Source organism: Mitsuaria sp. PDC51 (assembly GCF_900113225.1).
In the GTDB taxonomy this organism is placed as follows: Bacteria; Pseudomonadota; Gammaproteobacteria; order Burkholderiales; family Burkholderiaceae_C; genus Roseateles.
This window is the reverse complement of record NZ_FOZE01000001.1, coordinates 1-111,572: the sequence shown is the minus strand read 5'-3', so window position 1 is coordinate 111,572 and position 111,572 is coordinate 1. Positions and strand designations below refer to the sequence as shown.

Annotated in this window: 100 protein-coding genes, 1 rRNA gene and 1 riboswitch (1 of these 102 running past the window's edge); of the genes, 57 read left to right on the top strand and 44 right to left on the bottom strand. The window is 70.4% G+C overall.

The annotated features are described in order from the left end of the window. A protein-coding gene (locus BM393_RS00500) for a carboxyl transferase domain-containing protein (protein WP_091720017.1) crosses the window boundary here: on the bottom strand, positions 1 to 31 show its beginning. It extends 1,577 nt beyond the left edge of the window; 31 of the gene's 1,608 nt are visible here — the first part of the coding sequence; the start codon lies at positions 29 to 31; its stop codon lies off the left edge, out of view. A gap of 231 nt (positions 32 to 262) precedes the next feature. On the opposite strand from BM393_RS00500, the gene BM393_RS00495 reads away from it, so the two are divergent. The 3 genes from BM393_RS00495 to BM393_RS00490 all read left to right on the top strand — a co-directional run bounded on the left by BM393_RS00495 (position 263) and on the right by BM393_RS00490 (position 1,738). Beyond that, positions 263 to 1,042, top strand: coding sequence for a TetR/AcrR family transcriptional regulator (locus BM393_RS00495; protein WP_091720015.1), 780 nt, complete (start codon positions 263 to 265; stop codon positions 1,040 to 1,042). A 137-nt stretch (positions 1,043 to 1,179) separates the two neighbouring features. Beyond that, entirely contained in the window at positions 1,180 to 1,446 is a 267-nt protein-coding gene (locus BM393_RS26400; protein WP_404932361.1) for a hypothetical protein, read from the top strand. Further along, positions 1,427 to 1,738, top strand: coding sequence for a type II toxin-antitoxin system RelE/ParE family toxin (locus BM393_RS00490; protein WP_091720014.1), 312 nt, complete (start codon positions 1,427 to 1,429; stop codon positions 1,736 to 1,738). The genes BM393_RS26400 and BM393_RS00490 overlap by 20 nt, the downstream gene beginning before the upstream one ends. Before the next feature lie 205 nt (positions 1,739 to 1,943). Here the strand turns inward: BM393_RS00490 and BM393_RS00485 are convergent, their stop codons facing one another. Then, the gene (locus BM393_RS00485; RefSeq protein WP_091720013.1) at positions 1,944 to 4,847 is read right to left on the bottom strand and encodes a TonB-dependent siderophore receptor; all 2,904 of its coding nucleotides are present in this window, start codon (positions 4,845 to 4,847) and stop codon (positions 1,944 to 1,946) included. A 444-nt stretch (positions 4,848 to 5,291) separates the two neighbouring features. Beyond that, positions 5,292 to 8,045: a TonB-dependent siderophore receptor gene (locus BM393_RS00480; protein WP_175538133.1), complete on the bottom strand. Its 2,754-nt coding sequence runs from the start codon at positions 8,043 to 8,045 to the stop codon at positions 5,292 to 5,294. A 506-nt stretch (positions 8,046 to 8,551) separates the two neighbouring features. Between BM393_RS00480 and BM393_RS00475 the strand changes: the two genes are divergently transcribed. Then, positions 8,552 to 9,022, top strand: coding sequence for a (2Fe-2S)-binding protein (locus BM393_RS00475; RefSeq protein ID WP_217648365.1), 471 nt, complete (start codon positions 8,552 to 8,554; stop codon positions 9,020 to 9,022). A gap of 2 nt (positions 9,023 to 9,024) precedes the next feature. Then, entirely contained in the window at positions 9,025 to 11,184 is a 2,160-nt protein-coding gene (locus BM393_RS00470) for a xanthine dehydrogenase family protein molybdopterin-binding subunit (protein WP_091720006.1), read from the top strand. A gap of 15 nt (positions 11,185 to 11,199) precedes the next feature. Here the strand turns inward: BM393_RS00470 and BM393_RS00465 are convergent, their stop codons facing one another. Next, positions 11,200 to 11,394, bottom strand: coding sequence for a heavy-metal-associated domain-containing protein (locus BM393_RS00465; protein WP_091720003.1), 195 nt, complete (start codon positions 11,392 to 11,394; stop codon positions 11,200 to 11,202). Between the two features lie 158 nt (positions 11,395 to 11,552). Here BM393_RS00465 and BM393_RS00460 point away from each other — a divergent pair, with 158 nt between their 5' ends. Genes BM393_RS00460 through BM393_RS00450 form a run of 3 tightly spaced genes read left to right on the top strand, consistent with a single transcriptional unit; the run spans position 11,553 to position 15,225 of the window. Then, entirely contained in the window at positions 11,553 to 13,778 is a 2,226-nt protein-coding gene (locus BM393_RS00460) for a cation-translocating P-type ATPase (RefSeq protein ID WP_091720001.1), read from the top strand. Then, complete coding sequence (gene cueR, locus BM393_RS00455) at positions 13,775 to 14,278, top strand: Cu(I)-responsive transcriptional regulator (protein ID WP_091719999.1); 504 nt, start codon at positions 13,775 to 13,777, stop codon at positions 14,276 to 14,278. Before BM393_RS00460 ends, cueR begins: the two co-directional genes overlap by 4 nt. Next, complete coding sequence (locus BM393_RS00450; RefSeq protein ID WP_091719996.1) at positions 14,275 to 15,225, top strand: pirin family protein; 951 nt, start codon at positions 14,275 to 14,277, stop codon at positions 15,223 to 15,225. Before cueR ends, BM393_RS00450 begins: the two co-directional genes overlap by 4 nt. A 126-nt stretch (positions 15,226 to 15,351) precedes the next feature. Here BM393_RS00450 and BM393_RS00445 read toward each other — a convergent pair whose 3' ends face one another. Beyond that, positions 15,352 to 16,224, bottom strand: a complete 873-nt coding sequence (locus BM393_RS00445; protein WP_091719992.1) for a pirin family protein — start codon at positions 16,222 to 16,224, stop codon at positions 15,352 to 15,354. Positions 16,225 to 16,338: 114 nt separating this feature from the next. Further along, positions 16,339 to 16,965 (bottom strand): FMN-dependent NADH-azoreductase, encoded by a 627-nt coding sequence (locus BM393_RS00440; RefSeq protein WP_091719988.1) that lies wholly within the window; start codon positions 16,963 to 16,965, stop codon positions 16,339 to 16,341. Positions 16,966 to 17,164: 199 nt separating this feature from the next. Here BM393_RS00440 and BM393_RS00435 point away from each other — a divergent pair, with 199 nt between their 5' ends. Further along, on the top strand, positions 17,165 to 18,106 hold the full coding sequence (locus BM393_RS00435) for a LysR family transcriptional regulator (RefSeq protein WP_091719985.1): 942 nt from the start codon (positions 17,165 to 17,167) through the stop codon (positions 18,104 to 18,106). A 27-nt stretch (positions 18,107 to 18,133) separates the two neighbouring features. Here BM393_RS00435 and BM393_RS00430 read toward each other — a convergent pair whose 3' ends face one another. Beyond that, the gene (locus BM393_RS00430) at positions 18,134 to 18,961 is read right to left on the bottom strand and encodes an energy transducer TonB (RefSeq protein WP_091719982.1); all 828 of its coding nucleotides are present in this window, start codon (positions 18,959 to 18,961) and stop codon (positions 18,134 to 18,136) included. A 234-nt stretch (positions 18,962 to 19,195) separates the two neighbouring features. Beyond that, positions 19,196 to 19,331: riboswitch (TPP riboswitch) on the top strand. Positions 19,332 to 19,453: 122 nt separating this feature from the next. Between BM393_RS00430 and thiC the strand changes: the two genes are divergently transcribed. The 7 genes from thiC (at position 19,454) to BM393_RS00395 (ending at position 25,980) form a co-directional block, all read left to right on the top strand. Beyond that, complete coding sequence (gene thiC / locus BM393_RS00425) at positions 19,454 to 21,343, top strand: phosphomethylpyrimidine synthase ThiC (RefSeq protein WP_091719979.1); 1,890 nt, start codon at positions 19,454 to 19,456, stop codon at positions 21,341 to 21,343. A gap of 5 nt (positions 21,344 to 21,348) precedes the next feature. Continuing rightward, positions 21,349 to 22,425, top strand: a complete 1,077-nt coding sequence (locus tag BM393_RS00420) for an FAD-dependent oxidoreductase (RefSeq protein WP_091719976.1) — start codon at positions 21,349 to 21,351, stop codon at positions 22,423 to 22,425. Next, positions 22,422 to 22,640 carry a sulfur carrier protein ThiS gene (thiS, locus tag BM393_RS00415; protein ID WP_091719973.1) on the top strand — a complete coding sequence of 73 codons (219 nt, stop codon included), beginning with the start codon at positions 22,422 to 22,424 and terminating at the stop codon, positions 22,638 to 22,640. Before BM393_RS00420 ends, thiS begins: the two co-directional genes overlap by 4 nt. A 10-nt stretch (positions 22,641 to 22,650) precedes the next feature. Then, positions 22,651 to 23,457: a thiazole synthase gene (locus tag BM393_RS00410; RefSeq protein WP_091724886.1), complete on the top strand. Its 807-nt coding sequence runs from the start codon at positions 22,651 to 22,653 to the stop codon at positions 23,455 to 23,457. 56 nt (positions 23,458 to 23,513) lie between these two features. Continuing rightward, positions 23,514 to 25,133, top strand: a complete 1,620-nt coding sequence (locus tag BM393_RS00405) for a bifunctional hydroxymethylpyrimidine kinase/phosphomethylpyrimidine kinase (RefSeq protein ID WP_217648364.1) — start codon at positions 23,514 to 23,516, stop codon at positions 25,131 to 25,133. A gap of 257 nt (positions 25,134 to 25,390) precedes the next feature. Beyond that, complete coding sequence (locus BM393_RS00400; protein ID WP_091719965.1) at positions 25,391 to 25,642, top strand: AbrB/MazE/SpoVT family DNA-binding domain-containing protein; 252 nt, start codon at positions 25,391 to 25,393, stop codon at positions 25,640 to 25,642. Beyond that, on the top strand, positions 25,636 to 25,980 hold the full coding sequence (locus BM393_RS00395) for a type II toxin-antitoxin system ChpB family toxin (protein WP_091719961.1): 345 nt from the start codon (positions 25,636 to 25,638) through the stop codon (positions 25,978 to 25,980). The genes BM393_RS00400 and BM393_RS00395 overlap by 7 nt, the downstream gene beginning before the upstream one ends. A 143-nt stretch (positions 25,981 to 26,123) precedes the next feature. Here the strand turns inward: BM393_RS00395 and BM393_RS00390 are convergent, their stop codons facing one another. After that, positions 26,124 to 28,172: an alkaline phosphatase gene (locus BM393_RS00390; RefSeq protein WP_217648363.1), complete on the bottom strand. Its 2,049-nt coding sequence runs from the start codon at positions 28,170 to 28,172 to the stop codon at positions 26,124 to 26,126. A 74-nt stretch (positions 28,173 to 28,246) separates the two neighbouring features. Beyond that, on the bottom strand, positions 28,247 to 28,741 hold the full coding sequence (locus BM393_RS00385) for a hypothetical protein (protein ID WP_141225177.1): 495 nt from the start codon (positions 28,739 to 28,741) through the stop codon (positions 28,247 to 28,249). A 202-nt stretch (positions 28,742 to 28,943) separates the two neighbouring features. Between BM393_RS00385 and BM393_RS00380 the strand changes: the two genes are divergently transcribed. Next, positions 28,944 to 29,594, top strand: a complete 651-nt coding sequence (locus BM393_RS00380; protein ID WP_091719948.1) for a class I SAM-dependent methyltransferase — start codon at positions 28,944 to 28,946, stop codon at positions 29,592 to 29,594. A gap of 12 nt (positions 29,595 to 29,606) precedes the next feature. Here BM393_RS00380 and BM393_RS00375 read toward each other — a convergent pair whose 3' ends face one another. Then, positions 29,607 to 29,963: a PspC domain-containing protein gene (locus BM393_RS00375; RefSeq protein ID WP_091719944.1), complete on the bottom strand. Its 357-nt coding sequence runs from the start codon at positions 29,961 to 29,963 to the stop codon at positions 29,607 to 29,609. A gap of 183 nt (positions 29,964 to 30,146) precedes the next feature. Here BM393_RS00375 and BM393_RS00370 point away from each other — a divergent pair, with 183 nt between their 5' ends. After that, on the top strand, positions 30,147 to 30,827 hold the full coding sequence (locus tag BM393_RS00370) for an alpha/beta hydrolase (RefSeq protein ID WP_091719941.1): 681 nt from the start codon (positions 30,147 to 30,149) through the stop codon (positions 30,825 to 30,827). A gap of 89 nt (positions 30,828 to 30,916) precedes the next feature. Further along, a complete protein-coding gene (locus BM393_RS00365; RefSeq protein ID WP_217648362.1) occupies positions 30,917 to 34,243 on the top strand; it encodes a prolyl oligopeptidase family serine peptidase in 3,327 nt (1,108 codons plus the stop codon). A gap of 45 nt (positions 34,244 to 34,288) precedes the next feature. Here the strand turns inward: BM393_RS00365 and BM393_RS00360 are convergent, their stop codons facing one another. The 4 genes from BM393_RS00360 to BM393_RS00345 form a co-directional block, all read right to left on the bottom strand. Continuing rightward, complete coding sequence (locus BM393_RS00360; protein WP_091719931.1) at positions 34,289 to 35,392, bottom strand: M48 family metallopeptidase; 1,104 nt, start codon at positions 35,390 to 35,392, stop codon at positions 34,289 to 34,291. Between the two features lie 16 nt (positions 35,393 to 35,408). Beyond that, complete coding sequence (locus tag BM393_RS00355; RefSeq protein WP_091719928.1) at positions 35,409 to 36,656, bottom strand: YjgN family protein; 1,248 nt, start codon at positions 36,654 to 36,656, stop codon at positions 35,409 to 35,411. A gap of 103 nt (positions 36,657 to 36,759) precedes the next feature. Then, positions 36,760 to 37,152: an S-adenosylmethionine decarboxylase family protein gene (locus BM393_RS00350; RefSeq protein ID WP_091719924.1), complete on the bottom strand. Its 393-nt coding sequence runs from the start codon at positions 37,150 to 37,152 to the stop codon at positions 36,760 to 36,762. Positions 37,153 to 37,240: 88 nt separating this feature from the next. Continuing rightward, entirely contained in the window at positions 37,241 to 37,705 is a 465-nt protein-coding gene (locus BM393_RS00345) for a MerR family DNA-binding transcriptional regulator (protein WP_091719921.1), read from the bottom strand. Positions 37,706 to 37,750: 45 nt separating this feature from the next. On the opposite strand from BM393_RS00345, the gene BM393_RS00340 reads away from it, so the two are divergent. After that, the gene (locus BM393_RS00340; RefSeq protein ID WP_091719918.1) at positions 37,751 to 38,806 is read left to right on the top strand and encodes an MBL fold metallo-hydrolase; all 1,056 of its coding nucleotides are present in this window, start codon (positions 37,751 to 37,753) and stop codon (positions 38,804 to 38,806) included. 301 nt (positions 38,807 to 39,107) lie between these two features. On the opposite strand, the gene BM393_RS00335 is transcribed toward BM393_RS00340, so the two are convergent. The 7 genes from BM393_RS00335 to BM393_RS00305 form a co-directional block, all read right to left on the bottom strand. Further along, complete coding sequence (locus BM393_RS00335; protein ID WP_091719915.1) at positions 39,108 to 40,010, bottom strand: M48 family metallopeptidase; 903 nt, start codon at positions 40,008 to 40,010, stop codon at positions 39,108 to 39,110. 15 nt (positions 40,011 to 40,025) lie between these two features. Further along, positions 40,026 to 40,835 carry a 1-acyl-sn-glycerol-3-phosphate acyltransferase gene (locus BM393_RS00330; protein WP_091719911.1) on the bottom strand — a complete coding sequence of 270 codons (810 nt, stop codon included), beginning with the start codon at positions 40,833 to 40,835 and terminating at the stop codon, positions 40,026 to 40,028. Next, on the bottom strand, positions 40,835 to 41,485 hold the full coding sequence (gmhB, locus tag BM393_RS00325; RefSeq protein ID WP_254783153.1) for a D-glycero-beta-D-manno-heptose 1,7-bisphosphate 7-phosphatase: 651 nt from the start codon (positions 41,483 to 41,485) through the stop codon (positions 40,835 to 40,837). The genes BM393_RS00330 and gmhB overlap by 1 nt, the downstream gene beginning before the upstream one ends. A gap of 18 nt (positions 41,486 to 41,503) precedes the next feature. Further along, positions 41,504 to 43,645, bottom strand: coding sequence for a glycine--tRNA ligase subunit beta (glyS, locus tag BM393_RS00320; RefSeq protein WP_091719908.1), 2,142 nt, complete (start codon positions 43,643 to 43,645; stop codon positions 41,504 to 41,506). Positions 43,646 to 43,664: 19 nt separating this feature from the next. After that, on the bottom strand, positions 43,665 to 44,639 hold the full coding sequence (glyQ, locus tag BM393_RS00315; protein ID WP_091719905.1) for a glycine--tRNA ligase subunit alpha: 975 nt from the start codon (positions 44,637 to 44,639) through the stop codon (positions 43,665 to 43,667). 100 nt (positions 44,640 to 44,739) lie between these two features. After that, a complete protein-coding gene (gene lnt, locus BM393_RS00310; protein ID WP_091719902.1) occupies positions 44,740 to 46,284 on the bottom strand; it encodes an apolipoprotein N-acyltransferase in 1,545 nt (514 codons plus the stop codon). Continuing rightward, positions 46,284 to 47,168 carry an HlyC/CorC family transporter gene (locus BM393_RS00305; RefSeq protein ID WP_233218109.1) on the bottom strand — a complete coding sequence of 295 codons (885 nt, stop codon included), beginning with the start codon at positions 47,166 to 47,168 and terminating at the stop codon, positions 46,284 to 46,286. The genes lnt and BM393_RS00305 overlap by 1 nt, the downstream gene beginning before the upstream one ends. A 122-nt stretch (positions 47,169 to 47,290) precedes the next feature. Here BM393_RS00305 and BM393_RS00300 point away from each other — a divergent pair, with 122 nt between their 5' ends. The 8 genes from BM393_RS00300 to BM393_RS00265 all read left to right on the top strand — a co-directional run bounded on the left by BM393_RS00300 (position 47,291) and on the right by BM393_RS00265 (position 54,466). Continuing rightward, entirely contained in the window at positions 47,291 to 48,412 is a 1,122-nt protein-coding gene (locus BM393_RS00300) for a GTP-binding protein (RefSeq protein WP_091719893.1), read from the top strand. A gap of 149 nt (positions 48,413 to 48,561) precedes the next feature. After that, a complete protein-coding gene (dksA, locus tag BM393_RS00295) occupies positions 48,562 to 49,197 on the top strand; it encodes an RNA polymerase-binding protein DksA (protein ID WP_175538132.1) in 636 nt (211 codons plus the stop codon). A 34-nt stretch (positions 49,198 to 49,231) separates the two neighbouring features. Then, entirely contained in the window at positions 49,232 to 50,983 is a 1,752-nt protein-coding gene (locus tag BM393_RS00290) for a hypothetical protein (RefSeq protein WP_091719889.1), read from the top strand. Between the two features lie 200 nt (positions 50,984 to 51,183). Continuing rightward, positions 51,184 to 51,744, top strand: coding sequence for an ATP-dependent protease subunit HslV (gene hslV / locus BM393_RS00285; protein WP_091719884.1), 561 nt, complete (start codon positions 51,184 to 51,186; stop codon positions 51,742 to 51,744). A 19-nt stretch (positions 51,745 to 51,763) separates the two neighbouring features. Continuing rightward, entirely contained in the window at positions 51,764 to 53,110 is a 1,347-nt protein-coding gene (gene hslU / locus BM393_RS00280; RefSeq protein ID WP_091719880.1) for an ATP-dependent protease ATPase subunit HslU, read from the top strand. A 170-nt stretch (positions 53,111 to 53,280) separates the two neighbouring features. Further along, on the top strand, positions 53,281 to 53,529 hold the full coding sequence (locus BM393_RS00275; protein WP_091719876.1) for a hypothetical protein: 249 nt from the start codon (positions 53,281 to 53,283) through the stop codon (positions 53,527 to 53,529). An 87-nt stretch (positions 53,530 to 53,616) separates the two neighbouring features. Then, positions 53,617 to 54,036: a nuclear transport factor 2 family protein gene (locus BM393_RS00270; protein ID WP_091719871.1), complete on the top strand. Its 420-nt coding sequence runs from the start codon at positions 53,617 to 53,619 to the stop codon at positions 54,034 to 54,036. 34 nt (positions 54,037 to 54,070) lie between these two features. Then, a complete protein-coding gene (locus tag BM393_RS00265) occupies positions 54,071 to 54,466 on the top strand; it encodes a tautomerase family protein (protein WP_091719868.1) in 396 nt (131 codons plus the stop codon). A 45-nt stretch (positions 54,467 to 54,511) separates the two neighbouring features. Here the strand turns inward: BM393_RS00265 and BM393_RS00260 are convergent, their stop codons facing one another. Further along, complete coding sequence (locus tag BM393_RS00260) at positions 54,512 to 55,291, bottom strand: type III pantothenate kinase (RefSeq protein WP_091719865.1); 780 nt, start codon at positions 55,289 to 55,291, stop codon at positions 54,512 to 54,514. A 177-nt stretch (positions 55,292 to 55,468) separates the two neighbouring features. On the opposite strand from BM393_RS00260, the gene BM393_RS25915 reads away from it, so the two are divergent. Both BM393_RS25915 and BM393_RS25910 read left to right on the top strand, forming a co-directional pair. Beyond that, complete coding sequence (locus BM393_RS25915; protein ID WP_091719861.1) at positions 55,469 to 57,298, top strand: methyl-accepting chemotaxis protein; 1,830 nt, start codon at positions 55,469 to 55,471, stop codon at positions 57,296 to 57,298. Next, on the top strand, positions 57,283 to 58,452 hold the full coding sequence (locus BM393_RS25910; protein WP_091724883.1) for a YbfB/YjiJ family MFS transporter: 1,170 nt from the start codon (positions 57,283 to 57,285) through the stop codon (positions 58,450 to 58,452). The genes BM393_RS25915 and BM393_RS25910 overlap by 16 nt, the downstream gene beginning before the upstream one ends. Positions 58,453 to 58,491: 39 nt before the next feature. Here BM393_RS25910 and cobA read toward each other — a convergent pair whose 3' ends face one another. The 4 genes from cobA to nirB form a co-directional block, all read right to left on the bottom strand. After that, a complete protein-coding gene (cobA, locus tag BM393_RS00245; protein WP_091719857.1) occupies positions 58,492 to 59,361 on the bottom strand; it encodes a uroporphyrinogen-III C-methyltransferase in 870 nt (289 codons plus the stop codon). Then, on the bottom strand, positions 59,358 to 62,150 hold the full coding sequence (locus tag BM393_RS00240; RefSeq protein ID WP_091724882.1) for a nitrate reductase: 2,793 nt from the start codon (positions 62,148 to 62,150) through the stop codon (positions 59,358 to 59,360). Before BM393_RS00240 ends, cobA begins: the two co-directional genes overlap by 4 nt. Positions 62,151 to 62,226: 76 nt before the next feature. After that, positions 62,227 to 62,607 (bottom strand): nitrite reductase small subunit NirD, encoded by a 381-nt coding sequence (nirD, locus tag BM393_RS00235; RefSeq protein WP_091719853.1) that lies wholly within the window; start codon positions 62,605 to 62,607, stop codon positions 62,227 to 62,229. 15 nt (positions 62,608 to 62,622) lie between these two features. Further along, positions 62,623 to 65,172, bottom strand: coding sequence for a nitrite reductase large subunit NirB (gene nirB / locus BM393_RS00230; protein WP_091719849.1), 2,550 nt, complete (start codon positions 65,170 to 65,172; stop codon positions 62,623 to 62,625). Positions 65,173 to 65,222: 50 nt separating this feature from the next. On the opposite strand from nirB, the gene BM393_RS00225 reads away from it, so the two are divergent. Further along, on the top strand, positions 65,223 to 66,941 hold the full coding sequence (locus BM393_RS00225) for a bifunctional protein-serine/threonine kinase/phosphatase (protein ID WP_091719843.1): 1,719 nt from the start codon (positions 65,223 to 65,225) through the stop codon (positions 66,939 to 66,941). A gap of 16 nt (positions 66,942 to 66,957) precedes the next feature. On the opposite strand, the gene BM393_RS00220 is transcribed toward BM393_RS00225, so the two are convergent. Next, entirely contained in the window at positions 66,958 to 68,235 is a 1,278-nt protein-coding gene (locus tag BM393_RS00220; protein ID WP_091719839.1) for a nitrate/nitrite transporter, read from the bottom strand. A gap of 325 nt (positions 68,236 to 68,560) precedes the next feature. On the opposite strand from BM393_RS00220, the gene BM393_RS00215 reads away from it, so the two are divergent. Then, complete coding sequence (locus BM393_RS00215) at positions 68,561 to 70,021, top strand: type IV pili methyl-accepting chemotaxis transducer N-terminal domain-containing protein (protein ID WP_217648361.1); 1,461 nt, start codon at positions 68,561 to 68,563, stop codon at positions 70,019 to 70,021. A gap of 6 nt (positions 70,022 to 70,027) precedes the next feature. Here BM393_RS00215 and BM393_RS00210 read toward each other — a convergent pair whose 3' ends face one another. From BM393_RS00210 to BM393_RS00200, 3 genes are read right to left on the bottom strand one after another with little or no spacing between them, the layout of a single operon-like run. After that, the gene (locus tag BM393_RS00210; RefSeq protein WP_175538131.1) at positions 70,028 to 70,831 is read right to left on the bottom strand and encodes an ABC transporter ATP-binding protein; all 804 of its coding nucleotides are present in this window, start codon (positions 70,829 to 70,831) and stop codon (positions 70,028 to 70,030) included. A gap of 28 nt (positions 70,832 to 70,859) precedes the next feature. Further along, positions 70,860 to 71,795 carry a nitrate ABC transporter permease gene (ntrB, locus tag BM393_RS00205; protein ID WP_091719831.1) on the bottom strand — a complete coding sequence of 312 codons (936 nt, stop codon included), beginning with the start codon at positions 71,793 to 71,795 and terminating at the stop codon, positions 70,860 to 70,862. 34 nt (positions 71,796 to 71,829) lie between these two features. Beyond that, positions 71,830 to 73,053, bottom strand: a complete 1,224-nt coding sequence (locus BM393_RS00200) for a CmpA/NrtA family ABC transporter substrate-binding protein (protein WP_091719827.1) — start codon at positions 73,051 to 73,053, stop codon at positions 71,830 to 71,832. 288 nt (positions 73,054 to 73,341) lie between these two features. Between BM393_RS00200 and BM393_RS25905 the strand changes: the two genes are divergently transcribed. Further along, positions 73,342 to 74,334: a PEPxxWA-CTERM sorting domain-containing protein gene (locus BM393_RS25905; protein ID WP_217648360.1), complete on the top strand. Its 993-nt coding sequence runs from the start codon at positions 73,342 to 73,344 to the stop codon at positions 74,332 to 74,334. Between the two features lie 58 nt (positions 74,335 to 74,392). Here BM393_RS25905 and BM393_RS00190 read toward each other — a convergent pair whose 3' ends face one another. Next, the gene (locus tag BM393_RS00190) at positions 74,393 to 75,022 is read right to left on the bottom strand and encodes an ANTAR domain-containing response regulator (protein ID WP_217648359.1); all 630 of its coding nucleotides are present in this window, start codon (positions 75,020 to 75,022) and stop codon (positions 74,393 to 74,395) included. A 184-nt stretch (positions 75,023 to 75,206) separates the two neighbouring features. Between BM393_RS00190 and BM393_RS00185 the strand changes: the two genes are divergently transcribed. The 4 genes from BM393_RS00185 (at position 75,207) to BM393_RS26330 (ending at position 81,846) form a co-directional block, all read left to right on the top strand. Beyond that, entirely contained in the window at positions 75,207 to 76,220 is a 1,014-nt protein-coding gene (locus BM393_RS00185) for a PEP-CTERM sorting domain-containing protein (RefSeq protein ID WP_091719823.1), read from the top strand. Positions 76,221 to 76,415: 195 nt separating this feature from the next. Further along, positions 76,416 to 79,709 carry a fused isobutyryl-CoA mutase/GTPase IcmF gene (icmF, locus tag BM393_RS00180; protein WP_091719820.1) on the top strand — a complete coding sequence of 1,098 codons (3,294 nt, stop codon included), beginning with the start codon at positions 76,416 to 76,418 and terminating at the stop codon, positions 79,707 to 79,709. A 101-nt stretch (positions 79,710 to 79,810) separates the two neighbouring features. Beyond that, a complete protein-coding gene (locus BM393_RS00175; RefSeq protein ID WP_091719815.1) occupies positions 79,811 to 80,167 on the top strand; it encodes a hypothetical protein in 357 nt (118 codons plus the stop codon). Positions 80,168 to 80,295: 128 nt separating this feature from the next. After that, positions 80,296 to 81,846, top strand: a complete 1,551-nt coding sequence (locus tag BM393_RS26330) for a methyl-accepting chemotaxis protein (protein WP_175538130.1) — start codon at positions 80,296 to 80,298, stop codon at positions 81,844 to 81,846. Positions 81,847 to 81,863: 17 nt separating this feature from the next. Here the strand turns inward: BM393_RS26330 and BM393_RS00165 are convergent, their stop codons facing one another. The 3 genes from BM393_RS00165 to BM393_RS00155 all read right to left on the bottom strand — a co-directional run bounded on the left by BM393_RS00165 (position 81,864) and on the right by BM393_RS00155 (position 84,064). Next, positions 81,864 to 82,478 (bottom strand): hypothetical protein, encoded by a 615-nt coding sequence (locus BM393_RS00165; RefSeq protein WP_091719810.1) that lies wholly within the window; start codon positions 82,476 to 82,478, stop codon positions 81,864 to 81,866. A 7-nt stretch (positions 82,479 to 82,485) separates the two neighbouring features. Continuing rightward, a complete protein-coding gene (locus tag BM393_RS00160) occupies positions 82,486 to 82,782 on the bottom strand; it encodes a hypothetical protein (protein WP_091719806.1) in 297 nt (98 codons plus the stop codon). A gap of 166 nt (positions 82,783 to 82,948) precedes the next feature. Beyond that, positions 82,949 to 84,064 (bottom strand): calcium:proton antiporter, encoded by a 1,116-nt coding sequence (locus BM393_RS00155; RefSeq protein ID WP_091719803.1) that lies wholly within the window; start codon positions 84,062 to 84,064, stop codon positions 82,949 to 82,951. 59 nt (positions 84,065 to 84,123) lie between these two features. Here BM393_RS00155 and BM393_RS00150 point away from each other — a divergent pair, with 59 nt between their 5' ends. Next, positions 84,124 to 84,729, top strand: a complete 606-nt coding sequence (locus BM393_RS00150; protein ID WP_091719800.1) for a YdeI family protein — start codon at positions 84,124 to 84,126, stop codon at positions 84,727 to 84,729. Positions 84,730 to 84,732: 3 nt separating this feature from the next. On the opposite strand, the gene BM393_RS00145 is transcribed toward BM393_RS00150, so the two are convergent. The 3 genes from BM393_RS00145 to BM393_RS00135 all read right to left on the bottom strand — a co-directional run bounded on the left by BM393_RS00145 (position 84,733) and on the right by BM393_RS00135 (position 87,550). Then, on the bottom strand, positions 84,733 to 85,929 hold the full coding sequence (locus BM393_RS00145) for a GGDEF domain-containing protein (protein WP_091719795.1): 1,197 nt from the start codon (positions 85,927 to 85,929) through the stop codon (positions 84,733 to 84,735). A 122-nt stretch (positions 85,930 to 86,051) separates the two neighbouring features. Then, positions 86,052 to 86,849: a DUF72 domain-containing protein gene (locus BM393_RS00140; protein ID WP_091719792.1), complete on the bottom strand. Its 798-nt coding sequence runs from the start codon at positions 86,847 to 86,849 to the stop codon at positions 86,052 to 86,054. Continuing rightward, positions 86,846 to 87,550, bottom strand: a complete 705-nt coding sequence (locus BM393_RS00135; RefSeq protein ID WP_091724877.1) for a helix-turn-helix transcriptional regulator — start codon at positions 87,548 to 87,550, stop codon at positions 86,846 to 86,848. The genes BM393_RS00140 and BM393_RS00135 overlap by 4 nt, the downstream gene beginning before the upstream one ends. Positions 87,551 to 87,640: 90 nt before the next feature. Here BM393_RS00135 and BM393_RS00130 point away from each other — a divergent pair, with 90 nt between their 5' ends. The 5 genes from BM393_RS00130 (at position 87,641) to BM393_RS00110 (ending at position 91,823) form a co-directional block, all read left to right on the top strand. Then, on the top strand, positions 87,641 to 88,690 hold the full coding sequence (locus tag BM393_RS00130) for a hypothetical protein (RefSeq protein ID WP_091719789.1): 1,050 nt from the start codon (positions 87,641 to 87,643) through the stop codon (positions 88,688 to 88,690). Beyond that, the gene (locus BM393_RS00125) at positions 88,687 to 89,034 is read left to right on the top strand and encodes an antibiotic biosynthesis monooxygenase (protein ID WP_091719785.1); all 348 of its coding nucleotides are present in this window, start codon (positions 88,687 to 88,689) and stop codon (positions 89,032 to 89,034) included. Before BM393_RS00130 ends, BM393_RS00125 begins: the two co-directional genes overlap by 4 nt. Positions 89,035 to 89,256: 222 nt before the next feature. After that, a complete protein-coding gene (locus BM393_RS00120) occupies positions 89,257 to 90,447 on the top strand; it encodes an acyltransferase (RefSeq protein WP_091719781.1) in 1,191 nt (396 codons plus the stop codon). 79 nt (positions 90,448 to 90,526) lie between these two features. Further along, positions 90,527 to 90,952 (top strand): CreA family protein, encoded by a 426-nt coding sequence (locus BM393_RS00115; protein WP_233217840.1) that lies wholly within the window; start codon positions 90,527 to 90,529, stop codon positions 90,950 to 90,952. Positions 90,953 to 90,968: 16 nt separating this feature from the next. Next, positions 90,969 to 91,823: a GDSL-type esterase/lipase family protein gene (locus BM393_RS00110; protein WP_091719774.1), complete on the top strand. Its 855-nt coding sequence runs from the start codon at positions 90,969 to 90,971 to the stop codon at positions 91,821 to 91,823. An 18-nt stretch (positions 91,824 to 91,841) separates the two neighbouring features. On the opposite strand, the gene BM393_RS00105 is transcribed toward BM393_RS00110, so the two are convergent. Then, positions 91,842 to 92,261: a rhodanese-like domain-containing protein gene (locus tag BM393_RS00105; protein WP_091719769.1), complete on the bottom strand. Its 420-nt coding sequence runs from the start codon at positions 92,259 to 92,261 to the stop codon at positions 91,842 to 91,844. Between the two features lie 103 nt (positions 92,262 to 92,364). On the opposite strand from BM393_RS00105, the gene ftrA reads away from it, so the two are divergent. Beyond that, a complete protein-coding gene (gene ftrA, locus BM393_RS00100; RefSeq protein ID WP_091719764.1) occupies positions 92,365 to 93,438 on the top strand; it encodes a transcriptional regulator FtrA in 1,074 nt (357 codons plus the stop codon). 12 nt (positions 93,439 to 93,450) lie between these two features. Here ftrA and BM393_RS00095 read toward each other — a convergent pair whose 3' ends face one another. After that, on the bottom strand, positions 93,451 to 94,512 hold the full coding sequence (locus BM393_RS00095; RefSeq protein WP_091719760.1) for a beta-propeller fold lactonase family protein: 1,062 nt from the start codon (positions 94,510 to 94,512) through the stop codon (positions 93,451 to 93,453). Positions 94,513 to 94,603: 91 nt separating this feature from the next. Between BM393_RS00095 and BM393_RS00090 the strand changes: the two genes are divergently transcribed. Together BM393_RS00090 and BM393_RS00085 are read left to right on the top strand one after the other, a co-directional pair. Continuing rightward, on the top strand, positions 94,604 to 95,785 hold the full coding sequence (locus BM393_RS00090) for a GGDEF domain-containing protein (protein WP_175538129.1): 1,182 nt from the start codon (positions 94,604 to 94,606) through the stop codon (positions 95,783 to 95,785). A gap of 151 nt (positions 95,786 to 95,936) precedes the next feature. Continuing rightward, positions 95,937 to 96,569 carry a GNAT family N-acetyltransferase gene (locus BM393_RS00085; RefSeq protein WP_091719753.1) on the top strand — a complete coding sequence of 211 codons (633 nt, stop codon included), beginning with the start codon at positions 95,937 to 95,939 and terminating at the stop codon, positions 96,567 to 96,569. Positions 96,570 to 96,615: 46 nt separating this feature from the next. Here the strand turns inward: BM393_RS00085 and BM393_RS00080 are convergent, their stop codons facing one another. Further along, the gene (locus BM393_RS00080) at positions 96,616 to 97,437 is read right to left on the bottom strand and encodes a TetR/AcrR family transcriptional regulator (RefSeq protein WP_091719747.1); all 822 of its coding nucleotides are present in this window, start codon (positions 97,435 to 97,437) and stop codon (positions 96,616 to 96,618) included. A 103-nt stretch (positions 97,438 to 97,540) separates the two neighbouring features. Between BM393_RS00080 and BM393_RS00075 the strand changes: the two genes are divergently transcribed. Continuing rightward, positions 97,541 to 98,038 (top strand): GNAT family N-acetyltransferase, encoded by a 498-nt coding sequence (locus tag BM393_RS00075; protein ID WP_254783148.1) that lies wholly within the window; start codon positions 97,541 to 97,543, stop codon positions 98,036 to 98,038. After that, positions 98,029 to 98,538, top strand: coding sequence for a GNAT family N-acetyltransferase (locus BM393_RS00070; RefSeq protein WP_091719742.1), 510 nt, complete (start codon positions 98,029 to 98,031; stop codon positions 98,536 to 98,538). Before BM393_RS00075 ends, BM393_RS00070 begins: the two co-directional genes overlap by 10 nt. 18 nt (positions 98,539 to 98,556) lie before the next feature. Here BM393_RS00070 and BM393_RS00065 read toward each other — a convergent pair whose 3' ends face one another. After that, positions 98,557 to 99,726 carry a PQQ-dependent sugar dehydrogenase gene (locus BM393_RS00065; RefSeq protein WP_091719739.1) on the bottom strand — a complete coding sequence of 390 codons (1,170 nt, stop codon included), beginning with the start codon at positions 99,724 to 99,726 and terminating at the stop codon, positions 98,557 to 98,559. Positions 99,727 to 100,028: 302 nt separating this feature from the next. On the opposite strand from BM393_RS00065, the gene fusA reads away from it, so the two are divergent. The 6 genes from fusA (at position 100,029) to BM393_RS00040 (ending at position 105,453) form a co-directional block, all read left to right on the top strand. Next, positions 100,029 to 102,158 carry an elongation factor G gene (fusA, locus tag BM393_RS00060; RefSeq protein WP_091719736.1) on the top strand — a complete coding sequence of 710 codons (2,130 nt, stop codon included), beginning with the start codon at positions 100,029 to 100,031 and terminating at the stop codon, positions 102,156 to 102,158. A 103-nt stretch (positions 102,159 to 102,261) separates the two neighbouring features. Continuing rightward, a complete protein-coding gene (locus BM393_RS00055; protein ID WP_091719733.1) occupies positions 102,262 to 102,861 on the top strand; it encodes a hypothetical protein in 600 nt (199 codons plus the stop codon). 341 nt (positions 102,862 to 103,202) lie between these two features. Continuing rightward, on the top strand, positions 103,203 to 103,388 hold the full coding sequence (locus tag BM393_RS24975; RefSeq protein ID WP_141225176.1) for a hypothetical protein: 186 nt from the start codon (positions 103,203 to 103,205) through the stop codon (positions 103,386 to 103,388). A gap of 66 nt (positions 103,389 to 103,454) precedes the next feature. After that, the gene (locus BM393_RS00050) at positions 103,455 to 103,706 is read left to right on the top strand and encodes a hypothetical protein (RefSeq protein WP_091719730.1); all 252 of its coding nucleotides are present in this window, start codon (positions 103,455 to 103,457) and stop codon (positions 103,704 to 103,706) included. A 210-nt stretch (positions 103,707 to 103,916) separates the two neighbouring features. Continuing rightward, complete coding sequence (locus BM393_RS00045) at positions 103,917 to 104,729, top strand: HDOD domain-containing protein (protein WP_254783146.1); 813 nt, start codon at positions 103,917 to 103,919, stop codon at positions 104,727 to 104,729. Between the two features lie 112 nt (positions 104,730 to 104,841). Beyond that, positions 104,842 to 105,453, top strand: coding sequence for a methyltransferase domain-containing protein (locus tag BM393_RS00040; protein ID WP_091719721.1), 612 nt, complete (start codon positions 104,842 to 104,844; stop codon positions 105,451 to 105,453). Positions 105,454 to 105,468: 15 nt separating this feature from the next. On the opposite strand, the gene BM393_RS00035 is transcribed toward BM393_RS00040, so the two are convergent. Then, positions 105,469 to 105,951 (bottom strand): Lrp/AsnC family transcriptional regulator, encoded by a 483-nt coding sequence (locus BM393_RS00035; protein WP_091724875.1) that lies wholly within the window; start codon positions 105,949 to 105,951, stop codon positions 105,469 to 105,471. Positions 105,952 to 106,088: 137 nt separating this feature from the next. Between BM393_RS00035 and hppD the strand changes: the two genes are divergently transcribed. After that, positions 106,089 to 107,213 (top strand): 4-hydroxyphenylpyruvate dioxygenase, encoded by a 1,125-nt coding sequence (gene hppD, locus BM393_RS00030; protein WP_091719716.1) that lies wholly within the window; start codon positions 106,089 to 106,091, stop codon positions 107,211 to 107,213. Between the two features lie 57 nt (positions 107,214 to 107,270). Here the strand turns inward: hppD and BM393_RS00025 are convergent, their stop codons facing one another. After that, positions 107,271 to 108,077, bottom strand: a complete 807-nt coding sequence (locus BM393_RS00025) for a triacylglycerol lipase (RefSeq protein ID WP_254783353.1) — start codon at positions 108,075 to 108,077, stop codon at positions 107,271 to 107,273. Positions 108,078 to 108,444: 367 nt separating this feature from the next. Here BM393_RS00025 and BM393_RS00020 point away from each other — a divergent pair, with 367 nt between their 5' ends. Then, on the top strand, positions 108,445 to 110,175 hold the full coding sequence (locus BM393_RS00020; RefSeq protein ID WP_091719710.1) for a long-chain-fatty-acid--CoA ligase: 1,731 nt from the start codon (positions 108,445 to 108,447) through the stop codon (positions 110,173 to 110,175). Next, the gene (locus BM393_RS00015; RefSeq protein ID WP_091719707.1) at positions 110,175 to 111,146 is read left to right on the top strand and encodes an MBL fold metallo-hydrolase; all 972 of its coding nucleotides are present in this window, start codon (positions 110,175 to 110,177) and stop codon (positions 111,144 to 111,146) included. The genes BM393_RS00020 and BM393_RS00015 overlap by 1 nt, the downstream gene beginning before the upstream one ends. Before the next feature lie 85 nt (positions 111,147 to 111,231). On the opposite strand, the gene rrf is transcribed toward BM393_RS00015, so the two are convergent. Beyond that, positions 111,232 to 111,344, bottom strand: a 5S ribosomal RNA gene (gene rrf, locus BM393_RS00010). Positions 111,345 to 111,572 lie beyond the last annotated feature (228 nt).

The following is a 111,572-nucleotide window of genomic DNA, read 5'->3' as shown; positions in this document are numbered from 1 at the left end:
GGGCGTTGAGCTTGGTGGACAGCTGGGGCATGGTGAGGGGTCTCCGGGCATCTGCGCTCAACGGCCCGCATGGCCGCTGAAACGCTCATATGAGCCGCGCTCAATTCTGTGGAGCGAGCGCTGGTGGGGCGCCGCCGCCCGGGATCGCCGGGCCGGCGCAAGGCGCGAAGCATACGCGAGAAACTCAAGGCGCCGCCAGATGTCCGGCCGCGGAAACCGCCCACTTGAGCCGGGCTCAATAAATCGGGAGAATCCGCCCCTCATGAGCGCCTCCGCCCCCCTCCGCCCCGATGCCGACGCCATTCCGGCGTCGGCCGCCGCGCTACCGGCCCGGCGCCGCTCGCCGGTGGGCGCCAAGGCCGAGCAACGGGTGCGCGACATCCTGCGCGAGAGCCGGATGGTGTTCGCCGAACGCGGCTACGAGCGCGCGACGACGACGGAGATCGCGCAGCGGCTGGGGATCTCCGAGGCGACGGTCTTCACCTACTTCCGCGGCAAGCGCGAGTTGTGCATGCGGGTGATCGGCGACTGGTACGACGAGATCATCGACGCGATCGAGTCGGGGCTGCCGCGGGGCCGGCCGATCCGGGACCAGCTGGAATTCGTCGTGCACACGCACCTGCGGCTGTTCCTGATCCAGGGCACGGGGCTGTGCGAGCTGGTGCTGTCGGAAGGCCGCAAGCGCGAGGCGCCGGTGACGCGCGGCGAGGGCCAGGACTTCGGCGCGGCCTTCGTGGACCTGCAGCGGCGCTACACGGCGCCGCTGATGGACCTGCTGGCGCGCGGCCAGGCGCAGGGCGAGGTGCGGCAGGACATTCCGCTGCGGCTGCTGCGCTCGCTGGTCTTCGGGCCGATGGAGCACATGCTGTGGGAGGTGATCATCGCGGGCCGGCAGATCCAGGTGGACGCCGCGGCGCGCGACCTGGTCTCGCTGCTGTGGCCGGCGCTGCAGGCGCCGGACCAGGAACTCAAGGCGCTGCGGCGCATGAAGGCGCGCGTGGCGCAGGCGCTCGCCGAGGCGGGGGACGAGGGTGAGGGCTGAGGCTCGACGGCCAGTCAGCGAACCGGCGCAAGACTCGAGAGGGTCAGACGCGCAGCAGTTCGAGTCATGGCGCGAGCAACACGATTCGGCCACGATGGCTGCTCCGACTTTCGAGTCGATTCCTGGAGTGAAACATCGTGAATGACCAGCCCCGCCTCGCCGTAGATGCGCTTGCCGCCGCTCATCCTGCGCCCGCCCAGCACCCACCGACCTCGCCAGGTGGGCTCCGCCCCGGCCTCGACGAGGACCAGTTCGATCAGGAGGCGTGGGACGAGTGGTACCGGGAGCGCATTCGCCGCTCCCTCGAGGACCCTCGCCCCCCGATCTCTCATGCGGAACTGGTGGCGGCGACTTCGCAGTTCCTTTCCGAGTTGGAGGTGCGCCATGTCAGCAAGGCAGCTTGATTGGCGCATCCAGGCCGTGGAGAGCTTGCGCGTGATCCTGGAGCACATTGGCGAGCACAACCTCGACGCGGCCAAGGAGCTGTTCGGCGAGATCTGCAAGCGTCTCAAGCTCGTGACGGATTTCCCCAACCTGTACCGCGCCTCGGAGCGGGTCGAGGGCCTGCGCGAGATCGTGGTGACCGCGAACTATGTCGTGCCTTATCGCATCACGCCGGACGCCGTGCAGGTCGTGGACATCGTCCACGCGCGAAGGAACTGGCCGGACCCTTCAGCATCCGCGCTGGCGAGTTGAGCCTCTACCCACGACGAGGGCGACCGCAAGCGGTCGCCCTTTTTCATACGGTGCGCGCGCAGCCCCTCCGGCACGCGGCTCTCGCACGCCTTCTCGGTGCCCGAGACCAAGTCCGCGCGCCCGCCTGCAGGCAAGTGCGGACGAAGAAAAGGGACCCGAAGGTCCCTTTCCGCTTGGCGTTCGAGCCGGCCGAAGCCGGCATCGATCACTTGAAGGTGTAGTTCGCCGTGAACGTCCAGTAGCGGCCGTAGCCGTTGTGCAGGCCAGGGTTCCAACCCAGGATCGTGTTGGCGTTGGTGTTGGTGCCGGGGTAGTACGGCGCCTTCTCGTCGGTCACGTTCTGGATGTTCAGCGACAGCGACAGATCCTTGAAGCCGGTGTAGGTGTAGCCGACGTCGAAGGTCATCCACTTGCCGGTCGAGCAGCTCGGATAGCGGTTGATGTACAGGTCGCGACCGTTGGTCGGAGTCGCCTGCACACCCAGCACCGTGCGGCCGGTCACGCCGTCCGGGTTCGGACCGCCCCAGTGACAGGTGTTGCCCGAGTAGTACTCCGGCACCGCACCGTCCATACGGCGGATGAACGACACGCCGCTCACCCAGTTCATGGCGCCCATCAGCGAGTGCCTGCCGTCGATGTCCAGCGTCGAGGTGGCGCGGAACTTCAGACGCGGCACGTCGCCGGCGGAGGTCGCCCAGTCGGCCAGGCCGCCGTTCGTGCCCACCAGGTTGTTGCGCGCGTCGCCGACGTGCTCTTCGCGGCTGTAGCGGGTCATGTAGGTGCCGCGCAGCTGGTTGGTCCAGCGCAGGCCTTCCTTCGGGATCATGTTGGTCTTGACCTCGAAGTCGATGCCCGACACCTCGGTGCTGCCCTGGTTGACCCACGGCGTCTGCACGAACAGCAGCGGACCGGAGTTCGCCACGCCCGGCAGTTGCAGCGCCGGGTTGGTATCACGCAGGATCAGGCCGGGATAGCGCTCCGGATGGTCCACCACGCTCTGCACATCGAGCAGGGCCACTTCGCCCTTCTTCACGATGTTGAAGTAGTCGACCACGATGTCCACGTTCTTGTTGGGCGAGAAGATCACGCCGAACGAGTGGCTCTTGGACTTCTCGGGCTTCAGCTCGGGGTTCGACGTGCCCACGCCGGCCACGCTCTTCGCGCAGTCGGCGATCGCGGCGCCGGGCTTGGGCGTCGATCCATCTTCCTCGCAGCGCACCGGGTCGATGACCCCGTTGACGAAGTACTGCGCGCCGCCCGGAGCGATCTGCGACACGGCCGGGGCACGGAAGCCCTCGGAATAGGTACCGCGGAAGGACAGTTGCGGGATGACCGTCCACTTCGCACCGACCTTCGGCACGAAGTTGGTCTTGATGCCGGGGTACTTGTCGGCGCGGCCGGCGAAGTCCATTTCGAAGGTCTTCAGCCACGGCGTGCGGAACTCGACGAAGGCCGACTTCACCGTGCGGGCGCCGTCGATCTGCGTATTGGCCAGGCCCAGGATCTTGCCGGTCGCGTTCAGCGTGTCAGGCGTGATTGCCAGCGTCTCCCGGCGAATCTCGACACCGGCCGCGGCGCCGATGGCACCACCGGGCAGCGAGCCGAACTCGGTGGCGACCTTCGCATCCCATTGCCAGATCGACGCATCGGCGTTGTTGGTCAGCGGGCGCGACAGGTTGGGATCGGCGGCGATCTGCGCCAGCGTGCGACCGTTGGGGCCGAGCATGGTGCGCAGCACGTCCAGGTTCAGGAAGCCGAAGCTGGTTTCCTCGCGCTTGGCCTTGTTCCACAGGACGGCGCTTTCCCAGTCGAAGGCGCCGGTCGTGCCCTTGACGCCGCCCAGGGCGCGGTACTGCTGGTTGGTCAGCTCGCTACCGCCGCGGATGTTCTCGAAGCGCATCTGCACCGCGGCGCGCGCGTTCGAGAACGGGTTGTCCGGATGCCCGATCTCGAGGACCGGCTGGAAGGACGGCGCCACGTTGCCGAGCAGGAAGTTGCTCGACGGGCTCAGGCCGCTGATCGTGCGCGGCGCGCCGAGGTAGTCCCGCTCGGTGCGCGCGTAGCCCGCTTCCGCGAACGCGGTGATGTCGTTGTTGACGCGGAAGCTCGCGCGCGAGATGAGGCTGCCGTCCGTGCCCTTGTTCTGCGCCTCGTTGTAGTTGTCCAGGTTGAAGTTGCAGAAGGTGCGGCCCAGCAGCGGCGCCTGGGTGATGCCATAGACGGCGCCGCCGGTGATCTGCTGCGACGGATCGCAGTTGGTGCGGATCACGACGTTGGCCGGGTTCCCCTGCGGGAAGTTCAGCTGGCCGGGGGTGCCTTCACGGGTGAGGAAGGGCGAGGCCGACGAGAACGAGCCGTACGGGTTCAGGCGCAGGTTGATGGCGCGGTAGTCGTCGGCGTGGATGTCCTTGACGTCGCGGGTCATCGTGCGACCGCGATGGGTGATGTCCGCGCTGATCAGCAGGTTGAAGCCGTCCTTGGCGAAGTCGCCGAAGCCGAACGCGCCATTGACCGTCTGGCGGCTGAATTCGCCGTCGTCGTTGGCACCCACCGTGGCGCCCATCTGGATGCCCTGGTAATCGTTCTTCGTGATGAAGTTGATGACGCCGCCAACCGCGTCGGAGCCGTACACCGCCGAGGCGCCGTCCTTGAAGATCTCGACGCGCTCCAGCGCGGACACCGGGATCGAGTTCAAGTCGTACAGCGTCGACGTGCCGTTGTTCGGGTTCGCATAGGCGGCCGGCGTGAGGCGGCGGCCGTTCAGCAGCACCAGGGTCGAGGTCGAGCCCAGCCCCCGCAGCGAGGCGGTGGCCACACCGCGCGAGAAGCTGTTCTGCCCCGGCGTGTCGCTGAAGCCGTCGGTGCCCATCGCGGGAACCATCTTCATCAGCTCCAGCGCGGTCTTCGCGCCGCTGGCGCGAATCTCGGCCTGGGTGATGCGATCGATCGGCGAGGTGCCTTCGGCCGCGGTACGGCGGATGTTGGAGCCCGTGACTTCGACGCGCTCGAGTTGTTGCGATTCCTGCGCCGCGGCGATGCCGCAGGCCAGCGTGCTGGCAATCGCGATGCTGGTCAGTGCCAGCGCCCTGTGGGTCAGTTGACGAGACATTACGGTCCTCTTTTAAAAGGGGGTCGCACCCGGTGATGGCGCTGCTTCCCGACGTCGCAGCGCGCCACGGAATCGATAACTCCGGTGCGGTGCGCAACGCGATTTTTTCAGTGACGCAAACGTGTGGTTCACCAACAAAAACATTTGCTACAGCACGCAGCAAAGATGCGACAGACCTATAAGAAGAAACCCGTGATGAACGCGTCAAACGCGGGGGAACCCTATCCTCAGAAACCCCCTTAAATAGAGGCGGGACTACTACGGATATGTGGGGTGAATAACCATGACGAGGCAGTCCCAATGCCAGAAGCCATGTGGATCACCCATGCCAAAGGCCATGGGGCCGCTCCCGCGAAGGACGAAAAAAAAGCCCGGACAAGCCGGGCTTCGCGAGGGTTGGAAGGCCGCGGGCGGCGGCCTTCCGGAACGCGCGGGGCGCTCTGATCAGAAGTCGTAGGACGCGCCGATCTTGTAGCTCCGCGGACGGACGCGGTAGCCATCGCGCAGGTTCACCGGCCGCTCGTCGCCCATCAGGTTGTTGATGTTCAGCGTCAGGCGCAGGTTCTTGATGCCGGTGTAGCCCAGGCTGAAGTCGGTGCGCAGGTCCTCGTCGATGTAGCAGGGCAGCGCGCCCGGCTTCAGGCGGGCCTGGCACGCGGACTCGCCCCAGCTGGCCAGGTCGGTCTCGTCGCGGTTCAGCGCGGTGCGGGACGTGTAGTTGAAGCGCAGTCCGGTGGTCCAGTCGCCCTTGTTCCAGTAGGCCGAGAACACCGCCTTCAGGCGCGGGTTCTCATACATGCCGACCTGGTTGGGACGCCACTTGTTCGCGTCGATGTCCCACGCCTTGTAGGTCAGCGCGTAGGTCGCCGCCACGCCCAGGTTCAGCGTGCCGAACGAACCCGCCGCCACGCGGCCCTTGACGTCGATGTCCACGCCCGAGGTCTCGGTCTTGCCGAAGTTCTCGTACTGCAGCAGCAGCGAGGTGATCTGGCCGGCCTGCCAGGCCAGCGAACCGCCCGACAGCTGGTTGGCGCGGTCCACCCAGGCCTGCTCCTGCGCGGTCAGCGTGGCGCGGCTGATCATGGTCTCGTAGCCGGGCTTGCCTTCGCGCTCCAGCACGTAGTCCGGATCACGCGAGTTGATCTCGTTCTTGCGCTCGATCTTGAAGTAGTCGACGGCGATCGACGCGTTGCGGGTCGGCTCGAACACGAAGCCCAGGGTGATGCTCTTCGACGTTTCCGGCTTCAGGTTGGGATTGGCCGAGATCATCGCCGGCACCGAGGCGCGGCAGCCGCTGGCCAGGGCCAGCGCGGCGTCGGCCTGGTCGGCCGCCGTGCCCTTCTTGAGGATGTCGCTGACGGCCGTGGCGGTCGCGCAGCGCGCCGGGTCCACCGTGTTGTTGAAGAAGCCAGTCACGCCGACCTGGCCCAGCGTCTCGGGGATGTTGGGCGCGCGGAAGCCGCCGGCCACCGTGCCGCGCAGCAGCAGCTGCGGCGACACCTCGTAGCGCACGCCCAGCTTCGGCGAGACGCGGCCGTCGAAGCCGCTGGCCTTGTCGAAGCGCAGCGCGCCATTGAGCTCCAGGCCCTTCCACACCGGGGCGTTCAGCTCCAGGAAGGCGGCGTCGAGGTTGCGCTCGCCGTCGATCAGCACCGAGCCGCGGCCCACGATCTGCGCCTTCAGGACGTTGTCGGTCGACTTGATCGACACGCCTTCCTGGCGGTGTTCGGCACCCAGCGCGAAGGCCAGCGGACCGCCCGGCAGCTGCATCAGCTCGCCGCTCAGCTTGGCATCCACCCAGGTCTGATGGTTCTTGCCCTTGGAGCCGTTGACCGGGAACAGGCGCTCGAGCAGCTCGCGGCTGTTGCCGCCGCCGATCTTGTACTCGCCGGATTCGACGGCCGCGAACAGGTCGCGCGAGCCCCAGCGGGCCAGCTTCTCCGCCTCGGCGGCGTTGCGGCCGACCGAGACTTCCCAGTCCATGTCGCGGAAGGTGCCTTGCAGACCGGTCAGCACGCGGTACTGCTTGCCGGTGCCGTCGTAGTTGAACAGGCTGGGGTCATCCATGAACCGGTAGTCGATGCCACGCGGCTGGCCGGTCGGGTTGGCCGGGTTGGTGGCCGAGAGCACCGGGTGCGGCACCGACTGGGCCACCTTGTTGTAGCCGTCGTACCAGCGCGAGGTGGCGCCGGCGCCGATGGCCATCGGCACCGTCAGGTACTCGGTGGTCGTCTTGGAGTAGCTCAGCTCGGCGAAGGCCTGGATGTCCTCGGTGACCTTCGCGCGGGCGGCGCTGAACAGGTTCACGCGCCTGGCCGGGTCGGAGACCGCATTCAGGCCGTTGATGTCGGTCACGCACTGGCCGGCCGAATTCAGCGTCGTGCAGCCCGCCACCGGCACGCGGTTGGTGCCCACGCGCAGGTTGCCGGGGTAGGAGTTCAGGCTGGGATCGCCGAAGGACGCCAGGTAGAAGGACTTGTGCCACGCGGGGTAGTCGTCCTTGACGTCGGCCACGGTGTAGCCCTCGCGGCGATAGGCCTCGATGTTGGCGAAGACGTTGAAGCGGTCCTTCTCGAGGTCGCCGAAGCCGGCCACGATGCTGGCCTGGCGCTGCGCGCCCAGGCTGGGGTTCTCGTTGAAGGTATAGCTGGCGGACGCGCCGACGCCGTTGTAGCTGCGGCGCGTGATGATGTTGATCACGCCGGCCATCGCGTCCGAGCCGTAGATGGCGGAGGCGCCATCCTTCAGCACTTCCACGCGCTCGACGGCATCGGCCGGGATCGAGTCGACGTTGACGAAGGTGTCCTTGGCGCCGTCGGCCAGGCCGAAGTTGGCGACGCGGCGGCCGTTCAGCAGCACCAGCGTGGCGCCCTTGCCCAGGCCGCGCATCGACACGCCCGAGGCGCCGGAGGCGAAGCTGGAGGTGTTGCCGTCGTCGCGGATCTCGGTGCTCGAGGTCGAGGTCAGCGTGTCCAGCACCTGGCGCACGGTGTTGGCGCCGGTGCGACGGATCTCCTCGCGGTTGTAGACCTGCACCGGCGAGGCGGTTTCGGACGCCAGGCGCTTGATGTTGGAGCCGGTCACCTCGACGCGCTGGAGCTGGGTCGTGTCCTGTGCCTGGGCTTGCGCGATCTGGGCGCAGCACAGCAGCGCCGCGACGGCGCTCAGGGACAGGGAGAGCTGGTTGTTCTTTCTCATACTTCCACTTGCGAATTGATGAAAGGCCGGATGGGTCGCATCGGCCGAGGAGACCGGTGCCCGCGAGCAGGACCGGATCGCGCCCGGGGGATCACCCGATGGGCGCGAGGGGGCGGATTCTGGGGAGGGGCCTCCCCCCTGTCCCTCGTCATCCATTGCAAATCAGCAACAAACCTTCACGCCGCGCCGTCCGTTATTCGCAAAACCGGGCGCTTCTCGCGCGAGTGCTACAAAAGTGGGCTGACTTGGATGGGGGACGGTCCGTTACCTCACCCAAAGCGCGGGAAAACCCTCCCGCCTGGGAGCGGCACCATTCGGGTGCGCCCATCGCCCTCTCGTGCGGGTGAACCCTGCCGGGTGGACCCTCGAAGGCGGCATCAAGACCTGTCCCTGCACGGTTTTGAAGCGAAAGCGCTACCCTTGCGCACCCCCGCCGCAAGACCCGGCCCCTTCGCGAAGGACCGGGCGCGGTGGATCCGCCCCAGGCGCCCCCAGGAGGAACCCCCATGTCCATTTCGATGACCGTGAACGGCAAGGCGGTGACGCTCGATGCCGATCCGCAGATGCCGCTGCTGTGGGCGCTGCGCGAGGACCTGCAGCTGACCGGCACCAAGTTCGGTTGCGGCATGGCGCTGTGCGGCGCCTGCACCGTCCACCTGGACGGCCAGCCGGTGCGCGCCTGCCAGACGCCGCTGGAGGCCGCGGCCGGCAAGAAGATCACGACGATCGAGGGCGTGGCCGCCACGCCCACCGGCCGGGCGGTGCAGAAGGCCTGGCTCAAGATCGACGTGCCGCAGTGCGGCTATTGCCAGAGCGGCCAGATCATGAGCGCCTGCGCATTGCTGGCCGGCAAGAAGAAGCCCACCGACGCGGACATCGATGGCGCGATGAGCGGCAACGTCTGCCGCTGCGGCACCTACAACCAGATCCGGGCGGCGATCCACGACGCCTCGGCCACGCTGGCGAAGGGAGGCTGATCATGGGCATCACCGTCGAATCCCCGAGCCGCCGCGGGCTGCTCAAGACCGGCGCGGCGCTGACCCTGTCCTTCGCGCTGCCGCTGGCGACGACGCGCGCCGCGCTGGCACAGGCCGCCTCGGCCCCCGCCAGCAACACCTTCGCACCCAATGCCTGGCTGCGCATCACGCCGGACGGCAAGGTCACCGTGGTCTGCGGCTCGGCCGAGATGGGCCAGGGCGTGCTGACCGCCATCCCGATGATGGTGGCCGAGGAACTGGACGCCGACTGGGCGCTGGTCTCGGTCGAGCAGGCGCCGGCCAGCGCCGCCTACAACAACCCGATGTTCGGCATGCAGGCCACCGGCGGCAGCACGACGGTGCGCGCGCACTGGACGCCGGTGCGCCAGGCCGGCGCGGCGGCACGCCAGATGCTGGTCGCGGCCGCGGCGCAGCAGTGGGGCGTGGATGCCGCGTCGCTGCGAACCGAGCGCGGCCAGGTCATCGGCCCGAATGGCCGCCAGCTCGGCTACGGCGCGCTGGTCGAGGCCGCCGCGAAACAGGCCGTGCCCGAGAAGCCGGTGCTGAAGGACCGCAAGGACTTCCGCATCATGGGCAAGCCCACGCGCCGCCTGGACAGCGCGGCCAAGATCAACGGCACCGCCAAGTTCGGCATCGACGCGCACGTCGAGGGCATGCTGGTCGCGGTGATGGCGCGCGCGCCGATCGCCGGCGCCAAGCCCAAGGCCTTCGACGAGGGCAAGGCCAAGGCGATCAAGGGCGTGCGCAAGGTCATCGCGATCCCGTCCGGCGTGGCGGTGCTGGCGGATGGCTACTGGGCCGCGAAGCAGGGGCGCGACGCGCTCGGCATCGAGTGGGATCTGGGCGCGCACGCGGACCTGTCCACCGACAAGGTCTCGGCGACGCTGGACGAAGCCCTGCAGAACCCCAGCGCGATCGCGCGCGAGACCGGCAACGTCAAGGATGGCAGCGCCAATTCAGCGCGTAGCCTGACCGCGCAGTACGACGTGCCCTACCTCGCCCACGCCTGCATGGAGCCGCTGAACTGCCTGGCCTGGGTGCGCGGCGACGAGGTCACGATCTGGGCCGGCACGCAGAGCCAGGGACCGGCGCAGGGCATCCTGTCGCAGGTCGCGCAGGTCACGCCGGCCAAGGTCAAGGTCAACACGCTGCTGCTGGGCGGCGGCTTCGGACGCCGCTTCGCGCCGGACTTCACCATCGACGCCACGCTGCTGTCCAAGCTCAGCGGCAGCCCGGTGAAGCTGGTCTACACCCGCGAGGACGACATGGCCGCGGGCTACTACCGCCCGACTTCGCGCGTGCGCTTCGAGGCCGGGCTCGACGACAAGGGCCAGCCGCTGATGCTGCGGGCCGAGGTCGCGAGCCCGTCCATCATGGCCGCCTCCGGCTTCATGAAGATCCCCGACAACGGCGTCGACGCGATGGCCGTCGAGGGCCTGGCGGACCATCCCTACGAGATCCCGCATCAGCGCGTCGCCTACGGCCGCGCGGAGCCGGGCCCGCAGGTGTGGTTCTGGCGCTCGGTGGGGCATTCGCAGAACGCGTTCTTCATCGAGAGCTTCATCGATGAACTCGCGCACGCGGCCAAGGCCGATCCGCTGAAGTACCGCCTGGCGCTGCTGGAGAAGCATCCTCGCGCGCGCGGCGTGCTGCTGCTCGCGGCGGAGAAGGCCGGCTGGAGCCGTGCATTGCCCAAGGGCCGGCACCGCGGCATCGCGGTGGCGGAGAGCTTCGGCACCTGGGTGGCCGAGGTGGCCGAGGTGTCCGTCAGCAAGGACGGGGCGATCAAGGTGCATCGCGTGACCGCGGCGGTGGATTGCGGCCAGACCGTCAACCCGCAGACCATCGCCCGGCAGATCGAGGGCGCCGTGGTCTACGGCCTGTCCGCGGCGCTCTATGGGCGCATCACCTTCAAGGACGGGAAGGTCGAGCAGAGCAACTTCCACGACTACCCGGTGCTGCGCCTGAACGAGATGCCCAAGGTGGACGTGCACATCGTGCAGAGCAGCGAGGCGCCCGGCGGCATCGGCGAGCCGGGCACGCCGCCGATCGCGCCGGCCGTGGCCAACGCGATCTTCGCGGCCACCGGCAAGCGGCTGCGCCAGCTGCCGTTCGACGGCGAGGCGCTGAAGCGGGCCTGAGCGCCCGCGGCGGACTCAGGAGGCCGGCGGGTAGCCGGCCTCGCTGAGCACGCCGGCCAGTTGCTCGCGGCTCAGGCCGCTTTCCACCCGCACCGTCTTCTGCGGCAGGTCGACATCGACCTCGGCCTTGGCGTCGGCCTCCTTGACGGCCTCGGTCACGGCGGCGAGGCAGTGCCCGCAGCTCATGTCGGGCAGCTTGAATTCATGCATGGGGAACTCCTGGGAAAAAGGAACGGGAGGAACGGGAGGAACGGCCCGAAGGTTAAACCTTGCCATCGTGGCAGGGTCAAGGCGAGCGCCGCATGACGCTTCTCCCATCCGGGGCATGGCCTTGACCTTCCCATCATGGCAAGCTTGAGACTGCCGCCATGAACACCGCCCCCACCCCCACCGCGCCGGCCGGCGAGCTCCAGCTCGCCGTGGCCGGCATGACCTGCGCGAGCTGCGTCAACCGCGTCGAGCGCGCGCTGCGCAAGGTGCCCGGCGTCGAGGACGCCCAGGTGAACCTCGCGCTGGAGACCGCCACCGTGCGCCTGCTGCCCGGCGTGGACGCGGCCGCGCTGGTCGCAGCCATCGGCAAGGCTGGCTACGAGGCGCGCCGGCTCGCCGTCGAGGACGACGCGCCCCCCGCGCCGCCGCCCTGGTCGGCCACCGGCTGGCCGGTGCTGGTCGCGGCGCTGCTGACGCTGCCGCTGATCGCGCCGATGGTCGCGATGCTCTGGGGCGGGCACCTGATGCTGTCCGGCGGATGGCAGCTGGTGCTGGCCACGCCGGTGCAGTTCTGGCTGGGCGCGCGCTTCTACCGCGCCGGTTGGGCCGCACTGAAGGACCGCAGCGGCAACATGGACCTGCTGGTCGCGCTCGGCACCAGCGCCGCCTACGGGCTGAGCGTCTACGAGCTGCTCCGGCAAGGACCGGCGAGCGGCGCGCTGTACTTCGAATCGGCCGCCGCGGTGATCACGCTGGTGCTGCTCGGCAAGTGGCTGGAGGGACGCGCCAAGCGCCAGACGCTCAGCGCCATCGCCGCGCTGAAGCAGCTGCGCCCCGAGCACGCCCGCGTGCGCCGCGGCCCGGCCGATGCGCTACGGGAGATCGACGTGCCGCTCGCGCAGCTCCGGCTGGGGGACCTGATGGTCGTGCGCCCCGGCGAGCGCATTCCCGCCGACGGCCGCATCCGCGAAGGCGCGGGCCACGTCGATGAATCGCTGATCAGCGGGGAGAGCCTGCCGGTCGAGAAGGCCGCGGGCGACCGCGTCGTCGGCGGCGCGGTCAATGGCGAGGGCCTGTTGCTGGTCGAGGTCACCGCGCTGGGGGCCGAGTCCACGCTGTCGCGCATCGTGCGGCTGGTCGAGTCGGCGCAGGCGCACAAGGCGCCGATCCAGCGCCTGGTGGACCAGGTGAGCGCGGTGTTCGTGCCGGCGGTGCTGGTGATCGCCGCCATCACGCTGGTGGGCTGGGGCCTGGCGAGCGGCGACTGGGAGCGCGCGCTGATCCATGCGGTCGCGGTGCTGGTGATCGCCTGCCCCTGCGCGCTCGGACTGGCGACGCCCGCCGCGATCATGGTCGGCACCGGCGTCGCGGCGCGACGCGGCCTGCTGATCAAGGATGCCGAGGCGCTGGAGCAGGCGCGGCGCGTCGACCTGGTCGTGTTCGACAAGACCGGCACGCTGACCGAGGGCAAGCCGCGGCTGACCGCCTTCGCGGCGGTGCCGGGCCAGGACGAGGCCGAAGCGCTGGCGTTGGCCGCGGCGCTGCAGCAAGGCAGCGAACATCCGCTGGCGCGCGCGGTGCGCGACGCCGCCTCCGGGCGCGCGCTGGCGACGGTGCCGGCCACCGCCGTCCGTGCGGTCGCGGGACGCGGCATCGAGGGCCGCGTCCAGGACCGCGCGCTGAAGCTGGGTAGCGGGCGCTGGATGGCGGCGCTGGGCGTCGACCTGTCGCCGCTGGCCGCGCAGGCGGACGCCGAGATGGCGCGCGGCCACACCCTGTCGTGGCTGGCGGCGGTCGAGCCCGGGGGCGCGCCGGTGCTGCTGGCGATGCTGGCCTTCGGCGACCGCGCCAAGCCGACCTCGGCCGCGGCGATCGCCGAGCTGAAGGCGCTGGGCCTGCGCACGCTGATGCTGAGCGGTGACAACGCCGCGGCGGCAAGGGCGGCGGCCGACGCACTGGGCCTGGACGAGGTCCGCGCCGAGCTGCTGCCGGAGGACAAGGCGCGCATCGTCGCCGGGCTGCGGGACGGCGGCGCGCGCGTGGCGATGGTCGGCGACGGCATCAACGACGCGCCGGCGCTGGCCGCGGCGGATGTCGGCCTGGCGATGGGCGGCGGCACCGACGTGGCGATGGAAGCCGCCGGCATCACGCTGATGCGGGGCGACCCGCGACTGGTCGCCGACGCGATCGCGCTGTCGCGCGCGACGGTCGCGAAGATCCGCCAGAACCTGTTCTGGGCCTTCATCTACAACCTGCTGGGCGTGCCGCTGGCGGCGCTGGGACTGCTGAGCCCGGTGATCGCCGGCGCGGCGATGGCGCTGTCCAGCGTCTCCGTGCTCGGCAACGCGCTGCTGCTCAAGCGCTGGAAGGGATCCGCCCGATGACCGCTGCCGCCCCGATGAGGACACGCGCCGCCGGCGCCAGGCACCGCCGCGACGAGGCGGCCGACGCCGGCAACGGCGTGCCCGCCAACGACGCCGCGCCGCTGACGATCGGCCAGGCGGCCGAGCGCTCCGGTGTCTCGCCGAAGATGCTGCGCCATTACGAGTCGCTCGGCCTGCTGCCGCCGGTGGCGCGCACCGGCTCGGGCTACCGCCTCTACGGCGAGAAGGAGGTGCACACGCTGCGCTTCATCCGCCGCGCGCGCGACCTGGGTTTCTCGATGGCGGAGATCGCCGAGCTGCTCAAGCTCTGGCAGAACCGCCGCCGCGCCAGCGGCCAGGTCAAGCGCATCGCCGAGGCCCACATCGCCGACCTGGACCGCCGGCTGGCGGAGATGCAGGCCATGCGGCGCGCGCTGGCCGAGCTGGCCCGCTGCTGCCACGGCGACGACCGCCCCGACTGCCCCATCCTCGACGACCTCTCACAAGGAGCCCTCCCATGAGCGTCCCCCTCGACCCGGCCATCGGCCCGCATGCCGACCCCGTCCCCGCCCGCTGGGAGCGCATCGGCGCGCACCTGGGCGATGTCGGCGGCCTGAGCATCCGCCGCGCGATTCCCACCGCCAAACGCCGCATGATCGGCGCCTGGTGCTTCCTGGACCACGCCGGCCCGGCCGACCTCACGCCCGAGACGGCGATGCGCGTCGGCCCGCATCCGCACACCGGGCTGCAGACCTTCAGCTGGATGATCGAGGGCGAGGTGCTGCATCGCGACAGCCTGGGCTCCGAGCAGATGCTGCGGCCCGGCCAGGTGAACCTCATGACCGCGGGCCGGGGCATCAGCCACACCGAGGAATCACAGTCGGACCGCCTCCAGCTGGCGCAGCTGTGGATCGCGCTGCCCGACGCGGTGCGCCATCGCGAGCCGGCCTTCCAGCACTTCCCGGAACTGCCGTCGTTCGCTACCGGCGGCTTCGAGACGATGCTGCTGGTGGGCGAGTTCGGCGGCCAGCGCTCGCCGGTGCCCAGCCACACGCCGCTGCTGGGCATGGACCTGAGCGCGACGCGCGCCGCCGAAGCGACGCTGCCGCTGCATCCGGACCACGAGTACGGGCTGATGGTGCTGGAGGGCGAGCTCTCGGTCACGCTGGACGGCGAGTCCGCCGGCGCCAGCAAGCCCGGCGAGCTGCTGTACCTGGCGCCGGGCGCGCAATCGCTGAAGCTGCTGTCGGGCGGCGGCAAGAGCCGCGCGCTGCTGCTGGGCGGCCCGCCCTTCGGCGAGCCGGTGCTGCTGTTCTGGAACTTCGTCGGCCGCAACCGCGAGGAAATGCAGGCCTATGCCGAGGAATGGAACAGCCGCGAGGACGGCGGCCGCTTCGGCGCGGTGCAGGGCTTCGACGGGCCGCGGCTGCTGGCGCCCGTGGTGCCGCCGCTCAAGACGCCGCGATGAGAAGTCGCGGGCGGGGCGCGCGTCCCCGCCCGCGGTCGGCTTGTCGGGCCGACGGCTGCCGCAAGCGGTCACGCGCCGCCGGCGACCCGGGAGGGTCGCTGGCGGCGCGTCGAGTCGGACCGGGGCTCAGGCGAACTTGCCGGCCTGGAAGTCGCGCACGGCCTGGAGCAGCTCGCCTTCGGTGTTCATCACGAACGGGCCGTACTGCGCGATCGGCTCGCCCAGCGGCTGGCCGGCCACCAGGATGACACGCGCGCCCTCCTCCGACGCCGTGAGCCGCACGCCGTCCGAGCCGGCCGTGTTGGCCAGGATCGCCATCCGGCCGCTCGGCACCAGGCAGCCGGTGTCGAAGCGCAGCGCCCCGCGGTACACGTACACGAAGGCGTTGTGCGACTCGGGCAGCGCCTGCTCGAAACTTGCGCCGGGCTCGAGGCGGATGTCGAGGTAGGTCGGCTGCGTCGCGTCGCGCTGCACCGCGCCCGCCACGCCCTGACTCTCGCCCGCGATGACGCGCACCGTCGCGCCTGGCAGCGCCAGCTCGGGGATCTCGGCGCTGGTGATGTCGCGGTACCAGGGGTCGCGCATCTTGTCGCGGCCCGGCAGGTTCAGCCACAGCTGGAAGCCTTCCATGCGGCCTTCCTGCTGCTCGGGCAGTTCCGAATGGATCACGCCGCGGCCGGCGGTCATCCACTGCACGCCGCCCGGGCCCAGCAGGCCTTCATGGCCGGCCGAGTCACGATGGCGCATCCGACCTTCCAGCATGTAGGTCACGGTCTCGAAACCGCGGTGCGGATGGTCGGGGAAGCCGGCGATGTAGTCGTCGGCGTCGTCGGTGCCGAAGGCGTCCAGCATCAGGAAGGGATCCAGGCGCCGCTGCAGGTCCTGCGTCAGCACGCGCGTCAGCTTGACGCCCGCGCCGTCGCGGGTGGCCCTGCCCTGCACCAGGCGCTCGACCTGGCGGGGCGTCCGAAGAGGGGTGGCAGGGGTGGCGGCGGTCATGATGGATCCTTTCCAGAAAGAGGGATTGTCGAACGAGGGGGAGAGGCCCTTCCCCCGGAGGGGCCCACCCGCATCGGGTGGGCAACGGTCAAAAACGGTCGAAAGCGGTCGAGCTCAGGCCGGCTGCGCTTCGCCGAACAGCGCGGCGATTTCCTCACGGGCGACCGCCAGGCCCTTGGCCGCGGCTTCCTCGCCCATGTTCAGGCCCTCGGCCAGCACGAACTTCACGTCGGTCATGCCCAGGAAGCCCAGCGTCACCTGCAGGTAGGGGACGATGTTGTCGGTCGGCTGGCCGCGGTGCACGCCGCCGCGCGAGCTGACGACGATGACCTTCTTGCCGGTGACCAGGCCGACCGGGCCGTTGGCGCCGTAGCTGAAGGTGACGCCGGCGCGGGCCACGGCATCGATCCAGTTCTTCAGCTGCGAGGACACGCCGAAGTTGATCATCGGCGCGGTCAGCACGATCACGTCGGCGGCCTGCAGTTCGGCGATCAGCTGGTCGTTGAACGCCACGCGGTCGGCCTGCGCCTGGCTGCGGGCGTCGGCCGGGGTGAACAGCGCGCCCAGCGTGGCCTCGTCCATCGGCGGCAGCGGACGCACCGCCAGGTCGTGCACCACCGTCTTCGCGCCGGGGTTGCGCTCGACCAGTTGCTGGACCACTTCATTGGCCAGCAGGGTCGAGACCGAACCCTGGCCTTCATGCAGACGGCGGGCGCTGGAATTGATCTGGAGGATGTTCATGGTGCGTTTCTCCGGGCGTTTCGGCTGAATCAGCCGGGGGTGTGATGGGATGGAATGAACTGTATTGATCCCCCTCCAACACCAGAAGACGCCGTACTGGATAAGATTGTTCCATTGGGCGAACAATCCACCTCTCCCCTTCCCGCCCCTCCGCTCTTCCCTCGTTCCCCCTCTGCCCCCCTCTTCGACGGATGCCCCCATGAGCCTTGATGCCGACGACCTCCTCGTCTTCGCCCGCGTGATGGAGAGCGGCAGCTTCAGCCGCGCGGCCGAGCGGCTGCAGTTGCCCAAGTCGACGGTGTCGCGGCGCATCGCGGCGCTGGAGGAACGGCTGGGCGAGAAGCTGCTCCAGCGCAGCACCCGGCGGCTGACGCTGACCGAGTTCGGCCAGGGCGTGCTCGAGCATGCGCGGACGCTGGCGGGCGAGGTGGACGGCGCGCTGGCGCTGGCGCTGCATCGGCAGCAGCGACCCACCGGTCGGCTGCGGGTGTCGATGCCGGCGGACTTCGCGCACCAGATGCTGACGCCGATGCTGAGCCGCTTCGTCGGCGACTACCCGGAGGTGCAACTGGAGCTGGACCTGTCGCCCCGGCGCGTGGACCTGATCGCGGAAGGCTTCGACATCGCGGTGCGCATGGGCCAGCTGCCACCGGACAGCCAGTTGGCGGCGCGTCGGCTGGCGATCTTCAGCAGCGGGCTGTACGCGTCGCCGGCCTACCTGCAGCGCCATGGCGAGCCCCAGCTGCCCGAGGGCCTGCTGAGCATGCATGGCCTGATGATCCTGGGCCGCGCCGGCGAGCCGCTGCCGTGGCGCCTGTCCGGGATCGTCGACGGCAAGGCCGACCAGCGGACGGAGTGGGTCGGCGTGCCGGACAGCCGCACGCTGGTCAACGCGCCGGACATGCTGCTGCACATGGCCCGCGCGGGGCTCGGCATCACCTGGGTCGGCAACCAGTACGCGCAGGGCTTCGTCGACCGCGGCGAGCTGACGCGCGTGCTGCCGCACTGGTGCGCGGAACCGTCGACCTGCTGGGCGGTATTCCCGCAGCGACGGCTGATGCCGCTGCGCACGCGGCTGTTCCTCGACGCGATGGCCGCGGAGCTCGCGCCCTTCGACCAGGCGGCGATGTACGGGCTCTGAGCGTCGCCGTCGCGGCGGCGCCTCGCGTCAATCGACCTGGAAGCCGATCTCCACGCTCACCTGGCGCGGCGTCGGGATCGGCTCGAAGCGCCATTGCTTGACCGCGTTGATCGCGGCGGCGCTCAGCTTGCGATCGGGCGAACGCATCGCCTGCGCCGCATCGACCGAGCCGTCCGGCCGGACGGTGAATTGCACCAGCACCGATCCCTGGCGCTGCTGGGCCAGCAGGGCGCGGGGGTACTCGGGATCGACCTTGCGGACGAGCTTGAGCGGCACCGGCTCGTCGGCCTCGGCCGGTTCCGGCTCGGGCGCACGGCCGGCCGGTGCGGCCATCGACGGCGCGGCCATCGACACGACCTGCGGCGCGGGCGCCTCCGACAGCGGCTGCGGCGCGGTCGAGGGCGGCGCCACCGTCTGGGCTGCCGTCTGCGCGAGCGGCGCGGGCGAGGCGCTGGCCGCGGCGATCGCGGGCGCCTCCTGCGCGGCGTTGCGCGTGGCGAGCGCGCGTTCGGCCGCGGGATCGAGGTCCTGGCGGCGCGCCGCGGGCGCCGGCGCCGGCGCGGCCGTGGCCACCGCGCGGGCAACGGGCTTGGCCGCGTCGGCCTTGGCCTCATGTCGTTCGGGGGTCTTCTTCTCGCCCTTCTCGGCGTGGAACTTGATCCACTGGAAGACCTTGTCGGCATCGCGCTTGGCGCGGTCGACATCGCTCATCGGGGCCTTGGGATCGGCGGGCGCGGCGGGTGCGGCGGACGTCGCCGTCTGCGCCTGCGCGGCCATCGCGACCAGGGACAAGCTCAAGACCTGGCACAACGCCAGACCGTGACGCCGGACGTTCAGGAGACTACGGCTGCTCATCACTCCACCCTCTCGATTGCGCTGGTTGCTCTCTTTTGGAGACAACGCCGGTCTTGTCTACGGCTCTTGGTCTTGGTTCTCGCGCCCCGGCATGAGCGCCGCAGTGTAAGAAGTCACCACCGTGACGAGACCTCGGGGTTTGCCCGGAATCAGGATGTAACAGCGGGCCGCAGGGCCGATGGCGTCGAGGAAGTCACGATCTCGCGGGTCCGCGCGTCGACCGGCCTATACTGCGCGCCTGCTCCGGGGTGCCCTGGGCCGATCCGCGCGACAGCGCGGCGCGGCACGGGCTGAGACATGGCGATGAAGCTGTGGACCCGCTGAACTTGATCCGGTTCGTACCGGCGTAAGAAGAGCCCGCCCTTCCAGGCGCACCTCGGCGATCCCCTCGCGTCCATGCGCGCCGCCCGTGCGCCGTGCCACGAGAAGGGCCCAGTTCCTCCCGCCCGCGTTCCCTTCAGTCCAGCCTCCGGCGCCCAACCGGAGACCCTGATGCTGGACCTGACGCACAACCTGCCCCCGACCGCCGCAAGCCCCGATGCCGCCGCGGAGTTCCATGACCGCCTCGCCGCCAGCCGCGCGCCGCTGCCGGCGTCGACCAAGACGCATGAGGCCGGCGTGCTGCATCCGCAGCTGCGCGTGCCGCTGCGCGAGATCGCGCTGACCAACGGCGAGCGCATCGCCGTCTACGACACCTCGGGGCCCTACACCGATCCCGCCGTCACTACCGACGTGCGCCGCGGCCTGCCCGCCACGCGCGCCGCCTGGGTCGAATCGCGCGGCGACACCGAGGCCTACACCGGCCGCCCGATCCAGCTCTTCGACGACGGCCTGCGCGAGGCCGCGCAGCAGCAGGCGCTGCGCGCGCAGAGCGCGGCGCTGAACCGCACGCCGCGGCGCGCGAAGTCCGGCGCCAACGTGACGCAGATGCACTACGCGCGCCGCGGCATCGTCACCGCCGAGATGGAGTACGTCGCCATCCGCGAGAACGGCCGCCGCGCCTGGATGCACGAGTACCTCGCCGACAGCGAGCGCGAGCAGCGCCTGGCCGGCCAGGGCCTGGGCGCGCGGATCCCGGGGACCATCACGCCCGAGTTCGTCCGCGACGAGGTCGCGCGCGGCCGCGCGATCATCCCGGCCAACATCAACCATCCGGAACTCGAGCCGATGGCCATCGGCCGCAACTTCCTGGTCAAGGTCAACGCCAACATCGGCAACTCGGCGGTGAGCTCGGGCATCGAGGAGGAGGTCGAGAAGCTGGTGTGGGCCACGCGCTGGGGCGCGGACACGGTGATGGACCTCTCCACCGGCCGCAACATCCACACCACGCGCGACTGGATCCTGCGCAACAGCCCCGTGCCCATCGGCACCGTGCCGATCTACCAGGCGCTGGAGAAGGTCGGCGGCGTGGCCGAGGACCTGACCTGGGAGCTCTTCCGCGACACGCTGATCGAGCAGGCCGAGCAGGGCGTCGACTACTTCACCATCCATGCCGGCGTGCGGCTGCCCTTCGTGCCGATGACGGTCAAGCGCCGCACCGGCATCGTGTCGCGCGGCGGCTCGATCCTGGCGAAGTGGTGCATCGCGCACCACCGCGAGAACTTCCTCTACACGCACTTCGAAGAGATCTGCGACATCATGAAGGCCTACGACGTCAGCTTCTCGCTGGGCGACGGCCTGCGGCCGGGCTCGCTGGCCGACGCCAATGACGAGGCCCAGTTCGCCGAGCTGCGCACGCTGGGTGAGCTGACCAAGATCGCGTGGAAGCACGACGTGCAGACCATGATCGAAGGCCCGGGCCATGTGCCGATGCACATGATCCAGGCCAACATGACCGAGCAGCTCAAGCACTGCGACGAGGCGCCCTTCTACACGCTGGGCCCGCTGACGACGGACATCGCGCCCGGCTACGACCACATCACCAGCGGCATCGGTGCCGCGATGATCGGCTGGTTCGGCTGCGCGATGCTGTGCTACGTGACGCCCAAGGAGCACCTGGGCCTGCCCGACCGCGACGACGTCAAGCAGGGCCTGATGGCCTACAAGATCGCGGCGCACGCGGCCGACATCGCCAAGGGCCATCCAGCGGCGCGCGCCCGCGACGACGCGCTGTCCAAGGCGCGTTTCGAGTTCCGCTGGGAGGACCAGTTCAACCTGGGCCTGGATCCGGAGACGGCGCGCGAGTTCCATGACGAGACCCTGCCCAAGGACAGCGCGAAGGTGGCGCACTTCTGCTCGATGTGCGGGCCCAAGTTCTGCTCGATGAAGATCACGCAGGACGTGCGCGAGTACAGCGCGCAGCTGGAGGACGGCATGCGCGAGAAGAGCGCGGAGTTCCGCGCCGGCGGCGCCGAGCTCTACATCCCGATCCGCCAGGACTGAGCGCGATGGCCGCGATCGCCATCGCCGGGGCGGGGCTCGCCGGGCGGCTGCTCGCGTGGGCGCTCGCGCGCGCCGGGCATCGCGTCGAGGTCTTCGACGCGTCGCCCGGTCCGGCGCCCGCCTTCGACGCGCAGGGGGCCGCCGCGTTCAGCGCGGCCGGCATGCTGAGCCCGCTCGCCGAGCAGGAGCAGGGCGGCGCCGCGGTCGCCGCGCTGGGATGGCGTTCGCTGGCGCTGTGGCCCGGCATCGTGGCGGCGCTGCCGCTGCCCGTGCCGCTGCAGGCCAACGGCAGCCTGTTGCTGGCGCATCGCGCGGATCTGGGCGCCGCGCAGCGCGCGCTGATGCGCATGCCGGGCGCGGAGCCCCTCGATGCCCAGGCGCTGCGCGCCCGGGAGCCGATGCTCGCGCCGGGCCTGCGCGGCTGGCTGCTGCCGCGCGAAGGCCTGATCTCGCCGCTCGCGGCGATGACCGCGCTGCAGGCAGGCGCGGCCGATGTGCGTTGGCACTGGGCGCGGCCCGTCGACCAAGTGCTGCCGGGCGAGTTCCATTTCGCCGATGGTGGGCATTGGCGCGGCGACTGGGCGATCGATGCGCGCGGTCTGGGCGCGCGGCCGCCCTTGCCGCTGCGCGGCGTGCGGGGCGAGATCGTCACGCTGTCGCTGCCAAGCCATGGCCTGAGGCATCCCGCGCGGCTGCTGCATCCGCGCCATCGCGTCTATCTGGTCCCCCGCTCCGGCGAGGAACTCGTCGTCGGCGCCAGCGAGATCGAGAGCGAGGACCGCAGCCCCATGTCGCTGCGCTCCGCCGTCGAACTGATGGCCGCGGCGCAGAGCGTGCTGCCGGCGCTGTCCGAGGCGCGCATCGTGCGGCTGGATCGCCATCTGCGCCCGGCCCTCCCCGACAACCTGCCCTTCACCCATCACGAGCCCGGCCTGCTGCGGCTCAACGGCCTGTACCGCCACGGCTGGCTGCTGGCGCCCGCGCTGGTCGAGCGGCTGCTCGGCGAGGCCGGCCTGGCCACGCTCGGCGCGCTCATCGGCGAGCGCGTTCCAGCCACCGATTCCCTGGAGACTTTCCCATGACCGCCCTGCCCTCGATCACCGTGCGGCTCGACGACCGCGCCGTGGCGCTGCCCGCCGGCGCGACGCTCGCGCAACTGCTGGAACTCGAACGGCGCGAGCCCGCCGCAGTCGCAACGGCGCTCAATGGCCGCTTCGTGCCGCGCGACGCGCGTCCCGCGACGGCCCTCAGCGACGGCGACGTCGTCCTGTTCTTCCAACCGATCGTCGGAGGCTGAGATGACGAACATGACGAACAGATCCGATCCGCTGCTGATCGACGGTGTCGCGCTCGACAGCCGCTTCTTCCTGGGCACGGCCGGCTATCCGAGCCCGGCGGTGCTGTGCGAGGCGATCCGCGCGTCCTCGTCGCAGGTGCTGACGGTCGGCCTGAAGCGCACGCTGCAGGCGGGCGACAACGGCGCGCTCGCGCAGGCGCTGGCCGCCGGGCGCGAACAGGGCGCGCGGCTGCTGCCCAACACGGCGGGCTGCCGCAGCGCGCGCGAGGCGGTGCAGCTCGCCCACATGGCGCGCGAGCTCTACGGCACCGCGTGGATCAAGCTGGAGGTGATCGGCGACGAGCACACGCTGCAGCCCGATCCCTTCGAGCTCGTCGCCGCCGCGACCGAGCTGACGCGTGAGGGCTTCATCGTCTTCCCGTACTGCACCGAGGACCTGATCCTGGGCCGCCGGCTGCTCGACGCCGGCTGCCCGCTGCTGATGCCCTGGGGCGCGCCGATCGGCTCCGGCCAGGGCCTGCTGAACCTGCATGGCCTGTGCACGCTGCGCGAGCGCCTGCCCGACACGGTGCTGGTCATCGACGCCGGACTGGGCGCGCCGTCGCAGGCGGCGCGGGCGATGGAACTGGGCTTCGACGCGGTGCTGCTGAACAGCGCGGTGGCGCAGGCCGGCGACCCCGTCGCGATGGCGGGCGCGTTCCGCGACGCGGTGGGCGCGGGACGGCGAGCCTGGCGCGCCGGCCTGATGGCGGCACAGTCGTTCGCCGTCGCGAGCACGCCGGTCAGCGGCCACGCCTTCCTGCTGGGGGACGCATGAGCGAACGCGAGAACCGCCGGGCATCGCCGTCAGGCAGCGCACTGCCTTCGCCTCTGGTGCCGCATCCGAGCCTGCCTTCGCCGTGGGCCGAGGCGGTCGATCCCGACCTCGCAGCGCTGACGCCGTGGACCGAAGACCCGTCGCCCCCGGTGATCTGGAGCGTCGCCGGCACCGACAGCGGCGGCGGCGCGGGTCTGAGCGCCGACACGCGCGCCGCCGCGGCGATGGGTGTGCATCTGTGTCCGGTGGTGGCCGCGGTGACGGCGCAGCACTCGCTCGGCGTGAACGCGGTCTTCCCGCTGCCGCCGAACCAGGTGCGCGCGCAGCTGAGCGCGCTGCGGCAGGACCTGCCGCCGCGCGTGATCAAGACCGGGCTGCTCGCGAGCGCGGCGACCGTCGATGCCTTGCTGGCGCAAAGCGGCGACGCGCTGCTGGTGGTTGATCCGGTACTGGGCGCGAGTGCGGGCGGCGCTGCCTTCTGCGACGAGGCGCTGCTGGGCGCCTATCGCCATCAGCTCGTACCGGCCGCGGCCCTGCTGACGCCGAACCGGCGCGAGGCGGAACGGCTGCTGGGCGTCGCGCACGGGCAACTGCCGGTGCCGGAACTCGCCGCGATGCTGCGCGGCCTGGGCGCGCAGGCCGTGGTGGTCACCGGCGGCGACGACGCGGCGCTGGCCGATGGGCTGTCGCTGGACTGGCTCGACAGCCCGCTGGCGACGGGCTGGATCGCGCTGCCGCGGCTGTCCGGTCGCGATGGCGCGTCGGCGCATCACCACGGCAGCGGCTGCACCTTCGCGGCCGCGGCGGCGGCGGCGCTGGCGCGCGGCTTCGCGGTGCCAGACGCGGTGATCCTCGCGAAGATGCTGACCTGGTCGGCGCTGCGCGACGGCCATGCGGCCGGCGCGGGCCCGGGACCGCTGCGACCGGACCGCCGCTTCGTCGACGACCCGCGCGCGATGCCGGTGATGGGCTTCGGCGACGACACCGCGCCCGACCGGGCGACGTTGACGCGCTGGCGCGAAGTCCTGTGGCCGGCCTCGCGCCGGCCGCCGACCTTTGCCGGCGGTCTCTACGCGATCACCGACCGCCCGGAGCGTGTCGCCGCGATGGCGCTCAGCGGTCGCTTCGAGCATGTGCAGCTGCGCATCAAGCGCGGTGCCGGTGTCGATGAGGACCGGCTGCGCGCGGCGATCCGCGAGGCGGTGCGGGACATGGCCGGCCGCTCCAGCACGCTGTGGATCAACGACCACTGGCGGCTGGCGCTCGACGAGGGCGCGCGGGCGCTGCACCTGGGTCAGGAGGACTGGGCCGGCCAGGCGGGCGAGGACCGCGAGGCGTTGTGGCAGCGCCGCGCGCGGCACGGCGTGCGGCTGGGTTTGTCGAGCCACAGCCTGTGGGAGTTGTGCCGGGCCCGCGGCCTCGCGCCCGACTACATCGCCTGCGGTCCGCTCTGGCCGACGACGACCAAGGACATGCCCTGGCTCCCGCAGGGGCTGGCGCAACTGCGCTGGTGGTCGCGGATGGCTGGCGTGCCGGTGGTCGGCATCGGTGGCGTCCTGGAGGACCGGCAGTGGCGCGCCGGCCTTGCCGCCGGCGCGTCGGCGATGTGCCTGGTGCGGGCAGCGGAGGCGATGGTCCCCCAGGGGGATCGGGCCGAGCCCTCGGTCCGAGCCTGACGCCTGGCTTTCAACCCCCACCATCGCCCCCCAAACGGCCCGCCGATTCCCCCGATGGGCGGCGCCCTTCTTGGCGATTTCCGATCGAGGCCGACTCGTGGACGATGGTTGCTCGTTCGATGCATGCCGCCGCAAGGCCCGTCAGTCGACCGCTTACGGCGGTCTTTCCGACCAGGCAACGATCGTACAACTTTGTTTTACTTGAGACCGCCAGCCTGCCTAGAATGCGGACCTGTCTGCCGCGGGAAGGAACGGTCATGGAAGTGGTGTTGAAGAAAATGGGGAACAGTACCGCGTTGATTCTCCCGCCCCCCGTGCTGCGGGACCTGGGCCTGGCCGCCGGCCACGCGTTGACGCTGGAGACGACGGCGGACCGCCGGCTCGTCCTGACGCCCAAGCGCAAGTACACGCTCGACGAAATGATCGCCGCCTGCGACCTCTCGGCCCCGCCCCCGGCCGACATGGCCGCCTGGGATGCGCTCAAGCCCGAGGGAGGTGAGGCGTGGTGAGGAAGGCCTTCGATCGCGGCGACATCGTCGCCGTGCCCTTCGATCCCACGCTCGGCCGAGAGCAGCGGGGGGCGCGCCCGGCGCTGGTGCTGACGCCGCAGGCCTTCAACCGGCTCGGCGACGTGCTGGTGGCACCCATCACGCAAGGCGGCGACTTCGCCCGCCATGCCGGCTTCGCGGTGATGCTGACGGGCACGGGCTGCAAGACCCAGGGTGCGGTGCTGATCAACAAGATCCGGATGATGGACCTGGAAGCGCGACAGGCCCGTCGCATCGAGCGAGCGCCGCCGGAGGTGATCGAGGAGGCCGTCGCGCGGCTGTCGGCGATATTGGCTTAGCGTCGCCAGTCGCCAGTCGCCAGCCGAGAATCGCGGGTTGCGGGTTGCGGGTTGCGGGTTGCGGGTTGCGGGTTGCGGGTTGCGGGTTGCCGTGTCGATGGGTCGACGGGTCGCCCGCAGTCGCTACCGCGCCGTCGCGGCGCTCACTGTCGCGGCGACTTCGCCGGCCGCTTCGCGCCCGAGGCGTCGGCGGGCGCCGTCGTGCCCTTGACCGCCGCCTGCGCCAGCTTGAAGAACACATCGGTGTTGTCGATGACGCCGGTGAAGGCCAGCGCGCCGGGGCCGAAGGCCGACAGCGGGATGTCCGTCGCCGTGTGCACCGCCTGCTCGCCGGGCACCTGGCCGGTGACCAGGAATTCGCCCTGCGCGTCGTCGCGCTCGGCCGCATTGGCCGGGTACCACTTCAGCGGCTCCGACTTGGCCAGCGGCTGCTGCGCATCGCGCAGCGGCGTCTGGTTGGTGCGCCAGTCCTCGTAGCGGTCCGCGTTCGCGCCATAACCCACCAGCAGGCGGTAGTCGATGTCGGTCGCTTCCGGATAGCCGTCGGCGGCGATGCGATAACGCGGGAAGCCCGCCTTCTCGTAGACGCCGACCACCTTGTCGCGCAGGTTGGCCGCGCCCTTCTTCGTCGCCGCGTCCAGCAGCGCCTGGTCGGTCAGCATCGAGCCCCCGATCAGCGCCGCGCCCGAGCACTCGTGGTCGGCGGTGACGATCACCAGCGTGTCGCCCTGCTCCCGCGCGAAGTCCTGCGCCACCTGCACCGCACGGTCGAACTCGATGGTGTCGAGCATCCAGCGCTCGCTGTCCATGTTGTGCGCCTGCTTGTCGATCGAAGCGCCCTCGATCATCAGCACGAAGCCCTGGGGCTGCTTGCGCAGCGTCGCGAGCGCGGCCTGGGCCATCTCGTCCAGCATCGGCTGGTCGGGGAAGCCGTAGTCGTCCACGACGCTGCCGCCGGCCAGGCCCTTCTTCGCACCACGGCGGCCATCGATCTTGTCCAGCGCCACATTCATGTTGGAGAAAGCGAACAGGCCTAGCAGCTTGTCAGCGCCCGCGCCGGCGACAGCGGCGTCCAGCGCCGTCCGCGTCGGCGCATAGCGGTAGCCCGCGTCCTGGAACTCACGGATCAGGTCGCGGCCCTTGTCCTTCGCGCCCGGCGCCGCGCCCCAGCGCTTCACGATCTCCGCGGTGTGCGGATCGCTCGCGGAGAAGGCGTAGTCGCTCGCCTCGGCGCGCTCGGAGCCGGCCGTGCCGGCGGGCAGGAACCACTTGCGACCGCCGCCCAGCAGCACCGTCAGGCCGGTGCGCGCGCGGTCGTCGAAGAACTGGTCGACGATGCCGGTGCCCGCGCCGCGATTGCTGGTGTGCACCGCGTTGCCGGCCGGTGTCGCGTCGAAGACGTCGGCGGTGGTGACGACGCCCAGCGCCTTGCCCTGCGTGCGGTGCAGGTATTCGGACAGGTATTCGATGCGCGGGTTGTCGAAGGCATCGACCGTGTCGTCCGGGAACACGCCCTCTTCATTGTTGTTGTTCTTGTTGCCGGAGACGTAGGCCGTCATGCCGGGCGCCGAGTCGGTCACCACCGAGTTCAGCGAGGCCGTCTTGACCATCCCGGTCGCCGGGAAGGTGTCCATCGCCAGCGGCTGGATCACCTTGCCCTGGGCGTAGCCGCCCTTGACGATGCGCGCGGCCGTGCGCTGCGCCGCGCCCATGCCGTCTCCCACCAGGATGATGAGGTTCTTGACCTTGGGCCCCATGGCCGTGGTGAAGGACACCACGTCGAGGTTGCCGGTGGCGCTGACCGTCTGGCCGTCGGCCTGGGTCGCCTCGACGCTGAAGGTATGACGGCCGGCCTTCTGCAGGCTGACCGCGCGCACCGTCGCGATCGCGGTCTCCGCCGCCACGCCCTTGACGCAGCCGGCCGCGCAGTCGCGCAGCGCGACGGTCGCATCGACCGGCTTGCCGTCGATCAGGAAGCGCGCGGCGGTGATGCGCTGCCCCGCATCGGGCTTGATCGTGGCCTGCAGGTCGAAACGTTGGCCGGGCAGGAAACGCGCGATGACCGGCTCGGGACGGCCGCTGGAGAACAACTCGCTGGGCGGCGTGAGGCGCGTCACGGTGGGAGCCGCGTGGGCGGCGCTCAGCGCCAGGAGCGCGCAAGCGCCGGCGAGCAAGGAAGGCAGGTGTTTCATCATCGGGGCTCGAATCGAAGGAATCGGTAGAGGGGCGGAGGGGCTGCGGGGACGCCGGGCGTGCGCGGGCGCGCTCAGTGGCGATGGCCCGCGCCATCGGGCCGCGTGGCCGAGGCGGCCTCGGCCTCCAACGCTCCGGGCGGCAGGCGCAGGCGGATCCAGGACACGCGGCCGGTCTCGTCCTCGACGCGACCCACCGACAGCGTGCCGGTCAGCGACACCAGCCCGTCGCGATGGGCGACGAGGCGACCCTGCTGCGACGGATCAAGCAGCACGGTCACCGTCGCGGCGGGCAGGTCATCGGCCTCGCCGTCGGCGTGCTCGCTCATGCGCACCGGCCGCGGCGTCAGCCAGAAGCGGCCCGGCCGGGCCTGTTCCTGCGCGACCATGTAGCCGACCAGGCGCACCGGACGGCCGTCGGCGGCGCGCAGCACGTCCGACGGTTCCAGGCCCGCAGGGCCGATCGGCGTCTTGAAGAACTGGGAGAACTTGAGGTCGGCCGCCTCGGTCGCCGTGGCCACCGGCGCGGGAGTGTCCCGGGCGGCGGGTTCGGCTCGGGCCGTCAGCATCGTGGCCATGACGAGCAGGGCCGCACAAAGAGCCGGGAGGACGCGGGCGGCACGCCGGGCAAGCCGCGTACCTGTGGTGAGTTCGACGCACATGGGCCGCGATTCTTTCGGCAGCGGATGACGGTTCCGTGACGCACCGTTTTTCTTGCTTGACACCGCGCGAGGCGCCACGCGAAGCTGGCCCGCGAAAAAAAGGGAGCTCATGAACACGCCCGACACCCGGCCGGCGCTGCAGGCCCTGAACGCGCTGTACGCGCGCCGCGCGCCGATCTACGACTACGAGCTGATGCCCGTGGCCCCGCTGCGGCGCGAGGCGATCGCGGCGCTGGCCCTGGCGCCGGGGCAGACGGTGCTCGACATCGGCGCCGGCACGGGCCTGAGCCTGCCCGGGCTCAGCGAGGCGGTCGGACCGACGGGGCGGATCGTCGCCGTCGAACCCTGCGAGACGATGATGCGGCAGGCCCGCCAGCGCGCGCTCACCGATCACCTCGACACCCCGGTCGACTACCTCCCGACCACAGCCGAGGAGGCACCGTATGCGTCCGCGCTCGGCGCTCGCCGCGCCGACGCGGCCTTGTTCTTCTTCACGCACGACGTGCTGCAGAGCATCGAGGCCGTCGACCGCGCACTCGCCGTGCTGAAGCCGGGCGCGCGCATCGTCGCGGCCGGGCTGGCCTGGGCGCCGCCGTGGATGCCGATGAGCAACTGCTTCGTGCTCGGCGCGGCGATGCACTCGATCCTGCGCATGGACGGGCTGGACTGCCCCTGGCGACATCTGGAGGCCCGGATGGCCGACGCGGAGGTCGAGCGCCGCTGGCTCGCCTCCGCGTACCTGCTCAAGGGCCGCCGCTGAGCGGCCGAAGCGTCAGTCCTCGATCGGCACGAAGATCCACAGCAGGAAGTACAGCAGCATCCCGCCGCCGGCACACATCGTCAGCGCGACGAAGACGATGCGCCAGAACCATGCGGCCAGGCCGCTGAGCCGGGCGAGGCCGCCGCACACGCCGCCGATCCAGCGGTCGTCGCGGCTGCGCCGGAAGGCATTGATCGCGTTGACGGCCGGCGCGCCGCTCTGGGGGGCCGCATAGGCGTAGGTGGTCGATGCGGACGGGCGGGTGCCGGCATTCAGCACCCGGTCCTTGGCCCTGGCGAACTCCTCGTCGCTGAGCACGCCGCGCTGGTGGAGATCGGCCAGGCGATTGAGTTCTTCGCTGTCGGACATGGGGGCTCCTTTTCCTGAAAGTCGCGCATCGAGGGATGCGATGGAATGCAGGCTACGCAGCGACCCGCGCCGCCGCGACCCGCGTGCGACCGGATGCAGGTGGGCGCGATGCGGAGCGGATGTCGCGCGACAGGGCGTTTCCACCCAGTGCCGGCACGGCATCGCGGACTAGCATTCCCGCCCATGACGCTCGAAACCATTGAATTGCAGACGCGCGAGGCGCCCCGTTTCAGCCTGCTGGTGTTGCACGGACTGGGCGCGGACGGCAACGACTTCGTGCCCGTCGTCCAGGCGCTGGACCTGTCGCCGGTGCTGGCGCAGGGCGGCTTGCGGGTCGTGCTGCCGAGCGCGCCGGAGATCCCGGTGACGATCAACGGCGGCATGCGCATGCGCGCCTGGTACGACATCCGCCATGGCGACCTCAGCCAGCGCGAGGATGCCGACGGCCTGCGCGCGTCGCAGGCGCTGATCGAGGAGCTGATCGCCCGCGAGGAGCGCGAGTTCGGCATCCCGCCGGAGCGGGTGGTGCTGATGGGCTTCTCGCAGGGCTGCGCGATGACGCTGATGACGGGCCTGCGCTACCCCCGGCGGCTGGCCGGTCTGGTCGGCCTGTCGGGCTACCTGCCGCTGCTGGACACGACCGAGGCGCAGCGCAGTCCCGCCAACGCGGCCACGCCAATCTTCCTGGCGCACGGCACCGGCGACGGCGTGGTGCTGCCGGCGCGGGCGAAGGCCTCGCTGGCCGAACTGCGCCGCCTCGGCCATGCGGTCGATTGGCACGAGTTCCCGATGGCGCACGAGGTCAGCATGGACGAGATCCAGGCCCTGCAGGCCTGGCTCGTGAAGACCTTGACCGCCGCCTGATCGAGCGTCCGCATCGCGCTCACGCGGATGCCGCCCCTCGCCCCTTCCGCCCCATTTGCCCTCTCGACCCCATGTCCTCGTCCTCGACCATGCCCACCCGGCTTCTTCCGCCTTCGCTGGCCGCGCTCTCGCTGGCGCTGCTGCCCTTCGCCCCGCTGAACGCGGCCACGCCGCCGCAGGCGACCACGCCGGTCGCCGCCGCGGCCGCAAGCGCTGTTCAGCCCAGCTCGGCCTTGCCGCCGATCACGCACGACGTCTACGCCACCTGGCGCAGCATCCAGCACACGCAGCTGAGCCGCGATGGGCAGTGGATCGCCTACGCGCTGGTGGCGCAGGAGGCCGATGGCGAGCTGGTCGTACGCCGCGTCGCCGATGGCCGCGAGTACCGCGCGCCGCGTGGCACCGCGCCGCAGTTCAGCGCCGACGGCCGCTTCGTCGCCTTCGCCGTGCAGCCGACGCGCGTGGAGATCGACAAAGCCAAGAAGGACAAGAAGAAGGGCGAGGACGCGCCCAAGCCCGGCGCGGCCTGGATGGATCTCGCCACCGGCAAGGTCGAGACGGTCGAGCGCGTGAAGCGCTTCGGCTGGGGCAAGGACGGCGGCGTGCACCTGGCGATGCTGTTGGAAGCACCCGCGAAGAAGGACGGCGCGAAGGATCCCAAGGCGCCGGCCGCCAGGGCCGACAGCGAGGCAGGAACGGCGGACGAAGTCCTGGTCGACGCGGAGCTCGACGCCCGCACGGGCCGCACGAGGGCGGACGCCACCCTCGACCAGGAAGCGCCGGCCGAAGGCGGCGCGCCATCCGCGAAGAAGCTGCCCGGCAATGATCTGCTGCTGATCGACGCCCAGACCGGCCAGCGCAACACCTTCAAGGACGCCGCCGATTTCGCCTGGAACAACGGCGGCACCCTGCTCGCCTACGTGGTCTCGGTGAAGGAGGCGAAAGCCCCCGCAGGTGCCTCCGGCGCCGCGAAGGCGACGCCGGCCACCGCACCGGAGACCCGGCCGGCGGAGCCGTCCGTCCCGGCTTCGGCGAATCCGCCGGCGCCCGCCGCGCCGCCGGCTTCGGACGCGCTCGGCGCCGTGCCCGCCGGCACGCCAGTCGCGGCGGCGAAACCTGCGGCCGACGACAGCGCCCGCGAAGGCGTCTACCTGATCGACCCGAGCGCGCCGACACGGGCACGCGCGGTGATGTCCGGCGCGGGCAGCTACAAGCAGCTGCGCTTCGACGAGGCCGGCCGCCGCCTGGCCTTCGTCAGCAACCGCGACCATGTGGCCGAGACCCGCGCCACCGAGAAGGCCCGGGAAGCCGAAGACCGGAAGGACAGCGCGAAGGACGGGAAGGCCGACAAGCCCGATCCGACGCCGTTCAAGCTCTTCCTGTGGCAGGCCGGCCAGGACCGCGCGACGGTGCTGGTCAGTGCCGCGACCGCCGGCGTGCCCGCCGGCTGGACGCCGAGCGAGCACGCGCCGCTGGCCTTCAGCAAGGACGGGCAGCGTCTGTTCCTCGGCACCGCGGAACTGCCCGCGCCCGAGCCCAAGGACGCGCCCGAGCCGATGAAGGTCGACCTCTGGCACTGGAAGGATCCGGAGCTGCAGTCGGCGCAGAAGGCCAAGGCGGAGCGCGAACGCACGCGCAGCTACCGCGCCGTCGTGCACCTCGGCCAGGACGTGGACGCCGCGCGCTTCGTGCAGCTCGGCACCGTGGACCTGCCGACGATCCAGGTCAACGAGAACGCCCGTGTGGCGCTGGGCCTGAGCGAGCTGCCGTATCGCCCGCTGATGTCCTGGGAAGGCGTGTACGTGGACGCCTACGCGGTCGACCTGGACACCGGCGCGGCCACGCCGCTCGCGCGCAAGCTGCGCCATGCGCCGACGCTGTCCCCGACCGGCCGCTACCTGCTGGGCTTCGACGCGCCGGCCGCGCGCTGGATGGTCTGGCGCACCGACACCGCGCAGGCGATCGACCTGACCGGGAAGATCAAGGCCCGCTTCGACAACGACGAGCGCGACGTGCCCGACCTGCCGACCGCCTACGGCAGCGCGGGCTGGACCGCCGGGGACGACAGCGTCGTGCTCTACGACAAGTTCGACCTCTGGGCCGTGCAGCCGGCGACCGGCCAGTCGCGCAACCTGACGCAGGGCTGGGGCCGCAAGCGGCAGATCCAGCTGCGCGTGGTGCCGCTGGACCCCGAGGACGCCGACCAGCGCGCCCTGCCCGCCGATGCGCTGATGCTGGCCGGCACGCAGGACCTGACGCGCGCCAGCGGCTACTTCCGCGTCGATGCCAGCGGCGGCGTCCCGACCACGCTGCTGCAGGACGACAAGATGATCGGCGGCCTGATCAAGGCCAAGGACGCGGACCGCCTCGTCTTCACGCAGCAGACCTTCACCGAGTTCCCCGACCTGTGGACCTCGACGCTGAGCTTCGAGCGGCCGCAGCGCATCAGCGAGGCCAATCCGCAGCAGGCGCGGTATGCCTGGGGCACGCAGGAGCTGATCGAGTACACCGCGGCCGACGGCAGGAAGCTGCGCGCGCTGCTGGCCAAGCCGGCCGACTTCGACCCGAAGCGGCAGTACCCGATGATGGTCTACATCTACGAGAAGATGAGCGACAACCGCCATCGCTACGTGCCGCCGGCGCCGGGCCAGAACATCAACGTCACGCGCTACGTCTCCAACGGCTACCTGGTGCTGCGCCCGGACATCGTCTACACCACCGGCCACCCGGGCCGCAGCGCGATGAACACGGTGCTGCCGGCGGTCCGCCAGCAGATCGCCAAGGGCTATGTCGATCCGAAGCGGGTGGGCATCCAGGGCCACAGCTGGGGCGCCTACCAGATCAACTACCTGATCACCCGCACCCACGAGTTCCGCGCGGCGGAGGCCGGCGCCTCGATGGCCAACATGATCAGCGGCTACGGCGGCATCCGCTGGGGCGCGGGCATCAGCCGCGCGTTCCAGTACGAGCACGGCCAGAGCCGCATCGGCGCCACGCCGTGGGAGCGGCCCGACCTGTACCTGGAGAACTCGCCGATCTTCCGCGTCGACAAGGTCACCACGCCCTACCTGACCATCCACAACGACGAGGACGACGCGGTGCCCTGGTACCAGGGCATCGAGTTCTTCACCGCGCTGCGCCGCCTGGGCAAGGAGGCCTACTGGTTCAACTACAACGGCGAGAAACACGGCCTGCGCGACCGCGACAACATGAAGCACTTCACCGTGCACATGGCCGAGTTCTTCGACCATTACCTGCTGGGCAGTCCGCGGCCCGCCTGGATGGACCAGCCGGTGCCCTACCTCGAGCGCGGCAAGCGCGACGTGATGGGCCAGTTCAAGCCGGTGGCGCCGGCCGCCGCGACCGCCGTCGCCAAGGGCCAGCAGGAGCCCGCCAGCGGCGGCAGCGCGAAGTGAGTCGCCCGCGGCCGGGACCGGGCGTCCCGGGCCGCCAGCCCCTGGTCAGCGCACCGGGTCGGCGTTCTGCGCGGCGCGACGGGCGCTTTCCAGGCGCTCGCTGATCGGCGGGTGCGACGACAGCCACTCGACGCCCTCGCTCGTGTGGCCCTCGCGCCGCATCGCGTCGCGCAGCTTGAGCCACACGCCGACCAGCGTCTCGTTGGGCAGGTGCTCGCGCAGGATCAGGCGCTGCGCCTCGGCATCGGCTTCGCGCTCCGCGTTGCGCCCGTAGCGCAGCGTCTGCACCGAGGCCATCGAACTGGCCGCGACGGTGGAGAAATCGCCCATCACCACGCCGGCCACCGCCACCAGGCCGATGCCCTGCACCAGGTGGCGCATCGCATGGCGATGCTTCACATGCCCGGCCTCGTGACCGAGCACGGCCATCACTTCGTCGTCGCTCAGGTCCTGCGTCATCCCGTCGAGCACGAACAGCGTGCCGTTGGGCAGCGCGAAGGCATTGAAGCCGCCGCTGTTGCCCAGCCGCGCGAAACGCAGCTTGAGGGCCTGGCCCGGGAAGGTCCGCCCGGCGATCTCCTCGAAGCGCTGGCGCAGCGCGGCCTGCCGCGCCGGCGCGACCGTCGACGGCTTGAGCCAGCGCGCCGTCACCTCCTGCTCGACCTTGTCGCCGACGGCGATGTCGAGCTGCTTGGGCACCAGCGGCAGCGCCACGCGCGCCAGCAGGCCCGCGCCCTGGCGGTCGAACCAGGCGACCAGCGCGATCAGCGCGACCAGACAGCACAGGGACATCGCCCAACTCGAGATCAGTTGCGTCGTCAGCGACTGGCCGCCCAGGGCGCGTCCCATCGCGTTGTCCGCGGGAATCCAGAGCGTGCCGCCGTCGGGCAGGCCGACCGGCGTCGGGCTGCCGCGCCACCATTCGCCGACCGACAGGCCCTTGCGGGTGTAGCGACGCAGCCCCGGCAGCGACGGGCGCGACGCGGCCAGCTCGGCCTCCGACGGCGGCATCGAGGACGAGGCCTGCGGGCGAGGCGGCCAGGGCATGAACTCGAGGTGGTGGCGGCTCAGGCGCACGCGCACTTCCTGCGGGCGGTTCTCGACGCCGTCGAACCACCGGGCGGTGGCGGTGTAGCTCTGCGATCTCATGGCGATGTCTCCCCGCTCACCAGCCGATGTCCAGGCCGAAGGCATCGGCCACGCCGTCCCCGACCGCGCCGGGGCCGCGCCGTCTGGCGGCGCGCACGACCAGGGCGTCCAGCGGCTCATCGGACAGCACGGTCATGCCCTCGATGCGCAGCTTGGCGATGCGCACCGCGAGGAAGGGCCAGTACAGGCCCAGCGTCAGCACCGTGAGCAGGCCGTGGCCCATCACCGTCTTGAAGAGGGAGAAGGCGGGCAGCTGGTAGGCGAACTCGATGCCGCCGGCCAGGCGGGTGTTGTCCCAGATCAGCTTCTGCAGCCGCGCGATGTAGATCGGCCAGCCGATCACCCACAGCACGCCCATCGTGGCCAGCGGCGCGAACATCGCCACCAGCGACGCCTGCGCGCCGAAGACGGCTTTCAGCGCGCCGATCGCCACCGCGGCGATCACGCCGGCGACGAAGCCGCCCAGCAGGCCGACGCCGACCAGCGTCAGGTACAGGCCGTAGAACTTGCGCACCGGGAGCTCGAAGTCGAACTCGAGCGCGCCATAGCGGGCATGACGATGCTGGAAGCGCTTGAGCCAGCCATGCGCCAGCGGAAAGAGCAGCCCCACCGCCAAGCCGGCGATGCCGATGACGATCGGCCCCAGCCCCATGCCGGCGCCGACGGACACGACGGTCCACGCCACGAGCAGCGGCAGGCAGGAGGCGTAGACGGTGGCGGCGCTGGCCTGGAAGCCGAAGCGCAGGCCGCGCCAGCTGGTGTTGCCGAGCTTGAAGCGCTGGGCGCCCGCGAACAGCATCGGGCCAAACGCGTAGAGCACCGCCAGCATCGCGAAGCCGGCGCCCTTGGACCACTCGAACGCATGGCCGTAGCAGACCAGCAGCGCCAGCGCCAGCACGCGGCCGATCAGGATGCGGCGCGGATCGCCGTGGAAATCGAAGCCGTCGCCGGCCAGCAGCGTGTGCCGCGCGAACCAGCTCGCCTTGCGGCGCTTGGCCCAGGCGGAGTAGACGCCCAGCGTCGCCAGCGTCAGCAGGGCGTTGACGACCCAGATGCGGAAATACTCGCTGCCGGTGCCGGTGAACTCCAGTCGCTGCTCATGCAGCTTCGCGAGCAGGCCGGTGGCCATCGGCCCGGCCTGCTCCGACGGCGCGGCGACCGCCGGCTTGAGGACCGGCGCGCGCGGCGCCGGCGGCATCGGCGCCGGCGGTGCGGCTGGAGGTGCCTTGGGCAACAGCTCCAGCTCGATCTTGTTCTCGATCAATCCCTCTTCTCCCAGGCCGTCCTGGCCCGGGCGAGAGTCTAGTGAAGCCGGCGGTCCCCGCCGATCCCCCGCCGGGGCGAGCGGGGAAAACGCCACGGTCGCGTCATCGCTCGGTCCGGGGGGCCGGACGCCCCCGTTCGAGCGACTGCAGGTCGGCCTCGGCCGGCTCGAACAGCGCCACCAGCGCCGCCATCAGCGCGCGCGCCTTGGCCGAGTTGTCGCCGCCGTAGTTGCAGACGTAGACATCCAGCGTCACCGCGGCCAGTTCGGGCCAGCTGTGCAGCGCCACATGCGACTCGGCCAGCAGCAGCATGCCGGTGATGCCGCCCGGCGAGCCGTCGGCCGCGGCCGGGAAGCGATGCCAGTGTTCGCCCACCACGGTCAGTCCGGCCGACGCCACCGCCTCGCGAGCCTGGCGGGCCAGGCCGGGGGCGTCCGTCAGCAGCGCCGCGCGCGCGCAGCGGGCCAGGTCGGCGGTGAGATGCAGGCCGTTCATGGCGGCGGAGTGTAGGGCGGCGCCGTGTGGGGCGGCGCGACGCGCAGGGCCGGGTTTCGTCCGCGCGCCGCGGTCAGCGGGTGGCGGCTCAGCTGTCGACCGGCTGGCCGGCCTCGGCCAGCAGCGCGTGGCAGCGCTCCTCGTGCTGGGCGATCTCGGCGAGGGTGACCTCGATGTCGCTGAGCTGCTGCTGCAGCTGCTTGCGGTGCTGGTCCAGCACGCCGAGGAAGGCGCGCAGCTGCGGCACGGTGTCCGACTGGTTGTCGTACATGTCCACCAGCTGCTTGATCTCCTGCAGCGACAGCCCCAGGCGCTTGCCGCGCAGGGTCAACTTCAGCCGCGTGCGGTCGCGCTGCGTGTACACGCGATTGCGCCCGGCGCGGGCGGGCGTCAGCAGGCCCATGTCCTCGTAGAAGCGGATCGCGCGCGGGGTGATGTCGAACTCGGTCGCCAGCTCGGTGATGGTGAACAGCGGTCCCGCGTCGTCGCCGGCTTCGGGCAGCGCGTCCTCGGGCAGGTCATCGGCCGGGGTCGGGCGGGGAGAGGGGCTCATGGCTACACTGGCTAATGACGTTGACGTAAACGTAAGTCTAAAGCCATGGCCAATCCCCGCGAATCGGAACTCACCTACCCCTTGGGCGACACCCTCCCCGGTCCGGGCGAGGCGCTCGACCTGCTGCCCGGCCTCCGGTGGGTGCGCATGGGCCTGCCCTTCGCGCTGGACCACATCAACCTGTGGTTGCTGCGGGACGTCCAGGACGGGCGCGAGGGCTGGACCATCGTCGATTGCGGCATCCACAGCGATGCGACGAAGGCGAACTGGGAACGGGTCTTCGCCGAGCGACTCGACGGCCTGCCGGTGCTGCGCGTCATCGTCACCCACTTCCACCCGGACCACATGGGCCTGGCCCACTGGCTGACCGAGCGCTGGCAGTGCCGGCTGTGGATCAGCGCGACGGACTATCAGCTGGCGCGGGTGGCGTCCTCGTCGACGGTGGGCATGGGCGGCGAGGCGGCGGCGGCCTTCTTCGGCAGCCACGGCCTGACCGATCCGGCGGCGCTGGACAAGATCCGCGGCCGCGCGAGCTATTACCCGAGCATGGTCCCGTCGATCCCGCCCGCCTTCCGCCGGCTGATGGACGGCATGAGCGTGCGCATCGGCGATCACGACTGGCGCTGCCTTGTCGGCCATGGCCACGCGCCGGAGCACATCAGTCTGTTCAGCGAGACGCTGGGCGTGATGATCTCGGGCGACATGGTGCTGCCGAGGATCTCCACCAACGTCTCGGTCGTGGACGTGGAACCGGAGGCGGATCCGCTGCAGCTCTACCTCGATTCGATCGCGCGGCTGAGCACGCTGCCGGCCGACACCCTGGTGCTGCCCGCGCACGGCAAGCCCTTCCGGGGATTGCACGCGCGCATCGACCAGTTGCAGCAGCACCACCAGGAGCGGCTGGCCGAAGTGCTGGAGGCCTGCACCGCCAAGCCCTGCCACGCGGCCGAGCTGCTGCCGATGATGTTCCGCCGGCCGTTGGACCTGCACCAGACGACCTTCGCCATGGGCGAGGCGGTGGCTCACCTGCATCGGCTGTGGCTGGGCGGGTTGCTGCGGCGGACGCTGGATGCGGATGGCATCCATCGCTTCTCGGCCTGAAGAAAAACGAGGCCCGGAAAGACAGTCGCCGCCGCCCCGATCACGGGACGGCGGCGCTGCGCCTTGTTATGCATCAGCTTGTCGGCTCTGAGCGCGGGTCGACCGGACGCAGCCGGGAAGGCTGGGGGACCAAAGCGCCGCCGGGAGCGGAACGCGGGAGGAGGTTCTGACTCAGATGCGAGTGATGACAGCGGTATCCAGTGTGCAGCCCCACCCAAATCAGCTACAAGCCCCCCCAAAGGGGGAAATGCGAACGTTTACCGCTATCAAGCGGAACGATTGACGAAATCCCGACGCGGCATCAGGCCTCGTCCATCAGCGGCAGCACCGCCTGCTTGAGGCGATCGCGCGCGAGTTCGTATTCCGGGAACACCGACCGCACCACCGCCCAGAACCGGGGGCTGTGGTTCATCTCCTTGAGATGGGCCAGTTCATGCGCGACGACGTAGTCGATCAGCGCGGGCGAGAAGTGGATCAGCCGCCAGTTGAGCCGGATCATGCCGTCGGCGCTGGCGCTGCCCCAGCGCGTCTGCGCGGAGGACAGCCGCAGCCCGGTCATCGTGACGCCCAGCGGCCCGGCGAAGTGTCTGCAGCGGGACTCGAACAGCTGCCGCGCCTGGCGCTGCAGCCAGGCCTGCACCGCGTCGCGGATCTGCTCCGGCGCCGCGGTCTGCGGCAGGCCGAGGTAGAGCATGCGGCGCGGCACCGTCGCCAGCGTCGGCTGCGGATCGGCCTGGCCCTCGTCGAGCCGCGTGCCGGTCATCGACGGATCGAGCACGACGATCAGCGGCTCGCCCAGGTAAGGCAGGCTGCAGCCGTCGCCCCAGTGGACACGGGCCGCCTGCGTCCGCTTGGCGCGCTCGCGTTGCTCGACCAGCTTGCGCAGGATCCAGTCGCCCTTCTGCTGCAGCGCGTTGTCGATGTCGCCCAGCGGCACCCACTTCGGCGCGGACACACGCAGGCCCTCCTCGCTCACCGTGAAGCCGATGCTGCGGCGGCGCGCGCGCTTGAGCTCGTAGGGGATCGCCTGTCCCTGCAGCAAGACCTGGCGCAGCGACGCGCCGGCCTCACCGCGCAAGCGCGGCGTCGGGGCGACGGGATCCGGTGCGGGCGGCGGAGGCGCGGGCGGGGGCTCGGTGTCGAACAGCGACAGCTGCGTGAAGTTCAGCAGCGCGCCCAATCCCCGCAGCTTGGAAGGCAGCATGGGCTGCGAGTGTAATCAGGCGGCGGCCGACGTGGACGGCGGGGCCGGCGGCGCAGGCGGCACGCCGGTCATCGCGGCGGCGCCGTCGGCGGGATAGGCCGCCGGGTCCAGCACCCGCATCTCGGTCTCGATCCAGGCCTGCACCTCCTTCATCAGGTCGGCCGGTGTGCGGCCGGTGCTGGGGATCATCGGGCCGATCGAGATGTCGACCACGCCAGGGCGCAGCAGGAAGCTCTTGCGCGGCCAGCAGCTCGCCGAGTTCATCGCGATCGGCACCACCGGCACGCCGGTCTCGACGGCCAGTCGCGTGCCGCCGGTCTTGTACTCGCCGACCTTGCCGCGCGCCACCCGCGTGCCTTCCGGGAACATGATGATCCAGTTGCCCAGCCCGGCGATGCGCCGGCCCTGCGCGGCCACCTTGTTCCAGGCTTCGCTGCGCTTGCTGCGGTCGATGTGGATCATGTCCAGCCGCGCCATGGACCAGCCGAAGAACGGGATGTAGATCAGTTCCCGCTTGAACACGTAGGCCAGCGGCCGCGGCATCAGCATCGGGTAGGCGAAGGTCTCCCAGGTCGACTGGTGCTTGGACAGCAGGATCACCGACTGGGCCTTGTCCGTGGGCAGGTGCTCCATGCCGCGCACGCGCCAGCGCACGCCGCAGATCAAGCGGGCGCCCCAGATCGCCACGCGCAGCCAGTTGGCGCACATCCAGTACAGCTGCGTGCTGTTGAGGAACAGCGAGCAGACCACGACCGCGGTGCCCCAGGGCACGACGGTGACGATCAGGTAGAGGACGAAGAGGATCGAACGCAGCGCGATGAGCATCAGCCCAGGTCTCCAGGAGCGGTATCGGGTTCAGCGGATTCGCCGCGCGACTCGGCGCGCGCGCGGCGTTCCTCATGGATCAGGGCCTCGGCGAAGGCGGCCAGGTCCTGGTGCACGCGCGAGCCGGGCACCAGCGCGATCTGGCCCTGCAGCTGCGCCTCGTCGACGCCGGCCAGGCGGTCGCCGCGCACCAGGTGCGGCACGCAGCCGGCGTTGTGCGCGGTCTGCAGGTCGCGCACGCTGGCGCCGACCATATGGACCTGCTGCAGGTCCACGCCGAAGCGCTCGCCGATCTGTTCGACCAGCCCCGGCAGCGGCTTGCGGCAGTTGCAGTTCTCTTCCGGCGCATGCGGGCAGAAGAACGCTGCGTCCAGCCGACCGCCCTTCTCCGCCAGCAGCTGGTTCAGCCGCAGGTGCACCGCGTTGAGCGAGGCCATGTCCAGCAGCCCGCGGCCGATGCCGGGCTGGTTGGTGGCCATGACGGTGTGCCAGCCGGCGTGGTTCAGCCGCGCGACGGCCTCGAGCGCGCCGGGCAGCGGCTCGAGTTCCTCGGGCGACTTCACATGGTCGTCGCGGTAGCGGTTGATCGTGCCGTCGCGGCCCAGGATCACCAGTTTCATGCCATGCGGATGGTCGGACCGGTTGGGCATCGAAGGCTCCGTTCTGCGTCAGGCCGCCAGGCGCGACAGGTCCGCGACGCGGTTCATCGCGTCGTGCAGCTGCTTGAGCAGCGCCTGGCGATTGGCGCGCAGCGCGGGGTCCTCGGCGTTCACCATCACGTCGTCGAAGAAGGCGTCGACCGGCGCCTTCAGCGCGGCCAGCGCCTTGAGCGAGCCGGCGTAGTCGTGCTGCTCGAACAGCGCGTCGGCCTGCGGCTTCACACCGGCGAGCGCGTCGGCCAGGGCCCGCTCGGCCGCCTCGGTCAGCAGCGCGGGCTGGACCTCGGTCGGCAGCTCGCCCTCGATCTTCTTGAGGATGTTGCCGACCCGCTTGTTGGCCGCGGCCAGCGAGGCCGATTCGGGCAGCGCGGCGAAGGCGCGCACGGCGCCCAGGCGCTTGGGCACGTCGCCCAGGCGGGCCGGGCTCAGCGCCAGCACCGCGTCGACCTCCTGGGCGCTGTAGCCCTGGTCGCGCAGGCTCACCGCCAGGCGGTCGGCGAAGAAGCCCAGCAGCGGCTCGGTCGGATCCTGGATCAGCTCGCCGAACGCGGGCAGCGCGCCCTGGATCAGCTCCGGCAGCGACAGGTGCATGTGGTTCTCGACCAGGATGCGGATCACGCCCAGCGCGTGGCGGCGCAGCGCGAACGGGTCCTTGTCGCCGGTGGGCAGCTGGCCGATGCCGAACAGGCCGATCAGCGTCTCGAGCTTGTCCGCCAGCGCGACGACGGTGCCGGTGTGGTTGCGCGGCAGCGCATCGCCGGCGAAGCGCGGCTTGTAGTGGTCCTCGATCGCCTTGGCCACGCCGTCGCGCAAGCCTTCATGGCGCGCGTAGTAGCCGCCCATGATGCCCTGCAGCTCGGGGAACTCGCCCACCATGTCGGTCAGCAGGTCGGCCTTGGCCAGCAGCGCGGCCTCCTGGGCCTTGCTGTCGAGCACGTCGAACTCGTCCTTGGCCTCGACCGTGTACGGGTGCTGGGCCATGCGCAGCTGGTTGACGATCGCATGCGCGATCGCGCGCACGCGCTCGGTGCGTTCGCCCTGGCTGCCGAGCTTGCCGTGATAGACCACCTTGCCCAGGCCCTCGACGCGCGAGGCCAGCGTCTTCTTGCGGTCCTGGTCGAAGAAGAACTTCGCATCGGCCAGGCGCGGGCGCACGACGCGCTCGTTGCCCTCGATGACCTTGGACGCATCGTCCGGATGGATGTTGCTGACCACCAGGAAGCGGTGGGTCAGCTTGCCCTGCGCGTCCAGCAGCGGGAAGTACTTCTGGTTGGCCTTCATCGTCAGGATCAGGCACTCCTGCGGCACGGCCAGGAACTCGGGCTCGAACTGGCAGGACAGCACGTTGGGCAGCTCCACCAGCGCGGTCACCTCGTCCAGCAGCTCGGGCGCGTCGATCGGCGTCAGGCCCAGCGGCGCGGCCTGCGCCTGCAGCTGGCGCACGATCTCGTCGCGACGCTGGTCGAAGGACGCGATCACCGCGCCCTCTTCGCGGAGCTGGCGCTCATAGTTGTCGGCGCTCTGGATCGTGATCGTCCCGGCCTTGGACTCGAAGCGATGACCGCGCGTCGTCCGGCCGGCGGTGAGGCCCAGCGCGCCGATCTCGACCAGGTCCTCGCCATGCAGCGCGACCAGGCCGTGGGCCGGACGCACGAACTTGACGTCGCTCCAGCCGTCGGCCAGCTGGTAGGTCATGACCTTGGGAATGGGCAGCTTGGCGAGCGCCTCGTCCAGCGCCTTCTGCAGGCCGTCCTTGAGCGACACGCCGGCGACGACGGTGTCCAGGAACAGCGCCTCGGCCTTGCCGTCGGGGGCGCGCTTGAGGCTGGGCACGACGGTGGCGTCGGCACCCACCGACGCCAGCTTCTTGAGCAGCGCCGGCGTGGCATTGCCCGCGGCGTCCAGGGCCACCGCCACCGGCATCAGCTTCTGCTGGACGGCGCGGTCGGCGGCCTTGGCGGCGACGCCGGCCAGATGCACCGCCAGGCGGCGCGGCGTGGCGTAGGCGGTCACGGCCGCGTCGGCCGGCGCCAGGCCCTGCGCCTTGAGCGCATCGGCCAGCACCGCCGAGAACGCCTCGCCCAGCTTCCTAAGCGCCTTGGGCGGCAGTTCCTCGACAAACAGTTCGACGAGCAGGTTCTTCGTGGTCATGGGGCGGTGTTCCTCGTCGTCAGGCGGCGGTCTTCTTGTCCGACTGCTCCGCGGCCTTCCCGGACTTCGCGGCGGCCTCGGCGCTCTTCTTCTCGATCTGCGCGACGACCTCGTCGGCCCAGGCCTTGGGGGCCATCGGGAAGCCCAGTCGCGCGCGGCTGTCGACGTAGCTCTGGGCCACGGCGCGCGCCAGGTTGCGGATGCGGCCGATGTAGGCGGCGCGCTCGGTCACGCTGATCGCGCCGCGGGCATCCAGCAGGTTGAAGGTGTGGGCCGCCTTGAGCAGCTGCTCGTAGGCCGGCAGCGCCAGCCGCGTGTCCATGAGGTCCTTGGACTTGCGCTCGTAGGCGCCGAAGGCCTGCAGCAGGAAGTCGACGTCGCTGTGCTCGAAGTTGTAGGTCGACTGCTCGACCTCGTTCTGGTGGAACACATCGCCGTAGGTCAGACCGTCGGTATAGACGAGGTCGTAGACCGATTCCTTGCCCTGCAGGTACATCGCCAGGCGCTCGAGGCCGTAGGTGATCTCGCCGGTGATGGGTTTGCAGTCGATGCCGCCGACCTGCTGGAAGTAGGTGAACTGGGTCACCTCCATGCCGTTGAGCCAGACCTCCCAGCCCAGGCCCCAGCAGCCGAGCGTGGGGTTCTCCCAGTCGTCCTCGACGAAGCGGACGTCGTTCTTCTTCAGGTCGAAGCCCAGCGCCTCGAGCGAGCCCAGGTAGAGCTCCAGGATGTTGGCCGGCGCCGGCTTGAGCACGACCTGGAACTGGTAATAGTGCTGCAGCCGGTTCGGGTTCTCGCCGTAGCGGCCGTCCTTGGGGCGACGGCTGGGCTGCACGTAGGCGGCCTTCCAGGGCTCGGGACCCAGCGCGCGCAGGAAGGTCGCGGTGTGGCTGGTGCCGGCGCCGACCTCCATGTCATAGGGCTGCAGCAGGGCGCAACCCTGCTTGGACCAGTATTCCTGCAGGCGGAGGATCAGTTGCTGGAAAGTCAGCATGGGGCGTCGGGCCGTCGGGCCGGCGGTGGAGCAAAACGCCCGATTCTATGTGCGGCCCGGGGGAGACACCGGCGTGCCGCCCAGGGACGGCGGGCCCCGGTCAGGCGACGCGTCCGGCGCCGGCGCGGCGGCGTCGCCAGGCCGGCACCAGCACCGGCAACAGTCCCGCCGCGGCCAGCGCCCACAGCGGCCACAGGCCCGCCGCCGACAGCCAGCGCGCATAGGGCGTGACGCCGCTGCGGCCCTCCACGGTGACCTCGAGCACGCCCGCCTGCTCCGCCGGGAGCCGGGCCAGCACCTGCCCGCGGTGGTCGACCTGCGCGGTCGCGCCGGTGTTGGTCGCCCGCACGATCGGCCGCTGGAATTCCAGCGCCCGCATCTGCGAGAACTGCAGGTGCTGGTCCTGCACCATGCGCGGCCCGAACCAGGCCAGGTTGCTCACGTTGACGAAGACCGTGGCGGCCGCGTCGCCGCGGTCCAGCGCGCTGGCGACGACGTCCTCGCCGAACAGGTCCTCGTAGCAGATCAGCGGCCGCAGGCGCTGGCCCGCGAAGGCCAGCGCGCGCTGGTGCGTGCCGCTGGCCTGGTCGTCCATCGGGATGTTCATCGCCCTGACAAACCAGTGGAAGCCGGGCGGGATGAACTCGCCGAAGGGCAGCAGGTGGCGCTTGCCGTAGTCGTACTCGCCCGCGAAGCCCATGGCGGCCAGCGAGTTCACGAAACCATCGGTCGTGTTGCCCAGGAAGGTGCCCAGCAGCAGCGGCCGCTGCCGGGCGTCGCGGCGCAAGCGCTCCACATGCGCCTCGTCGAGGAAGGCCAGCGGCACAGGCAGCACCGACTCCGGCGTGATGACGACCTGCCCGCGGGCCGACTCGATCAGCGCGGTCAGCTGGTCGAGGTTCTGATCGAAGCGATCGCGGTCGAACTTCTGGTCCTGCGGGATGTTGGGCTGCACCAGCGACACGGCCAGCGTGCCGGTCGGGCGCGTGAAATCCCGCGGCAGGAGTTGCGCCAGGCCGATGGCGACGACCAGCGCGCCCAGCAGCGCCCAGTGGCGCAGCGCCAGCGCCGCCGCCAGCAGGGCCGCCACCGCGGTGATGCCGTAGACGCCGACATAGGGCGCGAGCGCGGCCAGCGGCCCCTGCGCATGCGCGTAACCGCTGGCGATCCACGGGAAGCCGGTGAACCAGCTCGCGCGGGCGAGTTCCGCGCCCAGCCACAGGGCGGCGAAGGCGAGCACCCGCCGCGTCGGCGCGGCGCCGGCGGACCAGCGAACCGCCAGACCCATGCCGGCGGCGTAGTAGAGCGAGAGGAACAACGCCAGCGCCAGCACCGCCAGCGCCGACACGGCCGCGGGCAGATGCCCGAAGTCGTGCATGCTGATGTAGAGCCACCACAGCCCCGAGGCCAGCCAGCCGATGCCGAACAGCGCGCCGGCCAGCGCGGCGCGGCGCGGCCGCACGCCATCGCAGGCGGCGACCAGCCAGGCCAGCGCCAGCGGCTGCAGCCACCAGGCGGGACTGGGCGAGAACGAGGCGGTGTGCAGCGCCCCGGCGACAAGCGCGAGCGCCGGATGAAGCAGCCAGGACCACCGGCCCTGGCGGGCCCCGCCGTCGATCCGGTCCGACAAGGAGCCGCGGCGCATCAGCCGCTGTGGTCGTCGGCCTCGGGCGCCGGCGCGCGGGTCACCTTGAACCAGCGCACCGCGCCGCCGCGGTTGATCATCACCGAGAAGCGCAGGCCGGCGACCTCGACGGTCTCGCCGCGGCGCGGCACGCGGCCATGCTCATGCGCCACCAGGCCGCCGATGGTGTCGAAGTCGGCGTCGGACAGCGACAGCCCGAAGGCGGTGTTGACCGCGTCGATCTCGGCGTCGCCCGCGACGCGGTAGCTGCCGTCGGCCAGCGTGTAGATGCCAGCATCGCCGTCGCCGACGTCGAATTCGTCCTCGATCTCACCGACGATCTCCTCGAGCACGTCCTCGATCGTGATCAGGCCGGCGGTGTTGCCGAATTCGTCGATCACGATGGCCAGGTGATTCCGGTTGGAACGGAAATCGCGGAGCAGCTCATTGAGGCCCTTGCTCTCGGGCACGAAAACTGCCGGGCGCAACAGCGCGCGCAGATTCAGTTCCGGAGCGCGCTGGAGCTTGAGCAGGTCCTTGGCCAGCAGGATGCCAATGATGTTGTCGCGCTGGCCGTCGTAGACCGGGAAACGCGAGTGACCGGTATCGATGACGGCGGCCAGCAGTTCGTCGGGCGGCGACTGGATGTCCAGCAGGTCCATCCGCGGCGCGGCGACCATGACGTCACCGGCGCTGAGTTCGGCCATTCGCAGGACGCCCTCGAGCATCTGGCGCGATTCGGGCGCGATCAGATCGCGCTCCTCCGCTTCGGCGAAGTTCTCGATCAGCTCGCTGGTCGAGTCCGGGCCGGGGTGCAGGAATTCGAGCACGCGATCGATGAGACCGCGTTGGTCGTTGCCACGCCCGCCATGCTTGGCGGGCCGACTAGGCTGGGGATCAGACACTGTCGTGTGTGCCGTCGTTGAGGAGGCGCCAGAATAACCGATTGACATTGACATTCGCTTGAAACACAGTCATCCGCCCCCAGTTGCCGGGCCCAAGCTTCTCCATAGATTGGTCGTTCACCATGTCGTCCGTTCCTGACACCGCCGCCGCGAATCCAGCCACGAGTCCCGCGCCGGGACTGATCCCCGCCACCATCCTCACGGGCTTCCTCGGCTCGGGCAAGACGACGCTGCTCAAGCGCGTGCTGACCGAGGCGCACGGCCAGAAGATCGCCGTCATCGAGAACGAGTTCGGCGAGGAGAACATCGACAACGACATCCTCGTCAGCGAGACGCAGGAGCAGATCATCCAGCTCAGCAACGGCTGCGTCTGCTGCACCATCCGCGAGGACCTGCGCACCACGCTGGCCGACCTGGCCGCCAAGCGCCGCAAGGGCGAGCTGGACTTCGAGCGCGTGGTCATCGAGACCACCGGCCTGGCCGACCCCGGCCCGGTCGCGCAGACCTTCTTCATGGACGACGAGATCGCGGAGACCTTCCTGCTCGACTCGATCCTGACGCTGGTCGACGCCAAGCATGCGAACGATCAGCTCGACACCCGCCAGGAGGCGCGCCGCCAGGTCGGTTTCGCCGACCAGATCTTCCTGAGCAAGACGGACCTGGTCGACGCCGCCGCGGTGGACGCGCTGTCGCACCGCCTCAAGCACATGAACCCGCGCGCGCCGCAGTCCAAGGTGCACTTCGGCGAGGTGCCGATCAAGGACGTCTTCGACCTGCGCGGCTTCAACCTGAACGCCAAGCTGGAGATCGACCCCGACTTCCTGGCCGCCGACGAGCACGACCATGCGCACGAGCACGGTCATGACCATGGCCACGACCATGCCCACGATCATCACGACCACGAGCACGGCGAGCACTGCGACCATCCGCACCATCACCACCATGACGACGACGTGAAGTCCTTCGTCTTCCGCTCGGAGCGCCCGTTCAACCCGGCCAAGCTGGAGGACTTCCTGGGCGCGATCGTGCAGGTGTACGGTCCGAAGATGCTGCGCTACAAGGGCGTGCTGAACATGAAGGGCACCGACAAGAAGGTGATCTTCCAGGGCGTGCACCAGCTGATGGGGTCCGACCTCGGTCCGAAGTGGGTGCCCGAGGAGAAGAAGGTCAGCAAGATGGTGTTCATCGGCATCGATCTGCCGAAGGACATCCTGATGCAGGGGCTGGAAGGCTGCCTGGCTTAGTGCCACACTGACCGATGGTTCAGACCCATCGGCGGCGCGGCGGCGGAGGTGGCTACAATCCGCCGCGCCCGAACCAGGCCCCTGCGCCAGCGCGGGAAGCCCCGGCTTCTCATGTCGAGCAGGTATAAAGAGCCGCTAGGAGAGTGAACGTGAGCAAGACACCGGCCTCCAAGACCGCCGCGCCCAAGGCCGCCGCCAAGGTGGCCAAGGCTCCGGCGGCAGGCAAACCCGCCGACGCGGACGCGCCCGACAGCACGGTCTCTCTGCTGGACAGCCCTGTCCGGCCTTCGACCCCGACATCAACGAACCAGAACAGCCGCCCTGCCGTGAAGACCGATCCCAAACTCTCGTCTGCCTGGAAATCCAAGGCCGGTGCCGAACTGACCGACGCCGAAGTGCTGGCGATGCCGGACAGCGAGTACATGAACGACAAGCAAGTCGACTTCTTCCGCGCCAAGCTGACGCAGCTGAAGGAAGACATCCTGTCCAACGCCGGCGAGACGACCGAGCACCTGCGCGAGGACACCTCCATCGTCCCCGACCCGGCCGACCGCGCCACGATCGAGGAAGAGCACGCCCTGGAGCTGCGCACCCGCGACCGCGAGCGCAAGCTGCTGAAGAAGATCATGCAATCGCTGCAGCGCCTGGAAAGCGGCGAGTACGGCTACTGCGACGAGACCGGCGAGCCGATCGGCCTGGGTCGCCTGATCGCGCGCCCGACCGCCACGCTGTCGCTGGAAGCGCAGCAGCGCCGTGAGCTGAAACAGAAGATGTTCGGCGATTGAGCCGGACAGCGCGCAGAGCAAGGTCCGCCAGAGCATGACCGACCCCAAAGACGGCACCAAAGAAGGCGAGAGCTTCTTCCGCAAGGTGGCGCGCTTCGTCGCCAATCCGACGACCGACTGGGCGGAGATCAACTCCCGCCAGGACGATCCCGAGGCCGATGCCGCCAAGGCCGAGCTGCGGGCGATGGTGGAGCGCAAGCGGCGCAACGATTTCGTGCGCAAGCGCGAGCTCGACATGCTGCGCAAGATCCGCCGCGAGGGCCTGACGCCTGAACAGCTGGCCGCGCTTGGCGGCCACGCGACCTCCGGCATCGACGAACTGGGCCGCATCAGCGAGATCCAGGGCGCCCGCCGCGATGAAGCCAGCGTCAAGGCCAAGATCGACCAGATCGAGCAGCAGATGGTGGGCGAGGGTTTCGTCCCCACCCAGGTGCAGGGCCAGCACTCGCCCGGCTTCTTCGAGACCAGCACCAAACCGGTCAATTTCGCCGCGACGCAGCCGGCGGACCAGATCGGCGCGCGGGTGTCCGACCACGCCTCGCCGGCCGACATCGAGCGCCTGGACCTGTCGCCGGCGCCAGCCGCGGCCTCGATGGGCGGCGGCATGGCCCCGCAGTCGGCCGCCGCGCCCGCGCCGATCCCCGAGCTGAAGAAGGAGATCCCGACGCTGAGCTTCCGCGTCGCGGACCCGCAGGTCGAGGTCAGCGAGGTCGTCCACGACGCCGAGCTGGACGAAGCGGTGATCGCCTTCGCCAATGCCGACTACGAGCACTGCGAGCGCAGCCTGATCGACCTGACGCGCCCGGGCGGCGCGCGCCACGATCACGCCGAGACCTGGCTGGTGCTGTTCGACCTGTACCGGGCGACCGGCCAGCAGGGCAAGTTCGAGCAGCTGGCCAACGACTACGCGCAGCAGTTCGGGCTGTCCTCGCCGCAATGGTTCTCGCTGCCCAAGCTGGTGGCCGAGGCGGTGCAGCAGGAACGCGCCCCGCGCGGCCGCGCGAGCAGCGTCTCCTGGACAGCGCCGGAATACCTGGACACCGAGGCGGTGACGCAGATGCGCACCCGCTGCGAGAACCTGCCGATGCCTTGGGTGATCGACTGGGCGCCGCTGCGCCAGATCGACATCGAGGCCTGCGCCAAGCTGCGCGACCTGTTCCGCGCCTGGGCGCAGCAGGCGCTGGACCTGCGCTGGCTGTCGGGCGACCACTTCTTCAACGTGCTGCGGGAGCAGGCCCCGGTCGGCAGCCGGGACGCGGATCCCATCCTGTGGATGCTGCGCCTGGAAGCGCTGCGCCTGGCCAACCGCCCGGACCAGTTCGACGAAGTCGCGATCGACTACTGCGTCACCTACGAGGTGTCGCCGCCCAGCTGGGAGAAGGCGCTGTGCCACGTCCGCATCAGCGGCAATGCGCTGTCGACGAGCTCGCCCTCCTCGATCCAGCCGGCGGCGCCGGACACCGGCATCGCCTTCCTCGAATCGACGATGACCGACGCGGTCAACACCGCGGCGCTGATGGAGCTCTCCGGCCAGTTGAGCGGCGACATCAGCGAGACGCTGGCGCTGATGACCGAGCAGCTCGGCGCCGCGTCGCTGGTGACGATCGCCTGCCCGAAGCTGATCCGCCTGGACTTCATGGCCGCCGGCGACCTGCTGAACTGGGTGCTGGCGCGGCGCAGCGAGAACCGCGCGGTGCAATTCAGCGACGCGCACCGGCTGGTGGCTCTGTTCTTCGGCGCCATGGGCATCAACGAGCACGCCCGGGTCAAGGTGCGGCACGTCTGACGACCGCCGCGCGCCGGCTTCGACCTTCGCGACCACGGGGCCTCTGGCCCCGTTCTTCATCCGGATGTCCGATCATCGGCCTCGTCAACCGGCTTTCGCACAGGCGGGGCCGCTCCCTTTTCCTCACCTTGTGATTCCCGCGCGGGAACCCACGTGAGGCCTTCATGACGTTCAAGGCGTCCCCGCACGTCCGATCCACCATGTCCCAAGATTCCTCCTCCCCGCTTGCGCCGTACCACGGCACCACCATCGTCAGCGTGCGGCGCGGCAACCAGGTCGCGATCGGCGGCGACGGCCAGGTGACGCTGGGCTCGATCGTCGTGAAGTCGACGGCGCGCAAGGTGCGCAAGCTCTACAAGAACCAGGTGCTGGCCGGCTTCGCCGGCGCGACGGCCGATGCGTTCACGCTGTTCGAGCGCTTCGAGGCCAAGCTCGAGAAGCACCAGGGCCATCTGGTGCGCGCGGCGGTGGACCTGACCCGCGACTGGCGCACCGACCGCGTGCTGCGCCGCCTGGAGGCGATGCTGGCGGTGGCCGACCGCACGGCGTCGCTGATCATCACCGGCAACGGCGACGTGCTGGAGCCCGAGCAGGGCATCGTCGCCATCGGCAGCGGCGGCGCCTATGCGCAGGCGGCGGCGAAGGCGCTGCTCAACCACAGCGAGCTGAGCGCGGTGGACATCGTCAAGCAGTCGCTGGTGATCGCCGGCGAGATCTGCATCTACACCAACGGCAACCACACGATCGAGACGCTGGACTGACCGGCGCCGGAGCACACGAATGAGCAGCAGCATGACCCCGCAGGAGATCGTCTCCGAACTCGACCGGCACATCGTCGGCCAGGCCGATGCCAAGCGCGCCGTCGCGATCGCGTTGCGCAACCGCTGGCGGCGCCAGCAGGTCGACGAGAAGCTGCGTGGCGAGATCACGCCGAAGAACATCCTCATGATCGGCCCCACCGGCGTGGGCAAGACCGAGATCGCGCGCCGCCTGGCCAAGCTGGCCGACGCGCCCTTCATCAAGGTCGAGGCGACCAAGTTCACCGAGGTGGGCTACGTCGGCAAGGACGTGGACAGCATCGTGCGCGACCTGGTCGACATCGCCGTCAAGCAGGAGCGCGAGCGCCAGATGCGCTTCCAGCGCGCGCGGGCCGAGGATGCGGCCGAGGAGCGCATCCTCGACGCGCTGGTGCCGCCGCCGCGCTCGTCGACCGGCTTCGCGCCGGCGGCGGACAGCGCCGGCGGCGACAACACCGCCCGGCAGGTGATGCGCAAGCGGCTGCGCGAGGGCTCGATGGACGACAAGGAGATCGAGATCGAGCTGGCCGAGGCGCGGCCGTCGATGGAGATCGTCGGCCCGCAGGGCATGGAAGAGATGGCGGAGCAGCTCAAGGGGCTGTTCTCGCAGATGGGCCAGGAGCGCCGCAAGGCGCGCAAGCTCAAGATCGCCGAGGCGATGAAGCTGCTGGTCGAGGAAGAAGCCGCCAAGCTGGTCAACGAGGACGAGATCAAGACCGCGGCGCTGGCGCATGCGCAGGACAACGGCATCGTCTTCATCGACGAGATCGACAAGGTGGCGACCCGTGCCGAGCACAGCGGGGGTGCGGACGTGTCGCGCCAGGGCGTGCAGCGCGACCTGCTGCCGCTGGTGGAGGGCACGACGGTCAACACCAAGTACGGGATGGTGAAGACCGACCACATCCTGTTCATCGCCTCGGGCGCCTTCCACCTGAGCAAGCCCAGCGACCTGATTCCCGAGCTGCAGGGCCGCTTCCCGATCCGGGTGGAGCTGAAGTCGCTGTCGGTGGAGGACTTCGAGGCCATCCTGTCGAGCACGCATGCGAGCCTGGTCAAGCAGTACCAGGCGCTGCTGGCGACGGAAGGCCTGACGCTGGAGCTGAGCGCGGACGGCATCCGCCGCCTGGCGCAGATCGCGTTCGAGGTCAACGAGCGCACCGAGAACATCGGCGCGCGACGCCTGGCGACGGTGCTGGAGCGACTGCTCGATGACATCAGCTTCGACGCGCACAAGCACGCCGGCCAGACCGTCACGATCGCCGGCGCACAGGTCGACGAGAAGCTCGGCGCGCTGGCGCAGAACGAGGACCTGAGCCGGTTCATCCTGTAAGGGCGACACGGCTTCGGCCTGGGACGATCACGCGGAGAGGCAACCGCCATTCGGCGGCCTCTGCCGTGCACCGCACGGCAACCTCACCCTGCGCTCACATCCGGCTCATCCTGAGCACCGCGCCGATGGCGAAACTGGCCGCTTTCCACCAGGAAAGGAACCCGTCCGCCATGAATCGCCTGCTCATTTCCGTCCTCCTGGGTCTGCTGGTCTGGAACGTCTCGACGGCCCTGCTCATCGACCTTTACGTCCCCTCCCCCTGCGACGCCAGCGGCCGCTGCGACGGCGACATGATCTTCACCCTCAAGGTGGTCGGCCTGTGGCTGGGCATGTTCTGGGTAAGTTCCGTCGGCGTGCTGCTCTACAACGTCGCGCGATGGCAGCGCGACTGGCGCCTGCATCACCAGGGTGCCCGATGACCGGCGAGCGCCGGCCCCGTCCCCGTCGAAATCCGCCGCCCTGGATCGTCGTCTCCACGGAGCCATCCCGCTTCAAGGAAACACACCATGACCGATGACCCGATCCATGCCTTCCTGGGCGACTACGCGGCCGCCGTCCTCGAGCGCGACCTGGCGCGCTTCCTGGACCTCTACGCGCAGGACGTCCAGGTCTTCGACAGCTGGGACCGCTGGCACTACGCCGGCCGCGAGGACTGGGGCGGCATGATCGCCGCCTGGTTCGACGGCATCCGCGACGTGCGTGTGCGGGTCACCGCGACGGAGGTGACGACCTGGTGCGACACCCAGGTCGCCGGCGGCGTGGCGACGCTGGCGTTCACCGCGCTCGATGCCGGCGGCGAGGCGCTGCGCGCGATCGAAAACCGGCTGACCGTGCTGATGCGACGCGAGCAGGATCGATGGCGCGTCGTCCACCAGCACAGCTCCGTGCCCGTCGACTTCCAGGGCCGCCAGGTCGTCGCGCGATAAGCTCGCGTTCCCGTCGCCCCTCATCGCAGCGCCCATGCCGAGCACCCTCATCGAAATCCGCCGTGCCTGTTCCCCCGAGCAGGAAACCCAGTTGATCGAAGCGGTGCAGGCCGCGCTGGTCGAGGGCTTCAAGATCCCGGCGGAGGACCGCTGCGTACGCCTGATCGCGTATGAGCCGCATCGCTTCATCCATCCGCCGCGGCTCTCGCGGCCCGAGTGCTACACGCTGGTCACGGTGACGGCCTTCTCCGGCCGCACGATCGAGGCCAAGCGCCGCCTCTATCGCGCGATCGTCGACCGCCTCGGCGCGCTCGACGTCCCCGCCGACCACGTCAAGATCATCCTCAACGAGGTGGAGCGCGAGAACTGGGGCCTGCGCGGCGGCCAGCCGGGCTCGGAGATCGACCTCGGGTTCAAGGTCGACGTGTAAACGCGTCGGGCGCGGTCGACGCGCCCCAGCGCCGGACCGTGCCGTCTACAGCGCCAGGCGATGAGCCTGCAACGCCAGCAGCCCGTCGAAGATCAGCGAGTCGATCAACTCGTGCGGAATGTCCAACGCAGGCGAGACCTTCCAGCCCGCGCCACCGGTCATCAAGGTGACCGGCTCCTGCCCGCAGCGCTTGACGATGTGACGATGCATGCGCTCGATGGCGCCGGTGATCGCGTAGTTGCCGCCGCTGGTGAGCGCATCCGAGGTGTTGGTGGGGAACTCGCGCACCTCGCCGGTCGGCACGCGCAGGCCGGCGGTGCCGCCTTCCAGCGAGCGCAGCATGATCCCGTGCCCGGGCAGGATCAGCCCGCCCAGGAATCGACCGTCGGCGTCGAGCGCGTCCACGGTCACCGCGGTGCCCACCATCACGACCAGCGCGGGTCGCGGCGTCTGCCCGCGCATGCGCGCCAGCACGTGGTGCCGCGCGCCGATCAGCGCGACGAAGCGATCCGCACCCAGGCGGCCCGGGTGGTCATAGCCGTTGATCACGCCGCCCGCCTGCGCCGACGAGGCCACCCAGCGCGCTTCGATGTCCCACAGCTCCATCTGCTCCTCGACGCGGTGCCGCATCGCGTCGCCAGCCACGTTGCTGCCGAGCATGCTGCCCGGCGTCGCCGGCAGCCGGGCCCAGTCGTGCTCGGCCAGCTTCTCGATGTTCTCCAGGAACTGCGCACCGTGCGCCAGCATCGGGCTGCCCGGCTGGGGGCTCGCGTAGAGCGCCCACTTGAGGCGTGTGTTGCCGATGTCGATGGCCAGGAAGCTCATGGGCGTGGCGGGACCTTCTGTGGAGTTCTGCGGGATCGGGCGGCCGGCGCGGATCAGGGCGGCAGGTTAGCAGTGTTTGTCCTCAAGCCGGTGCCCCCTTCGGCCGATTTAGGATGGGATGCAGGTCGACTGCACCATCCCGGGGCAGCCCCCGACCCAACACAAGGCGCCAGACCGATGAAGTTCTCGATCGCCACGCGACTCTGGATTCCCGTTGCCGTCATGTCCGTCATGACGGTGGTGATGTCGCTGGGGGCGGCCTCGCGCACCCGCAGCCTGCTCGAGGTCGCGCAGGCGACCCAGGAGAAACAGCAACAACGCTTCGAGCTGGCGCTGCGCTGGCGCGGCCTCACCGAGGCCAACGCGAGCCGCGTGCAGGCCGGGCTGGCGGCCAACGACAACGCGGTCGCCGATGCGATGAAGGGCGACATCGCCAAGACCACCGAGACGATCAACGAGATCCAGAAGCAGCTCGAGGCCCTGGCCGAGGGCGACGACGACAAGGCCGCGATGGCGCGGATCGCCGAACGGCGCCAGGCCTACATCGCCACCCGCAACGAGGCGAACAAGCTCAAGGCCGGCGGCGATGTGAACGGCGCGCACCAGGCGCTGCAGCAGAAGGTCGTGCCCGCCATCGAGCAGTACCTGGTCGCGCAGCAGGACTTCGTCACGCTGCAGCAGCAGCGCTCGGCGGCGCTGCGAGAGGCCGCGGGGGCCGAGCGCATGCGCACCGTGTGGGGCGTGGCGGCGCTGATGACGCTGATCGTTGGCCTGCTGGCCCTGGCCACCGCCTACTTCGTGCGCACGATCTCGGCGCCGCTGAAGTCGCTGATGGCCGAGGCCGAGCGCATCGGCGAGGGCGACCTGTTCCATGTCGACCGCGACTACAGCCGCGACGAGATCGGCGACGTGCAGCGCGCGCTGGCGGCGATGAAGAGCTCGCTGCGCAAGGTGATCCGCGAGGTGCGGGCCAGCGCCGACGGCATGCAGACGGCGAGCCAGGAGATCGCCAGCGGCAACCAGGACCTGAGCCACCGCACCGAGCAGACAGCCTCCAACCTGCAGCATGCGGCGTCCTCGCTGGCGCAGCTGACCGGCACGGTGCAGCAGAGCGCCGACAGCGCGCGCACCGCCAACCAGCTGGCCGGCAGCGCGGCCGAGGTGGCCGAGCGCGGCGGCACGGTGGTCGGCGAGGTGGTGGGCACGATGGCGCAGATCGATGCCTCGGCCAAGAAGATCAACGACATCATCGGCACCATCGACGGCATCGCCTTCCAGACCAACATCCTGGCGCTGAACGCCGCGGTGGAAGCGGCGCGCGCCGGCGAGCACGGCAAGGGTTTCGCGGTGGTGGCGTCGGAGGTCCGGGCGCTGGCGCAGCGCAGCGCAGGCGCGGCGCGCGAGATCAAGGCGCTGATCGGCGACAGCGTGGCCAAGGTCGAGGCCGGCTCGCAACTGGTGCGCGATGCCGGCGCCACGATGACGGAGATCGTCGCCAGCGTGCAGCGGGTGTCGGACATCATCGGCGAGATCAGCGCGAGCACCGTCGAGCAGAGCCAGGGCATCGGCAATGTCAACGGCTCGGTGGCGCAGCTGGACCAGATGACGCAGCAGAATGCCGCCCTGGTCGAGGAGTCCGCCGCCGCGGCCGAGTCGCTCAGCGACCAGGCGCGCAAACTCACGGCGCTGGTCGGGCACTTCAAGGTCAGCGACCCCAAGCCGGGGTCGGTCGACGCGGTGGGCGTGACGCCGCCACCAGCACCGGCGCGGACATCAGCGCCGACGCCGAAGCCAGCAGTCGCCGCCTCGATGGCGAAGCCGACGACCACGCGGCCGGCGGCAGCCAAGCCCGCGGCCGCGCGCCCCTCGCCGCCCAAGGCGCCTGCCGCCTCGGTCGCCAAGGCAAGACCCGCCCCCGCGGCGCCGTCCACGCCCAAGCAGGCGCCGGCAGCAGCCCCCAGCCCCAGCGCCACGTCCGCGCCCGGCGACGACTGGGAGACGTTCTGATCCGCCCCTGGCAGGTCTCCGCCGGCGGCATCGCCGGCCTGATCCTGAGCATCGGCCTGGCGCGCTTCGCCTACACGCCGCTGCTGCCGCTGATGCAGCAGCAGGCCGGCCTGAGCGACGCGATGGGCGGCACGCTCGCGGCCGTCAACTACGCCGGCTACATGAGCGGCGCGGTGATCGCCGCGCTGATCGACGACCCGCGCTGGCGCTCGCGGCTCTACCTCTGGGGCATGGTGCTGGGCCTGCTCGCCACCGCGCTGATGCCGCTCGCGCCCAGCCTGCCGCTGTGGGCGCTGTCGCGCTACCTCGGCGGGCTCAGTGGCGCCGCCGGCATGCTGCTCGGCTCCGGCCTCGTGCTCGGCTTCCTCATGCGCGCCGGCAAGCGGCCGGAACTCGGCGTCCACTTCCTCGGGCTTGGCCTGGGCATCGTCGTCTCCGCCCTCGGCGCGATGGCGATGGACCGCCTCGCGCTCGACTGGGCCGGCCACTGGTGGGGCTTCGTCGTCGTCGGCCTGCCGCTGCTCGCGCTGACGGCATGGTGGCGCCCGCCGGTGCCGCCGCCCGTCGCCGCGACGAGCACCGCCGCCGCCCCCGATCCACGATGGATGCGCTGGATGATCGCCGGCTACTTCTGCGCCGGCTGGGGCTTTGTCATCAGCGCCACCTTCACCGTCGCGATCGTCGAGCGCCAACCGCTGCTGCACGGCCAGGGCCCCTGGGCCTGGCTGCTGGTGGGCCTGGCGGCCACGCCGGCCGTGTTCCTGTGGGACCGCGTCGCGCGCCGCCTCGGCGATCTCAACGCGCTGCTCGCCGCCTTCGCACTGCAGATCGTCTCCGTCGTGCTGCCGGCGCTCTCCGGCAGCCTGGCCGCCGCGTTGATCGGCGCGCTGCTCTACGGCGCGACCTTCATCGGCCTGGTCAGCCTTACGCTCGCGCTCGTCGGCCGGCGGTCGCCCGGCAATCCGGGCAAGGCGATGGCGCGCCTCACGCTCAGCTATGGCGTCGCGCAGGTCACGGCGCCCGCGCTCGCCGGCGCGATGGCGCAGGCCAGCGGCAGCTACCTCGCCTCGCTCTGGCTGACCGCGGCGGTGCTCACCGTCGGCATGGGGATCATGGGACGCCTGCGCGCGCTGGAGCGGCGCAGCCCCGCCTGACGCGCAACGGCGTCGCGGCGGCGCTCCTCTGCGCCTCGTTCAGGCCGCGCGGAACGTCGCCAGCGGCTCGCCGACACGGCCGGCATCGGCATCGCTACCCGCGCCGGCGCCCGTCAATCCGGCATCCTCGCGCCATCGCGGCGACAAGGCGACCACCTCGCCGATCACGAGCAGCGCCGGACTGGGCAAGCCCTCGCGCTCGATCGCGGCCGGCAGCTCCGCCAGCGTCGTGAAGCATTCGCGCTGCCGCGGCGTGTGCGCCGCGCTGACGATCACGGCCGGCGTGCCCGGCGACAGGCCACCGTCCTGCAAGGCCTGCGCGATCGCCGCCGCGCGCGCCAGGCCCATGTAGACCACCAGCGTCAGCCGGCTCTTCGCCAGCGCCGCCCAATCGGGCGCGATGCCGTGCTCGCCGTTGTGCCCGGTCACGAAGGCCACGCCTGGCGTGCAGCGGCGGTCCGTGACCGGCACGCCCACCGACGCCGGCGCCGCCAGCCCGGCCGACAGGCCGTTGATCACCTCGACCTCGATGCCGGCCTCGCGCAGCGCATCGACTTCCTCGCCGCCACGACCGAACACGAACGGATCGCCGCCCTTCAGGCGCACGACACGCGCACCCGCCCGGGCCTCGCGGATCATCAATTCATGGATGAAGCGCTGCTCCGTCGACACGCAGCCGCCGCGCTTGCCCACGCGCAGCACCCGCGCCGTCGGTGGCAGGCAGGCGAGCACGCGCGCGTCGACCAGGTCGTCGGTCAGCACCACCTCGGCCTGCTGAAGCCGCTTCATCGCCTTGACGGTGAGCAGCTCCGGATCGCCCGGTCCCGCGCCGACGAGGGACACGCTCGGTGGGCTGGCGGATGAAGTGGCGGATGAGCTGGCGTTGGCGCTGGCATCGAGGGACGTCATGTCGCTTCCTTCACTGCATTCGAAACCGAAGACCCTGGCACGACGGTCTGCACCATGCGGCGCAGCGCCGGCAGGCAGGAGCCGCACTGCGTGCCGCAGCGCAATGCGCCCTGCAGCGCCGCCAGGCGCGCCTGCGGCGCGTCGTCGGGCAGCCGTTGCAGGCAGGCGGTGATCGCGTCCTCGCGGACATTGAAGCAATTGCAGACCTGCGGACTGACCGGCACGGCGGGCCCGTCCGCATCCGGCGCGAGCAGGCGGCGGCCGAAGGGCGCGACCGGCACGCGCTCGCTCCACAGCGCATCGAGCCATGCCCCCTCGCTGCCCTCGCCGACGCGCAACAGCGCCCGCAGACGCGCTTCGGCGCCTTCGCCATCCAGCCGCAAGGAGCGGCTGCGGCCGCGCCGCCCATCGGCATACCGCAGCACGCCGACGCCGTTGAGCTGCAGCACCGTCGACAAGGCCTGCACCACCGGCGCGGGTGGCGGCTCGGCAAAGGCCAGCTCCAGGCTCCAGCCCTCCAGCCCGTCCTGCGCAGGTCCGGGCAGGCAGCAGGCGTACTCGGCCTGGTCCATCAGCACCCGCAGCTGGCTGCGCAGCGCGGCGGCCTGGCCCGGCTTCACCCAGGCCGCGCCGAACACGCGCCAGGGCAGCGCCACCGCCTCCACCAAGACGGCCGCGAACTTCAGCTCGGGCTGCCGCGCATCCGGACAGAACGCCGATTGCGTCAGCGCATTGATGCCCAGTTGGCCGCGCCCGCCGAGGAACTCGCTGCCCCAGTGCATCGGCAACCAGGCCTGCTGCGGGCCGACGCCCTCGTCCGCGCGCAGCGGCACGATCAGCGGTCCGCGGCGCGACTGCACGCGCACCAGCGCGCCCGCCGTCAACCCGCGGCGCGCGATGTCCTGCGGATGCATCGACAGCGCGGGCGCCGGCTCGCCGGCGAAGAGCCGCGCGACCGTGCCGCTGCGGCTCATGCCGTGCCACTGGTCGCGCAGCCGCCCAGTGCTCAGCGCCAGCGGGAATTTCGGATCCTGCGTCTCGGCCGTCGGCTTGAAGGGCTTCGCGATGAAGCGCGCCCGGCCGTCGGCATGCGCGAAGCGGCGATCCTCGTAGAGCCGGGCTTGCGCAGCCTCGGCGCCGGCCGGCCATGGCCATTGGCGCGGCGCTTCTTCCAGCATCGCGTAGCTCAGCCCGCCGATGTCCAGGTCGCGTCCACGCGTGGCTTCGCGATGCTCGATCCAGGGCTGCTCCGGCATCTCCCAGTCGAAGAGGCTGGGCCGGCCCGGACGCAGGACCGTCTCCATGCGCTGCGCGACGTCGCGCACGATGCGCCAGTCGGCGCGCGATTCGCCGGCCGGCGACAGCGCGGCGCGCACGCGGCTGATGCGCCGCTCGCTGTTGGTGACGGTGCCGTCCTTCTCCGCCCAGGTGGCCGCCGGCAGCACCACGTCGGCGAAGGCCGCCGTCGCCGTGCCGGAAAAGGCTTCCTGCAGGATGACCAGCTCACAGCGCTCGAGCGCCGCGCGCACCAGCGCCTGGTCGGGCATGGACTGCGCCGGATTCGTGCAGGCGATCCACAGCGCCTTGACCTCGCCGCGGGCGGCGGCCTGGAACAGTTCCACCGCCGTCTTGCCCGGCTGGTCGGGCATCGCGTCGACGCCCCACAGCGCAGCCACTTCATCGCGATGCGCGGCGTTGCCTGGATCGCGGTGACCGGGCAGCAGCGTCGCCATGCCGCCGCTCTCGCGCCCGCCCATCGCGTTGGGCTGGCCGGTGAGCGAGAACGGCCCCGCCCCGGCGCGACCGACCTGGCCCGTCGCGAGGTGCAGGTTGATCAGCGCCGTGTTCTTCGCCGCGCCACTGCTGCTCTGGTTCAGGCCCATGCAGTACAGCGACAGCGTCGACGGCGACTGCGCGAACCACTGCGCCGCCTGCAGGATCTGCGCTTCCTTGAGGCCGGTGAGCCGCGCCGATTCGCTCGGCGTCATCGTGCGCACCAGCGCCTTCAGTTCCGCGAAGCCGGCGGTGTGCCGCTCGATGAAGTCCGCGTCGATCCAGCCCTCCCAGATCGCCGCGTGCAGCATGCCGTGGAACAGCGCGATGTCGCTGCCCGGCTTGATCGCGAGGTGCAGGTCGGCGAACTCGGCCGTCTCGGTGCGGCGCGGGTCCACCACGATGATCTTCATCTGCGGCCGCGCCGCGCGGGCGGCCTCGATGCGGCGGAACAGGATGGGATGCGCCCACGCGGTGTTGGAGCCGGCGATGAACAGGCAGTCGGCCCGCTCCAGGTCTTCGTAGCAGGTGGGCGGCGCGTCGGCGCCCAGCGACTGCTTGTAGCCGACCACCGCCGAGCTCATGCACAGCCGCGAGTTGCTGTCGATGTTGTTGGTGCCGACCAGGCCGCGCGCCAGCTTGTTGAACGCGTGGTAGTCCTCGGTCAGCAGCTGGCCCGAGATGTAGAAGCCGATCGCGTCCGGCCCATGCTCGGCGCGGATCGCCAGCAGCTGCTCGGCGATGCGGTGCGTGGTCGTGTCCCAGTCCTGCGGCTCGAGCGCATCGTCGCGCGTGGGCCGCCAGGCCGGCTGCAGCAGGCGCTGCTGCTGGCGCACCAGCGGCGTCGCGGTCAGGTGCAGCGTCGAGCCCTTGGTGCACAGCCGGCCGAAGTTGGCCGGGTGGTCGGGATCACCGCGCACGCCGACGACGCGCGTGGCATCGCCCTCGCCCGCCGTGTCGATCAGCACGCCGCAGCCGACCCCGCAGTACGGGCAGGTCGAGCGCGTGCTGCGCACGCCCTCGGCCGGCGCGTGCGTGGACGCGGCGGGCTCGCGATCCTGGGGCACCCGGGCGTTCATCGGCCGGTGCCGTTCAGCAGGCCACGCGGGTGCAGGGACCGGCCATGACCGGCGGCAGGTCGATGCCCACCGTGTCCAGTTCCTGCCGGTCCAGCAGCACGACGCCGTCCTCGACCTTGACCTGGAACACCGGCGTGCGGCCTTCATCCGGCTCGCGCGCGCAGCCGTTCTCCAGCGCGATGGTCCAGTTGTGCAGCGGGCAGGCGACGGCGTTGCCGAAGACGATGCCCTGGCTCAGCGGCCCGGCCTTGTGGGGGCAGCGGTCGAGCAGCGCGTGGATGCGGTCGTCGGCGGTGCGGAACAGCGCCACCTGCGGGCCCTTGGCGCGGGCGACGCGGCGCGAGCCCAGCACGGGAATGTCGGTGACGGCGCACACGGAGATCCAGTCGGTCATGGCGGGGCCTCTTGATCAGAAGGGGCCGCGCAGCGGCGCGGCGGGAACGGGTTTGGCGCCGGCACCGGCGGACTCGGCGGACGTCGCGCCGGCCGGGACGGCGACGCTGGCCACCGGCTCGAACTGGCGCACGTCAACCTGGGCCTTGGCGAACTCGAACCACGGATCGGGTTCACCGTCGAGCGCGTACTGCAGCTCGGCCCACAGCGCCTTGCGGCCCTCGTGGTCCTCGAGGATGCGCTGCTTCACATGGTCCAGGCCGACGCGGCTGACGTAGTGCACGGTGCGCTCGAGGTACCAGCCCTCCTTGCGGTAGAGCTGCATGAAGGCGCCGGTGTACTCCATCACCTCCTCGGCGGTCTTGAGCTTGACCAGGAAGTGCGCGACCTCGGTCTTGATGCCGCCGTTGCCGGCGACGTACATCTCCCAGCCGGAGTCCACGCCGATGATGCCGACGTCCTTGATGCCGGCCTCGGCGCAGTTGCGCGGGCAGCCGCTGACGGCGAACTTGACCTTGTGCGGCGCGTACATGCGCCACATCGCGCGCTCCAGGTCCTTGCCCATCTGCGTGCTGTCCTGCGTGCCCATGCGGCACCACTCGGAGCCGACGCAGGTCTTCACCGTGCGCAGCGCCTTCGCGTAGGCGTGGCCGCTGGGCATGCCGATGTCGCGCCAGACGTCGACCAGGTCCTCCTTGCGCACGCCCAGCAGGTCGATGCGCTGGCCGCCAGTCACCTTGACGGTGGGGATCTTGTATTTGTCGACGGCGTCGGCGATGCGGCGCAGCTCGTCGGCGCTTGTCTCCCCGCCCCACATGCGCGGGATCACCGAGTAGGTGCCGTCCTTCTGGATGTTGGCGTGGCTGCGCTCGTTGATGAAGCGCGATTGCGGATCGTCCACGGCCTCCTTGGGCCAGGAGGAGATCAGGTAGTAGTTGAGCGCCGGGCGGCAGGTCGCGCAGCCATTGGGCGTCTTCCAGTTGAGCCGCTCGTACACCTGGTCCAGCGTGACCAGGTGCTCCTTGAAGATGGCATCGCGCACCTCCTGGTGGCTCAGCTCGGTGCAACCGCACACGGCCTTCTTCTTCGGCGTGGCCGAGTAGTCCCCGCCCGCGGTGAACATCAGCAGCTGCTCGACCAGCCCGGTGCAGGAGCCGCAGCTCGCGCTGGCCTTGGTGTGCTTGCGCACCTCCTCCAGCGTGAACAGGCCCTTCTCCTTGATCGCCTTGCAGACGGCGCCCTTGGTCACGCCGTTGCAGCCGCAGACCTCGTCGCTGTCGGCCATCGCGGCGGCCTTGTTGTGGCCCTGGTGGCCGACGTCGCCGATGTTGCTTTCGCCGAACATCAGCTTGTCCCGGATGTCGCCGATCTTGCGGCCCTCGCGCAGCAGCTTGAAGTACCAGCTGCCGTCGACGGTGTCGCCGTACAGGCAGGCGCCGACCAGCTGGTCGTTCTTGATCACCAGTTTCTTGTAGACGCCGGCGAAGGGATCGCTCATCACGATCTCCTCGGTGCCGTCGCCGCCCATGAAGTCGCCGGCCGAGAACAGGTCGATGCCGGTCACCTTCAGCTTGGTGCTGGTCTGGCTGCCGAGGTAGCGGCCGATGCCGAACTGCGCCAGGTGATTCGCGCAGACCTTGCCCTGCTCGAACAGCGGCGCCACCAGGCCGTAGGCGATGCCGCGGTGCGCGGCGCACTCGCCGACGGCGTAGATGCGGGGATCGGTCACCGTCTGCAGCGTGTCGGTGACGACGATGCCGCGGTGGCAGTGCAGGCCGGCGCTTTCGGCCAGCGCGGTGTTGGGCCGGATGCCGGCGGCCATCACGACGAGGTCGGCGGGAATCTCCTCGCCATCCTTGAAGCGCACGGCCCGGACCCGGCGGCGAGCCGGGGCCTCCCCATCCAGGCGGCCGTCCTCCTCGCCGATCAGCGCCTCGGTCTGCGCGCCCATGCGGAAGCGCAGGCCGCGCTCCTGCAGCGACTTGCGCAGCAGGTCGCCGGCCTGGTCGTCGAGCTGGCGCTCCATCAGCCAGTCGCCGATGTGCACGACGGTGACCTGCATGCCGCGCAGCATCAGGCCGTTGGCCGCTTCCAGGCCCAGCAGGCCGCCGCCGATGACGACGGCGTGCTGGTACCTGGTGGCCGCCTCGATCATCGTGTTGGTGTCGGTGATGTCGCGGTAGCCGATCACGCCGTCCAGGTCCTTGCCGGGCACCGGCAGGATGAAGGGGTTGGAGCCGGTGGCGATCAGCAGCCGGTCGTAGTCGGCCTCGGTGCCGTCGGCGGCGATCACCTTGCGCTTGATGCGATCGATCTGCGTGACGGTCTTGCCCAGGTGCAGCGTGATGCCGTTCTCCTCGTACCAGGAGAGCGGGTTCAGGATGATCTCGTCCAGCGTCTGCTCGCCGGCGAGCACCGGGCTGAGCAGGATGCGGTTGTAGTTCGGATGCGACTCGGCGCCGAACACGGTGATGTCGTACAGATCGGGCGAGATCTTCAGCAGCTCTTCCAGGGTGCGGACGCCGGCCATGCCGTTGCCCACCATCACCAGCTTCATCTTTTTCATGCGGCACGCTCCAATCGGATTCGGGCGATGACGGCAGAATCGCCGCCACCATGAGTTTTGACATCGCCATCGGCCTGGCCAGCGACCGCGGCCCGCGGGAACGCAACGAGGACTTCGCCGCCGTGCAGCGGCCCCAGGACGCGCGCGAGGCCGGCAAGGGCTGGATCGCGGCGCTGGCCGACGGCGTCTCCGGACAGCCCGGCCAACCTGGCGAGGGCGGTGGCCGCATGGCGGCGCAGACCACCGTCGGCGCGCTGGTGCGCGACTACCACGCCACGCCGCGCCACTGGGACACCACCGTCGCGCTGGACCGGCTGATCGCCGCGCAGAACGGCTGGCTGGCCCATCACAACCGACGCGGCGAGCGCTCGGCGCTGACGACGCTCAGCGCCGTCGTGCTGCAGGGCGGTGGCTACACGGTGGCCCATGTCGGTGACAGCCGCGTCTGGCTGATCCGCGAGGGCCAGGCCACGCAGCTGACGCAGGACCACGCCATCGACCAGAGCGACTTCGCCCGGCTCACCCGCGCCATCGGCCTCGATGACACGGTGCGCGTCGACTACGCGCAAGGCGACCTGCGCGCCGGCGATCGCCTGCTGCTCACCAGCGACGGCGTGCACGGCCCGCTGCGGGCGAGCCAGCTCGCCGAACTGGCGATGGGCGAGGACGCCCAGGCCGCGGCCGAGGCGCTGGTCCGCGCCGCGCTCGAGGCGGGCGGACGCGACAACGCCACCGCGCTGCTGGTGCTGGTGCGCGCGCCGGGCATCGCCGATTACGACGACCTGCTGCGTGGCGCGCAGCGCCTGCCCGTCCCGCCGCGCTTGAAGGCCGGAGATCTGCTCGACGGCCTGCGCATCACCGCGCTGGTGGCCGACAACGGCGTGCACCGGCTCTTCCGCGCCCGCCGCGACGAGGACGTCGGCGACCTGCGACCGCTCGCCTTGAAGACGCTGGCCGAGGCCCGCGGCGACGACCCGCAGGAGCGCGCCATGCTCGCGCACGAGGGCTGGGTGACGCGCCGCGTCGGCGACCACCCTGGATTGGTGCGCGGCCACGAGACGCCGGATGCCAGCGCGTTGTACCTGCTGGCCGACTGGCATGACGGCCGCACGCTCGAAGACCTGATGGCCGAGGGCCGACCGGCGCTGGCCGACTTCCTCGCCGCGGCCGGCGAGATCGCCGCCGCGCTGGGCCGGCTGCATCGCGCCGGCATCGTGCATCGCGACATCAAGCCCGGCAACCTGCACCTGGGCGACGACGGCCGCTGGCGCGTGCTGGACCTGGGCGTGGCGCTGTCCGGCCACGAACCCGAGGCGCTGCGCGACCTGCATGCCGGCACGCCCAGCTACATCAATCCCGAGCAATGGGACGATCCGCCCGCGCCCGCGGACGCCGGCAGCGATCTCTTCGCGCTGGGCGTCACGCTGTACCAGTGGCTCACCGGCCGGCTGCCCTACGGCGAGATCGAGCCCTACCAGCGCGGCCGCTACCGGCATGACCCGCGTCCGCCCTCGCGGCTGCGGCCCGATGTGCCGATCTGGCTCGACCGCCTGCTGCTGAAGGCCGTGCATCGCGAGGCCGCGGCCCGCTTCGAGACCGCCGACGAGTTGCTGCTGGCGCTGGAGCGCGGCGCCTCGCGCCCGCTGCCCGCCGCCGGCGGCAGTGCGCTCGCCCGCCGCAACCCGCTCGCAGCCTGGCAACTGGCCTTCGGCCTGTCGGCGCTGCTCAACCTGCTGCTGCTGGTCTGGCTGCTGTTCCTGCCGCGCTGAGCGCGGCGGGGCCGCTTCAACGCGCTTCATACGCCCTCCCGTGGGACGGCGCACGGGCCGCGGCGCCGTGGCTGTCCGCCGCCGGCGCGCGGGCGCGGCCGCCGCGCTCGGCCCAGGTGCGGGTCCAGCGGATCTGCATCAAGCGCATCACGCCCAGCATCAGCAGCGACAGCGCCGCGAAGATCGCGAAGCCCCAGAAGTAGGTCCCGGCGTATTGCTTGGACAGGCCCATCAGGTTGGGCACCAGGCCGCCGCCGAGCGCGCCGACCTCGCCGATCATCGAGCCCGCCACCGCCGTGGCCGCGGGCCAGCGCAGCGGCACCAGCTGGAACAGCGCGCCGTTGCCAGCGCCCAGCGCGGCGAAGCACGCGATCAGCAGCAGCGTCGTGGCCACCAGCGATCCACCGGCCAGGCCCACCAGCAGCAGCGTCACCGTCACCGCGACCAGCACCACGGTCAGCGTGTTGACGCCGCCCCAGCGGTCGGAGATCCAGCCGCCCATCACGCGCACCGCGGCGCCCATGAATGCCGCCAGCATCGTCAGCTGGCCGGCCTGCACCTTGGAGACGCCGAACTGGTCGTAGTAGTAGGTGGGCAGGAAGGTGATGAGCCCGATGAAGCCGCCGAAGGTGACCGCGTAGATCAGGCTGAAGGCCCAGCCGTCCTTCTCGAACAGGCAGGCCATGTGGCTGCGCAGGCCGGCATGGCTGTCGACATCGGGCGGCTCCTTGGCGAAGACGATCATCACGAGCATCGGCACCAGGATCGCGGCGCCGGCGACCGCGTAGACCGTCTGCCAGCCCAGCCACTGCGCCAGCGGCGGCGCCACCAGCACCGACACCGCGGTGCCGACGTTGCCCGCGCCCACCAGGCCCATCGCCAGGCCCTTGTACTTGGGCGGGTACCAGCCCGAGCCCAGCGACAGCGCGACGCCGAAGCTCGCGCCGGCGATGCCCAGCAGCACGCCCATGGCGAGCAGGTCGTCGTAGCCCTTGACCATGAAGAAGCCATAGCCCATGGCGACGGCGATCAGCGCCATCTCGACCAGCGTCGCGTTCTTGCGGCCGATGTATTGCGACAGCACGCCCAGTGGGAAGCGCATCAGCGCGCCGGCCATGATGGGGATCGACAGCATCAGGCCCTTCTGCGCGGCGGTCAGCTGGTAGGCCTCGCTGATGAAGGGCGCGAGCGCGCCGTTCAGCACCCAGATGCAGCACGAGAACGCGAAGTACAGGAACGCCGCACCGAGGGTCGGGGCGTGACCGGAGCGCAGGAAGGTGCGGAACGCTGCCATGGCGGGGAGGCTCTGGGTGGCTGGAACGAAAAAAGGCCGCGTCGAGCACCGGGCTCGGCGTGGCCTTCTGACGGATGGGGCATCGGGTCGCTCGGCGGCCCGCTGCGAAGACCGCGGGGCCGGAACCCCGCGCGGGTGCGGCGCGTCATTGCGCCACGCACCTTCCTTCGCAAGTCGCGTGCCAGTCTGCTGCACCGCACCCAGGCCGCCCGCCGCTGGCGCGAAGGGCTTATGCTGCGACGCGCCGAGGACCACCCCGGTTCCCGGCGCCCCGACGAGGCGGCCGACGCCGCCTTCCTCCTCTGTCGCGCCCCGCCTGCCGCCCATGTCCGCGTCCCTGCCCGCGCCCGCCTCACGCCCCCTCGATGACGCCGCCGACGACGGCGATGCCCTGCCCCGCCGCGTGCTGCTGCTGGGCGGCGAACGCGTCCCGTCCGACCTGCTGGCCCCGCCGCCGCACTGGATCGTGGCGTCCGTGCACCAGCCCGGACGCGACAGCTTGGTGCGTGCCGCACAAGAACAGGCCGTCGAGGCCTTCGTGCTGCTGGCCGACGCCGACCGGGTCGACGGCTGGCTGGATGCGATCGAGGCCACTGGCGAGTCCTTCCGGAGGTCGCCCGGGGTCGATGCGCCGGGCGCGCTGCCCGGCCTGGCCGTCGTGCCCGACGCGCCGGCGCTGCCACCGCCCGTCCAGCAGCGCGCGCTGGCGCTGGGGGTGCAGCTGATCCTGGAAACGATGCTTCCCGCCGAGGCGCTGCGCCGCCAGTTGCGCTGGGCCGTCTGGCAGGCCGGCCGCTTCGCGGCGGTGCGCGCGCAGCTCGACGACCGCAAGTGGACCGAGCGCGCCAAGGGCCTGCTGATGTCGGCGCGCGACCTGGACGAGGACAGCGCCTTCCGCCTGCTGCGCGAAACCGCCATGCATGCGCACCTGCGACTGGGCGAGGTGGCGCGCTCGGTGGTGCAGTCGGCGCAGCTGGCCGAAGCGGTCAACCTCGCCGGACAGCAGCGCATGCTCAGCCAGCGGCTGGTCAAGCTGATGGCGCAGCGGGCGGCCGGCATCGAGGCCAAGCGGGCGAAGACGCTGCAGGACGAGTCCTGCGCGCGCGTGGCGAGCAACCTGTCGCGGTTGCCGGCGCTGTTGCCCGCGTTGTTGCCGCCGATGTCATCGCCGATGTCGTCCGCGCCGGCCGCCGCGATGTCGCCCTCGATGTCGCCTGCGCCGGGGCCTTCGTCCTCCACCGCGCCGGAGTCGGTCTCATCGCGGGCCGCGCTGCAGGTCGATCCGGTCATCGACGCCTGGCGGCGCCTGGAGCCGCTGCTCGCCGGCAAGCCGACGGCCGAGGCCCTGCTCGCCGCCGATGCAGCCGCCGAGGACCTTCGCGCGCACTCCGACGCGCTCGCCTCGGCCATCGCGGCCTGCGGCGGCGGCAAGCCGCTGCATGTCGTCAATCTTTGCGGTCGCCAGCGGATGCTGAGCCAGCAGCTGGCCAAGGAAGCGCTGCTGGCGGACCTGCTGCCCAGCCGGAATCCGGCGGTGCTGCTCGACAGCCTGGATCGTTTTGCCGCCGGGCTGGCGGAGCTGGAGAGCTCGCCGCTGTCGAGCGACGCGATCCGCGCGTTGCTGGCGGAGGTCGGCGCCGAATGGCTGCGACTGATGCGCAGCCTGCGTGACGCCCATGGCCGCGAGGCGGCCGCGGGACTGGCCCGCAGCAGCGAGATCCTGCTCGACCGGCTGGATCTGCTCACCGCGCATTACCAGCAGAGCTTGCAGATCATCCTGGGGTGAAGGTCTTCAAGCCGCCCGGGCCTCCGTATGGCGATGCCGCGTGTAGAGGAAGTCGATCACCGCCTTGCGCGCATGCACGTAGACCGGATCCTCCGCCAGCGCGACGCGGTCCCGCGGCCGCGCCAGCCGCACCGGCAGCACCTCGCCGATCGTCGCCGCGGGCCCGTTGGTCATCATCACGATGCGATCCGACAGCAGCACCGCCTCGTCGACATCGTGCGTGACCATCACCACGGTGCTCCGCGTCGCGGCGACGATCTTCAGCAGCTCATCCTGCAGATGCGCCCGCGTCAGCGCATCCAGCGCGCCGAAGGGCTCGTCCATCAGCAGCACCTTGGGCTCCATCGCCAGCGCCCGCGCGATGCCCACGCGCTGCTTCATCCCGCCCGAGATCTCATGCGGCCGCTTGAACATCGCATGCCCCATGCCGACCAGGTACAGCGCTTCCTCCGTCCGCGCCATCAGTCGCGGCCGCAGTTCCCGGCCGCCGAAGACGGACTCGACCGCCAGCAGCACGTTGTCGAAGCAGGTCAGCCACGGCAGCAGCGAATGGTTCTGGAACACCACCGCCCGCTCCGGCCCCGGACCGGCGATCTCGCGGCCGTCGCAGAGCAGGCCGCCGCCGGTGGGCCGCAGCAGGCCGGCGATCAGGTTCAGCAGCGTCGACTTGCCGCAGCCCGAATGACCGATCAGCGTCACGAACTCGCCCTGGGCAATGTCCAGGTCGATGTCGCGCAGCGCGTGGAAGCGTCCCTGGCGGGTCGAGAACACCATGTCGGCCCGCTGCACGCGGATGAAGGGAGTGCTCATCAGGATCTCCTGGTCGCGCTTGATGCGCTCAATCGTCGAAAGAGAAACGCCTGGCCAGCGCCATCAGCGCCCATTCCAGCAGCAGGCCCACGATGCCGATCACGAAGATCGCGATCAGGATGTGCCGCACGTTGAGGTTGTTCCACTCGTCCCAGACCCAGAAGCCGATGCCCACGCCGCCGGTCAGCATCTCCGCCGCGACGATCACCAGCCAGGCCGTGCCCACCGACAGCCGCACGCCGGTCAGCATGTAGGGCAGCACCGCCGGGAACAGGATGCGCGTCACCAGCTTCCACTCCGACAGCCGCAGCACGCGCGCGACGTTCAGGTAGTCCTGCGGCACGCGCTGCACGCCCACCGCGGTGTTGACCACCATCGGCCAGATCGAGCAGATGAAGATGGTCCAGATCGCCGCCGGATTGGCGCTCTTGAACACCAGCAACCCGATCGGCAGCCAGGCCAGCGGCGACACCGGCTTGAGCAGGCTGATCAGCGGCGACAGCATGCGGCTCGCGAATTCAAAGCGGCCGATGATGAAACCCAGCGGGATGCCCACCGCCGCCGCCAGGCCGAAGCCCAGCCCGACGCGCTCCAGCGAGTTCAGGATGTTCCAGCCGATGCCCTGGTCGTTGGGGCCGTTGCGATAGAACGGATCGGCGAACAGCTGGACCGCGGCGTCCCAGGTCGCGCCGGGCGTCGGGAAGGCGCCGCCCTTGAGCGTGGCGACGGTCCAGACGAGCCACAGCAGGCCGAGCCCGAGCACCGGCGGCAGCACGCGCATCCACAGGCTGCGCCAGTCGATGCCGGCGCGCGGCGGGCGCGCGGACGGCGCGGCCGGCGTGGACGGCGTGGACGGCGCGACCGGTTCGTTGGCCGCGTCGCGGGCCAGCGGCTTGGGCGGGACCACCGGGGCGCTCATCGGCTCGGCGGCGTCGGTGGGGGAATGGAACACGGCACTGACCATGACGGCCTCCTGCGGGGATCGGATGAAGCGCCGTTCAGGCGCGGACCTTGAAGGCATCGGCGTACTTCGCCGGATCCTTGCCGTCCCAGACGACGCCGTCGAAGAACTTCGCCGACCGCATCGTCTCCTTGGGCACCGAGACGCCCAGCGCCGCCGCGGCCTGCTTGTAGAGCTCGACCTGGTTGACCTGGCGGGCCACGCCCAGGTAGTCCGGATGCTCCTTGATCAGGCCCCAGCGCTTGTGCTGCGTGAGGAACCACATGCCGTCGGACAGCCAGGGGAAGTTGACCTGGCCGTCGTTGAAGAACTTCATGTAGTTGGGGTCGTCCCAGGTCCGGCCCAGGCCGTTCTGGTACCGGCCCAGGATGCGCTGGTTGATCGCGTCGACGCTGGTGTTGACGTAGGCCTTGTCGGCGATGGTCTCGGCCATCTTCTGCTTGTTGGACAGGCTCGCGTCGATCCAGCGGCCGGCCTCGAGCACGGCCATGATCACGGCGCGCGCGGTGTTCGGGTACTTCTTCACGAAGTCGCCGGTGGTGCCCAGCACCTTCTCCGGATGGTCCTTCCAGATGTCCTGCGTCGTGGCCGCGGTGATGCCGATGCCATCGATGATGGCGCGATGGTTCCAGGGCTCGCCGACGCAGAAGCCGTCCATGTTGCCCACGCGCATGTTGGCCACCATCTGCGGCGGCGGCACGGTGATCACCTTGGCGTCCTTCATCGGGTTCACGCCCGCGGCGGCCAGCCAGTAGTAGAGCCACATCGCATGCGTGCCGGTCGGGAAGGTCTGCGCGAAGGTGTAGTCGCGCTGCTCCTTCTTCATCGCGCGGGTCAGCGACGCGGCGTCGACCGCGCCCGCCTCGGCGAGCTTCTTCGACAGCGTGATCGCCTGCCCGTTGTTGTTGAGCGTCATCAGCACGGCCATGTCCTTCTTCGGACCCGCCACGCCCAGGTGCACGCCGTAGATGAGGCCGTAGAGGACATGCGCCATGTCGAGCTCGCCGTTGACGAGCTTGTCGCGCACGCCGGCCCAGGAGGCCTCCTTGGTCGGCACGATCTTGATGCCGTACTTCTTGTCGAAGCCCAGCGCGGCGGCCATCACCACCGACGCGCAGTCGGTCAGCGGGATGAAGCCGATGCGGACCTCCTCCTTCTCCGGCTTGTCCGAGCCTGCGGCATAGGCGCCACCGCCCGGCAGCGCGGACAGCCCGCCCAGCGCCGCTCCGGCGGCGAGCAGCTTGCGACGCTCAGCGCTCATCAGACCCTCCTTGGAACCGTGTTGCATTCAAGACCTCCGGGAAAGAAAACAAAAAAGGCGTCGCGATCGGACCCGGCGCGGTGCGCGGGTGCGATCGGACGCCTTTGTCCGAACCTTGTTGGGGCGGCCCTCACGCCGTTGCGAGGGCTTGTCGATCACTACGCATGAAGCGTGCCAAGGCCGCGCACGCGGCGTGCCCGCGGAAGCGGTTTCGAGGGGCGGCGTGAACGTCGGCCGTCGGCTAACTTCCGTGAAGCCGCCGCGAACGATGCGGCAAGGGAGACCGCCATGCATCCACTACCCCGCAGCGCGCGGCCGCTGGCCGCCGCCGTGCTCGCCATCGGCCTGTCCGGGCAGGCCCTGGCGCTGGAGATCACCAGCACCAAGCAGGCCGCGATCTATCGGGACGGGGCGGCCACGCCGGTCGCCGGACCGATCAGCCGCACCGGCACGCTCGCCTCGGGACAGCTGGACTCGGCGAACCTGACGGTCACGGACAACTCGTCGGGTTCGCTGCTGGCCACCGCAACGGGCTGGAGCCAGGGCAGTCGGACAGGCCTGTCCAACTTCGCGTCGGCCAGCGTCTTCCTGAACACCCTCGCGTTCGAGCGGTCGGCCTACGTCGAAGTGACCTCCTCGATCTCCTTGACCGACACCTTCGTCATCACCTGCCCGACCTGCGTCAATGGCACCATCGCGTGGGCGGGCCTGGCCGTGGGCGGCAACCTCGGCCAGTACATCTCGACCGGCGGCTTCAGTCCCTGGACCGGCCGGCCCGAAGGCGCCTACGAGACGACGGCGCTGAACTACTCCACCTCCAACGGCGCGTCGAGCACCGGCGTCCCGCCCCCGCCCTGGGGCGAACCGCACCAGGACCAGGCCGGATCCTCGTACACCCTGTACGACATCCAGAGCAACGGCAACCACTCCGCTTGGGAGATCCGCGACGACGGCGCCGTGATGTTCCAGTTCGTCTACGGCGAGCCGATCACCTTCGGCCTCCACCTGCACTCGTGGGTGACGGCCGCCGTCCAATCCGGCACGAGCGGCCAGACCGACGCCTGGGCACTCGCGATGTCCAACCAGATCGACAACATCACTTTCGGCGGCGTCTACGTCACCGACCTGGACAACAACCCGGTGGGGAACATCTCCGCGCTGAGCGCCGATGGCTACAACTACGCGCTGGCGGCCGCCGTCGTGCCCGAACCCGGCACGTGGGCGCTGATGCTCGGCGGCCTGGCGGCGCTGGGCGCGCTGGCGCGACGTCGGCGCGGCTGATCACGACCGGCGCCTCGCACGCACCGTCCTGCGGCGCCCGTGCGCCGCGGCGGTGCGTTCAGCCCCGCAGCAGCTCGTGCGCGTCGATGACCCGCCGAGCGACCTGCGCGATCGGCTCGCCGCGGTCCATGGCGAGCTTGCGCAGCCGCTGGTAGGCCTGGTCCTCGTCCAGGCCCTGCTCGCGCATCAGGATGCCCTTGGCCTTGTCGACCAGCTTGCGCGACGCCAGTTGCGCCTGCGCGTGGCTCAGCTCGGTACGCAGCGCGAGGTCCTGCTCGAAGCGCGCGATGGCGACGTGCAGCACCGGCGCCAGGCGCTGCGCCTGAAGGTCCGCGACGACATAGGCGCTGACGCCCGCCTGGATCGCGCGACGCATGGTGCCGCGGTCCTCGTCCTCGGCGAAGACGACCACCGGGCGTGGCATCTTCGCGGAGAGCGTGGCGAGGTTCTCCAGGGTGTCGCGCGTCGGCGATTCGGCGTCGACGATCACGACGTCCGGCTGCAGGCGCAGCACGCAGTCGTGGATCAGCGTCGCCTGCTCGATGACGCCGACCACCTCGTGCCCCTGGCGTGCGAGCTCGTCGCGCAGCAGGTCCGCGCGATGCGCGCCGTCGTCGATGACGAGCACGCGCAGCCCCGCCGGAGCGGACGGCTCCGGGCTGGCAACGGGGGCTTGCGGCGGCTTCACCGCGGAGACGGCGCAAGTTCCATGCCGAGCGCACGAGCCGGGCGGAACGCCCGGCGCGGAGCAATCGCCGCGCCTGCCACCGCGCAACCACCGTGCCCACAGTCCTGTTTGGGAGGGGCCGCGCGATGCGGCGGATCGCCGTACTGTCGCTGCTTGCGGCACCCCTGCCGCCAGGGAGAGCGCCATGCGCCACATTTCGCATCGAGTGTCCGTCGAGGTCCTGCTGGTCGCGTTGCTGTCGCTGGGAAGCGCAGCCGCCGGCGCCGCCGAGTTCAAATCCATCGCCACCGCGAGCAGCCAGACCGCAGCGCGCAGCGCCGAGCAGATCGGCGAATGGAAGACCGGCGGCTCGTCCATCTGGTCGGCCGCCGACGCCGTGCTGCTGGACCAGTCGTCCAGCCTCGTGCAGAACGCCGAGGCGCGTTCCTCGGCCACCGCGACCTTCGGCCACCTCACCTTCGTATCGCGCACCGCGACGACGCAGACCTCGGTGTCCGGCGTGCAGCCCGGCACCCGTGCCGAGTCGATGGCCAGCACGGAAGCGGCCGACAGCTTCGTCATCACCTGCCTCACCTGCGTGGACGGCACCCGCGGGGTCATGAACTTCCGCGTCGTGCTCGAGGGCGACGTCGGCATGAGCCATTCCTCCACCAACTCGACGACGGGGCAGCCCATCCCCGGTCCCGACCGCGAGATGTCCTATTTCTGGAGCGCCAACCTCACGATGCGCGCCTCGGGGGTCGCGGCGGAGTTCCCCGGCCCGGGCTGGGTGTCGCAGTACGGGTACGACTATCTGGCGATGGTCAACGACCGCGTCGTCGCTGGCGGCTCGCGGGAGGGCACCGGGATCTACAACCTGCAACTGGAGTTCGAGTTCGGCCGTCCCATCGAGATGCTGTGGCAGGGCACCGCGATGTCCTCGTCCTTCCTGCATGACAGCGCGGATACGGTCATCGGCGCCCTCACCGCGCAGTCGTACGCCGCCTTCACCAACAGCTTCTACTGGGACGGCATCTCCTCGGTCACCGATGCCGACGGCAACGCCATCAGCGGCTTCACCGCGCTGAACGGCGCCGGCGTCAGCTACGCCCAGTCCTTCGCCGACGTGGTCGTCGCGGTCCCTGAACCGGGCATGGGTGCGCTGACCCTCGGCGGGCTGGCGCTGCTGGCGACGCTGGCCCGACGCCGCCGCGGCTAGCCCCCTCGCCCTAGGGATTACCCGCCCTTCGCGCCTCGACAAGCGCGGGCTTCTCACGTTTACGTAAACGTCAACCGGCACCTAGAATCGGCGCCCATGGTCGGTCCCCAGAAGGGATCGACCCACGACAGGCGCCGCGGCGGGACCACCCTCGCCGTCCGCAGGCGACCGCGCCCCCCAGCCGGAGACACACGCATGACCGAGATGTCCGCCGAGTACAAGGCCCTGGCCGAGTACCGCCCCACCCAGAAGGTCCGTTTCGTGACCGCCGCGAGCCTCTTCGACGGCCATGACGCGGCGATCAACATCATGCGGCGCATCCTGCAGAGCATGGGCGCGGAGGTCATCCACCTGGGCCACAACCGCTCGGTCGACGAGGTCGTGACCGCCGCGCTGCAGGAAGACGCGCAGGGCATCGCGGTCAGCTCCTACCAGGGCGGCCACGTCGAATACTTCAAGTACATGGTCGAGCTGCTGCGCCAGCGCGGCGGCGACAGGATCCAGGTCTTCGGCGGCGGCGGCGGCGTGATCGTGCCGGCCGAGATCCGCGACCTGGCCGACCAGGGCGTGCGCATCTTCAGCCCCGAGGACGGCCAGCGCATGGGCCTGCAGGGCATGATCGGCGAGATGGTCATGCGCTGCGACCAGGACCTCAGCGCCGCCGCGCCCGGCGAGATCGCCGCGCTGCAGGGCCATTCCGAAGCCGCCTGGCGCGCGCTCGCGCAGGCGATCACCGCGCTGGAGAACGGCCGCGCCGACGCCGCGTTCACGCAGTCGCTGCGCGACGCGGCCCGCGACCTGCGCATCCCCGTGCTCGGCATCACCGGCACCGGCGGCGCCGGCAAGTCCTCGCTGACGGATGAACTGATCCGGCGCCTCCGCCTGGACCAGGACGACGCGCTGCGCATCGCTGTCATCTCGATCGACCCGTCGCGCCGCAAGAGCGGCGGCGCGCTGCTCGGCGACCGCATCCGCATGAACGCCATCGCGCCCTGGGCCGCCGGACCGCGCGTGTACATGCGCTCGCTGGCCACGCGTGACTTCGGCTCCGAGATCTCGCAGGCGCTGCCCGACGTGATCGCCGCGGCGAAGGTGGCGGGCTTCGACCTCGTCATCGTCGAGACCTCCGGCATCGGCCAGGGCGACGCGGCCATCGTGCCGCACGTGGACGTGCCGATGTACGTGATGACGCCGGAATTCGGCGCCGCCAGCCAGCTCGAGAAGATCGACATGCTGGACTTCGCCGAGTTCGTGGCGATCAACAAGTTCGACCGCAAGGGCGCGGCCGATGCCTGGCGCGACGTCGCCAAGCAGGTGCAGCGCAACAAGGAGGCGTGGGGGAAGAAGGCCGAGGACATGCCCGTCTTCGGCACGATGGCCAGCCGCTTCAACGACGACGGCGTCACCGCGCTGTACCAGGCGCTCAAGCCGCGCCTGGCGGAACTCGGCCTGGGCCTGCGCGACGGCCGCCTGCCGATCGCCGCGACACGCTTCAGCACGCACCAGACGCCGATCGTGCCGCCGGCGCGCGCGCGTTACCTGGCCGAGATCAGCGACACCGTCCGCGCCTACAAGAAGCGCGCCCGCGCGCAGGCGCGGCTCGCGCGCGAGATCCAGCAGCTCAGCGCCAGCGCCGCGATGCTGGGGCAGTCCGATGGGCAAGCGAACGTTGCGGCGCTCGAAGCGCTCGAAGCGCTGGCCGCCTCGCGGCAGGCCAAGCTCGACGCCGACGCGCGCCAACTGCTGGCGCAGTGGCCCGACATGCAGAAGGCCTACGCCGGCGACGAGTACGTCGTGAAGATCCGCGACAAGGAGATCCGTACCGCGCTGGTGTCGACGTCGCTCTCGGGCACCAAGATCCGCAAGGTCGTGCTGCCGCCGTACGAGGACCAGGGCGAACTGCTCAAGTGGCTGATGCTGGAGAACGTGCCGGGCAGCTTCCCCTACACGGCCGGCGTGTTCGCGTTCAAGCGCGAGGGCGAGGACCCGACCCGCATGTTCGCCGGCGAGGGCGACGCCTTCCGCACCAACCGCCGCTTCAAGCTGGTCTCCGAAGGGATGCCGGCCAAGCGGCTGTCGACGGCCTTCGACTCGGTCACGCTCTACGGCGCCGATCCCGCGCCGCGGCCCGACATCTACGGCAAGGTCGGCAACTCCGGCGTCAGCATCGCGACGCTGGACGACATGAAGGTCCTGTACGACGGCTTCGACCTGTGCAACCCGACGACCTCGGTGTCGATGACGATCAACGGCCCGGCGCCGTCGATCCTGGCGATGTTCATGAACACCGCCATCGACCAGCAGCTGGCGAAGTTCAAGGCCGACAACGGCCGCGAGCCCACCGCCGACGAGGCCGCCAAGATCCGCGCCTGGGTGCTAGCCAACGTGCGCGGCACGGTGCAGGCCGACATCCTCAAGGAGGACCAGGGCCAGAACACCTGCATCTTCTCGACCGAGTTCTCGCTCAAGGTGATGGGCGACATCGCGCAGTACTTCGTCAACCATGACGTGCGCAACTTCTATTCGGTGTCGATCAGCGGTTACCACATCGCCGAGGCGGGCGCGAACCCGATCTCGCAGCTCGCGTTCACGCTGTCCAACGGCTTCACCTTCGTGGAGGCCTATCTGGCGCGGGGCATGCACATCGACGACTTCGCGCCCAACCTGAGCTTCTTCTTCAGCAACGGCATGGACCCGGAGTACACCGTGCTGGGCCGCGTCGCGCGCCGCATCTGGGCGGTGGCGATGCGCGACAAGTACGGCGCCAACGAGCGCAGCCAGAAGCTGAAGTACCACATCCAGACCTCGGGCCGCTCGCTGCATGCGCAGGAGATCGCGTTCAACGACATCCGCACCACGCTGCAGGCGCTGATCGCGATCTACGACAACTGCAACTCGCTGCACACCAACGCCTACGACGAGGCGATCACCACGCCGACCGAGGAGTCGGTGCGCCGCGCGATGGCGATCCAGCTGATCATCAACCGCGAGTGGGGCCTGGCCAGGAACGAGAACCCGAGCCAGGGCGCCTTCATCATCGACGAGCTGACCGAGCTGGTCGAGGAGGCGGTGCTGACCGAGTTCGAGCGCATCGCCGAGCGCGGCGGCGTGCTGGGCGCGATGGAGACGGGTTACCAGCGCAGCAAGATCCAGGAGGAGTCGCTGCACTACGAGATGCTCAAGCACACCGGCGAGTACCCGATCATCGGCGTCAACACCTTCCGCAACCCGCATGGCGACCCGGTGCCGGAGCACATCGAGCTGGCGCGCTCGACCGAGGACGAGAAGCAAAGCCAGCTGACGCGCCTGGGCGAGTTCCATGCGCGCCACGCGGCCGAGTCGCCGGCGATGCTCAAGCGGCTGCAGCAGGCGGTGATCGACAACGGCAACGTCTTCGAGGTGCTGATGGACGCGGTGCGGGTCTGCTCGCTGGGGCAGATCACGGCGGCGCTGTTCGAGGTCGGCGGGCAGTACCGGCGCAGCATGTGAGCCCGTAACGCCCATCGCGCGGTCTGGTTATCCTTGCGCCCGCCGCCGGGTCGGCGTCGCGACCGCGGCGCACCGGATAGCGCGTCTAGAGGGAGGACACCATGATCGGATTCATACGCACCTGCGGCGCCGCCGCCGCATTGACGTTGGGCTTGCTGCCCGTCGGCCGGGCACAGGGCGACCCGGGCTACGACTGGTCGGTGATCGGCACCAAGGTGACCGCGATGGAGGTCACCTACATGCCGGACCGCATCCTGTTCGCCGTCGAAGGCAACGCCGGCAACTGCGGCAGTGGCACCTGGCTCACCTACGCGGGCAACCAGAGCGACAACGCGGCGCGGCAGGCCAATGTCAAGGCGGTCTACGCTGCGTTGATTGCCGCCAAGACCACCGGCACGCCGATCCGGATCTACGGCATCAACAGCGGCTGCAAGGTGACCTTCTTCTACCTCGGCTGACGACGGCCGGCCTCTGGCACGACCCGGCCCCGCGCACCTCCAAGCGCGGGGGGGCGGCCGCGCGCCGCCTTGCCGTGTCCAGGAGGCACTCCCATAATCGATCGCACCCACGTCGACGGGAGTCCGCCATGCTGCAGACGCTGAACCGGATGAAGATCACCACCCTGCTCCAGGTCGGCTTCGCGGCGGTGCTCGCGATGGCGGCCCTGATGACCGGCGTGGGGGTGATGAAGCTGCGCGAGATGGTGCGCCTGAGCGACGGCCTGCACGTGCTAGAGCAGCGCCGGCTGATGGCCACGAACTGGCGCGCCGCGACCGAGCTCAACCTGAACCGCGTGATGGCGATCGCCAAGTCCGGCGGGCACGACGGGCTGACCGCATTCCTCTCCGGCGAGATGACGCGCACCACCGAGCGCATCAACCAGCTCCAGGCCGACCTGGAGAAGGCCATCGACGACCCGGAGCAGAAGGCGCAGCTGCCGGTCATCGCCGCCGAGCGCCAGCGCTACGTCGACATCCGCAAGGGCGTGATGGCCGCGATCAAGGCCGACCCGGCGGCGGGCGGCCGGCAGGTCGACCAGACCCTGATCCCGGCGGCGACCAGTTACCTCGCATCGGTCGAGAAGCTCGTGGCGCTCATCTCCGAGGACACCGACGCCTACGCCGCGCGCCAGCGCGAGCAGGCCTCGCAGGCGGCGACGCTGATGCTGGCACTGACCGGCCTGGCGGTGGTGCTGGGCGTCTTCATCGCGTGGCGGATCACGCAGTCGGTGCGGGCGCCGATGGTGCGCGCCGGCGCGGTGGCGCAGACCATCGCCAGCGGCGACCTGAGCCAGGACATCGTCGTCGATCGCAGCGACGAGATCGGCGTGCTGCTGCGCGAGCTGAGCGCGATGCAGGACGCGCTGCGGCGCATGGTGCGGCAGGTCCGCGACGGCACCGAGACCATCAACGTCGCGACGCAGGAGATCGCGACCGGCAACCAGGACCTGTCGGCGCGCACCGAGGCGACGGCCTCCAACCTGCAGCAGACGGCCTCGTCGATGGAGGAGCTGACCGGCACGGTGGCGCACACGGCGAGCTCGGCCCAGCAGGCCAACGCGCTGGTGAGCGCGACGCGCGAGTCGGCCTCCAAGGGCGGCGACGTGGTGAGCGAGGTGGTCGAGGTGATGCAGCAGATCGAGTCGAGCTCGCGGCGCATCAACGACATCATCGGCGTCATTGACGGCATCGCCTTCCAGACCAACATCCTGGCCTTGAACGCGGCCGTGGAGGCGGCGCGGGCGGGCGAGCAGGGACGCGGCTTCGCGGTGGTGGCCGGCGAGGTGCGGGCGCTGGCGCAGCGCTCGGCCGGCGCGGCCAAGGAGATCAAGGCGCTGATCGGCGAGAGCGTCTCGCGCGTGGACGCCGGCACGCGGCTGGTGCAGGACGCCGGCACGACGATGGGCGAGATCGTGCAAGGCGTGCGCCGCGTGGCAGATATCGTCGGCGAGATCGCCACGGCGGCCGCCGAGCAGAAGGATGGCATCGGCCAGGTCAACGTCGCCGTGCAGCGGCTGGACGAGATGACGCAGCAGAACGCCGCCCTCGTCGAGGAATCCGCCGCCGCGGCGGGCAGCCTGCGCTCGCAGGCGGAGCAGCTGAACGCGCTGGTGAGCGCGTTCAGGCTGGCGGCGTAGGAGGCTGGGGCAGCGCGTCAGGCCCAGATGGCCGAGAGAGCTTGCAGCTCTCCGATCAATCGGGGTTTTGGCTGCTCGAGGACCTGCTTGTGAATCAGGAAGACCACCGACTTCAGTAGCTCCGTCGTGTTCAGCTCGGACGACGCTTCCAGCTTCCGGAAGTCCTCCGTGACGCGCTGGGGCACCTTCATCGAAATGCGGCGGCGGGCAGCGCCACGCTCTTCGGGAAAGCGTTCGATCGCCCTCCGATGCGACAAGCGAAGCACCACTGCGGCTCGAGCATCCATCGCCGTCTTGTGCACGAAGTAGGTCAGCAGCGCCCTTCTGAAATCGGTCGATGCCTGGCCGTCGATCCGTTGAACGGCATGGTCCAGCACGTCGAGGTAGATGGCCGGCAGGCTGGCCTCGATGGGGCGCATGGCCGCCTTGCGGGCCTTCGAGATGGCCGGCGTCGACTGCGCCGGAATGGCAACGGTCGCGCCGCATCGATCGCAGACGCCAACCAGGATGTTCCGTGCCATGCCGTTGCCGTCGCTGAAGGGAACGTCGCGTCGCCGGTAGGTGGTCCTGACCACGTCGTCGCAATCCGCGCAAAGCGCTTTGCCATGGTCGCCGTCATGAAAGATCTTCATTTCCTTCTCACTGGTGAACGCTGATGAACACGGTGCCAGGCTCCAGAAAGTAGAACTTGACGTACCAGCCTCGTGTCCTGATCAAGTGGCAATCGATCTGATGCTTGCGATGCAGCGGGGAACACTCGTAGTCGGTGCCCCGGCTCGCCCTCACGAGCCCTGCGACGAACGTCGGCGACACGGCACCGATCGACAACAGGTTCTTCTCCCGAATGTCGTTGCGCGACTCGTGCTGATAGTCGCCATCGAGAAGCGCCTGCACGACCGCCTGCTTCACAGCTCGAAATCCCTTCGGCCCGCCCACGTCAGACTCGCAGTGTACGAAATTCCTCGTATTGTTGTGAGCTGCGCACGCGAAGCAAGCTGCCGGGCATCCCCGGCCACCGATTTGGTCAAGAAGCTGCGCGGCGCGCCAGAATGCACGAAGGCCGCCCGATGGCGGCCTTCTGATGGCAGCGGCGCGCGCCCGATCAGGGCACGACCGCCAGGAACAGGAACACGACGAACACTACCATGTGCACGGCGCCTTGCAGCACCGTGGCGCGTCCGCCGCCCAGCGTGAGGCCGCCGACGATGAAGGTGAGGAACAGCAGCACCATGCTCAGCGGCGTGAGCCCCAGCACCAGCGAATGCGGGAACAGCGGCGACAGCACCGCCACCGTCGGGATCGTCAGCCCGATGCTCGCCAGGCCCGATCCCAGTGCGAGGTTCAAGCTGGTCTGAAGCCGGTTGTGCAGCGCCGCGCGCACCGCCGCGACCGTCTCCGGCAGCAGCACCAGCATCGCCACGATCACGCCCACCAGCGACGGCGGCGCGCCGATCGCATGCACGCCGCGCTCGATCGTCGGCGCCAGCAGCTTGGCCAGGCCGACCACGCCCACCAGGCACACCAGCAGCAGCGCCAGGCTCAGCCCGGCCACCCGCCAGCTCGGCGGCTCGGCATGCGTGTCCTGGTCGTCGACGCCGGCCACCGGCAGGAAGTAGTCGCGGTGCCGCACCGCCTGCACGAACACGAAGGCGCCGTACAGCACCAGCGACACGCCGCCCGCGAACAGCAGCTGCGCGGTGGTGAAGGTCGGCCCCGCTGAACTCGTCGTGAAGGCCGGCAGCACCAGCGTCAGCACCGACAGCGCCGCCAGGACCGCCAGCGTCGGGCTCGTGCCCTCGACGCGGAAGGCCAGCTCCTGGTGTTTCCAGCCGCCGACCAGGATGCACAGGCCCAGCACGCCGTTGCAGACGATCATGATCGCGGAGAACACCGTGTCCCGCGCCAGCGTGTTGGTGGACTCGCCCCCCGCGAGCATCAGCGACACGATCAGCGCCACCTCGATGATGGTCACCGCGACCGCCAGCACCAGCGAGCCATAGGGCTCGCCTACCCGGTGCGCGACCACCTCGGCGTGATGCACCGCCGCGAGCACCGCGCCGATCAGCAGGACGCTGACCAGCGCCAGCACCAGCGTCGAGTTGCCGCCGGCCGTCAGCCCCAGCAGCGCGAGGATCGCCGCCAGCGGCGCGAGCAGCGTCCAGATCGGCAGGGCCGCCGGCAGGCGGGCAAGAAGGGAGTTCGAGGGCTTGGCGCGCATGGGGACCGAGCATAGACCACGATGGTCGCCCGCCCGTGGACGCGCTAGGCTGCGACGCCATGCCCACCCTCGATCCCCGCGTCGATGCCTACATCGCGCGCGCCGCTCCCTTCGCGCAGGAGATCCTGCGGCACTGGCGCGCGACCGTGCATGCCCACTGCCCCGAGGTCATCGAGACGATCAAGTGGGGCTTCCCCAACTTCACCTACCGCGACCGGATCCTGACCGGCATGGCCGCCTTCAAGGCGCATTGCTCGATCGGCTTCTGGCATGGGGCGGCGGCCGTCGGCGCGGCGCATGCGAAGGACGGCGCCATGGGCGATCTCGGCCGCGTCGCCTCGCTCCAGGACCTGCCGGCCCCGGCGGAGCAGCAGGCCATCCTGCAGCGCGCGATGCGCCTCATCGAGGACGGCGTGAAGGCCCGGCCCGCCAAGGCGGCCGCGCCCCGGCCACCGCTGGCGACGCCGGACGACCTGGGCGCGGCGCTCCAGGCCAACGCGGCGGCGCGAGCGACCTTCGAGGCCTTCCCGCCCAGCCAGCAGCGCGAATACATCGAGTGGATCGTCGAGGCGAAGCAGGCCGGCACCCGCGAGAAGCGCCTGGCGCAATCCATCGCGTGGATGGCGGAAGGCAAGCGCCGCAACTGGAAGTACGAGCGCCGCTGAACCTCAGGCCGCCGGGCTCTCCATGCCGAGCTCCCAGCCGCTGTCGTGCAGCTGCACGTTGTTGCGGCCACCGTCCTTGGCGCGATAGAGCGCGCGGTCGGCGCGCATGAACAGCTGGTCGGCGGTCAGTTGTCCGCCCGGCGCCGCCACCGCGATGCCGGCGGAGACGGTCAGGGCGAAGTCGTGGCCCTCGCCGTCGCACAGCCGCAGCGTCGCCACCGCCTCGCGGATCTGTTCCACCAGGCGCGCCGCGCCCGGTCCGTCGGTGGCCGGCAGGATCAGCCCGAACTCCTCCCCGCCCCAGCGCCCCACCACGTCCGACGCGCGCAGCCGGGCGCGCACCTCCGCTGCGAAGGCGCGCAGCGCGTCGTCGCCCGCATGGTGGCCGTGGCAGTCGTTGACGTCCTTGAAGTGGTCCAGGTCCAGCAGCACGAAGGCCAGCGGCGTGCCTTCGCGTCGACCGCGCTCCAGCTCATGCCGCAACAGCGCATCCGCCGTCATCCGGTTCAGGCAGCCGGTGAGGCCGTCGGTGGAGGCCATCTCCTCCATGCGACGCGCGATGCGCTCGAAATTGGCGAGCACGAAACCGAAGCCCGCGCCGATCAGGCAGATGAAGCTGAACAGGAAGGTCAGGCCCTGGCCCAGGCTGCTCTGCATCAGGTCGCGGTACTCCTCCGGATTGGTCAGCGCATGCACGCTGCGCAGCAGCAGGCTGGTCGCCGCGGCGACCAGCGTCAGGCCGACGGCGCGCAGCGACGACTCGCCGCGCCAGCCCGGCCCCAGCAGCACGAGGATGGCCGGACACAGCAGCAGTGCGAAGACCAGCGAGATCGCACTGGTGCGCAGCGCCAGCGGCCAGGTCAGCATCCAGGCCGTGAGCGTCCAGGCCCCCAACGGCGCGCTCCACCACATCCAGCGCGGCAGCGAGCGGCCCAGCACGTGGCGATGGATGGCCTCGTTGTAGAACACGATGCCCAGCGCGATCAGGCCGTTGCCCAGCAGCGCCGACACCCACACCGGCACCACCAGCCGGGCCGTCAGCATCGCGAAGCCGGCCAGCAGCGTCCACGAGCCCCAGGTCCACACCGCCAGATCCAGGTAGCGCAGCCGGCTGCGCTGCGCCGCCCACAGCTGCACGCCGAGCATCGCGAAGCCGCTCAGCAGCGCCAACATCAGCGTGGGGATGTGGATGGACGCCATGACGAGCGAGTGTAGTGATCCCGGACCGACGGCCGTCCCCCTACATCGCGGGCCCGAGCCGTCAAGGTGGCGTCAAGCCGTGGCACCCGGACGAAGCTCGGACGAAGCTCCGGAAGAGATGCTCAGGTCAGGCGGTCGATCAGCGCCATCGCGGCGGCGGGCGCGCGTTCCTTGGCGCCGCTGATGAAGAACACGAACACGTCGCGCGGCCGCCGCGGCGGCGTGCGGTCGGCCTCGACCAGCGGCAGGCGGTCCGGCTGGCCGCCCGAGGCCCAGCGCGAGGCGCTGGCGGCGATGCCGTCGAGCTCCTCCTCGGTGACGCCGGTCACCAGCTCGGACCGGGTGCGCATCACGCGGGTGTAGACGAAGTCGGTCGTCAGGTCCGGGATGGGCGGGTAGTCGTCCGACTCGGTGAACACGACGGCGGCGTCGTGGTCGCGCGCCATCGCCAGGAACTCGGCGCTGCGGAAGCTCTCGTGACGCACGTCGAGCGCATGGCGCAGCGTCACGCCACCGGACTGCGCCGGCAACAGCTTCAGGAAGGCGCCGAAGTCGACGGGATCGAATCGCTTGCTCGGCGCGAACTGCCAGACGATGGGCCCGAGCTTGGGCCCGAGTTCCGCGACGCCGCTGTCGATGAAGCGCATGACCGATTCGCCGGCCTCGGCCAGCACCCGCCGGTTGGTCGCGAAGCGGTTGGCCTTGAGCGAGAACACGAAACCCTCGGGCGCGGTGTCGCGCCACTTCGCGAAGGTGGCCGGCTTGAAGGTCGAGTAGTAGGTGCCGTTGACCTCGATGGCGGTCAGCTTGCGGCTGGCGTATTCCAGCTCGCGCGACGCCGGCAGGTCCTTCGGATAGAAGGTCTCGCGCCAGGGTTCGAAGTTCCATCCGCCGATGCCCACATGGATCGAGGTGCTCATGTCGTCGTGTCCTCCAGCAGTCGTTCGAGTCGGGCCTGTCCGCGCCGCGTGACGCGCAGCGCGCGGCTGTCGGGATCGGGGTCGAGCCAGTCCTGCGCCAGCATCGCCTGCAGCCAGGCCGCGCCCAGCGCGCCGCCCAGGTGCGGCCGGCGTTCGCTCCAGTCCATGCAGGCGCAGGCCAGGCGCCGTCGACGCGCGCCGGTGGCCGCGGCGACATCGACGCCCAGCGCGCGCAGCGCGTCCAGGCCCTCGTCGGTGCAGCGATAGCCGCGGGCTTCGTCGGGATCGGGCGTCATCCAGCGCTGGCGCAGCGCGTGGTCGTGCAGCCGCACGCCCCAGTGGCCGGCGAGGTGGTCGTAGCAGCGCCGCGCCTGGCGCAGCGCGGGTGGGGTGCTGGGCTCGAAGCGCGGGCGCGGCAGGCCGGCCAGCACCAGCATCGCCTCCAGGGCCTGGCCCACCTCGGCGCCCGCGAGCCGGTAGTAGCGGTGCTTGCCCTGGGCCATGCAGCCGACCAGCCCTTGCGCGAGCAGCTTGGCCAGGTGGGCGCTGGCGGTCGAGGCCGCGACCTCGCCGACAGCCGCCAGCTCGGTGGCGGTGCGCGCGTGGCCGTCCATCAGGCAGCAGAGCATGCGCGCGCGGACCGGCTCGGCCATGCTGGCGGCAATGTGCGCCAGCGCCTCGTCGGCGGTGGGGGCGTCAATCATGTTTCGATGCTAAGCGAAGCGTTCCCGGCGATCCATCGCGAAGATTCCCCCATCTCCCCTCCCCTCGCCCACCCGGGCGCCCACGCGATGACCGCTTGTCCCTTCCATGCGCGGCACGATGCCAATGCCCAGGTCGTTGGCGCCGCTGATGCCGCTGATGCCGCTGATGCCGTTGACACCGATGCCCCGATCGCCGACGCGCTGAGCATCGATGCGCCGCTCGCGCCACTGCTCGACCCCGCGCTGCGGATGCGGCCGCCAAACGAGCCACTGCCGCCACCGCTGCGCGCCCAGGGCGGGCCGCTGGCCGAGGTCTTCTCGCGCTGGCTGCGGCAACGCGACGACGCGGCTCACGCGCCGGAGAAGGCGGTGCTGTCGCGCGCGCTGCTGGCGCTGTCCGATGACGACGTCCGCGCCCATGCCCGTCGCCAGGCGGCCATCGCCGCGCGGGGCGGCTGGTCCCACTGGCATTGGGCGGTTCCGGCATCGACGGTCGCGAGCCTGCTGGGCCTGCCCATGGACGACCTCGCGGCCCAGCGTCGACTGCACGGGCAACTGCGCGCGATGGCGGCCGGCCTGGGCGCCCAGGCGACGGGCGAGGCGGTCCGCGCCGGCGGCGAGGCGGTAGCGACGCTGCTGGGCGCGCTCGACGACGCCGAGCACCGCGCGCCCGATGCGCCGCTGCAATGGACCTTGCTCCGGCATGCCGGGCCCTCGCGCTGGACCGACCGCGCCGCGTTCACCGCGAACCGGCTCGCGCTGATCTGGCAGAGCCATGAAGCGGGCGCCGCGCTGCTGGGCCATGCGCTGCTCGGTGATTCGTGGATGGGCGGCGCACCGACGCGCGAGGCCCTGCTGCGCCTGGCACGCGACGGCGGCGCCGTGCGCGTGACCCGGCGTTTCGACGTGCGGCAGCAGCCCCCCGCACCGGTCACCGTGCAGCTGGCCGGCACCGATCACCCCTTCGGCGACGGCGCCCACCGCTGCCCGGGACAAGGCCTGGCGCTGGGCACGTCGCTCGCGTCGCTGCAGTGGCTCGCCGAGCAACCGGGGCTGCGTCCGCCGACCGCCGTCGCGCCGCTGGCGTTGCCCAACATGGACATTCCGCAATTCAAGGACGAGGAGCTTTTCCCATGATCGCCGTCATCTTCGAAGTCACGCCCAGCGCCGACGGTCGCGACCGCTACCTCGAGCTCGCCGCCGAGCTCAAGCCCCTGCTGCAGGAGATCGATGGTTTCCTCAGCATCGAGCGCTTCCAGAGCCTGACCGACCCGGGCAAGCTGCTCTCGCTGTCCTTCTGGCGCGACGAGGCGGCGGTGCAGGCCTGGCGGCGCCTGGAGGCGCATCGCCAGGCGCAATCGGAGGGCCGCGCGGGCGTGTTCGCCGACTACCGGCTGCGCGTCGCCGCGGTGCTGCGGGATTACGGCATGCAGGCGCGCGACGAGGCGCCCACGGACAGTCGAGAGCGCCATCGCGCCTGAAGTGCCCATGGCGCCGGTGATGTCGGCGGCATCGGTGGTGTTGGGATAGGCGCATCGGTCGCGCGACGCTCGAGAGCCGCGTAACGCGCGTAACGGTTCTCGCGCTGCCGACTCGTCCATCGCGCGGGCGATTTCGTCGCAGGATGGCGCCGGCGCCGCGCGGCGTGCCGAGAATCGCCGCCATTCCAACGACGCCGCCTCGAAGCCGGCTCCTTGCTTCCCATGTCCTCCCCTTCCCTGCCCGGCTCGGGCACCCCGCGCCTGCATGGCCTGGACACGCTGCGTGCCGCGGCCATCCTGCTGGTCTTCGCCTACCACTATCAGGTCTTCGTCAGCGGCGAGTCGACCTTCGGCTGGCTGAGCCGCATCGGCTGGGCCGGCGTCGACCTGTTCTTCGTGCTCAGCGGTTACCTGATCGCCAACCAGCTGATGGGCGGGATCGCGCGCGGCGAGCGCCTGTCGCTGCCGCGCTTCTATGGCCGGCGCCTGCTGCGCACGCTGCCCAACTTCTACGTCGTGCTGGCGCTCTACCTGTTGCTGCCCCCACTGATGGGCGGCCGTGAGCCGCCGCCGCTGTGGCGCTTCCTGACCTTCACCCAGAACATTGGCCTGGCGCCCGGCACGGCGTTCTCGCACGCCTGGTCGCTGTGCATCGAGGAGCAGTTCTATCTGATGCTCCCCGCCGCGCTGATGCTGGGCGCGGCGCTGAAGTCGCGCCGGCGCGTGCTGGCCTGGTCGCTGATCGCCGGGCTGACGCTGGCCGCCATCGCGTGGCGCGATCACCTGTGGCGGCGCTACGGCACGCAGGATCCGTCGCTCGGCTACTACCCGCAGCTCTATTACGGCAGCCTCGCGCGCCTGGACGAATTCCTGCCCGGCGTCGCCATCGCCCTGCTGAAGCATGGCCATGCGGACCTGTGGGCCGCGCTGATGCGTCGCTCGCGGATGCTGCTGGTCGTCGGCGTCGCGGCCAGCCTGGGCATGCTCACGCTGATGCTGCACTTCTATTACATCGACGGCTACGGCTATGGCCACGCGATGAGCAGCTGGGGCTACAGCGCGCTCGCATGGAGCTTCGGGCTGCTGACCCTGGCGGCGCTCGCACCGCGTGGCGCGCTGTCCCGCGTCGAGGTCCCGGGCGCGAATGCGCTGGCGCGATGGTCCTACGCGCTGTATCTCACCCACAAGCCGATCGCCTATGCGCTGCTCCAGCCGTTGGCGGCGGTCGGGCTGACGCGCACCTCGGGCGCGGCGGTGCCGGTGATCGCGGCGGCCTGCCTGCTGGGCGGATGGCTGCTCTACCGGACCGTCGAGCGGCCTTTCCTTGGCTGGCGCGACCGCTGGATCCCGTCGCAGTTTGTTGACGCGACGCGTGCTACAACCGCGGGCCAAAGGAGTCCCCAGCATGCCTAGCCCCCGTTCCTCCCGCCCTCGCCGTCCGGCGGTCCTGTCCCTCGGCGCCCTGGCGCTGAGCCTGCTCGCCACCGCCTGCATGGGCGCGAACGCCGAGGAGATCGGCGACGTGAGCACGGTGTTCAAGTTCATCGGCCCGAACCACAAGATCGTCGTCGACGCCTACGACGACCCGGCGGTGAACGGCGTGACCTGCTACGTCTCGCGCGCGAAGACCGGCGGCATCAAGGGCGGCCTGGGGCTGGCCGAGGACAAGTCCGAGGCCTCCATCGCCTGCCGCGCGGTCGGTCCGATCAGCATCCCCAAGCCGCTGCCGCGGCAGGAGGAGGTGTTCTCCGAGCGCGCCTCGCTGGTGTTCAAGCGGCTGCGCGTCGTCCGCATGGTCGACGCCAAGCGCAACACGCTGGTCTACCTGACCTACTCGGACCGCGTCATCGAGGGCTCGCCGCAGAACAGCGTGACCGCCGTGCCGGTGGACCGCGGCACCGTCATCCCGGTGAAGTAAGGCGCGACGGTCCTCCATGCCCGTCATCACCGTCTTCACGCCCGACGAGGTCGAACACCCGGACAGACCGGCGCCGCTGTCCGACTTCAACCGGCAGTTCATCGCCCAGGGCGACTCCTGGTTCTCGATGGGCGGGCTGCCGCTGCAGTCCTCCAACCTGTTCGACGGCATGTCGACACGGACCGCCGCCTGCGCGGTCAATTTCGCCTCGCCCGGCGCCGTGCTGAGGCGCATGACGGATACGGTCCGGGAGCGCCGCTTCCTGCGTCACTTCAACGGCCCGCTGTCCCGCCGCTGGAGCGCGCTGCTGCTGTCCGGCGGCGGCAACGACCTGATCGAGGCGGCCGCGGTCGACCCGACGCAGCCGGCGGCGCTGCGCCTGCTGGCCACGCAGGCGGAGTGGGGCGCCGGCGTCGCGGAGGACCGCTATCTCTCCGACGCGGGCTGGCAGACCTTCAGCGTTCACCTGGATGCGGTCATGCGGCAACTGCTGCGGGAGCGCGACCGGGGCCTCAACCGCGGCATCCCGGTGGTGCTGCACACCTACGACCTGGCCGTGCCGCGTCCGAGCGGCGCGGGCCTCGGCCGCGGCCCCTGGCTGCAGCCCTCGCTCGTGAAGTACGGCGTCCCGCAGGACGCATGGGCCGCCGTGAGCGCGTTGATGCTGCGTCGGCTGAAGGCCTTGCTGTTCCAGATCGCGGCGACCACGCCCGATGGATCGGTGCACGTCGTCGACACGCAGGGCACCTTGACGCCAGCACGCGTGACCGACACCGGCGCGACCGCCGACTGGCTCAACGAGATCCATCCGACGAGCGCCGGCTACCGCAAGCTCAGCGCGCACTGGGCGCCGGTGCTGGACCGGCTCTGACGCTCGCCGAGGATCGCGTCAGGGCGCGGCGACGACAGGCGACAGCGCGCGTTCGACCTCGAAGCCCTCGTCGATCCAGCCGGTCAGGCCGCCGATCATCAGCTTCACCGGCCGGCCAAGCCGGGCCAGCCGCACCGCGCCGCGGTGCGCGCCATTGCAATGCGGGCCGGCGCAGTACACGACGAACAGCGTGTCCTTCGGGTACGCCGCCATCTTGCCTTCGGTGATCTTGCCGTGCGGCAGGCTCAGCGCGCCGGGCAGGTGGCCGCGCTGGTAGAGCTCGTGGCTGCGCACGTCGAGCAGCACGAAGTCCTGGACGCCGCGGGAGAACGCATCGTGGACGTCCCAGCAGTCGGTCTCGAAGGCGAAGGCCTGCTCGAAGTGGGCGAGCGCCTGGGCGCTGGGCGCGGCGGGAATGGCGGAGACATGCGAGCTCATCGGGGGTTCCTTGCTGGGTGGTGGGGATCGATGGCAGCCAGTGTCGCCAAGCGCGGTGTCATGCACGAGTGGCCGGAATGCCGCGTATCGGTAACATCGCGCCATGCCACGCGCCCGCCATGAATCGAGCCCCCCTCCCCGCAAGGGCAGCACCGCCGGCGCGAGGCCCGTCGCCGCCCGCGCCAACGCCGCCAGGTCGAGCCGATCGGCCCAGGCGGCCACCTCGACCGAGGCGCCGCTGGTCGCGATCCTCGCCTACGACCGGCTCTGCATGTTCGAGTTCGGCTGCGCCGTGGAGCTGTTCGCGCTGGACCGGCCCGAGCTCGGCGTCGCCTGGTACCGCCACGCGATCTGCGCGGCCGAGCCCGGTCCGCTGCGCGGCACCGGCGGCGTGCGCGTCGAGGCGCCCCACACGCTGGCGATGCTGCGTCGCGCCGACATCGTCGTCATCCCCGGCTGGCGCGATGCCGCCGAGCGGCCGCCCGAGCCGCTGCTGAAGGCGGTGCGCACCGCCCATGCGCGCGGCGCGCGGCTGTGCACGATCTGCTCCGGCGTCTTCGTGCTCGCGCATGCGGGGCTGCTCGACGGCCGGCGCGCGACCACCCACTGGCGTTATGCCGAGCGCCTCGCCCGTGAGTTCCCCCGCATCGAGGTCGATCCCGGCGCGCTCTACGTCGACGAGGGCCAGGTGATCACCTCGGCCGGCTCGGCGGCCGGGCTGGACATGCTGATGCACCTGGTGCGGCGCGACCACGGCGCGCGCATCGCCAACGCGGTGGCGCAGCGGCTGGTGATGTCGCCGCATCGCGAGGGCGGCCAGGCGCAGTTCGTGCCCAGGCCGATGCCCAGCGACGAATCCAGCCCCATCGCCGTGCTGCAGGACTGGTTGCGCGCGCATCCGCGCGAGGTCCACACGGTCGCGTCGATGGCTGATCGCGCCGCGATGAGCGCGCGCACCCTGCAGCGCCGATTCAAGGCGGCCACGGGCCTGGCACCGCTCGAATGGCTGACGCGCGAGCGTGTCGCCATCGCGAAGGAGCTGCTCGAGACCCGCGAGTCGCTGGACGTGGAGGCGGTGGCCGATCTCTCGGGGCTGGGCTCGCCGGAGTCGATGCGGCGGCACTTCCGCTTGCTGGGACTGCCCGCGCCTTCGCGCTACCGGCGGCAGTTCGGCTGATCAGGTCGAGCATCAGCGGAACACCACGCAGGCCGCGCCCGGCATGGCGATGAAGCGGCCGTCGAAGCGCGGCAGCGCCTCGCCGTCGAGCCGGAACACGCTGAGCTGATGACTGCGCTGCAGGCTGACCCAGAGCTCGTGGCCGTCCGGGCTCAGCGTCGCACTGCGCGGGTAGCTGCCCTGGGCCCAGACTTCGCCGCGCCAGGACGGGCGGCCGTCCGCATCCAGGTCGAAGACGGCGATGGCGTCATGCAGCCGGTTCAGCGCGAAGAGCCGGCGCCCGTCGGGCGTGACGAGCAGGTCCGATGCGTAGCTCAGCCCTTCGAAACCCGCCGGCAGGCTGCTGATGCGCAGCCGATGGGTCAAGCGCCCCGCGGCGTCCAGGCCCAGCCAGTCGAGCGCATTCGCGGCCTCGTTGAGCAGGTAGAGCTGCCCCGCATCCGTCGGGTGGAAGACGAGGTGGCGCGGCCCGCTGCCCGGCGGCAGCGACAGGCCCTCCAGCTCGATCGGCATCTCCCCGCCTTCATCGACGCGCCACACGCGCAGCAGGTCGTGGCCCAGGTCGGTGGCCAGCATCAGCGGCCAGCGCGGATGCCGGCGCACCATGTGCGCATGCGGCTCGGCGCCGGGCCTGGGAGCGATCGACCGATCGGGCGCACGCAGCGCACCGTCGCTCTCCACCACGGCGCGCCGCACGCTGCCATCGCCGTAATGCGCGATCCATGCCTCGCGCGCGCGGCCGGCGTTGTCGTCGAAGGCGAGATGCACCGGCAGCGTGCCGCCCGTCGCGACCCGCGACATCAGCGTGAGCGCCCCGTCGTCGGGATCGACCGCGAAGCTCGCGAGCTCGTGACTGTCCTCGAGCAGCGCGTGCAGCCGCCGTCCGCCCTCGGCCAGATGGAGCCAGGTCGGGCTGCCTTCGAGCGGCGCAGCAAGCCGCGCCCACACGCGACCACCGTTCTCCCGCACCAGCGCGTGAACGCCGCCGCAGTGCGGTCCATATCCGCCGGCGAAGGCGAACGGCACGCCCGGCAGGCGAGCCGGGGCGGACGGGAGGGTGGTCGTCAGGCTCATGGGGCCGCGACTTTACGTGCGCGGCCGCATCGGGGCCACAATCGCCGGTCATGACCAGCTCACGCCCGCCTCGCCGGCGGGTGCCGCGCGTATGCGTTTCGACGTCCCGACGCTGTTCAGCCTGATGCTGATCCAGTCCCTGGCGCTGGCGCTGCTGCTGCCCTTGCTGCTGGGCTGGTGCGACAGCATCGCCGCCCGCCGCGCGCAACTCGGCGCCGCTGCCCAGGCCGCCGGCTGGGCCCTGCTGCTGCTGCCGCCCGAAGGCTCGCGCCTGGCCGCGACCGTGGCGCTGGGCCTGCTCAGCGCCAGCGTGACGCTGCTGTGGATGGCCGCCGACCGCTGGCTGCCCGGGCGGCTCGGCCGCTTCTTCCAGTACGGCATGCCGGTGCTGGTCATGGTCGGCTACGGCGCCGGCTGGGACAACTACGCGCTGCGCCTGGCCTGGTCCAACGGCTGCATCGGCCTGCAGATGCTGGCGTTCTGCGTCAGCCTGATGCAGCCGGTCAAGCGCGGCCCCGTCGGCCACCTGCGCTGGCGCCTGCTGTTCACCGTCAGCCTGGGCCTGCTGGCGCTGCTCAACCTGGCCCGCGCCTACCTGGCCGGCTTCGACACCGGCAACCTGCCGCGCTTCGACGCGCCGCATCCGCTCAACATGGCCTTCGCCGTCGTGGCCAACGTCTGCGTGCTGGCCGCCGCGATCGCGATCCTGGTGGCCTGGCGCGGCGAGAGCGAGGTCGAGCTGCGCCGCCTCTCCCAGGTCGACGCCGCCACCGGGCTGGCCAACCGGCGTGCGTTCCAGCAACGCTCGGTGGACATGATCTCGATGGCGCGTCGCTACAGCGAGCCGCTGATGCTGCTGGTCATGGACCTGGACGGCTGCAAGGCGATCAACGCCACCCACGGCGAGCTCAAGGGCGACCAGGCGATCGCGCTGTTTGCCCGCTGCCTGGACGAGCAGAAGCGCCTGGGCGACGTCATCGCGCGCATCGATGGCCAGCGCTTCGCGGTGATGATGGCGCGCTCGGACCTGGTCGGGCCACCGGCGCTCGACCGCCGCGTCCGCGAGGCGCTGCTGGAGTTGGCGCCGCGCGAGCTCGGTTTCACGCTCGGTTATTCGGCCGGCTGGGCCAAGCTGCGCAACGGCGACCGCAACATCGAGGACCTGCTGCACCGCGCCGAGGCCGCGCTGTATGCCGCCAAGCGCCAGGGCAAGGGCCGCCTGTGCGCCGAGCCGGGGCTCGAGGCGGAACTCAGCGTGGCGGTGCCCGCCTGAGCCGGAGCCTGAGCCGTCACCGCGCGGCAATCGCCCGCGCGATGCGGCCTCGCGCCGAGCTGGCATGACGTTTGCGTCAGGGTTTTCCAGGTCCTGGCCGCGATTCACGAGATCGGTCGGGCAGCCGCAGTCCCACCTGGAGTTCCCGCCCATGCACGTCGCCCTCAGCCCCACGGCCGTTCACCCCCGAGCCGCGCGCGCCCTCCATCCACAGGCCAGCGATACCGCCGCCTTGCCACGACTGGAGCGGGCGCCGATCGAGATCCTCAAGCTGTCGTCCCGCGACCTGCAATGGCTGCCCGCGCTGACCCACCTGCTGATCGACAACGTCCATCTCGGCGCGACGCTGGGTTTCCTGGCGCCGCTGTCGCGCTACCAGGCGCTGGACTACTGGCATGGCGTCTTCGCGCGACTGGGCCAGCACCACATGCTGTGGATCGCCTGCGAGTCCGAAGGTCCCGGCCGGCTGCTGGGCGCGGTCCAGCTCTCGCTGTGCCCGCTGGCGAACGCGCACCACCGCGGGGAGGTCCAGCGGCTGATGGTGCATAGCGAGGAACGCAGCCGCGGCGTGGCGGGTCAGTTGATGTCGCGGCTGGAATGCGCGGCGGCGACGCAGGGGCGCTTCCTGCTGCAGCTCGAGACCTGCGCCGATTCGCAGGCCGAGGCGGTCTTCGCGCACCTCGGCTGGCAACGTGCCGGCCAGATCCCGGACCACTGCCATGGCGCCGAAGGCCAGCTGCAGACCGCGGTGCTGTACTACAAGCGCCTGCCGCACCTGGTCTGAGCCCGCGCCCGGTCCGAGCCCGCGCCTGGACGACGGTCGGCGCGCCTCACCCGGCGCCGACCAGCCCGGCCAGCAGCGCCTCCACCCGCTTCGCCCGCGAGACCGCGCCGCCGAGCGCCAGCCCGTCCTGCTCCAGCATCACCAGCCCGTGCAGGCCCGACCACAGCGCGGCGGCGCGCGCGGCGGGCAAGGCGGCCGGCGCGATCAACGCGTCCAGGCCCGTGATCAGCGCCTCGCGCAACGCGACCGGCGTGTCGAGCATCAGCAGCCGGTAGTCGTGCGGATGCTGCAGGCCCCAGGAGACGAAGGCCCGCGCCACCGCGGCCGCCTCGCCGCCGGGCGCCGCGCCGTCGACCGCGCCCTGCAACCGCGTCAGCACCGCCTGCAGGCTGTCCTGCGCGAGCCGCGCGAGCAGCTCGCCCTTGTCGTGGAAGAAGCTGTAGAGCGTCGCGTGCGAGTACCCGACCGCCGCGCCCACCTCGCGCAGCGTCAGCGCCTCGGCGCCGCGCTCGGCGAACAGCTCCCGCGCGGCGGCCAGGATGCCGGCTTCCAGCGCCTGCTTGTGCGCCGCGCGACGCTGCTGCGACGCTGTCGGCGGCAGCCCCGCCTCGTCTGACGGCGCCAGCGCGTTCGCGCCCTCGGCGCCTGCATCGCTCATCGCCTTGCGCTGCGCCTGTCGCTTGAGCGGCCCTTCCGGCTTGGCCACCTTCTGCCGCATGCGCGGTTGCGGCTTGGCGGCCGGACGCGCGTCGGCCGCGCCCGCCGGGCCGGCCTGCACGACGCCCGCGGTGGGGTGCAGGCCCTTCGGACCGCTCGGGCGCGGATCCGGCAGGGGCGCTCGACCGCCGCTTGTCGATTTACTGACCATTGGTTAGGATTTGATCATTGGTTCAAACGAAGCCTGAACAATGCCACAAACACCTGCGATTGGCCAACCCGCCGCACCTTGCATCGCCATTACCCTGGAGGCCGTGTCGGTCGACCACCCCGACGCGGCACTGCTGATGCACCAGCTCAACCAACGGTTGGCATCGCTCAGCGGTGATTCCGGCGCGAGCCGCTTCGAGGCCGCCTCGATGCCCAAGGGGCGCTCGGTGTTCCTGGTGGCTCGCGGCGACGGCGGCGCGCTGCTTGGCTGCGGCGCGGTCCGGCCGCTCGCGCAGGCCGGCGAAGCGCCGGTGGCGGAACTCAAGCGGATGTTCGCGCGCGACGGCACGCGCGGCGTCGGCGCCGCGCTGCTGGCGGCGCTGGAGCGCGAGGCGATCGCCATGGGCTACCGCGCGCTGTGGCTGGAGACGCGCCGCGTCAACGAACGCGCGCTGCGCTTCTACCGGCGCCATGGCTATTCCGAGATCCCCCGCTATGGCGCCTACGTCGATCGCCCCGACGCGGTGTGCCTGGGCAAGCCCCTGCGCGTCGCCGCGGCGACCGCCTCCTCCCCGCTCCACCAGGAATCCCCATGGAACTGATCTACCTCCGCGGCACCGACCGCGACTGGATGCCCGCGCTCGGCGAGCTGTTCTTCGACGTCATCGACGGCGGCGGCTCGCTCGGTTTCCTCGAGGACATCGACGAGGCGCAGATGCGCGAGTACTGGGAGGGCGTCTTCGACCAGCTCGGCCCGCGGCACCGCCTGTGGGTCTGCCGCGATGGCGACCGGGCGCTCGGCACGGTGCAGCTGTCGATCTGCGGCAAGCCCAACGGGCGCCATCGCGCCGAGGTGCAGAAGCTGATGGTGCATCGCGACGCACGCCGGCGGGGCGTGGCGGCGCAGTTGATGGCCGCGCTGGAGCGCGTCGCGCGGGACGAGGGTCTGCGGCTGCTGGTGCTCGACACCGAGGTCGACTCGCCGGCCGAGACCTTCTATCGCGCGCAGGGCTTCCAGCGTGCCGGCGAGATCCCGGACTTCGCCACCAGCCCGCAGGGCGAGCTGCGCGGCACCGCGCTCTACTGGAAGCGCCTGCCCTGACGCGATGCGCGTCAGCGGTCAGCGCGACAGCCGCATCAGCTTGCCGCCGTCGGTGACGATGAGCAGCGCGCCGTCGCTCGCCTGGATCAGGTCGCGGAAGCGCTCGCCCAGGTCGCCGAACATCTTTTCCTTGGCCGTCACGGTCTCGCCGTTGATCGCGATGCGCCACAGCGCCGTACCCGCCAGCGATCCCGAGATCAGCTGCCCGCGCCATTCCGGGAACATGCTGCCGGTGTAGAACACCAGGCCGGCCGGCGCGACCGAGATCGGCGTCCAGGTCGTCAGCGGTTCGACGTAGGTGGGGGCGTGCGTGCCGCCGCCGATGCGGCAGGCATCGCCCACCGGCGAGCCGTACGGGCAGCCGTAGCTCTTGACCGGCCAGCCGTAGTTCTTGCCGGCGCGCGCGATGTTGAGCTCGTCGCCGCCCTGCGGGCCGTGCTCGGTGATCCACAGCTCGCCGGTCTGCGGATGCAGCACCGCGCCCTGGATGTTGCGATGGCCGTAGCTCCAGATGCCGGGCCGCGCGCCGCCGGCGAAGCTCGGGTTGTCCGACGGGATGCCGCCATCGCGGTTCACGCGGATCACCTTGCCCAGCGTCTGCTGCAGGTCCTGCGACGGGCTGCCCTTCATGCGCTCGCCGGTGGTGATGTAGAGCGTCTTGTCGCGCGCGAAGACCAGGCGCGAGCCGTAATGCCCGCTGCCGTCGACCTTCGGCGACTGCCGGAAGATCACCTGCACGCCGGTCAACGCGTCGCCCTCGAGCCGGCCCCGCGCCACGGTCGTGCCGGCCTTGCCGGCTTCGCTGCCGCTGCCGGCCTCCGCGTAGGCGAAGTAGACCCAGTTGCTGCCGGCGGTCCCGAAGTCCGGATCGATCGCGATGCCCAGCAGGCCGCCCTGGCCGCTGTCCAGCACCGGGGGCACGCCGGAGAGCGTGGCCTCCGTCCGGCCGGCCGCGGACAGCCGCACGATCGCGCCGCCCTTCTGCGTCACCAGCAGCCGGCCGTCCGGCAGTTGCGCCAGGCCCCAGGGGCGGTCCAGCCCGCTGTTGAGCGTCTGCAGCGTCGGCGCCGCGGCACCGCCGCCGGGCTGCGACGGCACGGCGGTGTCTTCACCGCCGCTGCCGCCACCGCCGCAGGCCACCGCCGCCGCGGCGACGGCCAAGGTCGACATCCATTCCGCCACGCTCATGTCCGCTCTCCTGATCCGGGTGAAAGGCCGCGGCCCCGGCGGCCGCGTCACGATGCCGTGAAGTCCGGGAGTCTAGGCGTCCCGCGCGTCGGTGCGACCGGGCGCGCGCATCGGCCCCGCCGTCGTCGATGTCGATGTCGATGTCGATGTCGACCTGCGCGCGGGGCAATCGGCGTGCTCCCGCCGCGTCCTGCGCCCCGAGGCCCGGATGGCCCTGGCCTTGTGCGGGCCCGGCGCTTCCTCTACGCTGGCCGCAATCCGGCTCCAGACCCACGTCCAACTCTTCCCGAGAGGAGCGAGCCATGTGCCCCAGTCCCACCCCTGACTTGGAAGGCGCCCCCGCCGGCAGCCCAGGCAGCGCCGCGGTGCCCCAGCATCCCGGCATCGCGGCGATCCGCACCCTGGCGCTGGCCGGCCCGGCCGGCGCCGGCAAGACCTCGCTGGCCGAGGCCCTGCTGCTGAAGGCCGGCGCGATCAAGAGCGCCGGCAGCATCGAGAAAGGCAGCACCGTCAGCGACCACGACCCGCTGGAGAAACGGATGCAGCACTCGCTGCAGGCGGCCCAGATGCACCTGCTGCACAACGGCCTGCGCGTCCACCTGCTCGACACCCCGGGCGCGCCCGACTTCATCGGCCAGGCGCTGCCCGCGCTGGAGGCGGTCGAGTCGGTGGCGATCGTCGTCAACGCCCAGAACGGCCTGGAGCTGATGGTCAAGCGGATGATGGAGGCCGCCGCCGGCCGCGGGCTCACGCGGCTCATCGTCGTCAACAGGATCGACGCGCCCGGCGTCGACGCGCAGGCGCTGCTGGGCCAGTTGCAGGAGGCCTTCGGGCGCGAATGCCTGCCGCTGAACCTGCCGGCCGCGGGCGGCACGCGCGTCCAGGACTGCTTCTTCGGCTGCAGCGGCGACAGCGACTTCGGCTCCGTCGAGGCCGCCCACCGGGCGCTGGTGGAGCAGGTGGTGGAGGTCGATCCGGACTTCGTCGACCGCTACCTCAATGACGGCGACGTGCCGGCGACAGAGCTCCACGCGCCGCTGGAGCAGGCCTTCCGCGAGGGCCACCTGATCCCCGTGTGCTTCGTCTCCGCTCGCACGGGCGCCGGCGTGGCGGAGTTGCTCGACGTCATCGAGAAGCTGCTGCCCAACCCCTACGAGGCCAATCCGCCGCAGTTCCTGCGCCGCGAGGGGGAGGAGGCCGAGCCGCTGGTCATCACCATGGATCCGGCCCGGCACGTGGTGGCGCACGTCTTCAAGATCCAGTCCGACCCCTACCTCGGCAAGCTGGCGATGCTGCGCGTCCATCAGGGCACGCTGCGCAGGAACGCCCAGCTCTACGTCGGGCATGCGCGCAAGGCGGTGCGGGTGGCGCATCTGTTCATGCTCCAGGGCAAGGAGCATGTGGAGATCGAGCAGGCGCTGCCCGGCGACCTGTGCGCGCTGGCCAAGCTCGAGGAGCTGCATTACGACGCGGTGCTGCACGACGCGCCGGAGGACGAGCACCTGCACCTGGCGCCGGTGGCGCTGCCGACGCCGGTGCATGGCATCGCGATCCGGCCCAGCCGCCATGGGGACGAGCAGCGGCTGTGGGAGGTGCTGACGCGCCTGGTCGAGGAGGACCCCTGCCTGCGCCTGGAACGCGGCGGCGACCAGGACGGCCTGGGCGCGCAGGGCGGCGAGACGCTGGTCTACGGGCTGGGGGAACTCCATCTGCGCGTGCTGCTGGAGCGGCTCAAGGAGATCTACAAGTTCGACGTCCAGACCCAGCCGCCGCGGATCGCCTACCGGGAAACGATCTCGGCCAAGGCGGAGGGGCATTACCGGCACAAGAAGCAGACCGGCGGCGCGGGCCAGTTCGGCGAAGTCTGGCTGCGCATCGAGCCGCTGGCGCGCGGCGCCGGCTTTGAGTTCCGCGACGAGGTCAAGGGCGGCACCATCCCCGGCCAGTTCATGCCGGCCGTCGAGAAGGGGGTGCGCCAGGCCCTCGCCCAGGGGGTGGTGGCCGGCTACCCGGTGGTGGACCTGCGCGTGACGGTCTTCGACGGGAAACACCATTCGGTGGACTCCAAGGAAATCGCCTTCATCACCGCCGGCAAGAAGGCGCTGATCGCCGCGGTGCGCGAGGCGCGCCCGGTGGTGCTGGAGCCGATCGTGCAGGTCGAGATCAGCGCCCCGGAACACGCCACTGGCGACATCACCGGTGACCTGGCGTCCCGGCGGGGCCAGGTGCTGGGCACCCGCGCCAGCGTGCCGGGGCAGATCGGCGTCGAGGGACTGGCGCCGCTGGCGGAGCTCAGCGCCTACCAGAACCGCCTCAATGCGATGACCAGCGGGCAGGGGCGCTACACGATGGTGCTGTCCCATTACGAGCCGGTGCCCCCCAACACGCAGGCCCAGTTGGCGGCCGGCTACCACCTGAAGGACGAGGAGTAGTCCCCCGTCCGCCGGGGATCGTCGGAGCGCCACCCCCTGCGACGCGGGGGCCGGCCGGAGGGGGCGGGCCAGGCGTTTGTGAACGAAGCTTTATCATTGCGGGATGTGTTCCGCCCCCCGCGATGTCGCGCAGATCCGCCTGGACAACGCGATGCGCTTGTTCGACGAGTTCGTCGCCGCGACGATCAAGCATCCCGATGCCGCCGCCCTGCGCGGCCTGGAGCGCCGCTTTGCCGAGCGCCTGCAGATCCAGCCCAGCTACTGGAGCCAGATCAAGAGCCGTTCGCGCCAGATCGGCGAGCGGCTGGCCCGCCAGTTCGAGCAGCTCAGCCACAAGCCCAACGGCTGGATGGACCAGGAACACGGGGCGCTGGACACCGCCGCCGCGGGCCCGAGCGGTATCTCCCAGAGCAACGGGGCTTTATCAAGCGCGCACCGGCCGGCCGCGGCGGACAACTCCCCCAGCCTGCCGCAGGACGATGACGAGCGCTTCATCGTCGGCCTGGTGCTGACCTACTACCGCCGCCATCCGCAGCGAGCCCGCACCCGGCTGCTCGACCTGCTGGGCGAGGTGCTGACCCCACCCGCTCCAAATGCGCTGCCCGCGCCCGCACCGCGGGCAGCCGCGCCGGCGACCTCCGACGTCGACGACTGGCGCAAGCTGCAGCAGAGCATCGCGCCGCTGAAGCCGAAGAAGCGCTGAGCGCGCGCCCGGCGGCGTCGCGCCGGCAATCCTTTCGACGTCCCTCGCCCCTTCCGTTCCGCCTTCCGTCCCGCCTGGTCCTCGGCCCTCGGCGTGCCGGAGGTGTGCGCCTGCGCGCGTAACCGCTGCCGCCCCGCCGCCGAGGCGCTGGCTCCCGGCGCGGCGTCGTCCCGTCGCCGAGGGACAACGCCAGATAAAAACCGCTTGCGCTTGATAATCAGATGTTTATCATCTGCGCAACTTTGGAGCCCCCGCCGCAACGGCCGCGCAATTGGCGCCCGTCCCGGGACCGAGGCGCTCCCCTTTCCCTTCCGTCCCGTCCGTCATCACAGGAGGCTGCCATGGCCCAGTTCATCACTCCCCGTCCGCGTCTCGCAATGACACCGCGCAAGCCGCGCAATCCCTTCGTGGCCCTGAGCCACGGCCGTTCAGCGGGCCGTCACGGCCCCACCGCCGGCGGTCGACGCCAGCAGGAACAGCAAGCCCTGAAGCGCGCGCTTCAGCGGCACGACGACTTCAGCCCTTGAACGGGCCGCCTCCGACGGATCGGGACGTCTTCCCGGTCCGGCGCAGGCCGCCCAGGGAGACAAGACATGCAAGAGATCACCTTGATGCCGGGCCGCATGCATGGCCTGGCCCGCCAGCAGACCCTGCGGGGCTGGCTGGCGATCCTGCTGCTGGGCGCCGGCGGGCGCCTGATCAGCTGGGCGTGGCAGGTCGCTCCGGCGCCCCGCCGCGATGAACCGGCCACCGGGCTGGAGTTCCACGGCGACGCCGACGGCGCCGGCCGGCTCTACGTCGACGGCCAACTGCAGGGCACCCTCGCGGGTGTGCAACGGCTGTGATGCCGGTCTGGCTCGCGGTCGCCGTGGCCGCGGTGGGGATCAAGCTCGCGGGCGCCGAGCCGATATACGATGAACGATCACCGTGTATCGCCGCCCGCGCGGCGACCTCGCTTCATGACCCAGAGCGTTCCGCCCGCTGCCTCTGCCCCGTCCGGGAGCGGAGCGGGGAATCCGCCGGTTCCCCCGCCGTTCCAGCCGCTGACCCGGCCCTTGCCGGACCTGGCGGCGTGGACGGCGCACCTGCGCGGCATGGAGATCCCGGTGCTGGCCAGCACGGCCGAGCAACTGGAGATCTGGCGTGCCAATGAGGACGCGGTCGACGCGCACCTGCTCGGCGAGATCCTGAGCAAGGATCCGCTGATGACGCTCAAGCTGCTGGCGCATGCCGCGTCGCAGCGCTCCAGCCGGCTGCTGACCGACACCGAGACGGTCACCGCCGCGCTGGTGCTGATGGGCATCACTCCCTTCTTCAAGGCCTTCGGCGCGCAGCCGACGGTCGAGCAGCGGCTGGCCTCGCGCCCGGACGCGCTGGCCGGCGTGCAGCGGGTGCTGCACCGCGCCGAGCGCGCCGCGCGCTTCGCGCTGGGCTTCGCGGCGCACCGCGCGGATCCCGATGCCGCGGTCATCCACAGCGCCGCGCTGCTGCACGATTTCTCCGAGATGCTGCTGTGGTGCGAGGCCCCCGACCTCGCGCTCGAGATCCAGCGCCGCCAGCAGGCCGATCCGGCGCTGCGCAGCGTCGCGGCGCAGCGCGCGGTGCTCAACATCGAGCTCGGCGACCTGGAACAGGCGCTGATGCGCAGCTGGCACCTGCCGGAGCTGCTCGCCCACATCGTCGACGACAAGAAGGCCAACGATCCGCAGGTCCGCAGCGTGACGCTGGCAGTGCGGCTGGCGCGGCATACCGCCCAGAGCTGGGAGAACCCCGCCGTGCCCGACGACCTGATCGAGATCGGCGCGCTGATGAACCTCTCGCCCGCCCACACGCTCAAGCTGGTCCACGAGGTCGACGGGGTGCTCTGAACCGCGGTGCGGCGGCGGATCGCCGCGACGCCATCGCATGGGCGCTGCATCGGCGCCGCATCGGCGTTACGCTGCGCGCTCCGACAGCATGCGACCGACGCGAGGAGACACCATGGCCGGCCCCGACCGCGAGTTCTGGCAACAACGCTTCGAGACCGGGCAGACCGGCTGGGACCGCGGCGCGCCGCATCCCCAGCTGGCCGCGTGGTTGGCGGACGGGCTGTTGCCCACCGGCGCCCGCATCGTCGTGCCGGGCTGTGGTCGCGGCCACGAGCTGTCGGTGCTGGCCCGCGCGGGATTGGACGTGATCGGGCTGGACTACACGCCGGCGGCGGTGGAAATCGCCCGGGCCGCGCTCAAGGAGGCCGGTGTGCCGGGGCGTGTCGAGCAGGCCGATGTGCTGGCCTGGCGGCCCGATCATCCGGTGGACCTGATCTACGAGCAGACCTGCCTCTGCGCGCTGCATCCCGACCAGTGGACCGGTTATGCCGAGCAGCTGCAGCGCTGGCTCAAACCCGGCGGCCGACTGCTCGCCCTGTTCATGCAGGCGCGCCGCGACGAGTCCGAGCACGGCCAGGTCATCGGCCCGCCCTACCACTGCGACATCAATGCGATGCGGGCGCTGTTCCCGCAGGCCTTGTGGAAATGGCCGGCGCCGCCCTACACGCAGCGCCCGCACGAGCGGGGCTGGTTCGAGCTCGCGGTGGTGCTGGAACGGCGCTGAGCGCCGCTGCTACCTTCAGACCGGCAGCGCCGTCGTGTCCTTCAGCCGGTCCAGCACGAAGCTGGTCTTGCAGTCCTGCACGCTCGGGTGGCGCAGCAGCGTGTCGCTGATGAAGCGGGCGTAATGGCTCATGTCCTCGACCAGCACCCGCAGCAGGTAGTCCATCTCCCCCGTCAGGGCGGCGCATTCCACCACTTCGGGCCAGGTCTGGACCGCCGCGCGGAACAGGTCCATCGGCGTGCGCTTGTGGCTTTCGGTGTGCTTCTCCAGGCGCACGTTGATGTAGGCCGTCAGGCCGAGGCCCACCCGCTCCGGGCTCACCAGCGCCACGTAGGCGGTGATCACGCCGCCTTCCTCGAGCCGCCTCACCCGCCGCAGCACCGCCGACGAGGACAGGTTCACCTGCGCCGCCAGCGCGTCGTAGGTCATGCGGCCGTCGGCTTGGAGGGCGTGGAGGATGCGTCGGTCGATCGCATCGAGCTCGATCTGCTTGTCCATCCCGTGATTCTTGCAGGATTCCTGCGCCATCCCTCTTTCGGGCGCCTTGGATCGCAAAAATCCTGCGCCCCCCTCCCCCTACAGTGACGCCATCGCATTCCTGACCAGATCCCCTTGACGGGGTAGCGGAGACAAGCATGGCATTCACCCCCTGGGACAACCCGATGGGCACCGACGGCTTCGAGTTCATCGAGTTCGCCGCGCCCGATCCCGCGGCGCTGGGCGCGCTGTTCACCTCGATGGGCTTCGTCGCCGTCGCCCGCCATCGCCACAAGGATGTGACGCTGTACCGCCAGGGCGACGTCAACTTCATCATCAACGCCGAGAAGGACGCCTTCGCCCAGCGCTTCGCGCGCCTGCATGGACCGTCGATCTGCGCGATCGCGTTCCGCGTCAAGGATGCGGCCTTCGCCTACCGCCGCGCGCTGGAGCTCGGCGCCTGGGGCTTCGACAACAAGGCCGGCCCGATGGAGCTGAACATCCCGGCGATCAAGGGCATCGGCGACTCGCTGATCTACTTCGTCGACCGCTGGCAAGGCAAGAACGGCGCGGCGCCCGGCGAGATTGGCAACATCAGCATCTACGACGTCGATTTCGTGCCGCTGCTCGATGCCGAGGGCAAGCCGGTGCAGTCCACGCCCAAGGGTCATGGCCTGACCTACATCGATCACCTGACCCACAACGTGTTCCGCGGACGGATGAAGGAATGGGCCGAGTTCTACGAGCGCCTGTTCAACTTCCGCGAGGTCCGCTACTTCGACATCGAGGGCAAGCTCACCGGCCTGAAGTCCAAGGCGATGACCAGCCCCTGCGGGAAGATCCGCATCCCGATCAACGAGAGCAGCGACGACAAGAGCCAGATCGCCGAATACCTGGACCTGTACCACGGCGAGGGCATCCAGCACGTGGCGCTGGGAACCGACGACATCTATCGCACCGTCGAAGGCATGAAGGGCACCGGCGTGGTCTTCCAGGACACGATCGACACCTACTACGACCTGGTGACCAAGCGCCTGCCCGAGCACAACGAGGACCTGGACGAACTGCGCCGCCTGCGCATCCTGATCGACGGCGCCGCGCACCAGGGCGCGCCGCACGAGCTGCTGCTGCAGATCTTCACCAAGGAAGTGATCGGCCCGATCTTCTTCGAGATCATCCAGCGCAAGGGCAACGAAGGCTTCGGCGAGGGCAACTTCAAGGCCCTGTTCGAAAGCATCGAACTCGACCAGATCCGCCGTGGCGTGCTCAAGGCGGACGCTTGATGGTCCGGGATGTCGGCCGGCCTCGCCGCGCTGACTTCCCACTGACGCGATCCTGATTCAACCCGCCCGGCTCACCCGCTGGGCGGTGTTCATTTGGGCCGGCTCATCGAGCAGGGCCAGCGCCCGCTCGAAGGCCTGCGGCTCGAACACGAGCTGCAGGTGGCCACGCGCCGGCAGGTGCAACACGCGAGCCCCGGGCAGCACCGCCGTCTCCGCCGGGAAGACGATCTGGTCGCAATGGCCGTAGAGGCAATCGAAATGGCTCGCGACCTGCGGCGGCTCCTGGCGCGCGAGCTCGTTCAGCCATTCCGAATCGCCGCGCATCTGGCGGGCGTTCTCGGTGGTGCCCAGCTTCGCCAGCAGCGTGCCGTGATGCGGCGTGCCCAGCGTCAGGATGCGATGGATACGGTCGAAGGGGTGGCCCTGGCTGTGCCACCAGGCGCGCGCGCTCAATCCCCCCATGCTGTGGGCAACGATGAGCGGCGCCAGGCCGGTCCGGTCATGGAGCGCGCGCATGGCGGCGTCGACCTGCGGCGCGTAGCGGTCGATCGAACCGAAGGCCGGCTCCTGGGTGAGCGCGATGAACGGCGTCCCGCGCGCCCGCAGGGCCTTCATCCATCCGTTCCACAGGCCGCGATTGCAGCTGTAGCCGTGCAGGAACACGACGCCGCGGCGGCCGCGCGCCTGCGCTGGCGGCGGCAGGAAGTCCGGCTCGCGATGTTCGGCCCAGGGCTGCTGCCAATTGAACACCCTCGTGACCACGACAACCTCGCGCCACCAGGCCTGTAGCAGGTCGCCCAGCGGCGCGGTCGGCAGCCCCGGCGCGGGCGGGACGAAGCGCAACACCAGGAAGTGGGGGAGCATCGCCAAGGGCGGCCCCGCCACGAAAAGCGCGAGCAGCGCCAGCCCTACCCAAGGCCCCCAGTGACTGCCGGCCCACAGGCTCAACAGCGGTCCAACGATCCAACGAAACAACGAGGTGAGGCGCTGCAGCCTGCCGTTCATCCGGGCTCCCGATCAAAACGACGAGTGTAGGCGCGGGCTGGACCAGGGCGTCGCTTCGGAAAACTCTGCGCATGGACATGCCTGGCCAAGGAATGGCGACCGGTTGTCCCTCACGTGACGAGGTGGCCTAGGGCATCCCCGCTACGACGCCTTCGCGCCAGCAGCCAGCATGGACAGTTCCTCAGGGGCGCGCCCCTCCGACACATCAAGAACGCGACGAGGAGACATGACTGCAACCACCGCACCGACCGCCGCGACGCTGGCGACCGCCCCACCGGCCGCGAAGCCCTGGCTGAAGAACTACCCACCGGGCGTCCCCGCGGAGATCCAGGTCGACGTCTATCCCTCGTTGGTGGCCCTGCTCGAGGAGGCATTCCGCAAGCATGCGCGCCGCGACGCGGCCGCCTGCATGGACCAGCGCCTGAGCTTCGCGCAGGTCGACGAGCTGTCCGCGGCGCTGGGCGCCTGGCTGCAGCAGCGCGGCCTGGTCCGCGGTGCGCGCGTGGCGATCATGATGCCCAACGTCCTGCAGTACATGGTGACCATCGCCGCCATCCTGCGGGCCGGCTTCGTCGTGGTGAACGTGAACCCGCTGTACACGCCGCGCGAGCTGGAACACCAGCTCAAGGACTCCGGCGCCGAAGCGATCATCGTGCTCGAGAACTTTGCCAAGACGCTCTCGGAGGTGATCGACCGCACGCAGGTGAAGCATGTGGTGTTGACCGGCCTGGGCGACATGCTGGGCTGGTGGCGTGGCCCGCTGATCAACTTCGCGGTCCGGCACGTGAAAAAGATGGTGCCGGAGTTCCGCCTTCCGCTGACCGGCGGGCGCAGCGTCTCCCGCTTCAATCAGGCGCTGGCGCAGGGCGCGGCCATGTCGCTGAAGCCGGTGCAGGTCGGCCCGGACGACCCCGCCTTCCTCCAATACACCGGCGGCACGACGGGCCTGTCAAAGGGCGCGACCCTGCTGCACCGGAACATCGTCGCCAACATCCTGCAGAGCGAAGCCTGGTTCGCGCCGATGCTGAACAAGCTCGGCGACAAGCCCCTGACCATCGTCTGCGCGCTACCGCTGTATCACATCTTCGCGCTCACGGCCTGCTACATGCTGGGCGCGCGGATGGGGATCATGAATCTGCTGATTCCGAATCCCCGCGACATTCCGGGGCTCATCGCGACGCTGCGCAATTACCGCGTGAACATGTTCCCCGCGGTCAATACCTTGTTCAATGCGCTGGCCAACGATCCCGCATTCGCCAAACTCGATTTCAGCGAGCTGGTGATCTCGAATGGCGGCGGCATGGCGGTGCAGCAGGCCACTGCGGAGAAATGGGCGCGCATTACCGGCTGCCCTGTCGTCGAGGGCTATGGGCTTTCCGAGACCTCTCCGGTGGCGACGGTGAATCGCCTCGACCTGGCCCAGTTCAATGGATCGATCGGCTTGCCCGTGCCCAACACCGAGATCGCAATCCGCGACGACAACGGCAAGGATCTACCGATCGGCGAGCGCGGCGAGATCTGCATCCGAGGTCCGCAGGTCATGGCTGGCTATTGGAATCGTCCCGAAGAAACCGCGCAGGCGATTGGACCGGATGGATTCTTCAAGACCGGGGACATTGGTGTGATGGATGCGGAGGGATTCACCCGCATCGTGGATCGCAAGAAGGACATGATCCTGGTCAGCGGCTTCAACGTGTATCCCACCGAGATCGAACAGGTCGTGAACCTGCATCCCGGCGTGCTCGAGTGCGCGGCGATCGGCGTTCCGGATCAGCACTCCGGCGAGGCGGTGAAGCTGTTCGTCATCAAGAAGGATCCGGCGCTCGCCGAGGAGGACCTCGCCGCCTATTGCCACAAGCAGTTGACGGGCTACAAGCGGCCGAAGTACATCGAATTCCGCGATGAGCTGCCCAAGACCAACGTCGGCAAGATCTTGCGACGCGAACTGCGGCAGTGATGGGCGCCTCGCGCGGTGACGGCTGCGGCGCTTGCGTGTTGCCGTCGGGTGTCTCCGTCCTGGAGCGGGGTTGGCTCTCGTCCAACAACGTCGTGCTCCATGGCGCATCCCCGGAGGAGGGCGCAGTCCTTGTCGACACCGGCTACGCCAGCCATGCAGAGCAGACCCTCGCTTTACTCGATGCCAGCTTGCTGCCGGCTGAGTCGCTGCGCCTGATCGTCAATACGCATCTCCATTCCGACCATTGCGGAGGGAATGCGTTGATCGCGCAGCGGCATGGGTGTCCCATCCTCATTCCCCCGGGCGAATACGCGGCGATCTCGACCTGGGACGAGGAGGCGCTGAGTTACCGCTCGACCGGCCAGCGCTGCGATCGGTTCACGCCAGCGGGAAAGCTCACGCCCGGCCAAGTGCTTCGTCAGGGAGGAAGGGATTGGCATGTCCATGCCGCGCCGGGGCACGACCCGCATTCGGTGATCCTGTATGAACCATCCAGCGGGACGCTGCTGTCCGCAGATGCGCTGTGGGAACGGGGCTTCGGAATTGTCTTTCCGGAACTCGATGGCGAAGACGCTTTCGAGGAAGTGGCTGCCACACTCGACATCATCGAACGGTTGAAACCCGAAATCATCATTCCCGGTCACGGGGCGCCATTTACGGACATCGCCAAGGCCATCGGAATTGCACGCGAGCGCTTGGACTACTTTCGACGGGAACCTCATCGCCACGCGGTGCACGCGGTGAAGGCCCTCACTGCGTTTCATATGCTTGAGGTGGTTCACAGTACCCGCGACGCGTTGCTCGCCTGGCTGGTATCAACGCCCATCTTTGTGAGTACTTGGCGACGATTCTTTCCCGACCGGGACCTGCTCCATTGGTCCAATGAACTGGTGGACCAGTTGATCGCGGCAAAGATCCTCGGAGCTTCGAGCACAAACGGCTCAGTGATGCTTCAAATCTCTAAGGCATGAGCGCCGAAAGCAGCCAGAAACTTTGCTACGTCCAAAAGCAAAAAACCCCTCGACTGTTTCCAATCGAGGGGTTTGCCGGATATTAGCCTGACGATGACCTACTTTCACACGGGAATCCGCACTATCATCGGCGCTGAGTCGTTTCACGGTCCTGTTCGGGATGGGAAGGGGTGGGACCGACTCGCTATGGTCATCAGGCTTGACTGGTTGGCTGCTGCTCGTCGGGAAGACGCGGCAGCAAGCCCAATTCGGTAGAGTCGAGATCAGCTTTTGATTTGATTGCGTCTTCAGCCTTGAAGAACGGTTTTGATCGATGTTGTTTCGATCTGCGTGACACCTGTCTTTGAAGTCGATGGGACTGTCAAAGTTATAGGGTCAAGCCGCACGGGCAATTAGTACTGGTTAGCTTAACGCATTACTGCGCTT

What these genes read in the sequence shown, in the direction of transcription:
- BM393_RS00055 (WP_091719733.1), top strand. Translation starts at nt 102,262, where the DNA reads ATGTGTTCCGCCCCCCGCGATGTCGCGCAGATCCGCCTGGACAACGCG.
- BM393_RS00475 (WP_217648365.1), top strand. Translation starts at nt 8,552, where the DNA reads ATGTCCATTTCGATGACCGTGAACGGCAAGGCGGTGACGCTCGATGCC.
- BM393_RS00460 (WP_091720001.1), top strand. Translation starts at nt 11,553, where the DNA reads ATGAACACCGCCCCCACCCCCACCGCGCCGGCCGGCGAGCTCCAGCTC.
- BM393_RS00125 (WP_091719785.1), top strand. Translation starts at nt 88,687, where the DNA reads ATGATCGCCGTCATCTTCGAAGTCACGCCCAGCGCCGACGGTCGCGAC.
- BM393_RS00350 (WP_091719924.1), bottom strand. Translation starts at nt 37,152, where the DNA reads ATGAACGGCCTGCATCTCACCGCCGACCTGGCCCGCTGCGCGCGCGCG.
- BM393_RS00070 (WP_091719742.1), top strand. Translation starts at nt 98,029, where the DNA reads ATGGAACTGATCTACCTCCGCGGCACCGACCGCGACTGGATGCCCGCG.
- glyS (WP_091719908.1), bottom strand. Translation starts at nt 43,645, where the DNA reads ATGACCACGAAGAACCTGCTCGTCGAACTGTTTGTCGAGGAACTGCCG.
- BM393_RS00430 (WP_091719982.1), bottom strand. Translation starts at nt 18,961, where the DNA reads ATGAGCAGCCGTAGTCTCCTGAACGTCCGGCGTCACGGTCTGGCGTTG.
- cueR (WP_091719999.1), top strand. Translation starts at nt 13,775, where the DNA reads ATGACCGCTGCCGCCCCGATGAGGACACGCGCCGCCGGCGCCAGGCAC.
- BM393_RS00210 (WP_175538131.1), bottom strand. Translation starts at nt 70,831, where the DNA reads ATGAGCACTCCCTTCATCCGCGTGCAGCGGGCCGACATGGTGTTCTCG.
- BM393_RS00085 (WP_091719753.1), top strand. Translation starts at nt 95,937, where the DNA reads ATGCACGTCGCCCTCAGCCCCACGGCCGTTCACCCCCGAGCCGCGCGC.
- glyQ (WP_091719905.1), bottom strand. Translation starts at nt 44,639, where the DNA reads ATGCTGACTTTCCAGCAACTGATCCTCCGCCTGCAGGAATACTGGTCC.
- thiC (WP_091719979.1), top strand. Translation starts at nt 19,454, where the DNA reads ATGCTGGACCTGACGCACAACCTGCCCCCGACCGCCGCAAGCCCCGAT.
- BM393_RS00485 (WP_091720013.1), bottom strand. Translation starts at nt 4,847, where the DNA reads ATGTCTCGTCAACTGACCCACAGGGCGCTGGCACTGACCAGCATCGCG.
- BM393_RS00175 (WP_091719815.1), top strand. Translation starts at nt 79,811, where the DNA reads ATGATCGGATTCATACGCACCTGCGGCGCCGCCGCCGCATTGACGTTG.
- BM393_RS00410 (WP_091724886.1), top strand. Translation starts at nt 22,651, where the DNA reads ATGACGAACAGATCCGATCCGCTGCTGATCGACGGTGTCGCGCTCGAC.
- BM393_RS00105 (WP_091719769.1), bottom strand. Translation starts at nt 92,261, where the DNA reads ATGAGCTCGCATGTCTCCGCCATTCCCGCCGCGCCCAGCGCCCAGGCG.
- hslV (WP_091719884.1), top strand. Translation starts at nt 51,184, where the DNA reads ATGTCCCAAGATTCCTCCTCCCCGCTTGCGCCGTACCACGGCACCACC.
- BM393_RS00290 (WP_091719889.1), top strand. Translation starts at nt 49,232, where the DNA reads ATGACCGACCCCAAAGACGGCACCAAAGAAGGCGAGAGCTTCTTCCGC.
- BM393_RS24975 (WP_141225176.1), top strand. Translation starts at nt 103,203, where the DNA reads ATGGCCCAGTTCATCACTCCCCGTCCGCGTCTCGCAATGACACCGCGC.
- BM393_RS00040 (WP_091719721.1), top strand. Translation starts at nt 104,842, where the DNA reads ATGGCCGGCCCCGACCGCGAGTTCTGGCAACAACGCTTCGAGACCGGG.
- BM393_RS00215 (WP_217648361.1), top strand. Translation starts at nt 68,561, where the DNA reads ATGTCCGCGTCCCTGCCCGCGCCCGCCTCACGCCCCCTCGATGACGCC.
- BM393_RS00340 (WP_091719918.1), top strand. Translation starts at nt 37,751, where the DNA reads ATGGCCAATCCCCGCGAATCGGAACTCACCTACCCCTTGGGCGACACC.
- ftrA (WP_091719764.1), top strand. Translation starts at nt 92,365, where the DNA reads ATGCCACGCGCCCGCCATGAATCGAGCCCCCCTCCCCGCAAGGGCAGC.
- BM393_RS00150 (WP_091719800.1), top strand. Translation starts at nt 84,124, where the DNA reads ATGCCCACCCTCGATCCCCGCGTCGATGCCTACATCGCGCGCGCCGCT.
- BM393_RS00270 (WP_091719871.1), top strand. Translation starts at nt 53,617, where the DNA reads ATGACCGATGACCCGATCCATGCCTTCCTGGGCGACTACGCGGCCGCC.
- BM393_RS00080 (WP_091719747.1), bottom strand. Translation starts at nt 97,437, where the DNA reads ATGGTCAGTAAATCGACAAGCGGCGGTCGAGCGCCCCTGCCGGATCCG.
- BM393_RS00345 (WP_091719921.1), bottom strand. Translation starts at nt 37,705, where the DNA reads ATGAGCCCCTCTCCCCGCCCGACCCCGGCCGATGACCTGCCCGAGGAC.
- BM393_RS00015 (WP_091719707.1), top strand. Translation starts at nt 110,175, where the DNA reads ATGGGCGCCTCGCGCGGTGACGGCTGCGGCGCTTGCGTGTTGCCGTCG.
- BM393_RS00110 (WP_091719774.1), top strand. Translation starts at nt 90,969, where the DNA reads ATGCCCGTCATCACCGTCTTCACGCCCGACGAGGTCGAACACCCGGAC.
- cobA (WP_091719857.1), bottom strand. Translation starts at nt 59,361, where the DNA reads ATGACGTCCCTCGATGCCAGCGCCAACGCCAGCTCATCCGCCACTTCA.
- BM393_RS00260 (WP_091719865.1), bottom strand. Translation starts at nt 55,291, where the DNA reads ATGAGCTTCCTGGCCATCGACATCGGCAACACACGCCTCAAGTGGGCG.
- BM393_RS00090 (WP_175538129.1), top strand. Translation starts at nt 94,604, where the DNA reads ATGCGTTTCGACGTCCCGACGCTGTTCAGCCTGATGCTGATCCAGTCC.
- BM393_RS00165 (WP_091719810.1), bottom strand. Translation starts at nt 82,478, where the DNA reads ATGAAGATCTTTCATGACGGCGACCATGGCAAAGCGCTTTGCGCGGAT.
- BM393_RS00495 (WP_091720015.1), top strand. Translation starts at nt 263, where the DNA reads ATGAGCGCCTCCGCCCCCCTCCGCCCCGATGCCGACGCCATTCCGGCG.
- BM393_RS00335 (WP_091719915.1), bottom strand. Translation starts at nt 40,010, where the DNA reads ATGCTGCCTTCCAAGCTGCGGGGATTGGGCGCGCTGCTGAACTTCACG.
- BM393_RS00130 (WP_091719789.1), top strand. Translation starts at nt 87,641, where the DNA reads ATGACCGCTTGTCCCTTCCATGCGCGGCACGATGCCAATGCCCAGGTC.
- nirB (WP_091719849.1), bottom strand. Translation starts at nt 65,172, where the DNA reads ATGAAAAAGATGAAGCTGGTGATGGTGGGCAACGGCATGGCCGGCGTC.
- BM393_RS00470 (WP_091720006.1), top strand. Translation starts at nt 9,025, where the DNA reads ATGGGCATCACCGTCGAATCCCCGAGCCGCCGCGGGCTGCTCAAGACC.
- icmF (WP_091719820.1), top strand. Translation starts at nt 76,416, where the DNA reads ATGACCGAGATGTCCGCCGAGTACAAGGCCCTGGCCGAGTACCGCCCC.
- BM393_RS25905 (WP_217648360.1), top strand. Translation starts at nt 73,342, where the DNA reads ATGCATCCACTACCCCGCAGCGCGCGGCCGCTGGCCGCCGCCGTGCTC.
- BM393_RS00185 (WP_091719823.1), top strand. Translation starts at nt 75,207, where the DNA reads ATGCGCCACATTTCGCATCGAGTGTCCGTCGAGGTCCTGCTGGTCGCG.
- BM393_RS00390 (WP_217648363.1), bottom strand. Translation starts at nt 28,172, where the DNA reads ATGAAACACCTGCCTTCCTTGCTCGCCGGCGCTTGCGCGCTCCTGGCG.
- BM393_RS00200 (WP_091719827.1), bottom strand. Translation starts at nt 73,053, where the DNA reads ATGAGCGCTGAGCGTCGCAAGCTGCTCGCCGCCGGAGCGGCGCTGGGC.
- BM393_RS00380 (WP_091719948.1), top strand. Translation starts at nt 28,944, where the DNA reads ATGAACACGCCCGACACCCGGCCGGCGCTGCAGGCCCTGAACGCGCTG.
- ntrB (WP_091719831.1), bottom strand. Translation starts at nt 71,795, where the DNA reads ATGGTCAGTGCCGTGTTCCATTCCCCCACCGACGCCGCCGAGCCGATG.
- lnt (WP_091719902.1), bottom strand. Translation starts at nt 46,284, where the DNA reads ATGCGCCGCGGCTCCTTGTCGGACCGGATCGACGGCGGGGCCCGCCAG.
- BM393_RS00300 (WP_091719893.1), top strand. Translation starts at nt 47,291, where the DNA reads ATGTCGTCCGTTCCTGACACCGCCGCCGCGAATCCAGCCACGAGTCCC.
- BM393_RS00330 (WP_091719911.1), bottom strand. Translation starts at nt 40,835, where the DNA reads ATGCTCATCGCGCTGCGTTCGATCCTCTTCGTCCTCTACCTGATCGTC.
- BM393_RS00035 (WP_091724875.1), bottom strand. Translation starts at nt 105,951, where the DNA reads ATGGACAAGCAGATCGAGCTCGATGCGATCGACCGACGCATCCTCCAC.
- BM393_RS00120 (WP_091719781.1), top strand. Translation starts at nt 89,257, where the DNA reads ATGTCCTCCCCTTCCCTGCCCGGCTCGGGCACCCCGCGCCTGCATGGC.
- BM393_RS00360 (WP_091719931.1), bottom strand. Translation starts at nt 35,392, where the DNA reads ATGAGATCGCAGAGCTACACCGCCACCGCCCGGTGGTTCGACGGCGTC.
- BM393_RS00225 (WP_091719843.1), top strand. Translation starts at nt 65,223, where the DNA reads ATGAGTTTTGACATCGCCATCGGCCTGGCCAGCGACCGCGGCCCGCGG.
- BM393_RS00025 (WP_254783353.1), bottom strand. Translation starts at nt 108,077, where the DNA reads ATGCTCCCCCACTTCCTGGTGTTGCGCTTCGTCCCGCCCGCGCCGGGG.
- gmhB (WP_254783153.1), bottom strand. Translation starts at nt 41,485, where the DNA reads ATGCCCAACCGGTCCGACCATCCGCATGGCATGAAACTGGTGATCCTG.
- BM393_RS00480 (WP_175538133.1), bottom strand. Translation starts at nt 8,045, where the DNA reads ATGAGAAAGAACAACCAGCTCTCCCTGTCCCTGAGCGCCGTCGCGGCG.
- BM393_RS00450 (WP_091719996.1), top strand. Translation starts at nt 14,275, where the DNA reads ATGAGCGTCCCCCTCGACCCGGCCATCGGCCCGCATGCCGACCCCGTC.
- BM393_RS00140 (WP_091719792.1), bottom strand. Translation starts at nt 86,849, where the DNA reads ATGAGCACCTCGATCCATGTGGGCATCGGCGGATGGAACTTCGAACCC.
- hppD (WP_091719716.1), top strand. Translation starts at nt 106,089, where the DNA reads ATGGCATTCACCCCCTGGGACAACCCGATGGGCACCGACGGCTTCGAG.
- BM393_RS00435 (WP_091719985.1), top strand. Translation starts at nt 17,165, where the DNA reads ATGAGCCTTGATGCCGACGACCTCCTCGTCTTCGCCCGCGTGATGGAG.
- BM393_RS00275 (WP_091719876.1), top strand. Translation starts at nt 53,281, where the DNA reads ATGAATCGCCTGCTCATTTCCGTCCTCCTGGGTCTGCTGGTCTGGAAC.
- BM393_RS26330 (WP_175538130.1), top strand. Translation starts at nt 80,296, where the DNA reads ATGCTGCAGACGCTGAACCGGATGAAGATCACCACCCTGCTCCAGGTC.
- BM393_RS00370 (WP_091719941.1), top strand. Translation starts at nt 30,147, where the DNA reads ATGACGCTCGAAACCATTGAATTGCAGACGCGCGAGGCGCCCCGTTTC.
- BM393_RS00220 (WP_091719839.1), bottom strand. Translation starts at nt 68,235, where the DNA reads ATGGCAGCGTTCCGCACCTTCCTGCGCTCCGGTCACGCCCCGACCCTC.
- BM393_RS00445 (WP_091719992.1), bottom strand. Translation starts at nt 16,224, where the DNA reads ATGACCGCCGCCACCCCTGCCACCCCTCTTCGGACGCCCCGCCAGGTC.
- BM393_RS00440 (WP_091719988.1), bottom strand. Translation starts at nt 16,965, where the DNA reads ATGAACATCCTCCAGATCAATTCCAGCGCCCGCCGTCTGCATGAAGGC.
- BM393_RS00050 (WP_091719730.1), top strand. Translation starts at nt 103,455, where the DNA reads ATGCAAGAGATCACCTTGATGCCGGGCCGCATGCATGGCCTGGCCCGC.
- BM393_RS00385 (WP_141225177.1), bottom strand. Translation starts at nt 28,741, where the DNA reads ATGCTGACGGCCCGAGCCGAACCCGCCGCCCGGGACACTCCCGCGCCG.
- nirD (WP_091719853.1), bottom strand. Translation starts at nt 62,607, where the DNA reads ATGACCGACTGGATCTCCGTGTGCGCCGTCACCGACATTCCCGTGCTG.
- fusA (WP_091719736.1), top strand. Translation starts at nt 100,029, where the DNA reads ATGTGCCCCAGTCCCACCCCTGACTTGGAAGGCGCCCCCGCCGGCAGC.
- BM393_RS00065 (WP_091719739.1), bottom strand. Translation starts at nt 99,726, where the DNA reads ATGAGCGTGGCGGAATGGATGTCGACCTTGGCCGTCGCCGCGGCGGCG.
- BM393_RS00420 (WP_091719976.1), top strand. Translation starts at nt 21,349, where the DNA reads ATGGCCGCGATCGCCATCGCCGGGGCGGGGCTCGCCGGGCGGCTGCTC.
- BM393_RS00020 (WP_091719710.1), top strand. Translation starts at nt 108,445, where the DNA reads ATGACTGCAACCACCGCACCGACCGCCGCGACGCTGGCGACCGCCCCA.
- BM393_RS00375 (WP_091719944.1), bottom strand. Translation starts at nt 29,963, where the DNA reads ATGTCCGACAGCGAAGAACTCAATCGCCTGGCCGATCTCCACCAGCGC.
- BM393_RS00155 (WP_091719803.1), bottom strand. Translation starts at nt 84,064, where the DNA reads ATGCGCGCCAAGCCCTCGAACTCCCTTCTTGCCCGCCTGCCGGCGGCC.
- BM393_RS00365 (WP_217648362.1), top strand. Translation starts at nt 30,917, where the DNA reads ATGCCCACCCGGCTTCTTCCGCCTTCGCTGGCCGCGCTCTCGCTGGCG.
- BM393_RS00115 (WP_233217840.1), top strand. Translation starts at nt 90,527, where the DNA reads ATGGGCGCGAACGCCGAGGAGATCGGCGACGTGAGCACGGTGTTCAAG.
- BM393_RS25915 (WP_091719861.1), top strand. Translation starts at nt 55,469, where the DNA reads ATGAAGTTCTCGATCGCCACGCGACTCTGGATTCCCGTTGCCGTCATG.
- thiS (WP_091719973.1), top strand. Translation starts at nt 22,422, where the DNA reads ATGACCGCCCTGCCCTCGATCACCGTGCGGCTCGACGACCGCGCCGTG.
- hslU (WP_091719880.1), top strand. Translation starts at nt 51,764, where the DNA reads ATGAGCAGCAGCATGACCCCGCAGGAGATCGTCTCCGAACTCGACCGG.
- BM393_RS00465 (WP_091720003.1), bottom strand. Translation starts at nt 11,394, where the DNA reads ATGCATGAATTCAAGCTGCCCGACATGAGCTGCGGGCACTGCCTCGCC.
- BM393_RS00490 (WP_091720014.1), top strand. Translation starts at nt 1,427, where the DNA reads ATGTCAGCAAGGCAGCTTGATTGGCGCATCCAGGCCGTGGAGAGCTTG.
- BM393_RS00265 (WP_091719868.1), top strand. Translation starts at nt 54,071, where the DNA reads ATGCCGAGCACCCTCATCGAAATCCGCCGTGCCTGTTCCCCCGAGCAG.
- BM393_RS00145 (WP_091719795.1), bottom strand. Translation starts at nt 85,929, where the DNA reads ATGGCGTCCATCCACATCCCCACGCTGATGTTGGCGCTGCTGAGCGGC.
- BM393_RS00400 (WP_091719965.1), top strand. Translation starts at nt 25,391, where the DNA reads ATGGAAGTGGTGTTGAAGAAAATGGGGAACAGTACCGCGTTGATTCTC.
- BM393_RS00095 (WP_091719760.1), bottom strand. Translation starts at nt 94,512, where the DNA reads ATGAGCCTGACGACCACCCTCCCGTCCGCCCCGGCTCGCCTGCCGGGC.